A 96,097-nucleotide genomic window follows, 5' to 3' on the forward strand; every position below is an offset into this window, starting at 1 on the left:
CGTTTGCGCCCACTTCCGACCGTCGGCGAATTCTGCCTGCTTTCGACGTGCTCATCCTATCCATACGTCATTTCTGCGCCGCCTCGGCAAGAAATATGTTTTTTATCAAATGGTTGCGACGTCGTATGAAGAGGGCTTAAAAAAGCCGCACATGTCATTGATTCGTTGTGAAGTAGCAACAGTCAAAGCTGTTGTTGCAAAGTGTCGTTAAGTCTGCAACGTATTGCCGTAATTGAACGGGGAATAGTCAAACTTTATTGATTTTGGAAAAGGGGCCAGACGCGTTCTCCGTTCCGCAAGATCCCTCGCCTTTCGGGTCCGCCGCATAGACCTGATTGGAGTGAGGGTTTGATCAGCCGCAGTGGCCTTACGAGTGGCCTCCTCATAGGGTTGCGTTGGGCTGATCGATTAGCCGGGTGAGGGACAACGCCCTCTTTGGAACTTACTCGGTGAAGGACCAGGGTCCCGAGGCGAACTCGGAACGATTTACCCCGCTGCCGAGATAGTTTCGGACCCTGGTCGCATTCTCTCGACCAGAGCCCGAATTCAACGCAAATCGCGAAATCTAAGGAGTTTGGACGAAGATTCTATTTGATCTTCGTTTCCTTGAACTCGACGTGCTTGCGCACGACGGGATCGTATTTCTTAAACACCAGCTTTTCGGTCGCGGTGCGGGGGTTCTTCTTGGTGACGTAGAAGAAGCCCGTGCCAGCGGTCGACAGCAGCTTAATCTTTTGCACTACGGGCTTAGCCATGGCGATGAGCCTTTAGAAAATCCAGCGAAGGATGGGATGTTCGGAAGTTGCGCACCATAGTCATGGAATACTGCCTGTCAAGTTCCTGGCCGCTTAAGGCCCGCGACTAATGAGTTGGCGGCAGAAGCGGTCGCCCTGTTGGTAATAATATGGGACGGGTCCGAGACTTAGCAGTCCCGGTCGGGCCAGGACGCTTTCCAGATCCGCAAGCACACGGCGGGTAATGTTGGGCAGGTCGAGGGCCCTGGCATCTTCGAAGGTAAACCAACCGAGATCGGTAAATTCGCCATCGCCCGAGCCTGCGTTTTCAATGACGCTGTCGCGCATGGCGATGAAGAAGCGGGTGTCGTAGCGGCGAGGCCGACCCGGTGGGGTAATGGCGCGCGCGATCAGTCTCAGCGGTGCAAGCGTGGGAACGAGGCCGAGCGTGTCGAAGGCCGGCCAGACGCTGCTCTCGGATGATGCCGCGCGAGGAACGGCCATGGCGTGTCCGGTCTCCTCGAAAAGCTCGCGAACCGCGGCAAGCGCCAATGCGCGGGCAAATGCAGAGCTTGCAGGCATGGGCAGCGCGCTCAGCAGTGCGGCTTCATCGTGCGGGTCGAGGTCGGAAGCGGTCGCGATCGATCCGTCGTCCTTCTCCAGTCGGCCTCCGGGGAAAACCCACTTGTTGGGAAGGAACACATTGTCAGCACGGCGGCGGCCCATGAGAAGGCGAGGCGAGGACGAACCGCGATCGATGAGAAGGATGGAGGCGGCATCACGGATCGCAACACCGGCCTGATCCGCAGCGTGCGTTGTTTCACGTTCGCTCATGGTCGTTGCGACCTGCAGATCAGTTTGAACCCGCTGGCCGGGGCTCTGCTGGAGGGATATCGGCGCCTTCAACTTCGAGTGCGCCAAACCCGTGCATACGGTTGGCCCACTGATAGCCGATGAGCGCACCCTTCACGCGCGGCAGCAGCCACAAGCTCAACAGCACGAGCGCGGGCAGCCATATGGCGAGCTGCACCCACGTCGGCGGCGCGAACGCCTGCTCAGTGGCCAGAATTCCGCCAACGATGACGTGGCCCGTGATGAACATGGTGAAGTAGGGCGGCGCGTCGTCGGCGCGCTGGTGGTACAACTCCTCGCCACACGACGGGCAAGTGTCATTGACCTTCAAATAGCTTCGATACATCGCGCCGGTGCCGCACGCGGGGCACTTCTGCCGCCAGCCGCGTTTGAGCGCCACCCAGACGTCGCGATCTGGAAGATTGATGCCGCCGCCGCCGATGTGTTTTGTCTCTGTCATGGGTCAGAAACTGGACCTCCTGGTGTCGCTTTGCAAGCGGTTGCGAAGCCGCAGCGGGATTTCCCGTGCGGCGTCATCCTTATCGTCCCCGGCGTCGAAAGCCTCCGCCCTTGGGGCGGCCGCCGCGTGGCTCGCGTGGAAGCTTACCGCCTCCAGCCTTGAAACTTGAAAGGTGGCCACGTGTTCCAGGCGTCAGCATCTCAAATCGCATAGCACCGGCCGAAGGGATGACTTCAAGCAGTCGCACCTCGACCACGTCGCCAAGACGGTAACCCTCGCCCGTGCGCGCACCGATGAGCGCGTGGGCGGCTTCAACGTGGTGATAGTAGTCGTTGCCCAAGGACGAGATGGGAATGTAGCCGTCGGCTCCCGTGTCCTTCAACTTTACGAACAGCCCCGATCGCGTGACGCCCGCAATGCGCGCTGCGAAGGTTGCGCCGACGTGATCGGCAAGATGCGCCGCGATCAGCCGATCCATAGTTTCCCGTTCGGCCGCCATCGCACGGCGCTCGGTGTCGGAAATCTGCTTCGAGATTGCGGTAAGTCGCGGGATCTCTTCATCTGTCAGACCGCCTTCGCCAAGTTTTAACGCGCGTACCAGCGCTCGATGCACCAGCAGATCGGCATAACGGCGGATCGGAGATGTGAAGTGCGCATATCGCGCTAGGTTCAATCCGAAGTGCCCGATGTTCTTTGGTGCGTACTCGGCTTGCGACTGAGAACGCAAAATCACCTCGTTGACGAGATCTGGAACCGGAAGATCCTTGGCTTGCGCCAGGACCTTGTTGAAGGCGTCCGGCTTCAAGGCTCCAGCGTGAGGGATCTTCATGTCGAGCGTTTCGAGGAAGTCGCGCAGCCCCTTGAGCTTTTCCTGACTAGGCGCGTCATGCACGCGGTAGACGAGGGGAGACTTATTTTCTTCCAAGGTCTCGGCGGCGGCCACGTTGGCCTGGATCATCATTTCCTCGATCAGCCGGTGGGCGTCGAGGCGCTCTGGTGTAATGATCTGCGCGACGCGGCCTTTTTCATCGAGCTTGATTTTGCGTTCGGGGAGATCGAGGTCGAGTGGGCCGCGCTTGTCACGCGCCTTTGCCAATGCGGCGTAGGCTTCCCACAGTGGCCTTAACGCGCGCTCCATCAGCGGCGCGCACTTTTCCGACACGTTGCCGTCGATGGCGGCCTGCGCCTCCTGATAGGAGAGCTTGGCCGCCGATTTCATCATCGCGCGCAAGAATGTGTGGCTTCTCTTCTCGCCCCACTTGTTGAACACCATGCGGGCGGCAAGGCACGGCCGTTCCTCGCCTTCGCGCAGAGAGCACAAATCGTTGGAGATCTTTTCCGGCAGCATCGGTACGACCCGGTCGGGGAAGTAGACCGAGTTGCCGCGCAGCTGTGCCTCGCGATCGAGCTTGGTATCGGGGCGGATGTAGTGCGCGACGTCGGCAATCGCCACGATCACGACCCAGCCACCTTCATTGTTCGGGTCTGCATCGGGTTCTGCATAGACGGCGTCGTCGTGGTCGCGGGCGTCCACGGGATCGATCGTCAACAGCGGAACTTCGCGCAGATCCGTGCGGACATCCATGGTGGGAGGATCGAGATGCTCGGCCTCGATCAACACACTCTCGGGAAAGTCCTCTGGAATGCCGTGCGCATGGATCGCGATAAGAGAGATCTGGCGTTGGTCTGACGGATTGCCGAGGCTTTCCAGGACATGCGCACGCGGTGTCGCGAAACGGCCTTTGCGCGCCAGATCGAAACGCACCAGATCGCCGTCCTTCGCCTCGCCTTCGTCACCCGGGGCGATCGACCAGCTCTTGAGTTCCTTGCGGTCTATGGGTTCGATGGTGCCGCCGCCGCGTTTGGCTTCGCGATAAATGCCGAGAAGCCGGCGCTTCTCGCGCGGCAGCTTTTTGATCGGCGTTGCCTCGTAGTCTGCGTCCGCATCACGCGGCAATTTAGAGAGCTTAGCGAGCACGCGGTCGCCCGCGCCAATTTCCGCATCGCCCTCGCGTGTGCTGATGAGAAGCCGCACAACGGGGCGAGGCCCTTCGTCTTCCCAGATAACAGGCTTGCCGATGAGGTCTCCGTCGCGGTCACGTCCCGTCACTTCGATCTGAGTCACGGCCGGCAAGCGACCAGGCTCGCGCAGGTCCTTCTTGTTGCCTGCCAATAGGCCTTCTTCGGCCATCTCCGCGAGGATACGTTTGAGCGCAATGCGCGCTCCCGCCCGGACGCCGAAGGCGCGGGCAATTTCGCGCTTCCCGGCTTTGCCCTGGAAAGAGTTCAAGAACTCTATGATCTGCTCGCGGGACGGCAATCCGCCATTGGCGGGGGCGCGCGGATCTTTGGTTTTGCGGGCCACCGCTTCTCCTTGCTCTTTTCCTGAGCCTTAAGCCTTCGCCGTCTTCGAGGGCGCGGACTTCTTGGCTGGCGCTTTTTTCGCGGCCTTCTTCGCAGGTGCAGCCTTGGCCTTTGTCGGCTTGTCGCCCGCTCCGTCGGCGTCTTTAGCAGCCGCCTTCTTGGCAGGAGCCTTGGCTTTCTTTCCGGGCTTTTTTCCGCCGCCCTTGGCGATGCGCTCGTTGATGAGCTCAATCGCCTCTTCCTGCGTCAAGTCCTCTGGCTTTTTGGACTTCGGTACGGTGGCATTGACCTTATTATGCGTCACGTAGGGACCATATCGCCCCGACAACACCTGGATCTTGCCCCCCTCGACGGGATGTTCGCCGAGGTCTTTGAGGACCGCAGGAGCGGCGCGCTGGAACCGACTCTTGCCGCCGCCAGCGCGCTTTTCAGCCAGCAGTGTGACAGCGCGGTTGAGGCCGATGGTGAAGACGTCCTCCATCGATTCCAGGTTCACATAGGTGCCGTCGTGGAGAATGAACGGCCCATAGCGGCCAAGCCCTGCGGTGATGGGGGTGCTTGTCTCGGGGTGAATGCCAACCTCGCGCGGCAGCGACAGCAGCTGCATCGCGCGTTCAAAATCGAGGGTCGCCGCATCCACACCCTTGGGCAGGCTCGAACGCTTCGGCTTCTCGGAACCTTCCGCTTCGCCCAACTGCACGTAGGGCCCAAAACGGCCATTGCGAAGCGTGACGGCCACGCCGTCATCGTCATATCCCAGCACCTTACCGTCGAGCGCCGCTTCTGCTCCGTCGGGTTGTGTGAGTTGGCGGGTGTAATTGCAGTCGGGGTAGTTGCCGCATCCGATAAACGGTCCAAAGCGCGACGGCTTGAGGCTCAAGCGGCCCGTCCCGCACTTGGGACACACGCGCGGATCGCTGCCGTCCTCCCTCGGCGGGAAGATGTGGGGCGCGAGCATGTCGTTGAGCGCTTCCATCACGTCGCCGACGCGCAGATCCTTGATATCCTCGATGGCGCCAGTGAAGTCTTTCCAGAAATCGCGCAAGACAACCTTCCAATCGAGATCGCCGTTGGAAATGAGGTCGAGTTTGTCCTCAAGGCTCGCGGTGAAATCGTATTCGACGTAGCGCTTGAAGAAATTTTCCAGGAAGCCGACCACCAGGCGGCCTTTGTCTTCGGGGACAAGACGCTTCTTCTCGATCTTGACGTAGCCGCGGTCGACAAGCGTCGCCATGGTCGAGGCGTAGGTCGATGGGCGTCCGATCCCCAACTCCTCCATGCGCTTGACGAGTGTCGCCTCGGAAAAACGCGGTGGCGGCTGCGTGAAATGCTGGTCGGCGTCGATCTGCTTGTCTGTCAGGGCATCGCCAGCGGCCAGCGGCGGCAGGCGGCGCGCGCTGTCTTCCTCGCCCTCGGTATCGTCCTTGCCCTTCTCGATGAAGCGGAAGCGGTCGTCGCGGCCTTCCTCATAAACCCTGAGAAAGCCATCGAATGTCACGACAGAGCCGTTGGCGCGCAAGCCATAGTCCTTGCCGTCGCGGCCTTTGACGTCGATCTCCGCTGCCGTCTGTTCAAGGTCTGCGGGCGCCATCTGGCTCGCGATTGCGCGCTTCCAGATCAGATCGTAGAGCGCATACTGGTCCTTCTCCAGATGCTTGCGCACACTCTCTGGCTTTCGGCGCGGATCTGTCGGGCGGATCGCTTCGTGCGCTTCCTGAGCGTTCTTGGCCTTGGTTTTGTACTCGCGCGCGAATGGCGTGTAGTTCTTGCCGTACTCGGCGGCGATGACGTCACGGATCTGCGAGACGGCTTCCGGCACGATTTGTACGCCGTCGGTTCGCATGTAGGTGATGAGGCCGACCGTCTCGCCGCCGACATCGACACCCTCATACAAGCGCTGGGCAACCTGCATCGTCTGCTTGGCGGAGAAGCCAAGCTTGCGCGACGCGTCCATCTGTAGAGTGGAGGTCGTGAACGGTGGAAAGGGATTGCGTTTGGCGGCTTTCTTTTCCACGCTGGCAACGCGGAAGGACTGGTTCTCGATCGCGGCCTTGATGGCGAGTGCGGTTGCTTCGTCCTTGATGTCGAGTTTCTTTAATGTCGTGCCCGCGATGGTGACCAGCCTGGCCTTCACATCCTCGCTCTTGGCGGTGTTGAGCAGAGCCTCGATGGTCCAATATTCGTCGGTGCGGAACGCCTCGATCTCGGCCTCGCGGTCGCAAACCAGACGCAACGCCACCGACTGAACGCGCCCTGCTGAGCGCGAGCCTGGAAGTTTGCGCCACAGCACCGGCGATAGTGTAAATCCGACGAGATAGTCGAGCGCACGGCGCGCCAGATAGGCGTCCACCAGCGGCGCATCGATCTTGCGCGGCTCCTTCAGCGCGGCGAGGATCGATTGCTTTGTGATGGCGTTGAAGGCGACGCGCTCGACGTCGAGGTCTTTCTTGAGAGCCTTCTTCTGTGCAAGAATTTCCAGGATGTGCCAGGAAATCGCTTCTCCCTCGCGATCAGGGTCGGTGGCGAGGATTAGCTTGTCGGCCTTTTTGACCGCTTCGGCGATCTCGCGGACGATCTTTTGGGATTTGCCGTCAACGTCCCAGTGCATAGCAAAATCGTTGTCCGGCTCAACCGAGCCATCCTTGGCAGGCAGGTCGCGCACGTGGCCATAGGAAGCGATGACCTTATAAGTGGGGCCAAGATACTTATTAATGGTCTTGGCCTTCGCAGCGGATTCGACGATCAGGACGTTCATATTTTGCTTTCTGGGGGAAGAGAGCCACTCAGCATCTAGAACCTATGGTTGAGCATCCCGACGCGCTCTCGAAATTCATGGCGCGGGAAGATGGGTGATCCACGCCAGACTGTCAAACCGCCTACAAGTCGCGCCCGGGAGTTGCGAGAAGAACGTTATTGCAACCAAAGATAGAGTGCATTAAGGTTTACCCGTGGACAGCGAAGCGCTGGCAACGAGATACAGGGCCGGGACAATATTGCAATGCCAACATCATCCAATGTGCCGGATGCGCCTCAGGCCGAGCGGCTTCGGGCTGTGGACAGGCTTGAATATGTTGCCGATCTGCTCTTGGAGCTGCAATCGATAGCCATCTCCTCAAAGTGCGAAACCCTGGCCGGCCTGCTTAACCTAGCCCATGCCGAGGCACTGAGGCAGGCGCGGCAGATCTAGCAGCCGTGGGCCCGCCGGGTCAGTCGGGCGATGCGGCGACAAGCCCAGGTCCTGGACGGGTGAGCCTGCCTGCCAGCTCGAGTTCCATCAGAGCGATCTGGACCACGCGGACCGAAAGGCCCGTCGCTTCGATGATGGCGCCGACGTCGACCGGCGCAGGGCCGAGAGCCTGCCACACGCGATTGCGTTCTCCATCGCCGAACTCCGGCGGAGGCAGCGGCGGCGGTATGGCAGGCTGGGTGAACGCCTCCGGGCCAGGAGGAGCTTCTCTCAGCCCCGTCAGAGGCGCCAGGATCGACAGGACATCTGCGACCTCGGTCACCAGTGTCGCTCCGTTCTTGATGAGCCGGTTGGTGCCTTCCGCGCGCGGGTCCAGCGGGTGGCCGGGCACGGCAAAGACCTCGCGGCCCTGTTCTGCCGCATAGCGGGCCGTCACCAGTGTGCCTGAGCGCGCGGCCGCTTCGATAATGATCACGCCGCTCGAAATGCCTGAGATGATCCGATTGCGCTTGGGAAAGTCCTGGCCGCGTGGCGTGAAGCCGGGTCGCTGTTCGCTGACGAGGCACCCCTCCACGCCAATGCGATCCTGCAGCGCTCGGTGCTCGGGCGGATAGATGACATCCAATCCACCCGCCAGCACCGCGACTGTGCCGGTGGCGAGTGCCGTGTCGTGGGCGGCTCCGTCGATGCCACGCGCAAGTCCCGACACCACGCAATAGCCCGCATCTCCCAAGCCGTTTGCGAAATGCCGCGCGAGCTTGATGCCCGCTGCAGAACTCTCCCGCGAGCCGACGATGGCGACGCTTGGCGCATTCAGAAGTTGCGCCCGGCCCTTCACGTATAGCAGCGGTGGGGGAGCATCGAGCATGGCAAGCCGCGCGGGATAGTTCGGCTCGATGGTGAATATCGGTGTCGCGCCGCACGCCTGCGCGGCCTCGAGTTCCGCGCTGGCTTGATGCTCGGAGCACACGCGGATGGTTTTGCCGCGACCGGCGCGCCGCGCAAGTCCCGGCAGCACCTCAAGCGCCTTGGTCGCGCCGCCATAGGTATTGATCAACTCGCGGAATGTGACGGGTCCAACGTTTTCGGAGCGTATGAGGCGCAGGCAGGCAAGCCGTTCGGCCGGATCTAGCGTGGCGACGGGCAGCGGCGCGGGTCGAAAAAGGCCTGAAGGCTCACGTCTTGGCACCAATTTTCGGCTCCGTGCCGGCGATGAGCCGCGCAATGTTGGCCCGGTGCTTCCAAAGCAACAGGGCGGTCATGAGAAGGGCGACGATAGCAAGCACCGTTTCTCCTACCCACCACAACATGATCGGTGCAGCGACGCTTGCGACCAGGGCGGACAGCGAGGAGTATTTGAGTGTGTAGGCCACAGCCAGCCAGATTGCGCAAAACACCAGCGCGCCGGGCCAGTACAATCCAGCTAGCACACCGATATAGGTGGCAACGCCTTTGCCGCCTTTAAACCGCAACCATACGGGGTAGATGTGCCCGAGAAATGCGCCGAGTCCTGCGATGACGGCGGGCGCTTCGCCCCAGAAATAGCGCGCAAGCAGAACAGCTGCGGTGCCCTTCAGGCCATCGAGAAGCAGAGTGGCGGCGGCGAGCTTCTTGGAGCCTGTCCGCAATACGTTGGTCGCCCCGATGTTTCCTGAGCCGATCGCTCGGACATCGCCAAGGCCGGCCGCCCGCGTGAGAAGCAGCCCGAAAGGAATGGATCCGAGCAGGTAGCCCAATACGCCGCCCTTGATGAGCCAGGGCCAAAGTCCGCCTATGACAAGGGCTGTAAAAGAGGATTCGGGGCTCATGTGGGGCCGCTTGGATCTGCGAAAGGCTTGAAACTAAAGAGAAGGTCTAGGCAGCCCGGCGCATCGGGTCAATGCCGTTTGGCATGGTCTATCAAGAGCGCAGATGCGTTCGCTGCAATTGGATGCGTGTTGCGCATTGCCAAGGCTCGCTCAAATCGACCGTTTTTTGACGGGCGCCTTCCATTGCGCGTGCAGTGATCTCGATATCCCCAGGATTTTTTAATCGTCGCGGAGGCAAAAACTCCAACCGAATCCGCCGCCCACTGCCTGAAAAAACAGGAACGGCGATTTGTGCGGATTGGATGCCATTGACTCCAGTTGGGAGTGGTCTCAGCTTGACGTTCTAGTACGTCATCACTCGTTGGCTTTATCCAGGCGTCCGCGGCGAGCCCAATTGGCTCATCGCGGACGATGTTTTTTCGTCGTAGCCTTTGCCGAGCCTATCGCTTCACCGGTATCGGTTTCGGCGCGGCACGCGCTCGTTGAGGACGCGGTGTCAACGTGGCGGCGGAGGAATTGGAACGCCACCTTTAAAACCTGCGGAGGTCCAATCATAGACCGTAACGCCGGTGCGAATGCTTCCAAGCCGCGGAGCACTCACGTCCAGAATGACGACGATTACGATAGTCCACACCGCGGTCAAAATACCCGACAGCAGGTAGATGGTCTGGCCCTTCAAACCGAGTTGATAGCCGACCGCGCTGATCGAAATGATTGCCAGTCCGATAAGCAGCCAAAACACTTGCGGGGGAACCCGCGCTTCATGCGCGAACCGCTCATCGGTTGCCAGATCGAACGTGTCGTTGAGCGAACTCATCAACGCTGCGATGATCGGATCGGGGCGTTGGCGAGAGAGAGCCGCAGCGTGCCCCCACATCTGAGTTTGAAGGGCGGATGTTCGCGCGTTGATGTCCTCGAGTTCTGCCGATACGCGCGGCGCTTGGAGAAACTGCTTGCGGACCGCAATATAGTCTTCCAGGAGCTTGGCGATTTCCTGCCCGCGCGGATCGTCAATGGCTTGGGCGCGCAGCCATGCCGTCCCGATGGCATTGGCTTCAGCCAGCGTCGCCTGACGGCGTTCGGCGAAGCGGGTGTTCGCAAATGAGAGGGTGAGCGCCAAGACGAAAGCTAGAAGTCCCAGGATGCCGCCGACGATCAGTCCGACGCCTTCCGCATCGCCCGTGCCGCGGACTTCGCGCTCGCGGCGGCCAAGGATATAGCCGAGCAAGTGCGCGACGATCTGGGCGATGAACAAGACAGCCGCGAAGGCCGGCGGGCTCCAGTCCGCAAGGCGCGCCAGCAACTCCATCAGCAGCTCCGTCGAAAAATATGAAGATCAAGAAAGAATGCGGTGGACTGTGCCCGTTCCGGTCAACGCAAATCCCGGCTGGCAGCGAGTTTCGTCTCGCTGCCAGCGATCTTATTCGACCAAGCTAATGGCAAAGCAAGATCCATCAACTGCTGCCCACAGCTTGTATCGCGGGAACGCCTGGAGAGCACTCATCGTTTGAGGTTTTTGCCGCCCAATTCAGTCAGGGGGAGCCTTCTCAATCCGAGCCTACCGCCCGTATTCGAACACGGTTTCGCCCGCAACGATGGTGCGCAGGACGCGGCCTTGCATTTTGGCTTCGTCGAAGGGGGAGTTCTTTGAGCGCGAGCGCAGCAGGTCTTTGTTGACGACCCACGGCTCGCCCATGTCGAATAACACCAGATCCGCAATCGCGCCTTTTACGATGCGCCCGGAGTGAAGACCGAGCAGACGCGCGGGATTGATCGTCATGGCGCGCAGCACGACGTTCAGCGGCACGTCGCCCGAATGCACCAGACGCAGCGCCGCGACCAGCAGCGTCTCAAGGCCCGCTGCGCCGTCGGCTGCTTCCGAGAAGGGACGGCGCTTGGTGTCAGCATCCTGCGGGTCGTGGCTTGAGACGATCACATCGATGTCTCCCGAGCCTACCGCGCGAACCATCGCCACACGGTCTTCCTCGCGTCGCAGCGGCGGACGGACTTTCAAGAACGTGCGGTATGAGCCGATGTCGTTCTCGTTCAGGGTCAAATGGTTGATCGAGACGCCGCACGTGACCGGCAGCTTGCGCGCCTTGGCGCTGCGGACCACCTCAAGGCTTTCCTCGCAACTGATCGTCGCCGCGTGATAGCGCCCGCCCGTCATCTCGACGAGCCGCACGTCGCGTTCCAGAACGATGGTTTCGGCGAGCTTGGAAGCGCCGGGCAGGCCGAGCCGAGCAGCAACCTCGCCCGAATTCATCGCCGCAGAGCCCGTCAGGTAAGGGTCTTCGGTGTGATGGACCACAAGTGCACCGAAGTCCTTGGCGTAGTTCAGGACATTGCGCATCACGCGCGTGTTGGCGATCGACGATTTGCCATTCGAGAAAGCGATGGCGCCCGCCCGCTTCAGCAGGCCGATCTCGGTCATCTCCTCGCCAGCGAGCCCTTTGGTCATGGCGGCCATGGTGTGGACATGCACAAGTGCGTTGTCACGGGCGCGGCGCTGGATGAAGTCCACGAGCGCGACCTGATCGATCACCGGGTTGGTATCGGGCATCACCACCATGGTGGTGACGCCGCCAGCTGCGGCCGCGTGGCTTGCCGTCTTCAAGGTCTCGCGATGCTCGAAGCCGGGCTCGCCGGTGAACACCTGCATGTCGATGAGGCCGGGCGCCAGCACGTGGCCCTTGCAATCGATCACCTCGACACCTGTGGGCGCGTTGCGGCGCAGGTGCGGTCCGAGATCGGCAATCAGCCCATCCTTGACGAGGACGCCGCCAGGCTCATCCCGATTTGTCGAAGGATCGACTACACGCGCATTGATGAACACAATCGACTTGCCGGCGGGCAGGCTTTTTTCCGGCGTCTTGGATGTTGATTTTGATTGAGGGTTCATGCGGCGTCACCATCCTGCTCGGGAAGGTGGGCGGCAAGCGCCTCAAGCACAGCCATGCGCACGGCGACACCCATCTCGACCTGCTCGCGAATAACGCTGCGGCTGTCGTCGGCAACCGTGGAGGCAATTTCGACACCGCGGTTCATGGGGCCGGGATGCATGATCAGGGCGTCGGGCTTGGCGTGCGAAAGCTTCTCGTGGTCAAGGCCGAAGAAGTGGAAGAATTCGCGAGTCGAGGGCACATATGAACCCTCCATGCGCTCGCGCTGCAGGCGCAACATCATCACGACGTCGGCGCCCTCCAACCCCTTCCACATGTCGGTGTAAACTTCGGTGCCGAGGCGCTCGGGCGACGAGGGAAGCAGCGTGGAAGGCGCGATGATGCGAACGTTGGCGCCAAGCGTGTTGAGGAGATTGATGTTGGAGCGGGCCACCCGCGAATGCAGGATGTCGCCGCAAATCGCAACCGTCAGGCCGGAGATGCGTCCCTTGGCGCGGCGGATGGTGAGGGCATCGAGCAGGGCTTGGGTCGGATGCTGATGTGCGCCGTCGCCTGCATTGATCACCGAGCAATCCACCTTCTGCGACAGCAGCTCGACCGCGCCCGCCGCGTGATGGCGAACCACGATCAGATCGGGGCGCATGGCGTTGAGCGTCACTGCCGTATCGATCAGTGTCTCGCCCTTGGTGACAGAGGACGTCGCGACATTCATGTTCATGACGTCGGCGTCCAGCCGCTTCGCCGCCATTTCGAAGGAGGCCTGGGTGCGCGTTGAGGACTCGAAGAAGAGGTTGATAAGCGTGCGGCCGGAAAGTACCGACCGTCTGCGCGCGCCGCGTTGAACGGCGTCGGCGTTGGCATCTGCAAGCTTTAATAGAAAATCTATCTCCGCTGCGCTCAACCCCTCGCACGTGAGAAGGTGGCGGCGCGGAAAACGCTGAAGCTCGGAAGCGGTCGCAGACTTGGCCATTAAAGTCGTGTCTATACGGGGAGTCTTGGTGCCCCGCAAGCCGGACGGCGTCTCACGTCCCAACGCGGTATAGATTACGTTGCTGCGTGGCTCTTAGTGGGCCGTGCACGCCATGAACGAAAGCAGCACGAGAGCGGCTTAACGGCCGCCGGGAGGGCAGTTATGACCCAAAGGTTCGCCACCCATGAGGTGTTTAACCAGACCCCGCCCTTGGAGGACGTCAACCTTTTCCTCTCCGATGGCCCGTTGCGGTCGGCCGTTTCACGAGGCTTGGGGTCAGCCGCAAACGAAACACCGGCCGGGACGGCTTTAGAAGCCCTGGCAGCCTTCGGAGCAGTGGCCGGGGGCGCCGAGGCGGCGGAATGGGCGCGGCAAGCCAATGCCATAACGCCTGTTCTCGAAACCCACGATGCCCGGGGCAACCGTTGCGACCGGGTGTTGTTTCATCCCGCCTACCACAACTTGATGGGCGCGAGTTTTGCCCATGGGGTGCATCGGCTGGATGAGGAAACAGATAGTCCGCACGTCATGCGCGCCGCCAAACTCTATCTCGCCGCGCAGATGGAGGCGGGGCATTGCTGTCCGCTGACCATGACAAATGCGGCGATGCCGGTGCTGGCGCGCGAACCCGAGCTTGCCGCGCTGTGGGGCATCAAGGCCGCTGCGACGGAGTATGATCCCTCGTTCCAACCGGCGACGGCGAAGTCATCGGTAACGCTTGGCATGGGGATGACGGAAAAGCAGGGTGGCAGTGACGTGCGCGCCAACACGACCGTCGCGGAGCCGGAAGGTCGGCGTGGGTCGGGACAGGCCTACCGGATTACGGGCCACAAATGGTTCATGTCGGCGCCGATGTCGGATGCTTTCTTGGTGTTGGCACAGGCGCAAGGCGGTTTGACGTGCTTTTTAATGCCGCGGTTTACGCCCGATGGCGCGGTCAACTCTATCCACTTTCAACGATTGAAGGCCAAACTGGGTAACCGCTCCAACGCGTCGAGCGAGGTGGAATTCCTTGGTGCCTATGGGATGGCCATTGGGGATGAAGGCGAGGGGACCCGTGTCATCATCGACATGGTGACGCTGACCCGGCTGGATTGTGCGGTGTCGTCGGCTGCCTTGATGCGGCAGGCCCTCTCACATGCGATACACCACGCGCGCCATCGCACGGCATTCCAGAAGAAACTGATCGACCAACCTTTGATGACCCACGTTCTGGCTGCTTTGGCGCTCGACGTCGAGGCAGCGGTGGCGCTCGTGTTCCGCCTGGCGCGGGCTTTCGATACGCCGGGCGAAGAGTTCTCGCACGCTTGGCGGCGTTTGATGACTCCGATCGTCAAATATTGGATCTGCAAGAGTGCGCCGCCGTTCGTGGCGGAAGCGATGGAGTGTCTCGGTGGTAACGGTTATGTGGAAACGGGGCCGTTGGCGCGGATCTATCGCGAAGTGCCGGTCAACTCGATCTGGGAAGGCTCGGGCAACATCATGGCGCTCGATGTGGTGAGGGTGTTGCGCCGCGAGCCGGAACTTGCCCAATGCCTTCTCGAAGAAGCCCGCCCACGCTCCAAGCGGCTGGAGTTGATCGCGCTGCGAGACAAACTCGCCACTCTGCTCGGCGATGCTGCAAACCTCGAAGCTAATGCGCGCACCCTTTGCGAGGGTTTCGCGCTATATGGCGCGGCTAGCTTGTTGGAGCGCGGTGCATCGGCGGCGGTCGCGGATGGCTTCTCGCGGGCACGGCTGTCGCGCGATCACGCAGGCACTTACGGGACCGCCCGCCTGGCCGACCCGCGTGCGATCATTGAGAGCGCTGGATCTAGTCCCTAAATTCTATTTCGCGGGCGTGCGAAGAAGGCGCAGACCCAAACGCAGCTCGTCGGCCGTCATCCACGCCCACAGGCCAAGCATTGATGCGAGGAGAACGCCGCCACCTCCGATCAAGAGCCAATGGAACCAGCTTAGCGACCGATTGTCGGCGGCGCTGGCCGACAGTCGTGCGATGATGCGGGATTTTGGACCGGCAAGTACATAGCTTGCTTTGATTGCGCCTTTGCTCTGAGCGTCGCCGATAACCACAATAGGTTTGCCGACCGCAAGCCCGCGCTGTTCTCTCCAGCCATCGCGGCTACGTTCGCTATCGTGATCCCAGATGGGAAGAACAGGTGGAGGCGCGTGGGCTTCGGCAAGTGGTTCGCGTGGCCAGAACGTGTAATCAGTGTTTGCAACTTCAATGCGTTCGCCGTCATCCGACACAAGCGCGAATGATGATGCTTCCGGCTTTTCCGCGGGAACCCAAAGCGTTTTGCTTTCGATATTGCCTTCGCCCTGACTGACGTAGCGGCGGTACCATTGGTAAGCGACGAAGTTTTTGGACAGCGGCTGGTTGTCCTCGGCAATGCGCCCCTCAATGATCGCCGTGCCGTCTTCGTTCGCCGATTTGAGAAAATCTGCGAAGGCAAGGTAGCGGGTTGCTTCGTCGGATCCCGATGACTTTAGCCATAATCCAGCGCCCAAGACTGCCGCGCCGATAAGGGCACCGCTGCCATAGATCTTGGCACTTTCCCAAAGCTGTTCGGACCGCAATGCAATGGCGTCGCGCAGCGAGACGGTCGCAGAGCCGTCCCTTTCCGGTGTTGGGGGAGCGTTTCGCTCGGGCTTAGATGCAATTCTGGGCGATGTGCGCCGCTTCCTTTGTTCTTTCACCATGTTCCGCTAGCTGGCTTCTTGTCTCTTGAGGGTTCGTCCGCGCACGTTTCATCAACGGACCACTATAATGCGCTGAGCGCAACCCTTCGCCTTTCAATTCACGGCGAGGTGAATAGCCCACGTAGAACTCAGCGGGGTGCGACCGGCCGCGACAGATGTGCTGTGCACCGACAAGACCGGAACGCTGACCAAGGGCGTTGTGGAGTTGAGTGGCGCGCTCGACGCGAGCGGCGCCGAGTCGGCAAGAACGTTTCACTTGGCCTTTATCAATGCGAAGTTGGAGACGGGGATCGAGAACCCGCTCGACGCGGCCATCATTGCGAGTGCCGAAAGAAAAAAATCCTCCGATGAAGTCCCAGCAAAGATTGACGAAATTCCCTACGATTTCCTGCGCAAACGACTGACGATCGTTGTGGAGGCAGATGGCAGACGCCACACCATTATCACCAAGGGTGCCTTTGACAATGTTCTGGCTTGCTGCGCTCAGTTTGCGACCGAGGACGGCAACAGGCCGCTTGACGACGCTGTCGTAGAGAAGGCGCGGGCCTTCTATGAGAAACGCGGGCAAGCAGGCTTTCGCGTGCTGGGTTTGGCGAGCAAAGAAATGACCAGAACTCCGCAGCGTTGGGACATTGGCCATATCCAATCGTTCATGCTGGTGTTCGGACTGATCAGTACGCTTTTTGATCTGGTGACGTTTAGCGTGCTGTTATTGGTATTTCACGCCGATGAAGCGCTGTTTCAGAGCACCTGGTTCGTCGTGTCGGTGATGACCGAGCTTGCCGTGCTGCTCTGGTATTGAGGACACATAGGCCAGCTTGGATGAGCGCGCCCAGCTCCACGCTCCTAATGACTACAATTGCCGTTTTTGCGCTCTCCCTCATCCTCACCTACATTCCATTTCTGGATGAGATGTTTGGGTTCGTGCGCATACCCTGGCACCTTATGTTGATTGGCTTGCTCGTCGTCGCGGCTTACGTGGCAACGACAGAGCGGGCAAAGACATGGTACTTCGGGCGCAAAAAGCCCGAATCGCTCAAGCAGGCGATGCCCGTTAGGTGAACAGCCAGCTGGAAACGCCGCCGCGGCGCGCAAGATCGGTGAGGTCGGCGTCGAGACCGGCGAAGACCAGATGCGAGGCGGTCGGATCGAACCAGGGTGCGCCTTCGTGCGCGTTGCGATAAGGCGCGAGTAAAGACCACCAGGCGTGCTGGTCCCATGTGCTTTCCGGCATGGCGAGTGGCGGCAGGCGTCGCAGGCCGGTTTGCGAAGCCATCCAGCCGTACGCTGCCTGCCAAACGTCGCTGGATGCAGCCATGTTGTGGCGGGCCTTTAGTTGATTGATAGCGAGCACGCCGCCTTCGCGTGTGTGTTGGCCGATTTCCAATGTCGCGACCCGCGAGCCGTTGCGCTTTACCGAGAACAGGCGGCAGCGATCGCGCACGATGCGCTCGGCGTACTGGTCGGCGCAATTGTGCATGGCCGCTGCTTCCTTCAGCAGGCTGTCTGCATCGAGCAGCGCCTCGAAGCTGAAGCCGAGTACGGTGCGCGGTTCAAGCCAGCTATCCTTCAGCGCGCCCGACGGCAGTTGCAGCACAAGCCGGATGCGATTGAACCAGCTTTTGGCGGCGCAGAGTGCCGTGTCGAGCGCGATTTCGGGACGCCAGGGCACGACGATCAATTTGAAGGCGTCAGTATCGGGCCGGCCAGAGTGCCAAGCGTAGGCGGAGAGGATGGCGAGCGCCCGGCGAGGATCGAGTTCGTCGGCGAACAACGGCTGACCGGCAAGCCAGATGGCGAAATCTTCCCCGCAGGCTTCGCTGGCGAATAGAATCGAACGAAGCCAAGTGCGGCTTTCGGAGGTTGAGCGTGGCAGGCGGTGCACGATCTGGCGGGTGAACGCGGCACTTTGCGGCAGCACTCCAGAAATGTCGCCGAAGGCTTCCGGCGGCAGGCGCCGCAGCCACATCGGCAGACCGAGAGTGCGCGCGACGACTTTCAAAGGTGCGCCGGCATCGACAGCCGCGAGTGCGCCCAGCCGCGACTGCGCGGAACCGGAACGCGCAGCAAGCGCATAGAGCAGCCCGGGAAAGGTATCGCACAAATCGCCAGCACGCGGGGAGCTGCGGATAAGCCTTCTGATTTCGCGACGAACGGAGGGTGCGAACCGGAGAATCTGGCGCTCGCTCAATTCACCCGCTGGGTAGGAAACCGCACTTCGGCCCGGGAGAATTTGAACGGGCGACAACGGCAGATCTTCGGACATTTTCCAAAGTTCCTGGCAACTAGATTACGCGCGCCCCATTCTCTAACCTCTTAAAGCAATGCGGCGGTCCTGCGACGCGCGCGCAAAGAAACTGTTGTAGCAAGTTTCCTTGCCCGCAAGGCTGTGTTGCGTTGAGTGCGGTACGGGTAGCTGTCAGATCCGCGCGCTATCGCGCAGCCGGTCGAGGGCGCTTTGCAGGATCAAGGTGGCCGCCAGCTTATCGATGACTTCCGCCCGCCGTTTTCGGCTTTGGTCGGCCTCTATCAACATGCGCTCTGCAAGTTGCGTCGTAAGCCGCTCGTCCCATAGCAGGATCGGTGTCGGCGTGAGTTTGTTGATATTGCGGCAGAGCGCCCGGGTGCCTTGTGCGCGCGGGCCCTCGGTACCGTCGAGATTGGCTGGCAGGCCCACAACATAACCGCCGACTTGGTGCTCGCGCGTCAGGTCAAGCAGGCGGGCGGCGTCGAGGGAGAATTTCTTGCGCTGGATTGTCTCCAGCGGGGAGGCGATCGTGCGGGTAACGTCGCTGAGGGCGAGGCCCAGGGTCTTTGTGCCCGCGTCGATACCGATCAGACGGCTGTTGGGGGTGAGGCCGGCGATAAAGGCCGCGATATCCTCGGTTGTGGTGCCCGTTGCGGGCGGGGCGCTTTCAGTCATGAAGCTTCGGTCTGGCTTTGTTGGCAGCTATCGGGCTGCTTTTCCGGATTAAATCTGGGCCCGGACGAGGACTTCAAGCCGCAGGACGAAGGTTTATGTCAGTCTATCATATTCCCTTCTAGCCCGGCGCGATGACGAAGTCCTGCGGCAAACGGCGAAACGCCCGCTGTCGGGTTGCGCTGGGGCGCAAACTCCCGGTATGAGAGCACCAAGCCACGCGGATTTTCCGCTTATTCCCGTAAGGACTGAGAACATGCAGGTCGATGAAAAGACCGTCCGGCGCATCGCGCATCTTGCTCGTATCAAGATCACAGATGCGGAGGCCAAGGGGCTGGAAAAGGAACTCACGCAGATTTTGGAGTGGGTGGAGCAACTTGACGAGGTCGATACGGCCAACGTCGAGCCGATGACGCGGGTTGTCGCGCAGAAATTGAAGAAGCGCACCGACAAAGTGACGGATGGCGAAAAAGCCGACGATGTGACTGCCAATGCGCCGATGACAGAAGATCATTTCTACGTCGTGCCCAAAGTCGTGGAGTAGGCCATGCGCCCATTGATGATCGCGAGCCTGGTTGCCGCCAGTTGCGCATTGACCTGGGTGGCACTTGCTGAGGTGAAAGGCAACTTCATCGGGCCGGGAACGTACGCTACCGCTGACGGCTGCAAGAAAGTCGCGGCCTTGGCGCAAGGAAAGGAACGGAATGTCGAGACCGTTCCCGAAACACTGACGAAAGATGGCTTCCAGGGCTGGGAGGGCTCTTGCACCTTCCGCTCGATCACCGAAGTCGAAAAGGGTGCGAAGTGGAAGGCTGCCATGGATTGCCAGGAAGGCGCCGAAGAGGGGCCGGAGAGTGATCTGTTTGAACGGCTGGACGACGGGTCGTTGAAGGTCACCGTGATGGGTAATGACACGATATTCGTGCGCTGCGATGCTGAGAAGGGGAAGTAAGGGCCGTGACTGATCTGACCAAGCTGACATTGGCGCAGGCGCGCGACGGCCTTGCCAAAAAGGACTTCACTTCTCAGGAACTCACAGAAGCGCACTTGAAAGCCATCGAGACTTCAAACGATGCGCTCAACGCCTATGTGCTTGTGACGGCTGATCACGCGCGTGCGCAGGCGAAGGAAAGCGACAAGCGCATTGCCGCTGGCAAGTCCGGCGCGCTCGAAGGATTGCCGCTGGGTAACAAGGATCTTTTCTGCACCAAGGGGATCCGCACCACCGCCTGCTCCAAGATCCTCGATGACTTCAAGCCACCGTATGAATCGACCGTAGGCCAGAACTTGTGGGATGCCGGCGCGGTTATGCTCGGCAAGCTCAACAACGACGAGTTCGCCATGGGCTCATCAAACGAGACGAGTGCCTTCGGCAACGTCGTCTCGCCGTGGCGGCGCAAGGGCAAAGACGGCAAGATATCGGCCGACAAACTGGTACCCGGAGGGTCTTCGGGCGGATCGTCCGCAGCTGTGGCTGCCGACCTATGCCTTGCCGCGACGGCGACCGATACGGGCGGCTCCATCCGACAGCCGGCGGCTTTGACAGGCACTGTTGGCATCAAGCCCACTTATGGACGCTGCTCGCGCTGGGGCATCGTCGCCTTCGCCTCTTCGCTCGATCAGGCGGGTCCCATCGCCAAGACCGTGCGCGATGCGGCCATGATGCTGAAGGTAATGGCCAGCAATGATCCCAAAGACACCACTAGCGTCGATGCGCCGGTGCCGGACTATGAGGCGGCACTGGGCAAAGGTCTCAAGGGTCTCAAGGTAGGCGTGCCGAAAGAGTACCGGGTCGATGGCATGTCGAAAGAGATCGAGAAGCTCTGGGACGATGGCATCGCGTGGCTCAAGGCGGCAGGCGCCACAATTCACGACATCTCTTTGCCGCACACCAAGTATGCGTTGCCCGCCTACTACATCGTTGCGCCAGCCGAGGCTTCCTCCAACCTCGCACGCTACGACGGCATGCGGTACGGGCTTCGCGTGCCGGGCAAGGATCTGATCGATACCTATGAGAACACCCGCGCCGCCGGTTTCGGCAAGGAGGTGCGCCGTCGTATCCTAATCGGCACCTACGTGCTTTCGGCGGGCTACTATGATGCCTACTACCTTAAGGCTCAGAAGGTGCGCACCTTGATCAAGCGCGACTTCGACGAGGCATTCAAGACCGTCGATGTCGTTTTCACACCGACGACGCCGTCGCCTGCGTTTGCGGCCGGAGAGAAGTCTGGCGATCCGCTGGCGATGTATCTTGAAGACATCTTCACGGTGACGGTGAACATGGCGGGCCTGCCAGGCATGTCGGTGCCAGCGGGATTGTCCTCGCAGGGCACCCCTCTTGGGCTTCAGCTCATTGGCAAGCCGTTCGATGAGGAAACTCTGTTCCGCACGGCGCAGGCGATCGAGGATGCGGCCGGACGCTTCACGGTGCCCGACAAGTGGTGGATCAAGGGATAACGCAGGATGGATCCGAAAAAGCCCTGGGAATGCGCCGATATGGGGCAGGTGCGCACTGAGATCGATCGAATAGACGAGACGCTTGTGGAGCTCATTGCGGAACGCTTCAAGTATGTGGATCGCGCCTGGCAATTGAAGATGAACACGCCGGAAGGCGCTGTTGTGCCCTGGCGCATTCAGCAGGTGATCGATCGGGTGCGCGCCAACGCCGAGCAGCACGCGGTGTCTGCTGATCTATGCGAGGCGCTGTGGCGACAGATGATCGGGTGGTTCATCCAGTACGAGGAAGAGCGTATCCGTCAGACCCAGGATGCGAAGACGGATGCCGACACCGGCGCCGACAATGACGGTGGCTGACCGATGAGCCCCGGCCCGCAAAATATCGTTCCGCTGTACGAAGTCGCGCTGTACGCGCTGCTCAATCCGGCTTTGATCTGGGTAGCTTTCGCCATGGGGCGTAAGGTCGATGAGCCCGCCAAGCTGCTGATCGCGGCATTTGCCGGCGCGGTTGCCGGCTTTGTCGTGCTGTACCTGGTTGCACTAGTGGGTGTACTGGATGCGCCGCGTGTGGCGCGCGCCGCCGCAGGCGTCTTTGTTCTCTCTCTGCTCACCGGGCTCGTCTTTGCCTGGATCGGCTACCGGACCAAAAGCTCAAGCGACGCCTGAAGCCGATTTCCTGCGCATTCGCGCGGCGTCCATGGTGGTTGCAGCGCACCGGCAATTTGGGATAACCAGTGCGCATCTGCGAGGGTGACAAAATGCAAGACAAGACCAAGGCGAGCAAGTCGAACAACCTGATCCCAGGCGCTACCGGCGACTGGGAGGTCGTGATCGGCATGGAGGTGCATGCCCAGGTAGCCTCGCAGTCAAAGCTCTTTTCCGGCTCATCGACGGCATTCGGCGCCGAGCCCAACAGCCATGTCTCGCTGGTGGACGCGGCCATGCCCGGCATGTTGCCCGTCATCAACGAAGAGTGCGTGGCGCAGGCGATCCGCACCGGGCTGGGTCTCAAGGCGCAGATCAACCTGAGAAGCGTTTTCGACCGCAAGAACTATTTTTATCCCGACCTCCCGCAGGGCTATCAGATCTCCCAGTACAAGCAGCCGGTGGTGGGAGAAGGCACCGTTGAGATCGACGTCGATGGCGAGCCCATGACCGTCGGTATCGAGCGACTGCATCTGGAGCAGGACGCTGGAAAGTCGCTTCACGACCAGCATCCCGACTACTCCTACGTCGATTTGAACCGCTCGGGCGTGGCGCTGATGGAAATCGTGTCGAAGCCCGACATGCGGTCATCCAAGCAGGCCCAGGCCTACGTGACCAAGCTGCGCACCATTCTGCGCTATCTCGGCACCTGTGATGGCGACATGGAGAAGGGCAACCTGCGCGCCGACGTCAACGTCTCGGTGCGCAAGCCCGGTGACGAGCTGGGCACGCGCTGTGAAATCAAGAACGTCAACTCCATTCGCTTCATCGGACAGGCGATCGAGGTAGAAGCGCGCCGCCAGATCGACATTCTGGAAGACGGCGGCAAAATCGATCAGGAGACGCGGCTGTTTGATTCCGCCAAGGGCGAGACCCGCTCCATGCGTTCCAAGGAAGAAGCGCACGACTATCGCTACTTCCCCGATCCCGACCTGCTGCCGCTCGAACTGGAGCAGGGCTGGGTCGATGATCTGAAAGACCATCTGCCCGAGCTGCCGGATGAAAAGCGTTCGCGCTTCATGAAGGACTTTAGCTTATCGGGGTATGACGCGAACGTGCTCGTTGCTGAACGCGAGCGCGCGGACTATTTCGAGAAGGTTCTCGGGCTCGTTTCGGATGCCAAGCGTGACGGCAAGCTCGCCGCCAACTGGGTCATCAACGAGCTGCTGGGTCGGCTCAACAAGGAAGGTCACGACATTGCGGACAGCAAGGTGACGCCTCAGCAGATCGCCGGCATCGTGAACCTCATCGCTTCGAATGCTATCTCCGGCAAGATCGCAAAGGATCTGTTCGAGATTGTTTGGACAGAGGGCGGCGATCCCGCAGAGATCGTTGAGAAGCGCGGGATGCGTCAGGTCACGGACACCGGCGCCATCGAGAAGGCGGTGGACGAGATCATTGCTGCCAACCCGGAGAAGGCCGAGCAGGCGAAAGCGAAGCCCAATCTGTTGGGGTGGTTCGTCGGGCAGGTGATGAAGTCGACGGGCGGCAAGGCGAACCCGGCCGCGGTCAATGAGATCTTGAAGTCAAAACTCGGCATCTAGGGCAAGGCGCGCTTGAACCGCGCGCGTTGCGTCCAGCTCAAGTAGACCCGCAACAGCAGGGCGATTGCAAAAATAAAGAACCCGCCCGGCAGGATGGCCGCCGTCGTGTAAAGCAGCTTTGTCGTTGTCATGGCTCCCTCCTCAAAGGGTCAGCCTCCCATGCGACAAACTGTACCAGAGGATGTTTACAATTCTCTTCAAATCCAAGACGTCGGCTCAGCCTTCAATTTAACGCTTTATCCACCATGTCGGGTGGGGGGCCCTGAAGGATCTCGACTTTTAGCGGCATTCCGCCCTTGGGATGCAACGTAACGCGGCTGATGGGCTCTGGATTATGCGTGCCGTCCCACGAGAAGCGGACCTGCTGGAGCAACGACGCGAGCACGACAATCGCCTCCGTCATTGCGAACGAGGCCCCGATGCAGACGCGGGGCCCGGCGCCGAACGGCATGAACTGTGTGCGCTTGAGCTGCGCTTCCCGTTCCGGCAGGAAACGGTCTGGATCGAAGCGGTCGGGATCTTCCCACGTCGCCTTATGGCGATGAATTGCGAACACCGGAACGACGATGAGGGCCGGTTCGGGCAAGGTAACACCGCCCAGCGTCGTCGCCTCAAGGTTCACGCGCGTCATGGCGGGAACGGGCGGGTAGAGCCTCATGCTCTCCTTGAGCACCCGCTGGGTGAGAGGCAGCTGTGCAATGTCGTTCGCACACACCTGGCGGCCGCTGGTCGCCGCGGCAATCTCCTCGCGCACGCGCTTCTGCCATTCGGGTGATCGGGCCAGGAGATAAAGTGTCCATGTGAGCGCCTTGGCCGTCGTCTCGTGACCGGCAAGCAGGAATGTGCCGAGGTTGTCGATGAGTTCGTCGTCGCTCATTGGCGCGTCTGTATCGGGATGGCGTGCTTGAAGCATCCTGGCGACAAGATCGTCGCCCTCTATCCCGGCTGCCCGCCGCTTATCGAGCAGGCGCTGAACGGTCGCGCGATTTTCGGCTGCTGCGCGCATCATCTGCGCTTTACCCGGATACCACCACGTGTCCGGCGTCAACATGAGTGCGGATGCGACCGACCACATAATTGGCCGGATGAATGCGTAGCCTGTACGCTGAATCTCGCTGGCTTCGCTTTCGTCGATGCCCGCCAGAATTGTGCGCGCGATGACGGCGAACGTCGTTTCCGTCATGTCGATCTCGATGGGGGCGATGTGTACAGCGCCCTTTGCCCGCCATCGTTCGATCTGTTCGCGTGCCGCCTGCGTCATGGCCGGAACATAGGTGAGCGCATCGTTGGGGCGAAACAGCGGGCTCGCCATTTTGCGTTGCCAGCGCCAGTGCTCGCCTTGTGCCGTCAGCAAGCCAGTTCCGATAAGCGGTTTCAACACGCGCCTGTCGAGCCTCGTCTTGGCGAACACATCGGTGCGCTTGATGAGGATCTGCTCAACGAGGTCGCTGCCGGTTACCCAGGCCACAAGAGGGCGCTTGCGGCCGTAGACGACGATGTCTTGCTCGTAGACGGCGCGTGGTAGAGATCGCAAAGGATTGCGCGTGAAACGAAGCAGCGAAAGCCAAAGCGGCAACGCTCGCGCGGCGGGCGCCACCGTCGGCGGGTAAAGGGGAGCAGTCTTTGTCAGCTCGTTCAGCACATATGCAATCTAGGAAGCCAGTTGGGCAGGACCAAGAGGCGATGCGCGGATGTTTGGCTTCCTTAGGCAGAGCGGTCCAATGCAAATCCAGCTAAAGGCCAAACAGCCCCAAAATCAGGCGCGGAGAGATACAGACTGCCGTTACCATGACCGCAGAGATCAAACTCACGATCACGAAGAGCAGAATTGGCATTTGCTTGGCGCCAGCCACGACGGGGACATAAGCGCGGCTCGGACCGAGAAACTTGCTCGTAATCATGCCGGAAGCACCCCACCGCGCGAGATATTCGCGCGCTGCGGGAATGCCATCGGGATACCAAGAGAAGGGCCAGACGGCATGAGGATCCTCCCTGCGGGCTCGGCCCAGGAGATAGCCCGCAAGATCACCCGTAAGGACGCCGGCCGAGCCTGCTGCCAGAAGCAGCAGCGCATTGCCGCCTGCTGAAAGATACAAAAAGCTGCCTGCCAGCAAAAGCAGTACGGTTGGCCAGAACAGGACGGGAATTGGCACGGCGTGAAGAGCCGCCAGGAGGAACATGCCGAGTGCCGCAATGTGCTCGTGCTGGAGGATCACCTCAAAGATCGTGTCCTTGTAGTAGACGCCCCAGAACGGCGCGAGCACGGCCCATGCTGCCCAGATGAAGGCGCTCGTCGTATTGGCGATTTGAAAGGAGAATTGGGGCATCCGGAACATGCCTGCGATCACGGGAATGACCGCACGGATAGGCCCGACAAAATGTCCGAGGAACACGCTCCATGCACCGTATCTTGTGAAGAAATGCTCGCCGCGTGGAATGAGCGAGGGATCGTTTTTGAACGGCCAGATCGAGGCGATAGAGCCTTTGAAGTGGCTGCCGATCCAATAGGAGACGGCATAGCCGACAGCACCGCCCAGTCCGGCTGCGATCACCATCGGCATAAGAACGTTCGGAGAGACACCGGACGCTGCAAGTGCACCTGAAAACCCCACGAGGATGGCCCAGCCCGGCCAGATGATGGAGGCAAAGCACAATGACTCGCCGAATGCGACAAGGAATGCGATCGGAACAGCCCAGCTCTCATGCTCGCGCATCATGGTCGTGATGCCGTCTACAAACTGCTGGAGCATGAGGTTGCTTCCTCTGATGCGGCCTTGCGTGAATACGAGGCCGTTCGGATCATGATCGGTTGCGCGCTTGGGAAGCACGGCTTGCATCGGAATTTTGACACAGTCTGGGCTGGACCGAGCTGGGATGGGGATTTTCTGCCCCTTCCCTCGACCGTACCGCCCCGACGTTAAAGACCCCCGACAGGCAGATAGGTATCATCAGCCTGCCATCAAGTCTTTCTGCAACGGCGCTCGTACTCGCGGCGCAGATCACGTTCCACTTCGCTCGCCAGCATCACGCCGCGCGAGACCTGCGCGGGGGTCAGGCGGCCGCTGGCATTGGCGCGCAACACCCCAGGGCCCGCTTCAGCCTCGCGCTTGGCATGGGCGAGTTCATCGCACGTGAGTTCCTTGCGCCGTTTGGAGAGCGCGAAAAGTCTAACCCCGGACGCATAAGCCTCTGGCGTAGCGGGTTGTTTCACCCAACTGCGAGATTTGTCCGCCATGTACTGGTCGAAGACCTTTTCGCGCTGGCCGATGCAATGGCTGGAATCGTCCACGCAAGAAAGCCCAATTTGGGGTGCGGACGAGCCGTTGTCGGAGTTTGAGCATCCCCCAAAAGCCGCACACGCGCCAACCGCCAGCGCGATGCTAAGCAGGCGCGCGGTTGGGAAAGGGTACGGACGAGGGCCGCAAAAAGCCATAGATGCACCTTGAGAGATATGTTCCGTGCCCCTAGAAGGCGAGCATGGCAGGCTCAAGGCAATTCGTCTTAAGCCAGTGGGATAGCTATGCGGCGTAGCCGGATTCGCTCTTGAGCGGAACGTTCGCACGAGGATGGAAGATCGTGTCGGGTCCGCCAAGCGGGCGGCAAGAGCGGGCAGCGGAGGGGTCCGTGGCACGCGAGACATGAAAGAAAAGGAGTGAGACGATGGCCAAGGCGGTTCGCATTCACGAGCATGGCGGCATCGATCAGCTGCGGTATGAAGACGTGGAAGTCGGAAAGCCCGGCCCCGGGCAGGTTCGATTGCGCCAGACGGCCATCGGTATCAACTACATCGATACCTATCATCGTACCGGGCTCTATAAACTGCCCTCTCTTCCAGCCGTCATCGGCGTCGAAGGCGCAGGCGTGGTGACCGGCGTGGGCGAGGGCGTGAGCGACCTCAAGGAAGGCGACCGCGTCGCATACGCCGGACCGATGGGCAGCTATGCGAGCGAGCGTCTCGCACCGGCCGACCGCATGGTGAAGCTGCCCGACAACGTGAGTGATGATATGGCCGCAGCAATGATGTTGCAGGGCATGACAGTGCGCTACCTTTTGCGCGAAACGTATCGTGTCGGCCCGGAGACGACCATGTTGTTTCATGCCGCGGCCGGTGGCGTTGGTCTCATCGCGTGCCAATGGGCTAAGGCGCTGGGTGCGACGATTATCGGGACGGCGGGTTCGCCTGAGAAGGTCGCACTTGCCAAGGCTCACGGCTGCACGCATGTGATCAACTATCGCACTGAGAATTTCGTCGAGCGCGTGAAGGAGATCACGAACGGCAAACTTTGCGATGTCGCCTACGACTCCATTGGCAAGGATACATTTCCCGCATCGTTGGATTGCTTGAAGCCCCGTGGACTTTGGGTTTCGTTCGGCAATGCCTCCGGTCCTGTACCGCCTTTTGAACTCACGGCCTTAAAGGGTTCTCTTTTCGCCACACGTCCGTCGCTGTTTGCATATACCGCAACCCGTCAGGAGTTGCTCGATAACGCTGCCGATCTGTTTTCGATGGTGGGCAGTGGAAAGATCAAGATCGAGGTCAATCATCGTTATCCGCTTGCAGCCACCGCAGATGCGCATCGCGATCTGGAGGGGCGCAAGACCACGGGTTCGATTGTTCTGATACCCTAAAGAGAAGGATGCCGAATGGCGTCAGACGACATCACCTTGTATTTTTGGCCGACGCCGAACGGGCAGAAGATCGCCATCATGCTCGAAGAGTTGGGTGAGCCGTATCAGGTGCGCTACGTTGACATCAATGCGGGTGCACAGCATGAGCCGGATTATTTGGCGATCTCGCCCAACAACCGTATTCCCGCGATCGTCGATCCCGACGGGCCAGACGGGAATGCGCTGTCATTGTTTGAGTCGGGCGCGATCCTTCAATACCTCGCGCGGAAATACGAGCGTTTCTATCCGACCGCCGAACGGCGCAAGGCGGACATCGATCAGTGGCTGTTCTGGCAGGTTGGCGGCCTGGGCCCGATGGCCGGACAGGCGCTGCATTTCCGCAAGTATGCCACCGAGAAAATTCCTTACGGCGTGGAGCGCTATACGAAGGAAGTCACGCGGCTGTTCTCCGTCCTGGAGCGCCGCCTCAAGGATCGCGATTATCTGGCGGTCGAGTATTCGATTGCCGACATCGCGTGTTTCCCGTGGGTGCGACGTTGGCCCGATCTCGGCCAGGACCTTGGGCAATTTCCGCGTCTGAAGAATTGGTTTGACCGGATTGCGGCGCGACCGGCGGTCATTCGTGGGTTGGAGCTTGGGGCAGATCCATTATTGCGCGTTAACGCCTGATTAAGGCGTGCGGTGTCCGACGAGTGTGGTCGGGTCGATCTTGGCGCCGGTGACCTTCTGGAACGCCATGGCGCCCAGCACTTTGTTTGAAGTGACGTGGCGAACGGCATCAGGCATCTGCGCTTCATCGGCATGAGCGGTGTCGTCTCTCGTGATCGCCGACGTCGCCATGCCAAGATAGGAAGGCGGACTGTCGACGTTCGCACATGCCGAGAGCGATAATGCTGCCGCTCCTGCTGCCAGAACCCGTTTCATAGTCATTCCCCTTTTGCTCGCCAGGTTGCCGCCTGAACGAACGGTGCCGCTTCAGTTGAACGATTGCGCCACAAGGAAGATCTCTAGTTGGCCCAATCGCGACCCTGTACTGTCATGATGACGGCGCCATACTGAACCTCACCTGAATGGACGGTGCAACGTTTCGTTTTCCACAGGTCGGCCGAGGTCATTTTCTTTTATGGTTAGAGAACCCTTACCGAGGTTCCTAACTAGTTCCTTGTTTGGGTCCCGTAACGAAAAAAACGTCTCTAAAGAAAACATGACGCACCTGTTCGATCATGAGTATTGATGAGAACTTTCAAACAAGAACGATCGAAATTTACGAGTTTTTCTCCCTACGCATACATCGTTGGGAAAGCGCGAGGGCACGGTGCCTGCGCATGCCGCTTCTGTGGATTTCTTAGGAAAAATTCCTGCGCGGTTCCTTACAAGATCGAGTGAGTAACGGGGAATATGAGTGATGGCTCGTTTGGATTTCAGTTCGCGTGACGTAATCGAATACGCCGCTCAGGGTGGTCAGCCCGACGCGCTGTTCGAACTCGGACTCATGTACAGCACAGGCCGCGACGTAGAGGCAGACCTCATCGAAGCGCACAAATGGTTCAATCTGGCGGCGATCCGTGGCAACGAAGATGCCAAGCTCTATCGCTCGGAACTTGCCCGTGAGATGAAGAAGGCCGACGTGGCGAAAGCGCAGAAGCGCGCGCGCGAATGGCTTAACAGGATTCATTGATCAGACGCTTCTACGCGCAGCGCACCCTGCTGATGATCGCGCGCTGTGTGGCCGAGGCGAAGCGGTCGATCTTCAGCAATCGCCAAACAGCGTCGTGAGACACTTCCACGTCTTCTTGGCGGCATGGCCAACGGCCGATCCCGCGTCCTCAAGAACCTTTCCCGTCTTCTTGGCGGCATCGCTCACGGCTTTGCCGGCCTTCTCCACGGGTTCGACCACGGTCGCGGGCTCGCCAGCGTCGTCTGCAGGACCTTTCTGATCTGCTTCTTGAGTGGTACCTTTCTGAGCGTCTCCCTCAGCGTCCTTTTTAGGCGGGGAAGCTGGTGCGCCCGATGAATCGCTCCAGGTCTTGCTGCTGGCTGGCGCTTGTGCTCCAGCGTTGCCGGTGGGCGGGTTCTGTGGCGGGCCGGCATTAGCGTTTGCTGGCGCGGTGGAGCCAGCGGGTGCGGCATCAGGCGGCCTTACAGACGGCGGTGGCGTAACCGTCTCCTTGACCCCGTCGTCGGGCGCGCCGGCTGGCAGCGCGAGAACCTTGGGTGTTCCGTTGCAGGGGCGTTCGCTTTGGCGGTCTACGGCACAGCTTTGATGTCCGCCTTCGCGCGCCAGCGTGGTTATACAATATAATTGCAGCCCACCTTGGGGCGCCACATGGACGTCGTCGGAAAAGGTGCAGCGGTATTGCGCCTGCGGACCGGTACACGAAACGCAGAACTCAGGAGGCGCAGCCTGCGCGGGCACGCCTGCAGCGGCGAGCGCTGTCGCGAGGCAGATCAAGACAAGCAGATGGCTGCGTGCCTGGAACATTCCGTTCAAGCCCCCTCATTGATCCGCTGTGCCAAGTTCCCGTTGCCGCCGTCCGGCAATGCACGGTTTAACGGAATTGGCGACTAAGGTCGACTCCTCGCCCGGTCTGGCGTGACGCCCGCTCATGGAACCCGGCCTCGAGCAGCTGCCCAGGAGAAAGCGCGGCGCTGCGCCGCGCCGTGCCAGAACCCAGGGGCCAGGGCCTTTTTGAAGTCGCAACCCAACTTGCAATGGCGCTGGGGCGCATTTATACGGGGTGCTTCGCCGGACTGGAGATGTGGCCGAGTGGCTGAAGGCGGCGCTTTGCTAAAGCGTTATACGCCGAAAGGTGTATCGAGGGTTCGAATCCCTCCGTCTCCGCCAGTTTTTCGCTCACGCGCCCAAGACGCTCCGGGGGGCAGCGCTCGCGACGGTCGCGCAGTCGCGCACCTGATCCGGGTTTGAACTTAGGCTCTCGAGACCCGTCAGCAATTTAATAAACATCTGAAACTCGATCATAAAAAACTGAGCTGGATTCTTCGGCTCCGCTCTTGGACGTGCGCGTTCGTCATGTTCCGCCTCGCGTGAATGGGAGATTGGTGCGGTCACTTCCCTGACGGCCGCTCTTGGCAACAGGCCGGCCCGGCCTAAGGCCAATTTCAGCGGGGATATCAAAAACCTTGAATGATCTGGTGCTAGCGACTGGAACCTGTGGCGGTAAGATCTCCGCCAATTGACAGCGTCATGTGTGATGCGTGTTCAATGGCTAAATGCATCGACAGTTGGTGTTTGTGACGCGGGCGTGTCGACTGTTTCCGGAAAGTCGATGGGCAATGTCTGGGGGCCGCAAGATATTCTTCAGCGCTAAGGAACATTGGACAACGTCACGATTGTCGGGAACGAGCCTTGGCAATTGGTAGGTTGTTCGAATAGGGTAATGCTCAAACTGCGATGAATTGGGAGGGAGCTATGTTCGCGTTAAGGGGGAATTGTACCCGTGCATTTTGCTGTGCGGCGATCATCGGTATTTGGAGTCTGACTGCGGCGCCTTCAGCGCGAAGCGATGACACCGGGCCGCTACTTCCCCATGTAGGTGGACAACTCACAAGCGCATTCTCAAACCGCTTTGGCCCCGATGCCGAAAGCGTGCTGGCATTCACAGCAATTAAGCCGGAGGCACTCAGCCTAACTTATTCGAGTACCCGTGGGCTTGTGGTTGCTCGCGACATTCTCATTGCGGATCGCAAGAATTCGAAAGCCTATGTGCTTGGCTATGCGCAGAACATGCCGCTCTCAATTCCAGGCACGACATCGCTGGGGATCTCGGGAGAATCGCTGATTGAATTGCGAACGAAAGGCAAGACCGCGTTGTCGCTCGTTTACGACGCGCAATTGTCGCGCATCGACGGCCTGCTTCAGTTGGTCGAAAAGGATATCAAGATCCCGCTTCTGATTGAAAACACCATCGTCAAAGTGCCGGTCGTTCACGCCACCGGCACATTCGGCACGGGCGACAAGACCGGTATTGGCGATTTCTATTTCCTCGACAACAAAAACAATCCGCTGATGCTACAGAGCACGCTTCAGTTTGGCTGGGAAAAGCAGATCCGCTCGGAACGGATCGTTCGTGTCACAGCGGGCGCTTCGATGCGCTCCGCCATGGAGCAGGCGCTATCTACGTTGCGCAAGTACGACATCTATGGCCTTCACTTCGATTTCGACAAGGCGAGCTTGCGTCCAGACTCGTCGAAGTTGATCAAGGATATTGCGGAGACCTTGAAGAACAATCCGACCTGGACGCTTCAGATCAATGGACACACCGATTCAATCGGCGATGCCGGCTACAACAAGAAGCTGTCTAGCGAACGCGCGGCTTCGGTGGCGAATGCGCTCGTTGCGGAAGGAATTGACAAGACACGGTTGAAGACCGACGGCATGGGCGAAAGCCAGCCCAAGGGGAATAATGCTACGTTGGACGGTCGCGCACTCAATCGGCGCGTGGAACTGATCCGCACAGATCGTTGAGCGTTTGAATAAGCCGGGGGGCTTTGAACGAGGAGGAGAGGATGGGCGAAGTTTCGGGGGGCGTTCGCACCATATTCATTCGATTTGTTGTTCGCCGGGGACGTTTCCAAGGGGGCCGTTTGCAAGCAGGACTACTCGCCTCGATCGCGCAGGTGACGGTGTTTATTGCAACTCTGATCGCGTTTGGCGGCGATCGGCCAGCCTTGGCGCTCGACGTTACAGATCCGTTCCAAGCCGCGACGGCCAAGCCGCTTTTCGGCGACTACGATAAGATGGTCACGCGGCGGCAGATCCGCGTTCTTATTCCGTTGAGCAAGACCTACTTCTTCCTGGACGGTGGCGAGGCGCGCGGCATCGCTGTCGAGGCGCTGCGCGCCTTCGAAAAGGACCTAAACGCCAAGATCAAAGATAAATCGAAGCGCATTTTCTTCTTCGCCATTCCAACGCCACGCGGTCGATTGCTGGAGGATCTTGCCGCTGGCAAAGGCGATCTCGTGATTGCCAATCTTACGATCACGCCGGAAAGGCAGGAGAAGGTTGCCTTCTCAGATCCTGTTCTGACGGGAGTGAAAGAATTTATTGTCACGCCTGCTTCTGCAAAAGACATCCAGAGCCTGGATGATCTTTCAGGCATGACGATCACGGTGCGGTCCACAAGCAGCTACTTTGCAAGCCTCAAGAAGGTGAATGAAACTCTAGAGGCAAAGGGATATGCGCCGATCAAGATCGTTGAAGCAGACTACCGCCTCGAAGACGAAGATATACTGGATATGGTCCAATCGGGGCTGACTGAAGCTACCGTCGTCGATAATCACATCTACAACTTGTGGAGCCAAGTTTATGAGAACCTGAAGGCCCACGAGGCGGCGTCATTGCGGACCGATGGAAACATCGCGTGGGCCTTCAGAAAAGATAGTCCCCAATTCGCAGCCGTAGTGAACAAGTTCGTTGCTCAGTCGAAAAAGGGCACTGAGCGCGGTAACATTGTTTTCTCGGAGTACTTCAAGAGCGATAAGTTGCTGAAGAAGGCCTCGGATCCAGCCAATACGGAGCGCCTGAACGGGCTGCTGTTCTTGTTTCGCAAATACGGTGAGATGTATGGGATCGATCCGTTTTTGATGGCCGCCGTCGCATTTCAGGAATCGCGCTTCGATCAGAAGCTCGTCATGCGCACGGGGGCCACTGGAATTATGCAGATGATGCCGGCGACCGCGCGCGATCCAAACGTCAACTTGCCGAACATCACCAATCTCGAGGAGAACGTCCACGCATTCGCGAAATACTTTAAATTTCTGCGAGATAGGTACGTCAATCAAGATGGGATGGAAGAATTCGACCGTCGGATGCTGCTTCTGGCCTCATACAACGCGGGGCCTGAGCGCTTGAAAAAGCTCAGAGCAAAGTCGACAAACCCTAATGTGTGGTATGAGAACGTTGAGTGGGCGGTGTGGAAGTCGGTTGGGCTGGAGACAGTGCAGTACGTGCGCAATGTCCACCGCTATTACATCGCGTTCATCCAGGCTTATACATCCGCCCTGGAAAGAAGAAATCTGAAGCACGCCGCTGAGTAATCGAGAGAGAGTTATGAGTCGCGCTTTTTTGTTTCGTTTGATGTCTGTGTTTGCCCGGTTCAGTTTGGTGCTGTTGGGGGCTGTTGCGTTATTGTCTGTTTCGCAGGCGAATGCGCAAGATGAGCAAGGCACCTCGGGCGAGCCGGCTCAGACGAACGCGACCCCGGACACTCACGGTGGATACGCACTTCTGCCGTCGGCCAATTCGATCATGATCGGCATCGACGCTAAGGTCGCAGCCATGATCGACAAAGGCAAGCAGGCATGTGCCGAGGATTTGGCCAAGTACTGCTCGACAGTCGCTCCAGGCGAGGGCCGCATTGCTTTCTGCCTGATCGCTCATGCCGATAAGCGCACGGCTTCCTGCGAAGCGGCCATGGATGACGCGCGCGGACAGGCCGAGGAGATCATCAACGGGCTCGATCAGGCGATCGACATCTGCTCCAGCGACATCGCAAGCCACTGTGCCGGTACGCAGCCGGGAGAGGGGCGCATCGCTCAATGTCTATTGGAGCAGCGGGAGTCGCTGAGCGAGGGCTGCGGCAATATCGTTGATCGGCTCGCCAACGTAATTTTTGCACCTTCCCAAAACGTAGCGGATAGCGGTGCCAGCAGCGCTTCAGATAGTACGCAACCACCTCCGCAGCAGGCCGAAGCCTCCTCGCCGAGTGTGCTCGATGAGCTGGACGCCAAGGTGGCGGCGATGCTGGAGAAGGGCAAACAAGCCTGCGCGGTCGATCTTGAAAAGTATTGTTCGACCGTTGCGCCGGGTGAGGGCCGTCTCGCATACTGCCTGATTGCGCATGCCGACAAGCGCACGCCTTCGTGCGCCGCGGCAATCGATGATGCGCGCACCCAAGCTGAGAACTTAATCAACAAAATCGATCAAGCGGTGGAGACGTGCTCGCCCGATATCGCACAGCATTGCGGAGGCACGGAGCCAGGCGAAGGACGCATCGCGCAGTGCCTGTTGGAGCAGCGGGAGGTGCTGAGTGAGGGTTGCGGGCACGTGGTCGACAAGCTCGCTAATGTGATTTTCCCGGCCGTTCAAAACATGGCCGATAACGCCGAAAATCCAGTCGAGTTCGCCGACACCTCTCCGGCGCCAGCGCAGCAGGCGTCCGAGGCGGACGCGCCGGTCACCCCTGTCCTCGCCGCGCTCGACGACAAGGTGGCTGCGATGTTGGAGAAGGGTAAACAAGCCTGCGCGGTCGATCTTGAGAACTATTGTTCGACCGTTGCGCCGGGCGAAGGCCGTCTTGCATTCTGCCTGATCGCACACGCCGACAAGCGCACGCCTTCGTGCGCAGCCGCCATCGACGAGGCGCGCAGCCGGGCTGAGAACATAATCAACGAGATTGATCAGGCCGCAGAAACCTGCACGCCAGACATCGACACGCATTGCGCCGGCACCGAACCCGGCGAAGGTCGCATTGCTCAATGCTTGCTGGAGCAAAGAGATGTGCTGAGTCAGGGTTGCGGCAATGTTGTCGATAAGCTTGCCAACATGATCTTCCCGCCCATTCAAAACGTCGCCTACGACAGCGGTGATGTACCAGCCGATAGTGGCGCGGTTGTCGAGGATACGGCTCAAGCCTCTTCGCCGAACGTGCTTGAAGAACTGGATGCCAAGGTTGCTGCCATGGTCGAGAAGGGTAGCCAGGGATGCGCCGAAGACATCAAACAATATTGCGCGAACGTCGCGCCTGGAGAGGGGCGCATTGCTCTATGTTTGGCAGCGCACGCGGATAAGCGGACGCAGTCGTGCGAGCAGGCCTTGGGCGAAGTAGGCCGCGAAGCCGACGACATCATCAACGAGATCGATCAAGCTGTTGAAACTTGTGCGCCCGACATTGCTGCACAATGCGCAGGCACAGACCCTGGAGAGGGCCGTATTGCCGAGTGTCTGATGCAGCAGCGGTCGGCGCTCAGCGTCGATTGTGGCCATGTCGTTGACAGGTTGGCCGAGGCGATTGCTGCTCCTCAGGGCTCTGTGGCTGACGCAGAGAACGGTAATGAGCAAGCAGAGCCTGTGAAAGCGGTCACGGCCGCGCATCCGGTGCTTGAAGCACTCGGAGCCAAGGTCGAGGCAATCATTGAGAAGGGCACGGCAGGCTGTGCGGAAGATCTTCGCAACTACTGCTCGACAGTCACGCCCGGCGAGGGGAGGCTGGCATTCTGTCTTATCGCGAACGCCGATAAGCGAAGCGAGAAATGCGAGCAGACGTTGGCTGACGCGCGCGAGCAGGCTGAAGTGCTCATCGATGAGGTCGATAACGCGATCAGCGCATGTTCGCCCGATATTGCAGCCTTGTGCGCCGGAACGCAGCCTGGGGATGGGCGTATAGCTCAATGCCTCGTCGGTCAGCGTGACGCGCTGACGGAAGCCTGCGGTCAAGTTGTTGACGCTGTTGGGAAGGTTGTCTTCACGGCGCACAACAAGGCGGCCGAAGCGCCGCAAACCAGTGTCACGACTGGCGCCATAGATGAGAATGCCGAGGTTGATGCACCCGCCGCCAAGCCCGAGACCAAGCAGGTTTGCCGCTCTGTCAATGTGAGCATCACCGACTGGGGCAAGGATGCGACGAGTAACGACGCGCGCAAGTTGTTGGGCAACAAGATCAACTCCTATGCCGCTCGCCACGCAGCCCAGGAGTTTGCTGCCAAGGGCGCAACGGTGACGTGCAAGGCCGACGTCGATCTGCTCGTGGTTGGTTACTTTACCTGCCAAGCTCGGGCACGTGTCTGCTGGGCCGAAGCTGCGAACGGGTCGGAATAGCGGCGCGCGGACCTTCCGCCCTTGCCGCGTGCGTCTTGGCTAATGGCAGTTTGAAGCATCGCGCGAAAAGCTGTAAATGCGCATTTTTGAGTGTATCGATTGCACGCACCGACAGCGCCGAACACCGCCAGCGCGAAACCATGTCCCCACATCCTGCGCTGCGCGCTTGATGCACAGGTGTATCGTCATGGCTCCGCGTGGCGGATGTTGCGCCTCTACCCCTGGATTGCTGAAGCTATATGACACCTGAGAAGCCAGCTGATACAGCGCAGCCGCGCGTGCCGCGCCCGACACGGGCGGCACGCATGGATGCGCTCGCCGTGCTTCCGGTATTCTTCAAGCTTGCAGACCGCCGCGCGGTGTTGGCGGGTGGGAGCGATGCTGCGGCGTGGAAAGCGGAGTTGCTGTCGGCGGCGGGCGCCGATGTCGATGTCTACGCCTCTGAAATGTCGCGCGAGATGCGAGAGGTTGCCGGTTCGCCACCCGGTGGGACCATTTGCTTGATCGAGCGGGACTGGCAGACGGATGATCTTTCAGGTGCCGCAATTGCTGTTGGGGCAATTTCCGATCAGCAGGAAGGTCAGGCGTTTGCCAACGCCGCGCGCCTGCGTGGCGTGCCTGTCAATGTCGTGGATCGTCCGGAGCTATGTCAGTTTCAATTCGGCTCCATCGTCAACCGCTCTCCCCTGGTTGTCGCCATTTCCACCGATGGGGCTGCGCCGGTGTTCGGCCAAGCGATCCGTTCGCGGTTGGAAGCGTGGTTGCCTTCCGGGTTCAAGCGCTGGGCCGAGGCTGCGAAAGTCTGGCGGCGGGAGGGCGACCGGTTGGGCGCGACGATCTCCGAACGTCGGCGCTTTTGGGAACTCTTCACGCAGACCGCGTTGGCGCGCGCGGATACGCCGCCCAACACGCAGGATCTGGAAGATCTCATCTCTCAGGCGTCACGCGAGCGCGTAGACAATCCAAGCGGCGGCTTTGTGTCGCTCGTTGGCGCAGGACCCGGCGATCCGGAGCTTTTGACACTTCGCGCAGTTCGCGCCTTGCGCAGCGCTGACGTCATTCTCTACGACGATCTCGTGAGCGTGCCGGTGCTGGAATTTGCCCGCCGTGAAGCGCGCCGCATTCTTGTCGGCAAGACCGGCTACGGACCTGCTTGCAAGCAAACCGAGATCAATGCGCTGATGGTCGAACTCGCCCAGGGGGGCAATCGCGTTGCACGACTGAAGTCGGGCGATCCGCTGATCTTCGGCAGAGCCGGTGAAGAGATTGGCGTCTTGCGCGAGGCGGGCGTTGCGTTCGAGGTGATCCCCGGCATTTCTGCCGTGCAGGCGGCTGCCGCAAACCTCAAGGTTTCGCTCACCCATCGCGATCATGCGAAGCGGGTGCAACTCGTTACCGGTCATTCGCGCGAAGGCAAGTTGCCCGATACGCTCGATTGGCAGGCGCTCGCAGATCCGCGGGCGACAACCGCCGTTTACATGGCGCAGCGTACGTTGGCGGAGATGTGTGCAAAGCTGATTGCTGCAGGACTTCCCACCAGTACGCCGGCCATCGCGACGTTTAACCTGACGCGCGCCGACGCGCGCAACATCGCTGGCGATATCGGCAGCTTGCCGGGGCAATTAGAGAGTGCCGGCATCGCAGGGCCGTGTCTGGTGCTGATTGGCCAGGTCCTTGGCCCGGAGGGCGACGAGGCCGGAGAGCCAGTCCAGGAAACTTTGGTTAATCCCGAAAAGACGTAAGACCGGGCGCGGCTCAGAGTTGGATTTTTGCCACTAAAGAAAGGCACTTAAAGCGGCGCTTTCGGGCAACACTTGCCATCAAAAATTCGCATCGCTCAGCCTATTGGTCGGACCAATTACAAACCGGACGCCGTTTGGGTTGCCATCGGGGTTTGGCTATAGTTGTGTGCGCTTCGGTAAGGGGGCTTACGAGCGGCAGGCAGAAGAACGCTGTCGGGGTGCGGGTTGCGCCCTGAAAGCGGGCAACGTCCGTCGCGGCGGCACGGTCGGGTGCCAAGCCCGTAACGTGATGGGCGCGTTGGGAGTGACAGTTCGCATGCGGTGCAATCCGTCCTACTGGCTGTTGGGATTGATCCCCATTGCGTTGCTGAGCTGGCTTGCCGTCCAGTTCGAGCACGAAGGCATTGAAGCCGACCTGGGACGCCGAACTCAGGACTCTCTCGCTCGCAAGGGGATGGACTGGGCAGTTCCTATCTTCGCTGGCCGCGACGGTGCGCTGACCGGACGGGCCGACGACGACAACGAGCCCAGCCGTGCAATCGCCGCCATGCGCGACACCTGGGGCGTGCGTACGGTCATCAATCGCTCGGCGCTGCTTGAACAGATCGAACGCTACTTGTGGTCGGCGTCCTGGCGTGACGGCAAGGTTGTGCTTTCGGGATACGTGCCAAACGATGAAGCGCGAAAAGAGATACTCGCGCTGGCGCGCCAAGATTTCGCCAAGGCCGAAATCAAGGACGAAATGAAGATGGCCCGCGGCGCGCCCGACAAGGCGCCGTGGATGCGCGGGATAGACTTCGGCCTTCGGCAGTTGGCGCAGCTCAAACGCGGCTCGCTCGAACTTGAGTTGCTGGACATGTCAATAGCCGGAGAGGCCCCGACATCGCCGGTCTACAAGAGCGTGCGGACAGCGTTGCAATCGATGCCGGGCGGCGTGAAGCTCGCGTCGGAGAAGATTACACCGCCGATTGCAAATCCCTTTGTGTGGAGTGCTCAGAATACCTCCGCCCGCGTGATCATGGGTGGCTACGTCCCCAATGAGCGTTTGCGTCAGCAACTGTTTGCACAAGCCAAGTCGTTGTTCCCGCGCTCCGCGCTCGTCGATAGAACCGAAGTTGCCGATGGCGCACCAGATGGTTGGGCGCGCGCTGCTGAAACCGCGTTGACGCAGTTGGCAAGCCTCAAGTCAGGCATTGCCAACATCAATGCTCGCGATATGTCCTTCCAGGGCGACGCCGCAGATGAGGCGACTGCCAATAACGTGCGTAAAGCGTTGCGTCTCGATGTCCCGAGGAATTTCAAACTCGCCGAGCAGATCCGCTATCCGCAACGACAGGGGCAGCCGTCGTCCGGCAACTACCTGATGTCGATTGCGGCGGACGGTACGGCCATAGAGGTGAGCGGCTACATTCCTAACGAGCAAGCGCGGGCAGCTTTGATAGAACTCGTCAAGGCGCGCTATCCCGGACGCCCGGTCACCGACAAGCTTCAAATCGTTCCCGGCGCGCCGGAGGGCTGGCAGGAATGCATCGTTGCTGGGCTCAATGCTCTGCCGCGTCTAAAAGCTGGCCGCGCGTTGCTGAATGACAAGAAGCTGCTGGTCTCGGGCACGACGGATGATTACGCCGTCGCCCAGGGTGTGCCTGCCGACGTCAAGGCTGGCGCCGGACAGTCATGCGCAACCGAAACCGACATTAAGTTCACCGGACAGATCAACACGGATCTGACCTGGAGGGCTGAGCACGGCCGCGATGGCTCGCTGGTGTTGTCCGGCGACATCCCTGACGAGGCCAGCCGCTCGCTGATTATGAGCGCTGCTCAAAAGTTGTTTGCCGACGCCAAGATCGTCGATCAGATGCGCGTGGTCGCCTCTCCAATGGAACCTTGGAACAAGGTGGCCGTGCACGGACTGGAACAGCTGGCGCGGTTAATGCGAGGAACGGTCTCTCTGGCCAGGACACAGCTTTCTTTGATTGGCGCGAGCGACAGCCGGGATACCGCCCGCGATGTGCACGTTGCGCTCCAACAGGATCTGCCGCCCGGCTACACATCGAGCGACAAAATCGACGTGGTACGCAAAATCGAGATCATTACCGAAGCAGATCGCTGCCAGGATCTAATGCGCCAGACCGCCGCCGGCGGCACCATCAATTTCGATCGCGCTAAAGCTGATCTCACAGCCGACAGTACGGACACCTTGAGTGCTCTTGCCGAGGTCGCCAACGCATGCCCTAATTTCCGCATCGAGATCGAAGGACACACCGACTCCGAAGGCACCGACGAGCGCAATCAGAGGCTGTCAAACCGCCGCGCTCAGGCGGTGGTGGACTTCCTGGTTCGGGCCGGCGTGGATCGCAACCGTCTGACCGCGATTGGCTACGGGGCGAGCCGTCCAATCGCAGACAACAACACGGCCGAGGGGCGGGCTCGTAATCGGCGCATCGAGTTTACCGTCAAGAGCAAGTAGCAACTGGCGCGCAAGCGCCGGAGACACGGCACAGGACACGGCATCATGGACTATCTGTTTGTAAGGCTCATCTGGTGGATACTTCTCGCTTTCGCTCTCGGGCTGGCGGCGGGCTGGATCTCGTGTGGCCGTGAGGAAGAAAACTGATGTGCCGCGAGTGCAGGCGAGGATGGCGTACTACGGCGCGCGGTGGAGTTGACCGGTTATGACCTATTTGCTGCTTCAGACCTTTCTGTTGCTGCTGGCGAGCTACTTCACCGGTGCGTTCATCGCGTGCCTGATCAAACGCACGCTTAAAACCACACGCGCGGCCTATGTGGCCGCCGGGCCTGTGACAGTTCGGCCGTTGCCCGCGCCCATTCCCGTGCGCACACCTGCGCCGCCGCCGAAGTTCAAATCGCGGGAGTTCGAACTTGTCCAGCCCAAGATCGATATCCTTCCGCGTCCAGAGCCGCGTCCTGCTCCCGCTCCACTTGATACCGAGCGGTTTGAGCGGACACTGGTGCACGCGGTTCTACCGGACAATACGCCGCGCAAGATGATCGTCGAGATCCGTCCGCAGGTGTTGAAGCCAGTGACGGCGCGCGGGCCGGGAGCCGACATAGCAAAGCCTGCTCCCAAGCCGGCGCCTGTGCCGGTGGCTATGCCTGTGGCACCTAAGCCCGCGGCGGTTCCACCTCCGGCCCCGGCGCACACTTCGACGCCCATCGTCAGCAAGAGCCCGCCACAGTCGAGCACGCCAATTGCAGGTGGTGCGGCATCCGCGACCGCGGCTGCTGCCGCCGCAGCCCTTGCTGCAGCTCGGGCGGCCGCAGATCGGGCGGCAACGCAGCCCCCTCCCGCCGCAGTCGATCGCACGCCGCCAGCAAGCCCAGTTTCTTCGCAACCGCCTGCGCCGAAACCGACAGCACCTGTTGTGCCGCCGATCACGGATGGCGACGACTTCCTGCGCATTCGCGCCATAGATGTGCCGTTGATGCAGCGCCTGCATGGGCTAGGCATAACGACATTCGAGAATATCGCTGGCTGGACGCCCGCTGATGCAGAACGGTTTGGCAAGGAACTCGGAATTGGTGGCCGCATCGAACGCGAGCAGTGGATCGAGCAGGCGCAAATTCTCGCTAAGGGTGGCGAGACCTATTACTCGCGCAACCGCGCCGCACTGCTGCAACAGCAAGCGGCAAGTTCGCCGTCGCCGCAACCGGTTCCGGCTGCCGAGCCTCGGGCTGAACAACCAAAGGCCGGAACCGCGCAGCAGGCTTCTTCCTACACCTCCGCAGGGCTAATGAGCGCTGCAGCGGCTGCCGCTGCCGCAGCAACAACCCTGCAGAAGAAGCCGGAGCAGGTGGAAGCAAAGTCCGTTCTACCGCAGCCTGCCGCGCAACAGGCGCCCGAACCTGAAGATCAGCTTGAGGCCGAAGAAGAACTGGTTGAGGATGCCGATCAAACCTCGCTGGAGGAAGCAGTCGAGCCTGACGGACAGGCTGACGATCAGCAAGAGATTGAAGATGAGCCGGAATCCGCGGAGGAGGAGTCTGCGCAGCCCGAGCCTTCCCTAAATATGTCGCCGCCGCAAACCCCAGAGCTTCCGCCAGCGGCAAGTTTGCAGGAACGCTTGTCCACCGCCGATGCCGAGCCTGGCAGGTCGCCACCGCCGCAACGTTCCGTCGCAGAAATGGCCGCTGCGGCAGCAGCTGCAATGGCCGCAGCTTCGGCAAGCGTCACTCGCGGTATTCGTCCGATCGAGCCGATCTCGCCGCTCTCAAAGGTCGATCCCAACATCTTGCGTCCGGCGCGTCTGGTGGATGCGATCAAAGAGCAGGAGAGCAAAGATAGTGAAGGCAGGGAGGCGGAGCGGGCAGCCCTCGATGGTCTGCGCTCCATCCGCTCCGATGCGCTTCTCAGTGATGGCGCGCCAGAAGAGTTCGATGACCTCAAGCGCATTCGCGGTATCGGCGTGCTGATCGAAAAGCGGCTCAATGCTCTCGGGATCGCGTCTTACGAGCAGATTGCGAACTGGACCGCAGGTGACATCGAACGCATCAGCGAGCAGCTCGATTTCAAGGGCCGGATCGAGCGCGAAAATTGGGTTGAGCAGGCGCGCATTCTGGCCAGTGGCGGCCACACCGAGTTCTCCCGTCGCGTCGACAAAGGCGACGTCGACAGCAGCAAGGGCTGACGGTCACGCTCTGTCAATACAGGCGGGTTCTCGCTGGGCTGCTCAGGCGGCGTGTGCGTGCTGGCGCGCATCGGACTTGGCGAAGAACGACGCGATGGCGGCGATTGTGGCGGCATCCCATAGCAAGGGCGCGTGCCCCTCGTTGGGAACCGTGTGCGCCGTACAGTTTGGATGACGCCGCGTCATTTCATCGACTGTCGCCTGCGATAGCAGATCGGAGTTGCCGCCGCGGAGAACCAGGACAGGGGCATTCTTGAGTGCGCCGAACTGTGGCCAGAGCTGTGGCATCGGACCGTCGAGCATGGAAAAGCCCTTGGCGATCTTGGCGTCATAGCCCGCGACAGGCCGCCCGTTCTTTTCGTTGAAAAGCTGTCGGGCAAAATCGAGCGCGTCCTCTTCGCTCAAATCTGGAAAATCGCGACGGGTCAGATCGCGCACCGCGCGCGCGGCATCGCTCCACGATTTCGGTAGCGGCGTCTTCCCGACGTATCCGGCGATCCGCATCAAGCCTTGGGTTTCAATGACGGGGCCGATGTCGTTGAGCACCGCTGCACCGATGCGGGACGGCTGCGCCGCCGCCAATACCATCGTAATCAGCCCGCCGCGGGATGTCCCGATGATCCCGCAATCCGTCAACTCCAGCATCGTCATGAAGTCGAGCACGTCCTGCATCTCGTTGGGAACGGTGTAATTCTTCCAATCTCGATCGTGCTCGGATAGACCGCGGCCGCGGGTGTCGAGCGCATAAACATCGCGCGGTGCGGCCTCGTCGTTGGCAAGTGCGCTCGCAACGAGGTGGAAGTCGCGGCAATTGCGTGTCAGTCCTGCCAGGCACAGCACGGGGCGCGTTGTCTTGCCGGGCTTCGCAGACGGATAGTGGCGCGCATAAAGACGCAATCCATCGCGTACGGTGAAGTAGATCTCCTTGAAGGCGGCTGGTGCGTCGCTCATCGTTCGATTCACTCCTGGCGTTGCGATTCGTCTGCTTCGATTGAAGCACTATACCGTTTCGGAGTGGAAATGCGCACGCGACGGGTATTTGTTTCAGCCCTCTGATCCCGATCCGGCACCGTCGCCATCACGATTTTCTCGGTCATCGGTCTTAGTTGGAATTTTGCCTGATCCGCGCGCACGCTGCAGGTCCTTGTCGATCTGCAATGCGGTTGCCTCATTACCGATCCGTGCCCGATAGATCTGGATGTTGGAGAGCACTTTGGCAACGTACTCCCGCGTTTCTCTAATTGGAATGCGTTCGATCCAATCGATGGGATCAATCTTGGGATCGCGCGGGTCGCCGAACTCGCGCACCCATTGACGGGCGCGTCCGGGGCCGGCGTTGTATCCGGCCAGGCCCAGCACATAGGATCCGTCGAACTCGTCCATGCGGTCGCCGATATAGGCCGAAGCGATCATGGCGTTATAGGACGGATCTTTCAGCAAGCGGGAGATGTCGCACTTGAGCTTGTAATCGCGGCAGACGTGCTTGGCGGTGACGGTCATGACCTGCAGCAAACCCTTGGCCCCGGCGCCTGAGACGATGCTCGTATCGAATTCCGTTTCCTGGCGCGCAATGCCGAGCAGGAACGGCAATTCCGGCGGTTGGCGCAGCGGCGTGTAGGCTGGGAAAACGTGAACCGGATAGCCATAGGTGATGAGGTTTTGTCCACGCGCGATTGCCGATTTGGCTACGCGCAGCGACATCTGTGTGTCTCCGATCGCGTCGGCGAGATAGGCGATCATGCCTGCCTCTTCTTCCGTCGGAAGGCCGATGCGCAAGGAGGTGAGGAAGCCGCGGGTGTAGTTGCGCGACAGGCCGGCCTTGTCCGCCAGCACGACGGCCTTCACCGCATCGAGATTGTTGAAGCGAGCGATCTGCTCTGCCGTCGGCTGTTTGGGCGGCGTTATCTCGATGCGCGTGCTGGTTGGATCAAGCTTCTTGATGCAAAGCAAACCGTGGAACGTGTCGCTGTCTTTGGCGCCAGCTTTATAGAATGCCCTTGCACCTGCGCTGTCGCCGAGAGCTTCGGCAACGCGCCCCTGCCAGTAGGTGGCTTTGGCGCGGCTTAAAGGTCCATCGGCGGCCTTGGCCATGTCGGCGAAATGTTTTGCGGCAACGTCGGGTTTGCCCAGATATCGAAATGCGATCCAACCCGCCATGAAGGTCTGCTCCTTCAGCGGATTGACGCTGAGGGGCCCCGCGTCTCTCGTCAGTTGGTAAGCGAGTTGATACTTGTTCTCCTTCAGCGCGTCATAGGCGAGTTGACGGCGCTCCGCCCACCATTCGTCGATTTCCGGGATCTTTTCCGGGTCCGGCCTGAACGACATGATGATTTTGGCGGCTTCATCGGTCTTGTCGGCTTTGCGCAGAAGTTGCGCGCGATGATAGGCGAGCCCGGTGTCTTTTGGGTCTGAGGGCAGAGCCGCCATCAGCTTTCTTGCGTTGGAGGCCTGGTCGAATACGGCAAGGCGCGCAATGGCCTTCTTGCGTTCGGGCTCGGACAGCAGCGGGATCACGCGCTTGGCATATGCAGAGCGTGCTTTGCGATTGCCGGCCCAACGCACATCGTCCGTCACCATGCGATCGAAACGCCACTTGTGGTCTTGCTCGGTCAGCAGGCCTGAGAAGCGTTCGAGAAATCCAGTTTCGAGCGTGGAAGGAATGTCGTACTCGCGCCACGTCTTGGCGGCGAGTTTGCGGGCTTCTTCCTTATTGCCTTCCGCCAAGTATGCCGATGCCAGCGCCGCATATCCGAGGCCCGTTTCCGGCGGTGCATCTTGGAAGAACTGCTTGATCGAGGCCGCGCTGCCGCCTTGCGAGAAAAGTTGCTCTTCCATGCGTTGGGTCAGCAGACTGCGCTGCGGCCACAATGGATTGGCCTTGAGGAATGCGCGATATTCGGCCGGATCACCGTAGCCATAGCGCAAGCGGACCCAATCGAGCAGCTTTAAGGCGACGGGGTCGGTGATCTCCGCCTTCAACTCGATAAAGCGCACCATGTTAGCTTTGGCGACTGCGGAGACGGCTTCCTTGATGCGCTTGGCGTCCTCGGCCGAAGGCGCGTAATCGCGCACCGGCGCAAGAGCTTTGTCGAGCGCTGCGACATGTGCGGCCTCTTCCTTAAGTCGAACGGGGGCCGGAATTTCCTTGTTGGCGGGGGTTACCGCTGCGACCGCTTCGGCGGAGTGCGCGGTGAATGGAATCAGCCCCGATAGGCTCACCACCGCGGAAATCGTGCCAGCGAAAGCCATAATTGCAATGTTTGGCAGAGATTTCTGGGTACGAAAGGGCCGGATCGAGCCTTGCAGAGGCGGATTTGCGCTGCGGCGTGGGCTGGCTTGCAGGCCGCAGGCGTAGCGCCTAATGTCGCGTCGAATTCTCCGGTCCATCCTGCACCTCTTAGCATCATTAAGCGGCGTGCAGCGGACTGGCACAAGCGCTTAGGACAATTTGGTTACAAGTCCCCTGCGGCAACACCATGGCCCGCAGACATGGCTTCACCACCGCGGTCCGATGTGCAACCCATTGGAATTATCAGATTCGCCGGCACGCCCGCGCGTAACACGCAAGGTTCGACGATGTTCAAAGGATCGCTTACGGCTCTTATCACGCCTTTCAGAAACGGTGCATTGGATGAGGCCGCCTTCGCCCGCATTGTAGACTGGCAGATTACAGAAGGCATTCACGGTCTTGTGCCTGTGGGCACGACCGGAGAAAGCCCGACGCTCGACTACGATGAGCATAAGCGTGTGATCGAGATTTGCGTCGAGACCGCCAAGAAGCGTGTTCCGGTCATGGCTGGCACGGGTTCGAACTCGACGGATGAGGCCATAGAGCTTTCGCAGTATGCGCAAAAGGTGGGGGCGGATGGCGTGCTCATCGTCACGCCGTACTACAACAAGCCGAACCAGGAAGGGCTGTTTCAGCACTTCAAGGCCATCAACGACGCCATCAATATCCCAATTTACATCTACAACATTCCTGGCCGCTCCGTCGTCGATATGTCGGTCGACACCATGGCACGTTGCGTGAAGGAGCTAAAGAACGTCGCGGGTGTAAAGGACGCGACAGCAAATCTTGCTCGGCCTTCTCAGCAGCGTGCCGCGTGTGGCGAAGTCTTCTGTCAGCTGTCAGGAGAAGACGCAACGGCTCTGGGCTTTGTGGCGCACGGCGGACGCGGTGTGATTTCGGTTGCGTCCAACGTGGCGCCGCGCCTGGTATCGCAAATGCAGAGCGCGCTTCTGGCTGGTGACTTCAAGACCGGGCTGGCGCTACAGGATCGCCTGATGCCACTTTTTGAGATCATGTTCTGCGAAACGAACCCGGCACCGGCGAAGTATGCCGTCTCCAGGCTAGGGCTTTGCACGGCGGAAATGCGCCTGCCCATGGTGCCGCTGTCGGAGCAGAGCAAGAAAGCAATCGATGCGGTGCTCTTGGACCTCGGCCTGCTGGAGTCGAAGGCCGCGGAATAGCCGTTTCCTTTTTGAGAACGGCAGAAGTATTGGAGCAACAATAACTAAAATGGCCTCCAAGAGAGATGACGGATCGACGCTTGTAGCCGAGAACCGCAAGGCGCGTCACGAGTACTTCATTACCGATAGCTGGGAGGCGGGAATTGCGCTGCTCGGATCGGAAGTGAAGTCCCTGCGTGTCGGCCAATCAAATATCACCGAGAGCTACGCCTCGTTCGAAGACGGCGGGCTGTGGCTGATCAATGCCTACATCGCTGAATACAAGGGCGCTGCGCTGTTCCAGCATGAGCCACGCCGCAAACGCAAACTGCTGCTGCATGAGGGCGAGCTGAAAAAGATGAAGCTCGCCATCGAGCGTAAGGGCATGACGCTGGTTCCGTTGGAGCTCTACTTCAACCCCAAAGGAGTTGCGAAACTCAAGATCGGCCTTGCAGAGGGTAAGAAGCTCCACGACAAACGAGAGGACGCTGCAAAGCGAGATTGGAACCGTCAGAAGGCGCGCCTCATGCGCGAGAAGGGCTGATGGACGGATCGTTCCCAAATCTTCTCGGGGTAGACTGGTCGACGATTCCCGCCCCAGAGGACGACGGAGCAGCGCGCCATCTTACAGGCGCACGATTGCCGCGCTGCTCATTGGAAGCAACCGATGGCAGTCGCGTAGATCTCTCCCAATTATATGGCCGGACCGTTGTTTTCATCTATCCGATGACCGGGAGGCCGGATCAGCCGCTGCCGAAGGGTTGGGACGAATTTCCAGGCGCTCGAGGATGTACGCCTCAGGCCTGCGGGTTTCGCGATCACTATAGCGAACTCCATGCAGCAGGCGCTGATCGCGTGTTCGGCCTTTCCGTTCAAGAGTCGGACTATCAGCGTGAGGCGGCCGAGCGGCTGCACTTGCCATTTTCGCTCTTATCCGATGCCCAGAGTGCATTCTCTCGGCCGCTGAATTTGCCGACCATGGAGGTCGCGGGAATGCGGCTGTTGAAGCGGATGGCGATTGTTGCTGACAATGGAACGATCTCGCACCACATCTACCCCGTTTTTCCACCCGATCAGAATGTCATCGAGGTGCTTTCTTGGCTAAGACAAAATCCAAAGTAGCGACGTGGCCCTGGCCTGCCCCTAAAGACGACGGCGGAGCGAAGCACATCATTCCTGGTACGCGGCTTCCAGACGTGGCGCTGACGGCGACACGCGGAGCGGCGGTCAATCTCGCGCGCTATCAGGAACGTGCGATCGTATTCGTGTATCCGTTTACCGGAACGCCGGGAGCAGCAAATCCGCCATCCTGGGACGACATTCCAGGTGCGCATGGTTCGACCCCCGAAGCGGAAGGTTTCAGAGACTGCTATCCAGCCTTCCAGGTGCGCGGCTACGAGGTGTTTGGCTTAAGCGCAATGGCAAGCACTCATCAGCGCGTATTTGCTGCACGCACGGGCCTGCCTTTCCTGCTGCTCAGCGATGAAGACTTCGCGTTTGCCGATGCGCTTGAGCTGCCACGTTTTGAAACCGGCGGCTTGAGTTATCTGAAGCGGTTGACCATGGTGGTGCGGGACGGTGTGATTTATCGTTGCATCTATCCCGTGCATCCGCCCGACACTCACGCAGCCACGTTGTTGGCAGAGCTTTCGGCAAGGGAGTGAGCTTCCTAAAGCTTGTCGATGGCGTTTCGGATGTCGGCAAACACGGCGCGGAACATTTCGGGCGTCAGACGTCCGGTGTTTGTGTTGTAACGCGAGCAGTGGAAGCTATCAAAAAGCGCGCGGCCCTCTCCCAGCTCATGACGGGCGCCGTGGGCGAACGGAAATTGTGCCTTCCGTAAGCCTAGGGTAGCCAACGTCTGATCGTGTGCAATCCGCCCGAGGGCAAGCAGAACGGTAAGCCGCGGAAGCGCTGCAAGCCGCGCCGAAAAATACGCGCGGCATGTGGCGATTTCGGCTGGGGTCGGTTTATTTTCAGGCGGCGCGCAGCGCACGGCGTTGGTGATCATGGCATCGTGCAGTTGGAGGCCGTCGTTGGGATCGGCTTTGTAGGTGCCCTTGGCAAATCCAAATTCGAGCAACGTTTGATAGAGAAGCTCGCCAGCGTAGTCGCCGGTGAAGGGACGTCCCGTGCGGTTGGCGCCACCGCGGCCTGGCGCGAGCCCTACGATGAGCAGCCGCGCGTTTGCATCGCCAAAAGAAGGCACTGCGCCGTTGAACCACGAAGGTTCCGCTTCGGCATTGGCTTCGCGATAGGCGACAAGCCGAGGACACAGGGTGCAGGCGGCTGGCGCTTCCGCCGGCATTGTCGATGCGGCAATCTCTTTGGCGGGACCGGCGGTGCGGGCGCGAGTATGCATATGGCTTGGTCTCGGTAGTCGTAAGATCGGGCCGTGTTCTCACTATCGCGCGGAACGCGCGGACGCAGGATAGGGCGATTGGGCTGCCAATAGAAGCAGCGCCGCGGTTCTTGCGAACCACGGCGCCGATCCACGGGGGGAGTGGATCAAGGGTGATGCGGTCGACGCCTTAGACCTCTTCAGAAAGGTCGTCGTCGTGGAAGCTGTCGCGACCTGCGCCTTGTACGCTGCGTGCTACGTAGGCGCGGACATCGCGCTGCGGACGACCATTGGCGTCGCGACAAATCTGAGCTTCGAGATCGGCAAGGTCAATGAATTGGTCCGCCTGCCGCCGCAACTCGTCTGCAACCATGGGCGGCTGCGTTTGCAGCGTGGATACGATCGACACGCGCTTGCCCTTCTGCTGGAGCGCGCTCACCAACGAGCGGAAGTCGCCGTCTCCCGAGAAGAGCACTATGTGATCGAGCGTATCAGCAAGGCGCATGGCGTCGACAGCCAGTTCGATGTCCATGTTGCCTTTGATCTTGCGCCTTCCGGTGCTGTCGGTGAATTCCTTTGTCGGCTTGGTAACCATCGTGAAGCCGTTGTAGTCCAACCAGTCAATTAGGGGACGGATAGACGAGTACTCCTGCTCCTCCGCCAGCGCCGTGTAGTACAGCGCGCGAACCAGCTGCCCCTTGCTGCGGAAGAAGGTTAGCAACCGCTTGTAGTCGATATCGAAGCCGAGAGATTTTGCCGTGGCATAAAGATTGGCACCGTCAATGAAGAGCGCGATCCGCTCAGAGCTGTAAAAGTGCATAATAAATCCTTTGATCAGCACAATGAGCAGTCCCGGCCAATGGCGACCGCTCAGAATTTAAGCCTTGGTCCCATTTGCAGACCAGAAGCCGCTCAAAACAATTTATTCCTCGCACTGCATTTTGGGGAAGCCCTCTTCAGCACATAACAGAATTGTGTAGAACGGCATAAACGAATGAAATGTATGCCAAATTGTTCCGCATGTGGCTAAAACCTGACCATCTCGTAATGTTGGGAAGATTTCCCTCCCAGAGTGCTTTGTTGCCAAGGCATGCTCCTCGTGGCATAAAAGAGCAACAAAGCCCGAGATTTTACGCCGCGCGGTCGCGAGATCGCATGTCGGCGCTTTTTTGCGTCAGGTAATCAGGTGGATAGGTGCGGTCCTGCGCACTCTTTGCATCCGCCACAACAGCTGAGGACGACCTGCCATGGCACGCGTTACCGTCGAAGATTGCGTCGACAAGATCCCAAACCGGTTCGAACTCGTCCTGCTGGCCGCTCACCGCGCCCGCTCGATCGCCAACGGCAGCGCGATTACCATCCAGCCGGACGACGATAAGAACCCCGTGATCGCCCTTCGAGAGATTGCTGAGCGAACCATCTCGCCGGAGGACATGAAAGAAGGGCTGATCAATTCGATTCAGAAGAACACCGAAGTGGACGAGCCTGAGGCCGTGGCGGCGCCTCTTCGGCCGGCCGAGCGCCGTGCCCCAATGCTGGGCCGGGACGATATGTCGAGCGATACCCAGGTCGACGTCATGACCGAAGAGCAGCTGCTGCGCGGCCTGGAAAGCATGACGCCGCTGGAGCCGTCGGCCAACATTGGGTCGGGCGGCGGTCCGCGTGAACGCGATCGTGATCCCCGCGACCGTGGCCGTTGACGCTCTCATTAGCGTTTTGTGAATTAACAAGGGCGCGAGGAACGCGCCCTTTCGTTTCTGCGGTGCGATCGGTTAGGCTCTAGGTCCGCTTCCAAGGAGAGCGGCCGGCAATGATGCGGCAATACGAACTCGTCGAGCGAGTTCTCAAATATGATCCAAAGGCCGACGAGGCGTTGCTCAATCGCGCCTATGTTTATGCCATGAAGGCCCATGGCCACCAGAAGCGAGCTTCTGGTGCGCCTTATTTTTCGCATCCGCTGGAAGTGGCCGCTATCCTGACCGAGCTGAAGCTCGACGACGCCACTGTCGCCACGGCGCTTCTGCACGACGTTATCGAAGATACAGATGCTACGCGCGCCGAGATCGATCAGATGTTCGGGCCAGAGATCGGCGGCCTTGTTGACGGCCTTACGAAGATCAAGCGGCTGGATCTCGTTTCCAAACGCGCAGAGCAGGCTGAGAACTTTCGCAAGCTCTTGATTGCGATTTCGAGCGACATCCGCGTGCTGCTCGTCAAGCTTGCCGATCGCCTCCATAACATGCGCACGCTGGAGCACATGCGGCCGGAGAGCCGACAGCGCAACTCCGAAGAAACTCTCGATATCTACGCGCCTTTAGCCGGCCTGATGGGCATGCAAACGCTGCGAGAAGAGCTGGAGGACCATGCCTTCCGGTGGCTGCATCCGGAAGCCTATGCGGCGGTGACGGACAAGCTCGCGGATCTGCGCGCGCGCAACCAGGGGCTCGTGGAGGAGATCCGTCAGGCCCTTGCCCGCAAACTGGCCGATGCCGGGATTAAGGCCGAGACGGTCGGCCGCGAGAAGAAGCCCTATTCCATCTGGAGCAAGATGGAGCACAAGCAAATCAGTTTGGAGCAGCTTTCCGATATTTTTGCTTTCCGCGTGACTGTCGATAGCATCGACGACTGCTACCGCGCATTGGGCATCGTGCACACAACCTGGAGCACTGTTCCCGGGCGGTTCAAGGATTACATCTCCGCGCCCAAGCGCAACAACTACCAATCGATCCACACGACCGTATATGGCCCTAGCCATCAGCGCGTGGAACTTCAGATCCGCACCCGCGAAATGCATCGCGTCGCCGAGTTTGGCATCGCTGCCCATGCGCTCTACAAGGAGGCGGTTCGTCCTGGTGTCGGCAAACGCGCCAACGGCGCCAGCAGCGCAGTGGCGCCAGTCAATGACTTTGGTCCGTATGGCCATCTCCGCGCTATGATCAACACCGTCTTACAGGCGGAAAATCCGGAAGAATTCTTGGAACACACCAAGTTGGAGTTGTTCCACGATCAGGTGTTCTGCTTTACGCCCAAGGGGCGGCTTATCGCGCTGCCGCGCGGAGCGACGCCTCTCGACTTTGCCTACGCGGTGCACACCGACATCGGCAATGAGGCGGTTGCCGCATTTATCAATGGCCGTCACGTTCCCATCGATACCCGTTTGCGCAACGGCGACGAGGTCGTCATCGAAACCTCCAAAACGCATGTCCGCCCGGCGCAGTGGGAAGCGTTTGCGGTTACCGGACGGGCACGGTCTGCTATCCGCCGCGCGGCGCGCGAAGCGCAGCGCAAGCGCTACGTTGCGCTCGGCCGTCAGCTTCTTGTCGCCGCCATGTCTAACGCAAAACTCACGTACTCAGACGATAAACTGAAGGCGGTTTTGCCCAAGCTCAATGCCAAGTCACTTGATGAGGCACTTGCCGCGGCGGGGCGCAACGAAGGTGCACTTGAGGAGGCGCTCAAGCATCTCATTCCCGCGCCTGAGAGCGGGCAAGAAAGCTATAAGCCAACCCGCAAGTTCGGCCGGGCGAAGGGCGAGGATGGCTGGTTCAACATCGACAAAGTCATGAGCCTCAAGTTTCGGGCCGGTGAGCACGATGCAATGAGGATGCTGTCGGTTGGAGGCGGGGAAAACGTTCCGGTACAGTTCGAGCCCGGCGGCGCTGTCCCGGGCGACCGAATCGTGGGGGTGTTGAGCCCTGGCGTCGGCATCCAAATTTTCCAGATCCACTCACCACGACTCAAGGAGTTCGAGCACGAAGGATGGGTCGATGTGACCTGGGATGTGGATCCGGCGCGGCCCGAGAGGTTCCCAGCTCACCTGTCTGTAACGGCGGTCAATGCACCCGGTTCGCTTGCAGAAATTGCCGCAGTCATCGGGACTTCCGGTGGCAACATCGAGAATCTAAAGATGGTGCGGAAAGCGGCCGATTTCACCGAAATGAGCATTGTCATAGAGGTGTTCGACCTTGTTCATCTTAACAGAATCATTTCAGGCCTGCGCGCCAAGCCAACGGTTTCGAAGGTGGAACGCCTGTTCGAATAGGCTATAGTACGCGCGGGGGATAGAGGTGCCTGCGGCCGCCTGCGTTTGGCCGCCTCGGCGCTCATAGGACTAATCTGAAGTGCGCAGCGATACACCAGTTTCGTGTAAGCGATCGAAGCCGTCCGCTCCTCTCGGGCTACGGTCGCGCTTGACTGTGCTCAGTCGGCGCTTGGCTTATCTATGGCGTCGGCTGATGCGCCTGCACGCAACACCACACGAGATCGCACTTGGGTGCGCGGCTGGCGTCTTTGCGGCCTTCACGCCCTTCGTCGGGCTTCAGGTGCTATTGGCCATTGCTATCGCCTTTCTTCTGCGCGTCAACATTCCGGCCGCCGTGCTTGGGACGTTTGCTGGCAATCCGTTGAGTTGGCCTGCGATCTGGGCGGCGTCCTACGTGGCCGGAGCATGGGTGCTCGGGCTCGATCCGGCGATCTCCGCAGAGCACGTAAGCCAGAGTGCGGCTTTGCTTGCTGCCGCGGCAGCCGATCCCAATCCAGTGTCACTGGACGCAGCCGCGACGACGATCCGGCCGCATGTGTTACCTATGCTGATGGGCAGTCTGCTGGTCGGCTTGATTGCCGCGGCGCTCAGCTATTATCCTATGCGCCGTGCGGTCGGCAGCTTCCAACGCCGTAGGCAGCTGCTGGCGAGCGCATGAATTTCAATCGTGTTTTGGCCATAAGCCGTTGCGGACGAGCCCTCTGGATCTTGTCGGCACCTTCCGGCCAGCCGCATCTGGTTGTTTGACTTGAGAGAGCTTTAAGTATGCGTGCGCGGCCTGCCACTTCTCCTTTGCGTCTTGGCGTTAACATCGATCACGTGGCGACGTTGCGCAATGCGCGTGGAGGGCGTCATCCCGATCCGCTTCGGGCCGCGCATCTGGCGATAGATGGAGGCGCCGACGGGATCACGGCGCACCTGCGAGAAGATCGCCGACACATATCTGACGAAGACATCACCCGGCTGAAATACGAGCTGACGCGTCCACTCAATTTAGAGATGGCGGCGACTCCTGAGATGCTCGCCATCGCTTTGCGCCATGTTCCCAATGCCTGTTGTCTGGTGCCGGAGCGACGAGAGGAACGAACCACCGAGGGCGGCCTCGACGTGGTTGGTCAGCGCGCATTGCTCAAGCCGTTTGTCGCCGAGCTCAAAGACGCAGGAATTCGTGTTTCGTTGTTCATCGAACCTGATCCCGATGCCATAGCTGCGAGCGCCGAGATCGGGGCAGACATTGTCGAGCTTCACACCGGACGCTACTGCAATATGGCGCTTGATAACGATGCGCCGGGCCTGGCGCGTGAATTGGCGCGTCACGCTTCGGGTGCGCGCACGGCGCACGCGGCGGGTTTGGAAGTCCATGCAGGTCACGGGCTGACCTACAATACGGTGCAGCCGATTGCACGGCTTCCCGAGATTGTTGAGCTCAATATTGGCCACTTCATTATCGGCGAAGCCATCTTTGGCGGCTTGCCCGCTGCGGTGCGCAGGATGCGTACATTGATGGATGAAGCGCGCCAACACCCCGCAATCGCATTGGCGGGGGTAGGCGGAGCAGCATGATCATCGGCATCGGCAACGACCTTTGCGATATCCGCCGCATAGAGAAAACGCTTGAACGTTTTGGCGACCGGTTTCTCGACAAGGTTTTCACTGCCGAGGAGCGGCGCAAAGCTTACGCGCGCGTGCATCCTGCCCGCACTCTAGCGAAGCGCTTTGCGGCAAAGGAAGCGCTCTCCAAGGCGCTCGGAACCGGCTTTCGCAACGGTGTTCACTTGAAAGACATCGGGGTTGTAAACTCAGCCTCGGGGCGGCCGACCCTCGCTCTGGGCAAGGGGGCCGCCAAACGCCTGGAAAGTCTGATCCCTCCGGGATATACCGCGCGCATCGACGTAACCTTGACCGATGAATATCCAATCGCGGAAGCGGTCGTCATCATATCCGCCTTGCCCGATAAAGGTCCGGCGCGCTGAGGCGCGCAGTTGCATCGGCGCGTGAAAATAGCTGGGCGGCGATCGTACCCAGCCCCGGCGAAATTAATGCCGTAATTCCATGGGTTCTTGAGGGAAACCGTCGTTCAGATTGCACGGGGCAGGCAAACTCGCTATAGCGAGCGAGTTAACAGAACCACGCCCCGGCTTGCGCCGTTTCAGGCGTAATTTGGGAGCAAGGGATGAGCGCCGCGGCAAGGTCAGGACGTTCAAGCTGGCTTGATACAGCCATCATCATCGCGGAAGCGTTGGCGATCGCGATGTTCGTGCGCGTCTTTCTTTATCAGCCGTTCAACATTCCTTCCGGCTCGATGAAGAACACGCTGTTGATCGGCGACTATTTGTTCGTCTCCAAACTCTCGTACGGCTATTCGAAGTATTCGTTTCCGCGTACGGCAACCGTGTGCATCCCCTTCACCGGCGGGTGCTCAACCTTCCGAGTCCTTCCCGATCTCATCTCCAGCGGGCGCATCTTCTCCTCGCCGCCGAAGCGGGGCGATGTTGCGGTCTTTCGCAAGCCTTCCGATAACGAGACCGACTATATCAAGCGCGTGATCGGACTGCCCGGTGACAAGCTACAGATGAAGGACGGCGTGCTCTATATCAACGGCACGGCCGTGCCCAAGAAGAAGATCGCGACCGTGCGCACGCGCGAAAGCTCGCGCTTTTCCATGGTGAATACCGACGTGTATGAAGAGACGCTTCCCAATGGCGTCACATATCAGGTGCTTGATTTTGAGAAGAACGGCGCCTTCGATAACACTGACGTCTATGAAGTTCCCGAAGGCCATTACTTTATGATGGGCGATAACCGGGATAATTCGTCCGACAGCCGTGATATGAGCCCGGGCGGTGTGGGCTATGTGCCGCTTGAGAATTTCATCGGCCGCGCCGAGATTATTTTCTTCTCAGCTAAAGTCGATGAGCCAGATGCGTTGCGCTGGTATGCGCCGTGGACCTGGCCCTTCGATATCCGCTGGAACAGGTTCTTCAAGCTCGTGCGCTAGAGGTGTCGATCCGCGCCATGTTGCGTCCGCGCAAGTTCAAGGAACTCGAAAAAAAGCTCGGGCACCGTTTCAAGGACCCCAATCTGATAGAGCGGGCGCTGACGCATGCCAGTGTGCGCGGCGGAAAGGCCGATCGGGGCGACAACGAGCGGCTTGAGTTCATCGGCGATCGCGTGCTGGGGCTTGCCATAGCGGAAGTCTTGAGCGCGCAGCATCCCGATGCGGATGAAGGGGAACTTGCACGCCGTTTCAATCGGTTGGTTCGTGGAGAGGCTTGCGCGCGCGTCTCCCGCAATATCGATTTGGGGCAGTACCTCATTCTGTCCGACAGTGAGGCAGATAGCGGGGGGCGGCAGAAGGCGACAATCCTGGCCGATGCTGTCGAGGCGGTGCTTGGCGCGGTCTTTCTCGACGCTGGATTTGACAAAGCGAGAGCGGTGGTGCGCAAGCTCTGGCAGGAGCAGTCGGACAACGTTCCGGAAGTGACCGTCGACGCCAAGTCGCAGCTGCAGGAATGGGCACAAGGACAAGGGCTGGCGTTGCCGAAGTATTCGGTTGTGTCGCGCCAGGGGCCCGATCACGCGCCGCACTTCACTGCCGAAGTGCTGATCGCAGGCAAGGCGCCTGCGCGCGGCGAGGGAGCTTCCAAGCGCGTCGCTGAACAGGCAGCAGCGCGCGCACTGCTAAAGCGCGAAGGTGTACAAGACAAACATGCCGATGTCTGATAACAAGGATCAAACGACGCGCTGCGGGTTCATCGCCATTCTTGGCAGTCCCAACGCTGGCAAGTCGACACTCGTCAACGCGCTGGTCGGCACTAAGGTGTCGATTGTCTCGCACAAAGTGCAGACGACACGCGTGCCGGTTCGCGGCATCGCCATGGACGGCGTCAGCCAGCTCGTACTCACCGATACGCCTGGCATCTTTCAACCAAAGCGCACACTCGATCGCGCCATGGTAGATGCAGCTTGGCAGCGCGCAAGCGACGCTGACGTTCTGCTGCTCGTGATCGATGCGGCCAAGGGGCTCGACGATGACACACTCGCCATCCTTGCACGAATTAAGGATCAGCGGCGTGCGAAGATTGCCGTGCTGAATAAAGTCGATCGCATCGAGGACAAGGCGCGGCTTCTTGCGCTGACGGCGCAGCTTACCAAAGAGGCTGCCTTCGATCGCGTCTTCATGATTTCCGCACTCAGTGGCAGCGGCGTCGATGAGCTGCGGCGCTATCTCGCTTCCGTCGTTCCGGAAGGTCCCTGGCACTATTCCGAAGACGACGTCACCGACCTTCCGTTGCGGATGCTGGCTGCGGAAATAACACGCGAACGCATCTACAATTGGCTGCATGACGAGCTGCCCTACGCGATCACAGTGGAAACCGATAGCTGGAAGCAGTTGAAGAACGGCTCGGTTCGCATCGAGCAGACCATCTTTGTGGAACGCGAAAGCCAGCGGAGCATCGTGCTGGGTAAGGGTGGGGCTACGGTCAAGAAGATCTCGATGGAGTCCCGCAAGGAATTGAGCGAGATCGTTGAAGCGCCCGTACACCTGTTCTTGTTCGTTAAGGTGCGCGAAAACTGGGGCAGCGATCCCGAGCGCTATCGCGAGATGGGGCTCGATTTCCCCAAGAAGTAGCCACCGCAACTCCGCGCGATTAGTATGCTTTCGTCGCAATGTCGTCGGCGCGGCCGGCGGAGGAGTTTCCATGCGAGGGTTGTTGGTTCGCCTTTTTGTGCTCGCGGCTGTGCTCATGCCCGTTCCACAGGGGTCAGCAGCGGTTCGCGTCTGCCGGGCGATGGTGTCGAGTGAAATCGTGGAAGCGGACAGTGAACGTGCATCCAAGTCGGAAGCGATCTCCCAATGGCGGGCACGAGCCGCGAAGTACGGCAAAGGTTACGATTCCTGGCGCTTGGCAGCGCAGAAAGCCTTGAAATGCTTTGCCAAGGACGAAAAGGTTGCGTGCGTCGCGCTTGGGTCCCCTTGCGTCATTCAGCAGAACCCCAGGCGGATACCAAGTGAGAAGCGTGATGCGGGTCAATCCCTCTAGTCGCCCTGCGTTCATAGCCCACCTATCGCCCCCGCCGTCGAATCCGGTGTACATCCCAATCCATGCAATGGACCGATGAAGCGATCGTTCTTTCAGTGCGGCCCCACGGTGAGACCGCGGCGGTAGCGGAACTGTTCACGCGTACCCACGGCCGCCACCTCGGTCTCGTCCATGGGGGAAGGTCTCGCAAACTGCGTCCGGTCTTGCAGACAGGAAATCAAGTCAACGCCACATGGAAGGCGCGCCTTGCCGAGCAACTTGGCCATGTGTCGCTTGAACTGCTGCGTCCGTTCGCGGCTGATGCCATGGATAGTTCGATCGCTCTTGGCGGGCTTTCGAGCATGGCCGCGCTGACAAGGCTTCTTCCCGAGCGCGATCCTCATCCTTCGCTCTACGAAGTGACCCTGTTTGTTCTCGGGTTCTTGGATGATGCAACCGTGTGGCCTGCACTCTACGTGCGCTGGGAATTGGCGTTACTCGATGAGCTTGGTTTCGGTCTCGACCTCACGCAATGCGCAGCAACAGGCGGCAACGATCAGCTCATCTACGTGTCTCCGAAGTCGGGACGGGCGGTTTCAGCTTCCGCGGGCGAGCCTTACAAGGACAGGCTGCTTGCGCTGCCGGGATTTCTGGCACGCTCCAGCGGCGCGCATGTGGGCGCGAACGATATTCGCGACGGGCTGGCGCTAACCGGCCATTTTCTCAAAGCGCGCGTGCTTTCGCAGCGTGGAGAGCCGATGCCGGATGTCCGGCTTCGGCTGGCCGAACAATTGGCGCGGGCGTAAGTCTTGAGGCGATTTGCGCGGGGTTTACGGCCTTGGCGGCGTGGCGGAACGGCAACGGGCGGCATCTTCGCGCATCTTGCGCCTTTCAGTGCCCCAAAGTTCGTGTGGGAGCGGCAAGGCGGAACTTGAGCGGCGGCCGGGCACAGGGTAAACGCCGTTGCCATGAGCCAAAAACCGATTCTGCCGGGCCCCGGCCCCATTGAAGGCGTCGATCTCAAGAGCGCGCTTGAAGAGCGCTATCTCGCCTACGCCTTGTCCACCATCATGCATCGCGCGCTGCCCGATGTGCGCGACGGCTTGAAGCCCGTGCATCGGCGCATCCTGTATGCGATGCGCGAGCTTCGTCTCGATCCGGCCGGCAGCTACTTGAAGTGCGCCAAAATCGTTGGCGATGTGATGGGCGACTTCCATCCCCACGGCAACCAGGCGATCTACGACGCGCTCGCCCGACTCGCGCAGGATTTTGCCGTGCGTTATCCGCTGGTCGACGGCCAGGGCAACTTCGGTAACATCGACGGCGACAACCCCGCCGCCGAACGCTACACCGAAGCGCGTATGACGGACGTCGCTGCCGACATCCTGGAGGGCATTGACGAAGAGACCGTTGACTTCCGCCCCAACTACGACGGGCGCGTGCAGGAGCCGGTCGTTCTGCCCGCAGCTTTTCCGAACCTGCTTGCCAACGGCTCTACCGGCATTGCTGTCGGCATGGCGACCAATATACCGCCGCACAACGCGGACGAATTATGCGCGGCCTTGCTGCATCTCATCAAGCATCCCAATGCGACAATCGAAAAGCTCGTCGAGATTATTCCCGGCCCAGACTTCCCGACCGGTGGCGTCATTGTCGAGCCGCGCGAGTCCATCCTCGAAGCCTACAAGACGGGTCGCGGCGGTTTCCGCCTGCGCGCAAAGTGGGTCAAGGAGGAGACGAGCCGCGGCGGCTATCAGATCGTCGTGACCGAGATTCCGTATCAGGTTCAGAAGTCGAAGCTGATCGAGAAGATCGCCGAGCTGATGTCGGATAAGAAACTGCCGCTGCTCGGAGACGTGCGTGATGAAAGTGCGGAAGAGGTGCGCCTCGTTCTTGAGCCCAAGAGCCGGACGGTCGATCCAGCGCTGCTCATGGAGAGTTTGTTCCGCGTGACGGAACTCGAAGTCCGCTTAGGGCTGAACATGAACGTGCTGTCGGGTGGCCAGATCCCGAACGTGCTGTCGCTGCGTGAGGTGCTGTCGCAATGGCTTGAGCATCGCATCGAGGTTCTGGTTCGCCGTTCGCAGTATCGCCTGAAAAAGATCGAGCATCGTCTCGAAGTGCTCGACGGCTATTTAATTGCCTACCTCAATATCGACGAGGTCATCCGGATCGTTCGCCACGAGGACGACCCGAAGGCCAGGTTGATCTCCAAATTCAAGCTGTCGGAAGTTCAGGCGGACGCAATCCTCAATCTGCGTCTGCGGTCGTTGTCGAAGCTCGAAGAGATCGAGATCAAAGCCGAGCACGACAAACTTTCCAAAGAGCGGCGCGAGATCAAGCAGCTGTTGAAGTCGGACGAGCTGCAATGGGATCGCGTCTCGGAGGAAATCAAAGCGACGCGCGAGCGCTATTCCAAAAAGACAGCCATCGGCCGTCGCCGCACCACGTTCGCGGACATGCCGGAAATGGACGTCGATCTCGATGCGGCGCTGGTCGAAAAAGAACCGATCACCGTGATCTTGTCGGAGAAGGGCTGGATCCGCGCGCTGAAGGGGCATCAGGACGACATCTCCAAGCTCGACTTCAAGCAGGGCGATGAACTCAAGACGGCGCTTCAGGCTTACACCACGGATAAGCTCATTCTGTTTGCTACCAACGGGCGCTTCTTCACTCTTGAGGCAGGCCAGCTGCCGGGCGGGCGCGGTCATGGCGAACCGGTGCGCCTGATGGTGGATCTGGAGGAGAACCACGACTTCATCGAGATCTTCGCGCACGATCCCTCACGCAAGCTTCTCGTTGCATCCTCGGGTGGCTACGGCTTCATCGTGCCGGAGGAAGAAGTCGTCGCGTCTACACGCAAGGGCAAGCAGATACTTAATGTATCGGAACCCGAGGAGGCAGCCGTCTGCGTCCCGGTTGAAGGCGACTGCATCGCGACCATCGGCGAGAACCGTAAGATGCTTGTGTTCAAGCTCGACGAGGTTAACGAGATGTCGCGCGGCAAGGGCGTGATCCTCCAGCGCTTTAAGGACGGCGCGCTTTCTGATGTGCGGTGCTTCAAAAAGTCTGACGGACTCACCTGGCTCGACAGTGCGGGAAGGGAGTTCTCTCTGTCATGGAGCGAGCTTAAGGAGTGGGTTGGTGAGCGCGCGCAGGCGGGCCGCATGGCGCCCAAGGGCTTCCCGCGATCTAACAAGTTCGGGTCGGCGTTCTAGTCGGAACAAGCGCCCAGATCGAATGGGCCCTCCGCATGTGGCTGCGGCAAGCACTTCCCAGCCCGGTGGAGCGGATGCCCCATGGGCGCAATTGCGACTTTTGCGGGGGGTAGATCTTCTGGGCGCTTGCCGGGCACGGCACCGCCCGGTACGACTTTGCCCTATGGGGAGACGACAGGACCGAGGGCGGATAGGAATCGGGCGGGGCAGGCGTGTCAGCGCGCTGTGCGCCGCTCTGGTATTCTCGCCGGTTGTCGCCTGGGGTGAGGACCGGCCTTGCGGCAAGGCCGACTTTGAGGCCGTCGTTGAGGAAGCCGCCAATTCGCTGCGCGAGCTAAATACCAAGAATAAACCGGCCTTCCAGGAAAAGCTGCGTGAGCTGAAGGAAAAGCGCGGTTGGACGCACGACCAATTCATGCGTGAAGCCGCGCCCTTCGTGCGTGACGACAAGATTGCCGATTTCGATCAGCGCACCGACGAGTTGCTGGGTGCTATTTCAAGTATGGGTGAGGAAGGCGCGAGTTCGAAGAATCCCGACTGCGCGCTAATGCTGGAATTGCGAGCACGAATGACGGTTCTGGTGGCGACGCAGACCGCCAAGTGGGGCTACATGTTCGATAAGATCAATACGGAACTGAAGAAGTAGCCCGCAAGCGTACGGCTCAATCCGCTTCGTCCACACGTTCCCATTGCTCCGGACCAAGACGTTCCTGAGGCATGAAGCGCGACTTGTAGCCCATCTTGTCGGAACCCTCGATCCAATAGCCGAGATAAAGATAGGGCAAGCCCAGCCGCCGCGTGAAAGCTGCGTGTTCAAGGATCATATACGTGCCCAGACTGAGCGAGGCATCGCTGGGATCGTAATAGCTGTAGACCATCGAGATGCCGTCGGAGAGACGGTCGCACAGCGCCGCCGCCTTCAATGGCCAATTGTCGATATCGAGATCGTCCGCGCCATCGGGCTTTTCGCGATACTCGGTGAGGAACGTGTCGACGACGCTGTCCTCGATCATCATTCGGTAATCGAGCATACTCATGTCCGCCATGCCTCCGTCGTTATGGCGGGCGTCGATGTAGGTGCGAAACAGCCTATATTGCTCGGATGTCGGCTGCGGCGGCACGCGGCGCGCGACGAGCCTGCGATTCCTGGATCGAATCCGTCGCATGGTTCGGTTCGGCTCGAACTCATCGACCAGCACGCGAACGGAGACGCAAGCCTGGCAGCCCTCGCAGTACGGCACGTAAGCTATGTTCTGGCTGCGACGAAAGCCGGTCGTCAGGAGCCTGTCGATCAGCTCCGGCGGCTTGTCATGGGTCAGGTGGGTGAAAAGCTTGCGTTCCAGCCGTCCTGAAAGATAGGGACATGGCTGCGGTGCGGTGACGTAGAATTCAGGAAACTTCTTTTGCTGTTCCGTCATCCGTAAGGTGTCCCGCGCCGGCTGCGTCCGACCGTTAAGCGGCGGCACGCCAATCAGACCATGATATCGTCAGCGGGAAGGGGTAATCAAGATGCTCGCCATGTCACACAGTGCATGGTCCACTCTATTGGATGCTCATAGGTTACCGTTGGGTTCATATTAGAGCTAATCGGCTAATGGAATTCCCTGAGCCGGCATCTTGAGGCATAGCAAAGCCCTGAACTTTGTGCTCAGTTTTGCAGGCAACCTAAGCCGCCTTTCCAGCAGGCGCGCCACGCGGGCGAGTTGAAAGACCTTGATCTTTGCGAAAAACATCCAGGCGAGCCTAACGGGCCTGCTATTGCTGGCGGTGGCGATTTTCGCCTGGGCGTCTGCCGCGTTCGGCGTAGAGGTCGAGTTCAAGAGTCGGGAGGTTCGCCGGGATCTGATCGCATTTTACGATAGCCGGTTTGAAGAAACTCCAACTGTATCCCGCGTGCATCGGCTCGCGGAAATGCCGCTCAATTGGCTTGGTTACAAGCTCACCTATCAGGATGTTAATAAACCGCTGCCGCCCATCGCGTCCTTGGAGCATTATCGCGGCGTCGTGTCATGGCTGGTTGAGCCGCTGGCAGACAGCTCCTCCTACCTAGCATGGTTGGACCAGGCCAGCGCACAAGGTCTACGCCTCATCGTTTTCGGCGATGTGGCGCCGACTGGGAAATCTGCTCTCGATCCGATAGCTCAAAAGATCTACCAGCGCATCGGCGTCAACATGACCGACCAGTTCGTTGGTGTCACGAGCGAGCGCAAGCCGGTCTCGGTGGATAACGCGATGATAGGATTCGAGCGTCCGCTCGACAAGGCTCTGCCACCATTTCCTGTCGTTACATCAGCCTCGATGGCCACGAAGGTCCATCTCGCATTGGACCTTCCGCCCGAGATGGGAAGCGCATCCTCCGCCGTCGTAACGACGAGCCCGGGAGGCGGATTCGTGGCTGACGGTTACGCCATCTTCTTTGACGATGCGGCAGACCGCGCGCGCTGGATCCTTAATCCGTTCGCCTTCTTCAGGCAGGCATTGGGTGATGAGCGCTTTCCCGTACCCGATGTAACCACGCTAGACGGGCGGCGGATGTACTTCAGCCACATCGACGGCGATGGCTGGAACAATATCTCCGAAATTGAGGGCTACCGCGAGACGCAGACTATCGCCGCCGACGTAATCAGGCAGGCAATCATTGAGCCTTATCCCGACCTACCTGTGTCGGTAGGGTTGATTGCAGGCGATACGGTCCCCGAGTTGGGAGGCATGCAGCAAGCAGGAGAAAGCGCGACGCGCCTTTATGCCCTTGAACAGGTCGAAGTGGCAAGCCACACCTACACGCATCCATTCGTCTGGAGCTTCTATGAGCACTATGACCGGGCGAAGGAGTTGGAAATGGTCGACAGCGCGACCCATCCCTCGCCGACGTTGTTGGATCGTATGCGCGGCTTTCTCTACCGAGTGGCTGGCAAATCGGAGAGCGTGGATACGCGGTCGCGCTATATCGCAGGCTCGGCTGATTTGCCTCGCGAGTATCTGAAAGAGCCCTTCAATGTGAAGTTGGAGACGCAGGAGGCGCTCAAGGTATCCGAGAGTTTCGCACCGAAAGGCAAGAAGGCTGCGATCCTGCTTTGGAGCGGCGACACAGAACCGTTTGAAGAGGCGGTCCTCGAAACACGCGAAGCGGGTGTTCGCAACATGAACGGTGGCGATACGCGCCTCGATGCGGAATATCCTTCGGTGTTTTATGTTCCGCCCATTGCGCGGCCTGTGGGTTCTCAGCGGCAAATCTATGCAGCAAATAGCAATGAGAACACTTACACGAACAACTGGCATGGCCCGTACTTCGGCCAGTTATTGCTGGAGGAGACACTTGCCAACACCGACGCGCCGCGTCGGCTGAAACCCTTCAACCTTTATTACCATATGTACTCAGGCGAGAAGGCCGCCTCACTCAGTGCTCTAAAGCATCTTCTCGATTTGGCGCGCGCGGCGGCGGTCATTCCCGTCAAGGCATCCGAGTACGCTGGCATCGCCGACGATTTCTTCGCCGCGCAAATATCTCAACTCGATGCCACTACGTGGTCGATTGCCAATCGAGGTAACATGCAGACCTTCCGCTTCGATGAGGCGGAGGGGTTTGATATCGATTGGCTGCGCAGCCACGGCGTGATGGGGCTAAACCGGCACAATGGTGCGCTATATATCGCAACCGATCCTGCAGAGCGCGACGTGACGATCGTACTTCGCCCGCTTGCGCCAGTTGCTCCCGATGTACTCAGGACCCAGGCGGCAAGGTCAGTGCCATCTGGCGGAGACGACGCCAATCCGATCTATCTGATCGAAAGTCGCTGGCAAGTCGAGGGATTGATCCGAGTCGCTCCATGCGAAGTCACGGCCAAGGCTCACGGATTTGGTCCCGGCGAGATGATCTGGCAGGCCTTGCCGTCGCAAAGCTACGAAATACAGGCGCGGCGTAATGGCGGCGCAGTCGAACGGCAGACTGTTTCAGCCGATGCGCAAGGTCGCTTGTCCTTCAAGCTTGCAACCGGTGCGTTGCAACCAGTCGCCGTCGGAATCAAATGCCATGGTGGCTGACGTCCATAGAGGGGCATTCATCAAGCCCTACCATGCCGTGATGTCCATGGTCTTTGCCGTGGCGCTTGGTGCGGGCTGGATGATGTTGCCTGGCGACAGCGAGCTGATTGCCATGCTGGAGCGCGACGGACATTCGCGCGATGCACTCGCAATTCTGGAGCAGGGATACGCCAATGGAGACCGGCGTTATCGCACGTTGCACCAGATGCTTGGTCTTTACGAGTATCAGGGCGATGCCACCAAGGCGCGCACAATCCTGGAGGAAATGGTCTCCGAGCGGCCTTATGATCCGGCACTGCGCGAACGCCTGGTCAATTTCTACCAAGCTGTGGGCGATGGAAAAGCTCGCCTGGACGCTTTGAAGGCGCAGATTGAGACACGTTACAAGGAGAGTGCGTGCCGTGAATACGTGGCGCTCCTCCGGCTCGATGGTCATAACGATGACGAGCTTGCCGGGTTGCAATTCTGCCGACAGCGCGGATATCGCAGGCCGGACGATTTGGCGCGCCTTGCGGTTCTGCTTGCCGCTACGGGAGACACCGTGCAGGCGAGCGCTACTTTGCGTTCTATCGACGACGTGAAGCGGCTTACGACGACGGAAGAGCGTTTTCTTCTTGTTGATCTGCTCTTGCGTCAAGGTCTGCCAAACGAAGCGGTGCGCCGTGCGGTGCGTTGGATTAAGGCGGGCAAGGATACTGCGCTTGCAGTCGGCCTCGTCGATGTACTTGCGCGCTCGAAGTTCCCCGACAGCGCGTTGGATCTTGCAAAGAACGCCGGTGAGGCGGGCGACAGCGTATCTCTGACAGTTGCCGAGCGGCTTTTGGAGAAATCGCAGCAGCAGGCCGCCATACTTTATCTGCGGGGCTGGCTCGATGCGGCGCAGATGGAAGATCTAGATGTTGCGCGCCGCTTTATCGGCACCGCACTTGATGGCGGAGATCCGCGCACGGCGCTGCGTGGTGCGCGCAAGTTCGGACTTGCCAATCTCGATCCGAAATTGGCCGAGACCCTGGCACGAGGTCTGGAGAAAGTTGCCATGCGGCAGGAAGCGGAGGAGGTTCGTGAGACTGCTCACGTTCATCTCGCGCAGCCGCAACAACCACGCGAACCCACCTCGTCGGATGCAGGGTCTGCGCAGACCAAATCGGATAGCCGCGCGAGTGGTCAGAGTGGATCTGAAGCGCGCGTCGAAGCAGCGCATGCCGCGCCACGCGACATGCTCGCAGTGTGGAGGCGCTCTCTATCATCGCATATGTCCGATGATGCCCAAAAGCTATCAGCCAAACTCGGCTTCCCCATGCCGCGTCCGAGTCCGCCGCGTCACCATGGAGCCACGCGCACTCAGGCTCAGAGCACCACAAAGGTCTTGAAGAAGACCGACAAGGTTCTGCAGAGGGCTAAGAAATTGAATTCCCTCAAATTGAAACAGAAAGCCGTTCGAGAGCGCGCTCAGAGTGCCAAAGGTAAAGTGCGTCCTCCAGCTCAGTAAGCTTACAGTAGTGCAGATGCGCAACCCCGCGAAGGCTCCGTGACCAGAATTCACCACTCGGCCAAATGGAGATCGTCCGGCGTTGCCGGAGAAGTCCGGACACTGTAAAAATCAGCGTGCGGCGTGGCGTCATCTGGCGCTTGGGGGCCTGGGGCGCATTTACCTTGCGCGCAATCTTGATCGGGAAGTCATCAATTGGGCACCTTACGGCAGATTTTGCGGGATTGGCGCACGCCGCAAAGTGCGGTCTGGCTATCGGTTCTCCCGCCCGTGGGCGCATTCGCCGAATTGGCCATCTTGATCGGAGCGATTCACTTTGCGGATCAGATTATTCCCGGTCTCGATGTCCTGAGCCTGGAGCCTTCTCCCTACTGGCTGCCTGTGCTTCTTCTGTCTTTGCAATACGGGACAGTGGCTGGATTGATGGCTGCGGGTGCGGCGACCTTCGCATTTGTGATGCACGGTCTGCCCGAGCAGCTCATCGACGAAAATCATTTCTCGTACCTGCTGCGCGTGTGGGCGCTTCCGATCCTATGGATTGCGGTTGCCTTGATCTTAGGGCAGTTCCGGCTTCGCCAGATCGAAGTGAAGGAACAATTGACGACCCGGTTGGATCAAAGCACGCGGGAGGCGGAAGCGCTTGCTATCTATGCGCGCAATCTGGAACGTCGCTGCCGCCAACTTGAGCGTCAGGTTACATCGCGTCCGGTTGCGGAAGGTGCCGGCGTTCTGGATGCCATCGCGGCGTTGTCAGCACCGTCATGCGATCTGCCGCATGCATTCCGGTCCTTGTGTGAAGCGGCTTTTCCAGGCGCTGCGCTCAGCCTTTATGCCCTCAACGCATCGGGACTGGAACCGCTGGTTGCCACGGACGCGACCAAGGCGCACCGGATTGAGATGACGCACGGCCTTTTCAAGGCTGCAATCGGCGAGCGCAGAGCATTGAGCGTTCTCGACGCCGCCGGCGAAGCGGTGCTTGCCGGCGAAGCACTTGCCGTGGTGCCTGTGATCCAACTCCCGCCCAATGCTACAGTTGCGGGTGGTGGTGAGAGCGGACGAGTGCTTGGAGTGCTCAAGCTCGATGCTGCGGATGGAGCGGTTCTGTCTGCGGGATTGAAAGATCGGCTGACGATAGTCGCGCGCATGCTGGCGCCAATGCTAGGTGAGCCGCGTGTCGTCGTCGACAATACCGAACGCGAAAGCGCTTCGCTGCGCTTGACAAAAGGCTGGCGTCAGTTCCCGTGGAAGGTCGAGCAGGACGAAGACAGCCGTGGTGCCCCGCGTCCGCGCGCCAAGACGTGAGCTATACAAACTATGGAACGCGCTGTTGCGCAGAAGCGTGAACTGCAGCATCCACGAGCCCCAGGCGGTCAGGAGGCGTTAGCGGCCGCTTTGGCGCTCGCAGGCGAGGCAATTGTAGTCCTGTTGGCGTTCTCCGCCGACGTTGCCTTTAGTGTCGTCCTTCTGGTGCATGCGGTGATCGTTGCCGGCGTCGGCTTTGTATTGCTCTCGCGACGACGGAGCGAGGAAGATCGCTCGCTTGCCATCGTGCTACTTTTCCTTGTCGCTGTTGCGGGCCCAGCGGGCGCAATGGCGACGCTGGCCGCGCTTCCGTTCGCGGGTAACGTCGCAAGCACGCAAGATGTGCGTGGGGCCTGGTATGAGCGCCTCGCGCGCGCAGGACGCCCATCGCATGTCACCCAGCTTTACGATCGGATCGTATCGGGGCGGGTTCAACGCCTCGACGCCAGTGCGCCGGGCGACTTTTTGAAGGTCATCACGCAAGGAACGCTGGATGAGCGGCAGCGCGCGCTGGGACTTGTCGCGCGGCACTTTCATCCCGATTACACAACTGTACTCGATGCCGCGTTGCGGAGTAGCGAGCCCGTGGTGCGTGTTCAGGCGGCTGCCGTCGTTGCGCGCGTGCGAGAAGATCTTAAAGTGAAGGTAGAGGCGCTGTGCACGTCTTCAGCGCATTCCTTGCAAAAGACGCTCCACGATGCAGGCGAACTCAACGGACTGAGCACTTGTCCGCTGGTGACGCTGCAACTGCAGGCTCGTTGCCGCCATCACATACGCACATTGCTCAACGCCGTCCTGATACGTGGACGCGATGTCTCGCTCGTCACTCGCCTGGCGGACAAGGACGCGCTGCTTGCGATGGAAACTTTTTTCATCGATGAGGCGCGTTTCAAGGAGCTGAGAGTTCTGCGCCGTGTCGCGCGGGCGTCGGCTGGCGGGCTTCGTCGCGTGCGAAGACGCGGGGCAATGGAGGCGGCCGCGACATGAGCGATCGCAAGAGGCCCGTCGATCAAATCGGCCAACGCGCTGCCCAGAGCGACGTATGCCTTATCGTGGAGGGCTGTTACCCTTACGTGCCAGGCGGCGTCTCATCCTGGGTTGACTGGCTGATCCGCTCGCAGCCTAGAACTACGTTTTCGATCGTATCGCTTTGGCCCAAGCCGATGGGCCTCAAGTCGCGCTACGATGCCCCCGACAACGTCGTGAGTTTCGACTCTCTCTTTATCCAGCAGTTCGGCGCACCGCCCCGTCGGCGCAGCATGTCGCCCGCGGCCGTATCAGCTTTGGGGGAGGCCCTCACCGGGCTGATGACGCAGGGAGGACGCGAGCAGCTGTCGATCGTCATGCGTCAGTTGGGTTCCATCGGCCGCGGCGCGGCGCTTGAAGAGCTTTTCAACTCGCCCGCTGCTTGGTCGATCGTCCAGGACATGTACCGGCGCGAAATGCCAAACGGCTCGTTTCTGGATTATTTCTGGGCTTGGCGCGCATTGCTAAGCGGCCTCTTCGCTGTTCTCAAACACCCGCTGCCGAAAGCGAAAGTCTATCACACAATTTCGACCGGTTATGCGGGCATGTTGGCGGCGCGTGCCAGCCTTGAGACGGGCCGCCCATCGATTTTGACCGAGCATGGCATCTATACCAATGAGCGTCGTATCGAACTGTTGATGGCTGATTGGGTCGCCGACACCATCGACAAGGGCCACGCATTGGACGATCCGCGTTTCGATTTGCGCGATATGTGGGTGAGGGCGTTCGAAGCGTACGCGCGTACCTGCTATGAGGCAGCGAGTGATGTCGTAACGCTCTATCGCGACAATCAGGGACCACAACGCAATCTGGGGGCCCGCGAGGAGCAGCTAGCGGTCATCGCCAACGGCATCGACGTCAAGCGGTTTTCGCATCTGGCTGTCGCCGGACCCGACGTGCCCCCGACCATTGCACTCATTGGGCGTGTTGTGCCGATCAAGGATGTGAAAACCTTTATCGAGGCAGCTCATCTGCTTGCGCCGCGCGTGCCGAATTTGCGCGCCTGGATCGTCGGACCAACCGAGGAGGATGCGGGCTACTACACCGAGTGCAAGGCGCTCGTCGAAGCGCACGGGTTGGCTAAGACCGTCGAGTTCACGGGACCCGTCAACATCGTCGACTATCTCGACAAGATCCACGTCATGGCTTTGACGAGCCTGAGTGAAAGCCAGCCCCTAGTGATCCTTGAAGCGGGCGCTGCTGGAATCCCCTTCATTGCCACCGATGTCGGCTCGTGCCGTGAGATCATCGAAGGTCCCGCTGGCGAAACCCCCCATCTCGGCGCTGGCGGAAGGATCACCCATCTTGCCGCCGCCGACGAAATTGCGGACGCTGCCTTTGCGTTACTCGCAGATGAGACGCTGAGGCGGCGTTGCGGAGAGGCGCTTAAGGCGCGGGTCTCAACTTATTACACCTCGCAGCGTGCTGCGGGCGCGTATGCGGAGCTCTACGGTCGGTTGACGGAGGCTCCATCGACGCGGGTCGGCCTCATCCAAGATCAGGGGGCGGCATAGATGGCAGGCATCGGCTTTGCTTTGCGTGCGCTGAGAAATCAGGAGTCGCTCTCAGCCGTCGTGAAAGCTTCCGGCCATGCTGCGGTAATCGCCGCCGGTCCATGGCTGTTTACAATCGTGAGTCTCGCAACGATCACCGGCTTTACCGAGGCGATAGCCGGACATGGACCGCTCGCCACGTTCCGCGCCGTCATCATCTACGCCTTCGCGACGTCGCTCGTATTGACTGCGCCGATTACCATTGTGGCAACGCGACTGCTTGCAGACAGGCTATGGCGCCGGGACACAGATGGAGTTCCCCCGCTGATGCTGGCAAGTTTCCTTGCCGCGCTCTGCGTGGTTGCGCCTGGTGTGTTGGCGCTCACTCTCTATTTTCACGTGCCGGTGCGGTTGGGCGTCGCGCTTTATTCGGCCGCGTCTATCGTCGCGCTGATCTGGGTTGCGTTGGCGTTCTGTGGGGCGGTGCGCGATTATCGCGCGATCACGTATTCCTTTCTTGCGGGGTTGTTCGTGTCGGTCGCTTGCGCCACTGCGAGCGCGCTGATGGGATTGGGTGCTGAAGGCATGGTGTGGGGTTTCTCTGCGGGGCTTGCGCTTACCTTCCTCGGCCTCACCTTAAGGGTTCTTTCGACTTTCCCCGCGCCAACGACGACGCTTGTTCCAGCGTTGAAAGAGCTGGCGGCGGGACATGTCGAATACCGCTTTCTCGCGCTTGGTGCTCTGTTGGGCACAGCGGCAATATGGATCGACAAGTGGGTCTTCTGGTTCTCGGCTGAAGGGCAGACGGTCGATGGCGGGCTCATTCACGCGCCGCTCTATGACAGCGCGATGTTTATCGCTTCACTGGTCATCATTCCCGCGCTTGCGCAATTTGTCATGAAACTCGAAACGGAATTTTTCGAACGCTACCAGGCCTACTTCGGTGCCGTGCAGGACCACGGAACCATTGAGCAGATCGAAGCTCAAAGGCAGAAGCTGGAAGGCTTTTCGTTTGAGAGCTTGACGTTGATTGCGGTGTCGCAATTTGCGCTGGGTGCTGTTCTGGCTCTTTCAGCGCCGGCGATCGTGGAAGTGCTAAATCTGCAGTTCCGTCAGATCGCAATATTGCGATTTGGGGCACTGGGGTCGGTGTTCCTGTTCATATTCATTGCGGCGACGTCCATTGTCGTGTTCTTCGACCGACGGCGGATTTATTGCGCGTTGCAGGGATTGTTTCTCGTCTTGAACGGTGGGCTGGCAATGCTGACAGCATCCTGGGGTGAGGAGTACTACGGCGCCGGATATTTCCTGGCTGCGTTCATCGCGGCGGCAGTGGCACTTGTCGTCGCCGACCGCACCCTCGCAAGGCTCAACTACCTCACGTTCATCGGCAACAATCCGTCGATCAAAGGCGCGGTACGCCGTTAAGTCAGGAGTCGTCGCTGTTTGATCCTGATTTGGGCGTCGACCACGCTGCGGCGGCGGGCGGTGGCGCTGCTGTGCGTCGCGGCGTTTGCGCGTGAGACGATCCAGACTGTCCTGACGAGGATGGACCTGAGGCCGCAGCTGGTGGCGGCGCAGCGCTTCGCCTAGACGAGGCGGATGCAGCCGACGAAGGTCCATCGCCTCCGGCGAAAACAGGCGGGGCTTGCGCGGTGCGTGGAAGGTTGGTGCGCGTCGAAGGAACGGGCGCATCGCTAATCGGTGTGGGTTGACCGGTGTCCAGTCCCATCCGGCGCATTTCCGCGAACGCCGAAGCTCGCCCCAACGAATAGGCGCCATAAACGAGTGCGGCGACAAGCACGAGCACGACCACAGCCCAGACTGTTTCCATTTCGGTTCTCCTACGCGAGCTTCGCCAGGTGAAGCAGGCCACGGAGCAACCTTAAAGTGCTTTGCGGTCTCTGAAAACTGAGGCAAACCACGAAGAAGCTCGTCGGCAGCCTAGGCAGACTTGGCCTTTTAGCGGAGCGACGCCTTGCACCCCTTGGCAGAGTTCGTCCGGAGGTCAGGGGGAAGGGTCGTTGTCGGCGGGTTCGGGCGTCTCAGGCTGATTGTCGCTTGAGGTGGGCGGGGTTGCGCCGCCGCCCAGGTTCAACCGATCGAGGAGACGCTCTGCGAGATACAGACGAAAGCCCTCACGTCTGGCGACCTTTTGCACGTGTTCGACCTTCGCCGCCTCGTTGACGTAGGAGAGCAGAAAAATGCTCAAGCCTGCTCGGCGGGCCTTACGCAGATAGGCCAGACTGTCACGTACCATTTCGGGGGAGTTGGGTTCGGCGGAGTTGTTCTGTCCGCCGTAGAGCAGATCTTCTTTCGCCAAGCCATCGAGACGTTCGCGCAAGGCGGCAAAGCGCACAAGCTCCTCCGCGTTCTGCATGATCACTAGAAAGCCCGGATCCTTGCGGTGAGCGTGATCGGCCAGACGCAGCAGGTAGCTCACCATGGCGTCTTCGGTTTCCGCGGTGTCGTGACCTTCATCCTGAAAAGCGTCGGCGCGGTCGAGATAAACGCCGTCGAACCCTGCCGCCATGATGTGATCGAGATAACTGTTGGGGGTGCCGAAAATAATCGATTGCCACTCCGGATCGGTGAAGGTCACCAGATAATTGCCCGGCCACTCGGGATTTTCAGCGCCAAGCCAAGAGGGACGCGTCTCCGACGATTGCCACTCCGGCTTCCAGTAATAACGATAGCTTTCGGCTTCTCCGATCGACAAGTAGGCGATAACCAGACGTCTGCCGCCATCGGCCTTATGCTTGAGCGCCTCCACCTGTTTTCGGCTGAAAGGCGTTTCTGTCGATTGATCGGGATGGGGCGCATGATCCACGACGATCATGTCGAACTGCGAGCCTTGAATCTGGGCAGCATCCAAATGCCGGAATTGGACCGCCCATGTGTGGACCGTCGCGAGTTCGGCGCGCCGCGAATTGATTCTTTCGCGAGCCGTGCTTGAGTTTTTGACGGCTTCAGCCTCAACCGATGGGCCGACGAACAACATGGCGGCCATCATGGTGACACCGGCAACCGTTCCGCCGGTGGTCAGGAAAATAGGCAGCAGAATTGATAGTGATCGTTTCAAACGTCGGCCCGATCGGCTGATGGCGCAAATACGCGCCGTCAGTGGCTCGCATGGGCGAACCACAAAACATCAAGAGGTCTGGGTCCGAAATAGGGGATAAAGCCCTGCGCTTCAATCTTGGCTTTGTCGGCGGCCCGCTTGGCGGGGTCCTTGAGATAGTCGAGCACGAACACGGGTCGGCCTGCGTCGCGGGCCAGCTTAAGGTTCTCCAAGGTCTCATTCACCATTGCGGGGGCGTTGGCCCGCTCCGTGTGGTCCGCGCCGTAGAACAGATCCTCTTTGGCGACCGCGTCTATGACGTTTACCATTTCCTTGCGCGCAAGCAGCTCTTCGGCGTTCTGAAGGATGACGATGAAATTTGGGTTCTTCTTGCGCGCATGTGCGGCCAGACGCGCGACAAACGCGACCATCCGCCTGGCGGCGTCAGGGCATTGATCTTCGACTTCCGAGTAGACGTCCACGCGGTCGAGGTAGACACCGTCAAAGCCTTCCTCGATCAGGCGGTAAAGTGGCGATGGTTCGATGCTGTTGTAGACACTGCGGCCGTCGTCATCGCCAAGAATCGTGCGTTGCCAGCCTTCCTCGCAAAAGCGGATCCGCCGGTTGCCCTTCCAGCGCTCGTTTTCCGACAGCAGCCAATCGGGTGCGTCCTCGGTCATATACTCAGGAGTGAAGTAATCGGGCCGGTAATCCTCAGCCTCTCCGATCGATAGATAGGAGATCAATAGCCTGGGACTGCCGTCGGGTTTGACCTTGAGCTGGTTAATCTCGCGAGGGGTCAGGGCACGGCCGCCCTTGGCGCCGGAAGTCGCATCAGTGACCAGCATGTCGAAGGGTGCGCTACGCGCTGCGGCCGGGTCGAGTTCCTGGAGCTGGATGCCCCAGCTTTTCACCACATCCAGTCGAGCGGCTCTGGCTGACCGGGTCGGATCGCCCTGGGGAGTAGGCGAGGTATGGGCTGGGTTGGGCGGGCGAACGGCTGGAGCGGGGGTAGGGACCGCCTCAGTGACGCCGCCGCCGGTTTCCGCCCGGGCCGCCGTGTGCGTCGGGCCGCCGGCATCACGCGCGAAGGCGCTGGCCGGGAGAGAAGCTCCTGCCAGAGTGGCGACGGCAATGATGAAACCGAACCTGCACGCGCACATTGAGGTGTGCCAATTCACGGTGATGACAGCGCCTGCGAGTTTGGCCTCGAGGCATTAAAGATCGCCGTAGGATGTCTCAGAGGCGCGCAGCGAAACTAAGGCTCAGCGAGGGACTAGAGATCGCCGTCTCTGCAGCTGTGGCGCGCGGGCAAAACCTAACCCTGGAGCGCCTGTGAGCTGGCGTCCGGGAAGTCTTCCATGCTTTGCCTAGCCTTTGGGCGAACTTAGTTTTTCGAGGCCGTCACATGCGTATCCGAGGCCCGTGCGGGCTCATCGGCGTAGGCATAAAGGCAACAGGCTGCGCCAATGCCTACGGCCATAATGAACAGCCAAAGCGCCGATCGCTTCGCCAGCCAGCCAATTGTCAGATGCGAAGAGTCGGTATGATGCGTATCGGTCGCCGACGCCGGAGACGAAGCCATGTGCCCTCTATTCCCGTGAAGCTGTGATTTGCCGCTGACAGCCCGTGTTTGAATGCACCTGAAATTGGGGCTGTTACAAGAGTGTTTGCATCCGTGGACGCGAATCAGATGCAGAGTGTGTCGCGTCCGCCGCGCTTTGGGTCGCGCAGCGGGTCGTCCGCCGGCAGATCAAATTCCTTGCCAGTTCATTTGCATCGATTCCTGCGTCAGTTGTGCACAAATTCAGGGGTTGTTAAGCAACAGTCCTGTGACAAATGCGCCTGAACGATAAATAGGCACTTGATGTGTCCGCCAAGTTCTTGTGCAATTAATCTGATGTACATAACTTGTTCCGAACATTGGAACGTCAAAAAAAGCAGACTGCCGAGGACACGCTCAGGGAAAGTTGGGTCGCTCTAGTTGAGTGGCTCGCCTCTCACACACCTGGGGGTGTCCGATGATTGAACTTGTGGTTGCGGTTTGCATGATAGATCAGCCGTCCCAGTGCAAGGACGTCTACCTGAACTTTGAAGGCGCCAGTGTCACGCCTCAGCAGTGTATGATGAATGGCCAGATGGAGATGGCCAAATGGATAGGCGACCACCCAAATTGGCAGATTAAAAGGTGGCGCTGCGGGATCGCTGGTCAAATGGCCAAGATCTGAGCTGACGTAAATTTCTCTCGCCCCGGTTGACAGTGAGGGGCGTCGTGCCCTCCTTGGCGGAAAAGATCCGCCAAGTGAAGGGACGAAACAATGTCAGAGACATCAGCTCAAAAGTTCGCAACGCTTGCTGTTCATGCCGGAGCCGCGCCTGATCCGGCCACCGGCGCCCGAGTTACACCAATCTATCAGACCGCGTCCTATGTGTTTCAGGACGCCGATCACGCCGCCCAGCTCTTCGGACTACAGGCGTTCGGCAACATCTACACGCGCATCACCAATCCGACGCAGTCGGTCCTGGAGGGCCGCATGGCGGCGCTGGAGGGTGGCACTGCGGCGTTGGCGGTGTCATCCGGTCACGCGGCCCAGTTTCTCACCTTCCACACGTTGCTCGAGCCGGGCGATGAGTTCATCGCTGGCAGCCAGCTGTACGGCGGCTCGATCAACCAGTTCAACCATTCCTTCAAAAAGTTCGATTGGCGCGTTGTCTGGGCAAACTCGCTCGATCCAGCCTCCTTCGAGCGGGCGCTGACGCCGAAGACGCGCGCGATTTTCATTGAGAGCATCGCAAATCCTGGTGGCATCGTCGTCGACATCGAAGCCATCTCGAAAATTGCCAAGAAGGCGGGCGTTCCGCTCATCGTCGACAACACGCTCGCAACACCTTACCTGTGCCGTCCCAAGGATTTCGGCGCCGATGTCGTCGTTCACAGCCTCACCAAGTTCATCGGCGGGCATGGCAACTCGATTGGCGGTGTGCTTGTCGATTGCGGCACCTTCGACTGGATGGGAAGCAAGAACCGCTACAAGACTCTGGTGGAGCCAAACGCCTCCTATAACGGCATGGTCCTAGGCGAGATATTCGGCAACATGGCCTTTGCTATTGCAGCCCGCGTGATGGGCCTTCGCGATATCGGTCCGGCGATCTCGCCGTTTAATGCATTCTTGCTGCTGACAGGAGCCGAGACGCTTCCACTGCGTATGCAGCGCCACTCAGACAACGCGCTGGCGGTTGCCCGTTTTCTGAAGGATCACCCTAAAGTTGCTTGGGTGAACTATGCTGGTCTGCCCGGCAACGACAGCTATGAGCGTCACAAGAAGTACTGCCCCAAGGGTGCAGGTGCCGTGTTCACGTTCGGGCTCAAGGGCGGTTACGAGGCCGGCGTGAAGCTTGCGTCCTCGCTCAAGTTGTTCTCGCTATTGGCCAACATCGGCGATACGCGCAGTCTCGTCATCCATCCAGCTTCCACGACCCACCGTCAGCTGACGGACGAACAGCGCGTCGCGGCCGGAGCGGGACCCGATGTCGTGCGCTTGTCCGTTGGCATCGAGGATGAAGCCGACATCATCGCGGATCTTGCCCAGGCGCTGGATGCGCTCTGATCTAAACTTGTAAGAAGAGGGACGTCACGGCAATGAAGTATCAACTCGTTCTGCAATTCCAGGGCGATGACGAAGAGACGCTCGACAAGGTCGTCGCTTTGGAAGATCAGCTCATAGAGGAGTTGGGTGCATCGACAATAGCGGAGGTCGATGGTCACGAGGAAGGCGATGGCTCGATCTACGTTATGATCGAGACCAAAAATCCAAGCAAGGTGTGGGAACGCATCGAGCCACTCGTGGAAGCCGCTGCCTCGGAAGATCTCGAGGCGATGGCCGTCGCCTACCGCGAACGTGACAGCGAAGATTACACTGTCCTTTGGCCCGCCGACTACGAGGGCGAATTCGAGGTCGTCTAGCCGCGCTTCATTGCGGGAGGTGATTTCCTTACGTGCAGTTTTGCCAGCATTTGGACACGAAAAGACGTATGAACAACGAAACAACAATTCGGTCCTAGGGAGGTTTTAGATGCGCAAAGTTCTGCTTGGGGTTTTGCTCGGCGTCGCGACGACCGGCAGTGCCATTGCAGCCGATTCCAAGTCTTTTTGTCCCGAAGGGCCTGCGACGATCACGGGCACCATCGGGGTGAACCGTCTTTTCGATCCGCCGGACTATTGGGTTGGAGAGTCCATGCCCTGCCGCATCCATCTGATCGAACTCGATGCCCCGGACGCAACTTGCGTCGAGGGAGCAAAGTTTTCCGTCACCGGCAAGGTTGAGTACGTGAAGGAAGATGGCGAGATCAGCTTGGTGCAGATCGTCAAGCCCGACAAACTCACTTGCGAGAAGAAGTAAGCCTTCTTGGATCGTCCGTGAATGCAGAAACGGCGCGCAGGTCTTGCGCGCCGTTTCTATTTTGGAAAAAAGTACGCGGCCGTCTAGATCAGCGCGCCTTGACGTAGCTTCCAGGTGCGTCCTCGATGACGCCAAGTTTGGCGCCGGGTTCGCGCGCCGGAATTTTTGCCCCCGATCGCGTGTTGAGCCACTTGATCCAGTACGGCCACCATGAGCCAGGGTGTTCCTTGGCGCTCTTGATCCAGTCATTCAACTCCGCCGCGTCGTCGTTGCCGTCGGTCCAGAATTGATACTTGACCTTGTCGGGCGGGTTGACGACGCCGGCAATGTGGCCAGAACCGGCGAGCACGAACTCGACAGGGCTGCTGAACATCTTGGAGCCGCGATAGACCGAAGCAGCCGGCGCGATGTGGTCTTCGCGCGTTGCAACCTCGAAAACTGGCAGCTTAATGCGGCTTAGGTCCAGTTTCGTGCCCGCAATCGTCATGTCGCCGCGGGCCAGCCGGTTCTCATTGTAGAACTCGCGCAGATAGAACTTGTGGTTGGCCGCCGCCATGCGCGTCGAGTCCTGGTTCCAATACAGCAGGTCGAACGGAAACGGCTTTTTGCCGAGCATGTAGTTGTTGACGATGTAAGGCCAGATCAGATCGCGCGGACGCATCATGTTGAACACGTTGGCCATGCGCGATCCATCGAGGAAGCCGCGCTGTGTCATCAGTTCATCGAGCGAGGCGAGCTGGTTGTCATCGGTAAACAGCAGCAGATCACCCGCGAGCGAGAAATCGACCTGGGTGGTGAGCAGCGTGGCGCTCTCGTAGGGGTCTTCGCCGCGCGTTGCAAGATAGGCAAGCGTTGTGGAAAGTGCTGTGCCGCCGACGCAATATCCCAGGACGTTGATCTTCTCTTGATTGGTTTCCTGGCTGACGGCGAGTGTCGCCGAGAGAATGCCCTCGAGCATGTAGTCTTCGAAGGTCGCGTCGGCGAGGTCTTCGCCTGGGTTGACCCAGGAAACTACGAACACCGTGAAGCCTTGGTCGACGATGTACTTGATGAAGCTCTTTTGGGCCGTGAGATCGAGGATGTAGAACTTGTTGATCCAGGGTGGCACCAACAGCAACGGGCGCTCGCGCACCTGCTTGGTGGTGGGTGAATATTGGATGAGTTGCAGCAGACGGTTCTGAAAGACGATTTTTCCAGGTGTCGTCGCAAGGTTCTTGCCCAGCTCGAATGCAGTCGTGTCGGTCTGACTGATGCGCATCAAGTCGGTCGACCGCTCCATGTCGCGCGCCAGAAGCTTGACGCCTTCGACCAAGTTGGAGGCGTTGGAGCGGAACGTCTCGCGCAGCACCTCTGGGTTGGTCGCAAGAAAGTTGGACGGAGAGTAGGCGCTGGTAAGCTGCCTCAGATAAAACTCGGCGCGATGACGATCGCGCTCTGAAAGTCCCTCGGTCTGTGCAAGGCGATCCTCCGCCCACTTGCAGGCGAGCAGGTAGGCCTGTTTGCAGAAGTCGAAAAAGGGATTGGCACTCCACTCGGGGTCCTTGAACCGGTTATCGCCAGGAGCAGGCTCGATGAGCGGAGGAACCTTGAGCCCGAACATGCGCTGGACGACATTATTCCAAAGCTCTCCGAACAGCCGGAAGAACTCGCCTTGGGCCTCGGCAAAGCGGGCAGGATCCGATAGCCATACGCGAAGCAGTTCCCCGACTGTTTGCGTGGCAGCCGACAGCTCGCTGGCGGGCGAATAGGGGCCGGAATTCGCGTCAGGACGTTCGGTCAAACGCATCAGCGCTTCGCTGCCCACCTCATAGGCCTTGAGGAGGTTGGTCGCAAACTCCTCAGGGTTGGGGATGAGGTAGTTTGAGAAGTATTTCAGAGCGTCAGGTGTTTCCTGTTGCATCTTCGACGCGTTCCTCGAAGTTTGTTCTTCTCATTGGCCGCGTCGGTGCATCCGGCGACGGCGATCGTATATTCCGGATCTGTAACAGTGCCGTTGCGCCGATGTTCAATCAAGGCCAAAGCAGGTCGGATTATTCTAAAGATATAGCGCGGCGCGCATGTTTTGAGCAGGTCTGGGATCTGCCGTATATTCAGCCGACGTGTCTCGGCGCACGATGCCGCACCGCACAATGCTTCATGGTGCGCCATTACGCGCTGGAAACGCGGGCGCTGCCCCTGGACGCGGCTGCCGCTGCGGGCGTAAAGAACTGGCCTACATGCGGTTGTTGCCCCTTTTTAAGAGGATAACAGCGTGCGTCTGCGTTTATCCGAGGTCATTATGAAGGCGCACACACTTTCGTGCGAGAGAACCGGGCTTTGAGCGAAGAATTCCATCGGATCAAGAGGCTGCCCCCTTATGTGTTCGCCGAGGTCAACCGGCTGAAGGCGGACGCTCGTGCGCGCGGCGCCGACATCATAGATCTTGGTATGGGCAACCCTGATATGCCCACCCCTCAACACATCGTAGATAAGTTAATCGAGACGGTTAATAAGCCGCGCACGCATCGCTACTCCGCCTCAAAAGGCATTCCTGGTTTGCGCCGTGCGCAGGCCGCCTATTATGCGCGCCGTTTTGGCGTGAAGCTCGATCCCGACACCGAGGTCGTCGCGACGATGGGATCGAAGGAAGGCTTCGCGAATATGGCGCAGGCCATCACGGCGCCGGGCGACGTCGTATTGGTGCCTAACCCTACTTATCCGATCCATACCTTCGGGTTCATTATCTCGGGGGCTTCGATACGGCATCTGCCCGCCAGCAACGGGCCGGACTTCCTGCGCGCCGTTGAACACGCTGTCCAGCATTCCATACCCAAACCGCTCGCGGTGGTCGTATCGTTCCCATCCAACCCGACCGCGATGGTCGCGGATCTGGATTTCTACAAAGAGGTGGTCGCGCTCGCCAAGAAGCTCGGCATCTATGTGTTGTCCGATCTTGCCTATGCCGAGCTCTACTACGACGACAATCCGCCGCCTTCGATTCTGCAGGTGCCCGGTGCCAAGGACGTTGCGGTAGAATTCACCTCGCTCTCCAAGACCTACAACATGCCCGGTTGGCGCATGGGCTTCGCAGTCGGTAACGAGCGCATGATTGCGGCGCTGGGACGGGTTAAATCGTATCTCGACTATGGCGCCTTCACGCCTGTGCAGGTGGCGGCGGCCGCGGCGTTGAACGGCCCGCAGGATTGCGTGGATGAGATCCGCTCCATGTACCATCATCGCCGCGATGTGCTGGTGGAGAGCTTCGGTCGTGCCGGAATGCCTATTCCCCCACCTCCTGCCACCATGTTCGCGTGGGCGCCGGTGCCTGAACCTTTCCGGCAACTGGGCTCAGTCGGCTTCGCCAAGCTGCTTATCGAAAAAGCCGACGTTGCTGTGTCTCCCGGCGTTGGGTTCGGTGAGTACGGAGAGGGCTTTGTTCGCGTGGCGCTCGTGGAGAACGAGCACCGCATTCGGCAGGCGGCCCGCTCGATAAAGAAATTCCTCACAGAGTATGCGGAAGGGAAGCACAACGTCGTGTCCCTCCCTGAAAGAGCCAGCAGGTAGTCGTATTTCCATGAAAGAACCACTCAAAATCGGCATTGCCGGCCTCGGAACCGTCGGCGGTGGTCTCCTTGAACTGCTTGCGACGCACGGGAGCTGGCTGGGTGATATCGCGGGGTGCCCGATCGAGGTCACCGGTGTCGCGGCCAAATCCCAGACTGAACAGAAGGGACCGGTTGCTGAAAAGGCAAAGTGGTTTTCCGATGCGGTGGCGTTGGCGAAAGATCCGTCGAACAACGTGTTTGTCGAACTGATCGGCGGAGATGGGGGCATCGCAAAGGCTTGTGTCGAGGCCGCGCTCGACGCTGGCAAGCATGTCGTAACGGCCAACAAGGCGCTCCTTGCCAAACACGGCGTTGATCTAGCCAGACGGGCAGAGAAGGCCGGTGTTTCGTTGAATTTTGAAGCCGCGGTCGCTGGTGGCATTCCGGTTATCAAGACGCTGCGCGAGGCGCTGGGGGCCAACGAGGTCACGCGCGTCTACGGCATTCTCAACGGCACCTGCAACTACATCCTCACTAAGATGCAGTCAGAGAAGCTGCCGTTCGCTGATGTCCTCAAGGAAGCGCAGGCAAAAGGTTATGCGGAAGCCGATCCGACCTTCGACATCGGCGGTTTTGATACCGCCCACAAACTCGCCCTCATGACGAGCCTCGCGTTCTCAACGCGGGTTGCGCTCGATGAAATCCACGTCGAGGGCATCGAGAATATCACGGCGGAAGACATCGAGGCTGCCGACAGTCTGGGCTACCGCATCAAACTGCTCGGCGTGGCGGTGCAGACCGACAAGGGCATCCTGGCGCGCGTGTCGCCTTGCCTTGTCTACAAAGACTCCGCCATTGCCGAAGTATCCGGCGTGACGAATGCCGTCGCCATCGACGCGGATTTTTCCGGCACCATTCTTCTGGTTGGTGCCGGTGCGGGCGGCAGGGCGACGGCCTCGGCAGTTGCGAGCGACATCCTCGATATTGCTCGCGGGATAACGCTTCCACCATTCGTATTGCCGACCACCGAGCTTCGCGCGCATGATTCCGCTCCGCTCGATGCCCACTACGGTTCGTACTACGTGCGCCTGTCGCTGGAGGACAAACCCGGCATGATGGCGGCGATCGCAACGCGGATGGGCGATCGCGGCATATCGCTGGAAAGCATCGTCCAACATCGTCCGTTAACGCTGCATGTACCTGGTGCGACACCTGCACCGGCCTCCAAGGCTCCCGTGTCTGTCATCATAATTACCCATGAGACGACTGAAGAGGCGATGCGGAAGGCTTTGGAAACCATAGTCGCGGATGGCAAGGTCACTGAGCGGCCGCAACTGATACGGATCGAGGAACTTTAATCTTTCCGTTGGAATAGACCGTGTGGATTGATCTTGGGGCTTGTTAGGACCTCCTCGCCTGAGTTAAGGCCCCATTCGGCACGGATTGAGTTGGCAGTCGGGGCGGTGCGGCGTGTGTGGCGCTGCGCCAGAGCTGAGCGCAAGATGCGAGGGTTAGCGAGATGAGCAAGGAACAAGTGGCAAACGGTCTTGGTCTGGAACGCGTCCTCGTTCTTGAAGTTGCGCGCGTGACCGAGGCTGCGGCTATCGCGGCCGCCCGCCTTCGTGGCAGGGGCAACGAGAAGGCCGCAGACAAGGCCGCGGTCGATGCGATGCGCCGCGAATTGGGCCGCGTGTCCATCAACGGCACCGTGGTCATTGGCGAAGGTGAGATGGACGAAGCGCCGATGCTCTACATCGGTGAAAAGGTGGGCTCTGGCGAGGGGCCCGAGGTCGATATCGCCGTCGACCCACTTGAGGGCACCACCATTTGCGCCAAGGCGATGCCGAACGCTCTTGCCGTTCTCGCTATTGCGGAGCGCGGCGGCTTGCTCCACGCACCCGACATGTACATGAACAAGATCGCCATCGGCCCGGGCTATCCCGACGGCGTTGTCGATCTCGACGCGCCGCCAGCGGACAATCTCAACGCGCTGGCGAAAGCCAAGGGCGTGCCCATTCACGAAATCACGGCCTGCATTCTCGATCGTCCACGCCATGCCGAACTCATCAAGGCGGTGCGTGACACCGGCGCTGCCGTTCAGTTGATCCCCGATGGTGACATAGCGGGGGTGATCTGGACGACGGATCCCGCCGAAACTGGTATCGACATCTACATGGGCTCCGGCGGTGCGCCTGAGGGCGTATTGGCTGCAGCCGCGCTGCGCTGCATCGGCGGACAGATCCAAGGCCGCTTGATGCCGCTCAAGGATGAAGAGCGCGTGCGCGCCGCCAAAATGGGCATCACCGACATCAAGCGCAAATTCAAGCTGGAAGACATGGCGTCTGCTGACGTGGTATTCTCGGCAACTGGCGTCACTGATGGTTCGCTGCTCGATGGCGTGCGTTTCCGTGGCGATTTCGCTGAGACCGAAACTGTCGTGATGCGCTCCAAGACCGGCACCGTCCGCCGCATCAAAACGAACTTCCGGAACATCGGCTCCCGCTTCATCGGCTAGGCTCTTACCCCGCCCGTCTCATTATTTCATCAGGAGGCGGAGCCCTGCCGCGGTCCAGGCTGTGCCGAGTGCCATGGCGGCCAGTACATCCGTGGGCCAGTGAACACCCAGATAGAGGCGGCTCAAGCCCACTGCGAGCGCCAGTCCCAATGCGCAGGCAAATGCGTAGCGATGAAGGCGAGGATCGCTTGTGTTGGCGACAATCATGCCTGCAATTGCGAAGTAAAGCACGGTGGCCATCATCGTATGGCCTGACGGCATGCTTGCGTCAGAAACACTATCAAGCATCGGCACGACCTGGGGTCGAGCGCGGGCGACGCTGATCTTTATGACATTCGAAAGCAGCCAGCCACCAATGGTGAGGGTCGCGAGTGTTCGCGCCAGCACGTATCTGCCTGAGCCAATCATATAGGCACACAGTACGCCGACGACTAACGCAGCGACCCCGAAGCTGCCGAGCGCGGTCACGTCGCGCACGAAACGGTCGAAGCGCGGACCGCCATAAGGCATCAGGTCAACCGGTTTGCGGAAGACGCGCATGAGCGCGGCGTCAAAGGTGATCGCGCTTCCCGTCAAAACGATGCCTCCCAGATAGACGAGGAGTGCGCAGGCAGCGGCAGCAAAGGACAACCAAAAAAGTCTTTGGGTGAAACGGCGCAGATCGCCGTCATTCTTCGTTGTCACGCGGGCACCAGCAATTTCAGGGCCCGAGCACGGATTTCGTATCGCAACGGCGTTTGGAAATCCTCCACCTCGCCATCATTGGATAGTTTGACCCTGTGCGCCGACGTTCGAAGCGTAAAGCGCTCGGCGGTGAATTGCGAAATCATGGGGTCGCCTTTCCAGGATCCAAACAGCGCCCGAGCGAAGCCCATTGCCAAATCCCAGCCGCTCGTATGGCGAGAGGCGTAAACGGTCAGATGTCCTTCGTCCAGCCGAGGCCGGGACAATCCGAATTGCGCCGTATCCGCATAGGAATTGTTCGCGACGGCCACAGACATGACGCGCAGCTTTCTTTCCTGTGCGCCATCCTCTAGCGAGATTGTAAGCTGAGCGCGGCTTGCAAGCATGCGGCGCAGAATATCGAAATATCCCGCGATGCGCTCCAGTAACGGGCGACCGCGTAACGACTGTCGGCGGGCGGCGAACTTCGGAGGCAATCCCATCATTGAGTTACACAAGTAGATATTCCCGTTGACACTCGCAACATCGACGAGCCGTACCTCACCGCTGCACAGCGCCGATGCCGCGGCGTGAAGATCGAGCGGCATATTGAGGTCCTTAGCGAGCAGGTTCATCGTTCCAAGCGGCAGAATGCCCAGTGTCTTTGCGTTTTCCATGGCATATTTGGCGGCAAGGCGCACGCTGCCGTCTCCGCCGCCGATGATGAGAGTGTTGTAGCCAGGATCTTGGGCGGCTATCTCCAGCTCGGTCGCAAGGTGGTCGGCGGGTACGCATGAAACCAAAGCGCTGTGCCCGTGCGTGTGGAAGATTTGGGCGACGTCGGTCTCAACCTGGGCCTTATCTAGACCCAGGATTGCACCAGCTTTGGCGTTGATGAGTACTCTTGCGCGCATCGCTCTGAGAACGCACGGTTACGTGGCACGGTTCCGCACGAAATCGCCATCCGAGCCCCCTTCTTGCTCGCGTTGTAACCGTCCAAGCACTGCGCCAGTACCCGCCCATAGGAGCGCGACCGCTGCGCCAATTAGCATCGCCAAGCCGGTGTGGCCAGCCAGCAGATCGAGCCCAGCCTTTATCCAGCCGCCAACGGCGTCTCCGCCTCGGTAGACGACCGTATCAATGAAGTTCTTTGCCTTGTATTTCTCGGCGTCGCGCACCACGGTGTAGAGCATCTCGCGCGCGGGGCGCACCAACGCATACTCACCCACACGTCGAACGATCATCACGACGGCAAGAACGGCAAAAACCGGAGCGATTGCAAGACAGAGAAATCCCGCCGCCATGATGAGCGGCACTGTGGTGAGAAGTACGCCGACGCCGAACGACTTTGCGATACGCCCCGTGAGAAACAACTGGATGAGAATTGTTGCGGCTTGTACCGAAGTGTCGATCATGCCGAACACTTGGGTTTGTCGCGTGCGGTCTGGAAATGTTTCGGCGACGAGGCGCGCCTGCTCGAAATAGAGAAACGTGCTGACAATAGCGAGCAGGACGACGAAAGCTGCTATCAACAACAGATAGCGAGAGGACAGGACCTCTGCTGCGCCCGCAAAGGCACTCCCACCGAGCGGTCTTGCACGGTCTGTCTGCGCGTGCTCCGGCAAAGGATTGCGATCACGCCACACCTGTAGCCCTTCTGCGCAAACGGCGCTTGCGGCCAAGAGAACCGCACTCAGCCCCATAAGACCGGCATGACCGATGGCTGCCACCAGTAGTGTGCCGAGGATGGGGCCTGTAAGTCCGCCGAGGCTGGCGCCTGCCGCTATGATCGCAAACAGTCGCTTGCCTTGCGATAATGGGAACAGATCCGCGAGCACGCTCCATGCAAGGGAGATGGCAAGCAGGTTGAAGACCGATAGCCAGACATAGAAGGCGCGCGCGACCCATACATTGTTAGGGTTGTGAACGAAGCTCGCAGCAAACACTGCAAGATTGAATACGAGGAACGCGTAAGTCCAAGGGAGGATTCGCCGTCTCCGCGCGCGTGAGGCAAGCCAGCCAAACAGCGGCAATGCGACCAGCGTTGCAAGGAAGGTGGCGGTGAAGAGCCACTGCAACTTGTCAACTCCGCCTGCAATGCCCATGGTTTCGCGCACGGGCCGCAACATGAAGTAGCCGGTGAAGAGAAAGAAAAACATCGCCGCTCCGCCGACGACAACGGGCAATTCTGAACTGCTTATGTCGAAAGCGGCAGCGAGCCGGCTACGAAGCGAAGCGCTTGGCGATGAGGTCATTTGTGCCTCAATCCACCGTTTCGATGAGCGAAGCGCGTTGGGCTTGCGTCAGGGGTTCGCCTGAGCCGGCATGGAGATTGTCGCTTTGGCGATAGGGCTTGCCTGTCGCGGGAATGACCGCGGTCACAGCCGGATTGGACAGGGCAAAGCGCAAAAATGCTTGCGCCCAGGACGTAATGCCAGCGTCTGCCGCCCAGTCTGGAAGCGGCTTGTTTTTGACGCGCGCGAACAGCTTGCCATCTTCAAACGCGCGATTGATCAGAACGGCAATGCCAAGCTCTTGGGCAAGCGGAAGCAAGCGATTTTCTGCGCCGCGCGTAACCACAGAATAGTTGATCTGGAGAAAGTCCGGCTTCTGCTTTGTTATGACATTCACCAGCGTATCGTGGGCGCTTTCGAGATAATGCGTGACGCCAACATACCGCGTCTTGCCCTGCGCCTTTAGCTCACGGATGAGTGCGAGCTGTGTATTGAGATCGCCTAGGTTATGGACCTGCAAGAGCTCCACATGATCTGTCTTGAGGCGTTTGAGAGAGGAGTTGAATTGTGCCAAGCCCTCTTCGCGACCCTGCACGCGCGACAGCTTGGTTGCGATCCAGGCTTTTGGCCGCAGATTTTGCTCTGCCAGGATTGCACCGAGCCGGTCTTCGGCAACGCCGTATGTGGGTGCGGTATCAATGACCGTTCCGCCACCTGTGAAAAATCTGCGTACAACCTCGCGCAGAGCGTCAAACTCGGGCGAGCCATCCGCGACCTCGAAACTTCCCGACGTACCCATGCCGACAACAGGAATTTTCTCTCCTGTCGCGGGAATGGTCCGGAAGGTCATCGCGGAGGCGGAGGGAGCGGCAATGTCTTCGGCGGCATTGGCGAATTGAGGCCGAAGCCCCACGCCGGGAACCGATCCGACAACTGCGGATATCCCGGTCGCGGTGGCAAGATGGATGAAATCTCTACGGCTTGGCACGCGCTCCTCCAGCGATTTAGACGATGGGCCGCCCGCGATCTGGCGGCCGAAGCGTTTATATAGGGGGGTCGCGCTCAGCTACCAAGGCTGCTTGCGCAGCGAAACGCTAAGCCTGTGCGTTGCGCGTGTGAACTAGTTTCACTTGTGGTGGGCTACCAAGCGCATGAATGCCTCGACACGCTCAGCATCTTGATATTCTTCCCAGCGGACGATCTTTCCGTTGCGGAATGCGGCGATCACACGCATGACACCATCAATGGATTCGCCGCTCTTCCTGTGCCGGAACGAATAGTCGATCTGCGTGCGCAAGCCTCCATCGCAGGGTAGAACAGTGCGCAGAGTGAAGCGCCTGATCTCGAAATCGCCAATGAGGGTCTGAAGCCTACGGCGTATGCCATCGGGCCCGTCGAAAACGACCTCCTGGGGCGTGAACACGGTCAGCCGGGTCTCCGGATCGAAGTAGAATGTGGCGGTCTCGATGTCTTCCAAGGAAACGGCAGTGACGAGGGCCTCGATCACGCCTTCTTCATCTGCATTCAAAATGTTTGGGCCTTCACAATTTTGCTGGAAAAAAGCGGTGTGAAATCAATGTGAGGTTCTCTAGCACGAATCCAGGCTGTGGGCAGCCTCCGCGGCCCAATGCCGGGCGCAACGAATCGTCCTAGTGGTTTTGACGGAGGGATCGACATGGTTGCGCTACGCAAGCCGATACAGGCTTCTTTAACAGAGCCCGCGCCGTTTCTCGGTGTGGTAAACTCCGCCAAAGGAATGGTTTGGCGTGAGCGGTTGACCCAGGAGTTGCGGGCGACAGCAGTTGCGATTTCGCAACGCTACGGCATGCCGGAGTTGATGGGCCGCGTTCTTGCCGCACGTGGATCGACCTTGGAAGACGCAGAGCAATTTCTCGATCCTACGATCAAAGCTTTGATGCCTGATCCAAGCGCGCTGCGTGACATGGACAAAGCTGCTGCGCGTGTCGCGGATGCCATCGAGGCGCGGACTGCGATTGCAATTTTCGGCGACTATGACGTCGACGGAGCTTGCTCGAGCGCGCTGCTTGCACGTTTCCTCGATCACCACGGGACACCGTCGCGCATCTACATCCCCGATCGCATTTTCGAGGGCTATGGGCCCAATGCCGCGGCCATAGAACAGCTCGTCAAAGAAGGCGCCGGACTTATCGTAACGGTCGATTGCGGAACGACGAGCTTTGCGCCGCTGGCCGTCGCGAAGGATCTCAAGACGGATGTGATCGTCATCGATCATCACCAGGCCGACGAGCGGTTGCCCGACGTGCATGCACTGGTCAATCCAAATCGCCAAGACGATGTTTCCGGTCAGGGTCATCTATGTGCCGCTGGCGTGGTCTTCATGGTTCTGGTGGCGGTGACTCGCGCATTGCGCGCGCGCAATTTCTATACCGATGGCAGATCGGCTCCCGATCTTCTCGGCTTGCTCGATCTCGTTGCGCTCGCCACGGTGGCCGACGTGGTTCCGCTGACGGGTCTCAACAGGGCGTACGTTAAGAAGGGCCTCGCCGTAATGCATCAGCGCGAAAATCTCGGCCTTCGCGCACTCGCCGACGCGGCGGGCCTTACGCAATCGCCGACGCCCTATCACCTCGGGTTCATCCTTGGCCCGCGCATCAACGCCGGCGGACGCATCGGCGACGCGGGGCTTGGAGCAAAACTTCTGTCGACGTCGAACGACATGGAAGCGCAGCGGATTGCGCAACTTCTCGATCGCCTTAACAAAGAGCGCAAGGAACTTGAGACCGGAATGCTCGAAGAGGCGCTCGGGATCGGCGAGGCCCAGGTCATGGCTGACGCAGAGCGTCCCATCGTGATTGTAGGATCGGACGCCTTTCACAAGGGTATCGTTGGACTGGTTGCCAGTCGACTGACGGAGCGTTTTCGCCGGCCATCGTGCGTCATCTCCTGGGAGAAGTCGGGTGATAATGGCGAAGGTGAAGGCACCGGCTCGTTGCGTTCGGTTCCGGGCGTCGATTTGGGAGCCGCCGTGCGCGCCGCCGTTGCGGAAGGTCTCTTGGTCAAAGGCGGCGGCCATGCGATGGCGGCAGGCTTGACGGTCAAGCGCTCGAACTTCGCGGCACTGGAGACATTTCTTTTCAAAGCGCTTGCCGACGCGACAAGTGAAGCGCGGTTGTCGGCCACCCTTGATGTCGATGCTGCATTGGTGGCGTCCGGTGCGAGTGACGACTTGCTGACTCTGGTTGAGCGTGCTGGACCGTTCGGTCAGGGTAATCCTCAGCCCCGGTTCGTGTTTCCGTCCCACCGTGTAAAGTTCGCCAAAATCGTCGGGGACGCGCACGTGCGCTTGATGCTGGAGGCTCAGGACGGAGCCCGGCTTGAGGCGATTGCCTTTCGAGCCGCCGGGCAGCCGCTGGGTGACATGCTGATGAATGCGGGTGGGCTACCATTGCATGTAGCGGGGCATCTGCGCCGCGACACTTGGGGCGGAAGGTCGCGAATCGAGCTTTCGATCGACGATGCCGCCGATCCGCGGGCCTGCGTCTAACTTGCTGATATTACAAACGGTTCACCCTGTCGCAGGCAGGATGGTGTAGGCCTGCTTGCCAGCCTGCGCAAAGCTGCCTATAGGGAACGCTCGCCTGCGCACCGCGCCGGCGCGCGCTCCCTTCGTCTATCGGTTAGGACGTCAGATTTTCATTCTGAAAAGAGGGGTTCGACTCCCCTAGGGAGCGCCATTATGTCAACGGCAGTTGGCACGCTTGGCTTTGCCATTGCCCACCAGACGCCTGCCGCAGGAAAGACGACACCGTTAGCCTCCTCAGGCTCTCAGCCGGGGCACGAATGAGTGGGACGACGTTCCTCAGTCGATCGTCGTCCAGTCTTGCAGCAAGGCGTTGCGCTCTGCGCATCGGATTCCAAGTCGTTCAGGTCGGTGCCTTTATGGACTGCTTGGCCGTCCATTCCTCGCGCGTGATCCATGCTTCGAGGATCTTGACGTGCTCGGCTTCCTCTCTAACGAACTCGTCGGCCATTGCGGAGATTTCGGGATCTTTCGTTTTTGCAACTACGGTTCGGTAGAATTCATAGCCGCGCCGTTCGCCTTGCAAGGCCACTTTGAGCGCCCCTAGTCGCGTCATGGCCGGATCGCCGGCCAGGATAGAGGGGCGTTCGGGCGTCGCGTGATCTGGCCAAACATAGTCGGGCGGAAGGACAATGGTGGCGTCGACCGACCCGGCTCGCGCCCGCGCCTCGGCAAGATGGAGACGCGAGAATTCGGCCAACTGATGAAATAGTTCCGACACCTCGTTGTTCCCACACTTCTGCATTTCGATGGCAAGCGCGTCATAGTGGATGGCGGCGTCGTCTTCGAGACGCACCGCATAGCTCAGAAATTCCTCCACCGAGCCAAGCTCTATTCCGCCCTTGAACCTGTTAGCGGCATGAGTGATGTGCGGACCTTGCTCGGGAATGGTCTTGTCGCCCTCGAAGACAACCATAATGTCTTCGTTTCGCACGAAGCACTGACAGGCCAGTCGGTAACGTGGCGGCATGTCGTTCACTTCGGCGTTCTCGATTTCAGCTTTTGTGATCTTACCGAGCTGGCGCAGCATCTCCTTCTCTTTTTCGGTGAGGGCGATGCCATACTTCGCTTTGGGTTCGAGGTGTTTGACCTCGCACAAGCAGGATCCGCACTCACCATCCTGACAATCGAATGGAATAGGAATGTTGTTAGCTTTGGCGACGGAAAGGATCGTCCCACGATCGCCGGCAACGGCGTATACGGTGACGTCCTTCGACATAACGGGAGATGAAAAGGTTACGTTGGCCACGACTGTACACTTTCTGCCCGCCGATGGGTGGGCTGACTGATGCCTTGGGTTTACGCTAGGATGAGAGAGCAACAAGTATGCCAGTGGCGAAATGAATAAAAATCAATGCGATATGCGTTTTTGCCAAGATTTGCGAATGGACATGATGTGACATTGGCAGCAGACTTGAAAGAGATGCTACAAGTTTGACGGACATCCGCGCGGCTGTCATCGAAAGGCTCGCGGTGCGTGTCGAGAGACATCGCCGTTTCTGCGCAACGTCCGTGCGCGTCTCGCGGGAGTAAGCGCCAAGTGCATACGTCAGCTCATGCAGATGTCGAAAGCAATCGGATGAGCGACGAGTTGTTCAGGATAAAGACTATCGTCTCAATTATCTTGATGACGCTGCTGTCGTTGCGCCTTGATGACTCAAGGCTTGGCAAGGAAGATATCATCGTGTGGATGTCTTAGAGACTCTTATCGAGGCCATTAGCTTCTCTATCGAGTTTGCGGCCACACACGATGTCATGAGCTGATTCGAAGCAGAGAAAGACAAATTCGAGTGACTAGCTCTTGACTAAATAGGGCTACTGGAACCAACAAGAGGGGCAGCAGGTGCGGACTGCAAATGCAGCCGAGAATCCAAGGGAATCCGAGCAATAAGCTCATCTGCCGACAGAGATAAATCAAACTGATGGGAACGCACGTATCATGGCAGCAGACACAGAGATTGAGAGTAAGTGCCCGATGCACAGTGGGCGTCCGCACGCTACATTCACCGGACGGTCGAACCGCGATTGGTGGCCTAATCAGCTCAACTTGAAAATTCTTCATCAGAACGCGCCTGCCGGTAATCCGTTGGGAGGTGCCTTTAACTACGCCGAGGCATTCAAGAAACTCGACTTAGCTGCAGTGAAGAAAGATCTCACTGCGTTGATGACCGACAGTCAGGATTGGTGGCCGGCGGATTATGGTCACTACGGCGGTCTTTTCATTCGCATGGCGTGGCACAGTGCGGGCACTTATCGCACGGCTGATGGCCGTGGTGGCGCAGGCTCTGGCTCGCAACGCTTCGCACCGCTCAACAGCTGGCCCGATAACGGCAACCTGGATAAGGCGCGCCGTCTGTTGTGGCCGATCAAGCGCAAATACGGCAACAAACTTTCTTGGGCGGATCTGATGATCCTAGCCGGTAACGTTGCTATCGAGTCCATGGGTGGCAAGACGTTCGGCTTCGGCGGTGGACGCGAGGACGTGTGGGAGCCCGAGGAAGACATTTATTGGGGTTCCGAGAAAGAGTGGCTCGCGACGAGCGATAAGCCCGACAGCCGCTATTCCGGCGATCGCGATCTTGAGAACCCGCTGGCCGCCGTGCAGATGGGTCTCATCTACGTCAATCCCGAAGGTCCGGACGGAAAGCCCGATCCCGTTGCGTCCGGGCGCGACATCCGCGAGACCTTCGCGCGCATGGCGATGAATGACTATGAAACAGTTGCGCTGACCGCTGGTGGACACACCTTCGGCAAGACGCATGGTGCAGGTTCCGCAACAAACTGCGGCCCTGAACCAGAGGCAGCACCGCTTGAGGCGATGGGCTTTGGCTGGCTCAGCAGCTTCAAGAGCGGCAAGGGCCGTGACGCAATCACGTCGGGCCTCGAAGGCGCATGGACGCCGAACCCGATTAAGTGGGACATGGGCTATTTCGATGTGCTGTTCGGCTACGACTGGGAGCTTGTGAAGAGCCCGGCGGGTGCTTGGCAGTGGACGCCGAAGAATCTCAAACAGGAGGACATGGCGCCTGATGCTGAGGATCCCTCCATCAAGGTGCCGATCATCATGACCACCGCCGACATGGCGATGCGCATGGATCCGGCTTATGAGAAGATCTCACGTCACTTCCACAATAACCCGGCAGAGTTCGCCGACGCTTTCGCGCGTGCGTGGTTCAAGCTCACCCACCGCGATATGGGGCCGAAGGCGCGCTATCTGGGCCCGGAAGTTCCAGCTGAAGATTTGATCTGGCAGGATCCTGTTCCGGCGGTTGATCATCCGCTGATCGACGCAAAGGACATCGCCGCCCTCAAAGCCAAGATTCTGGCGTCAGGTCTTTCTGTCGCGGATCTCGTTTCTGCAGCGTGGGCCTCTGCCTCCACGTTCCGCGGCTCCGATAAGCGTGGTGGCGCCAACGGTGCCCGCGTACGCCTTGCGCCTCAGAAGGACTGGGAAGCAAACGAGCCGGCCAAGCTGGCGAAGGTGCTTTCTAAGCTGGAAGAGATTCAAAAAGGCTTCAATGCGAGTGCGAGCGGCGGCAAGAAGGTTTCGCTTGCCGATCTGATTGTGCTTGGCGGTTGCGCTGCTGTCGAGCAGGCGGCGAAGGATGGGGGGCACGCGATAGAAGTGCCTTTCACACCGGGCCGCACGGATGCTTCGCAGGAGCAGACTGACGCTGAGTCGTTCGAGCCGTTGGAGCCTGAGGCTGATGGCTTCCGCAATTATGCGAGGGCGAAGTATTCGGTACCCGCAGAGCAGATGCTGGTCGACAAGGCTCAGCTACTGACACTGACGGCGCCCGAGATGACCGCGCTCGTCGGTGGCCTTCGCGTGCTGGGCGCCAATCATGGGCAGAGCAAGAACGGCGTCTTCACCAAGACACCGGGCAAGCTCACCAACGACTTCTTCGTCAACGTGCTCGATATGGGCACGCAATGGAAGCCGACATCGGGCGATGACCTGTTCGAAGGCCGTTGCTCCAAGACAGGTGCTCCGAAGTGGACCGGCACTCGCGTCGATCTGATTTTCGGATCGAACTCGCAGTTGCGCGCGATCTCGGAGGTCTACGCTCAGGATGACGCGAAAGAAAAGTTCGTCAAAGACTTCGTGGCGGCCTGGACCAAAGTGATGAACGCCGATCGCTTCGATATCGCCTAACCACCGCGCGGCACTACAGTGCTACAAATTAGGTGAGGGCTCGTTCCGCATTTTTTTCGGAACGAGCCCTCTCTTGTTTCTGAGTGTGCATATGCGC

Annotated in this window: 84 protein-coding genes and 2 tRNA genes; 51 read left to right on the forward strand and 35 right to left on the reverse strand. The window is 59.7% G+C overall.

What is annotated here, in order from left to right; translation table 11 throughout:
- Nucleotides 1-587: 587 nt before the first annotated feature.
- From rpmG to topA, 5 genes are all read right to left on the reverse strand, one after another.
- A complete protein-coding gene (gene rpmG, locus R3D51_13420) occupies nucleotides 588-755 on the reverse strand; it encodes a 50S ribosomal protein L33 (protein ID MEZ5900478.1) in 168 nt (55 codons plus the stop codon).
- Nucleotides 756-848: 93 nt separating this feature from the next.
- The gene (locus tag R3D51_13425; GenBank protein MEZ5900479.1) at nucleotides 849-1,568 is read right to left on the reverse strand and encodes an NUDIX hydrolase; all 720 of its coding nucleotides are present in this window, start codon (nucleotides 1,566-1,568) and stop codon (nucleotides 849-851) included.
- A 19-nt stretch (nucleotides 1,569-1,587) separates the two neighbouring features.
- Entirely contained in the window at nucleotides 1,588-2,046 is a 459-nt protein-coding gene (locus tag R3D51_13430; GenBank protein MEZ5900480.1) for a DUF983 domain-containing protein, read from the reverse strand.
- Between the two features lie 79 nt (nucleotides 2,047-2,125).
- Entirely contained in the window at nucleotides 2,126-4,411 is a 2,286-nt protein-coding gene (gene rnr, locus R3D51_13435; protein ID MEZ5900481.1) for a ribonuclease R, read from the reverse strand.
- 27 nt (nucleotides 4,412-4,438) lie between these two features.
- Nucleotides 4,439-7,165 carry a type I DNA topoisomerase gene (topA, locus tag R3D51_13440; protein MEZ5900482.1) on the reverse strand — a complete coding sequence of 909 codons (2,727 nt, stop codon included), beginning with the start codon at nucleotides 7,163-7,165 and terminating at the stop codon, nucleotides 4,439-4,441.
- Nucleotides 7,166-7,408: 243 nt separating this feature from the next.
- Between topA and R3D51_13445 the strand changes: the two genes are divergently transcribed.
- Nucleotides 7,409-7,597: a hypothetical protein gene (locus R3D51_13445; GenBank protein ID MEZ5900483.1), complete on the forward strand. Its 189-nt coding sequence runs from the start codon at nucleotides 7,409-7,411 to the stop codon at nucleotides 7,595-7,597.
- 19 nt (nucleotides 7,598-7,616) lie between these two features.
- Here the strand turns inward: R3D51_13445 and dprA are convergent, their stop codons facing one another.
- From dprA to R3D51_13470, 5 genes are all read right to left on the reverse strand, one after another.
- Nucleotides 7,617-8,786, reverse strand: coding sequence for a DNA-processing protein DprA (gene dprA / locus R3D51_13450; protein ID MEZ5900484.1), 1,170 nt, complete (start codon nucleotides 8,784-8,786; stop codon nucleotides 7,617-7,619).
- Entirely contained in the window at nucleotides 8,773-9,405 is a 633-nt protein-coding gene (plsY, locus tag R3D51_13455; protein MEZ5900485.1) for a glycerol-3-phosphate 1-O-acyltransferase PlsY, read from the reverse strand. Before plsY ends, dprA begins: the two co-directional genes overlap by 14 nt.
- Before the next feature lie 496 nt (nucleotides 9,406-9,901).
- Nucleotides 9,902-10,714 carry a hypothetical protein gene (locus tag R3D51_13460; GenBank protein MEZ5900486.1) on the reverse strand — a complete coding sequence of 271 codons (813 nt, stop codon included), beginning with the start codon at nucleotides 10,712-10,714 and terminating at the stop codon, nucleotides 9,902-9,904.
- Nucleotides 10,715-10,963: 249 nt separating this feature from the next.
- Nucleotides 10,964-12,307 (reverse strand): dihydroorotase, encoded by a 1,344-nt coding sequence (locus R3D51_13465; protein ID MEZ5900487.1) that lies wholly within the window; start codon nucleotides 12,305-12,307, stop codon nucleotides 10,964-10,966.
- Nucleotides 12,304-13,278, reverse strand: a complete 975-nt coding sequence (locus R3D51_13470; protein MEZ5900488.1) for an aspartate carbamoyltransferase catalytic subunit — start codon at nucleotides 13,276-13,278, stop codon at nucleotides 12,304-12,306. Before R3D51_13470 ends, R3D51_13465 begins: the two co-directional genes overlap by 4 nt.
- Before the next feature lie 162 nt (nucleotides 13,279-13,440).
- Between R3D51_13470 and R3D51_13475 the strand changes: the two genes are divergently transcribed.
- Nucleotides 13,441-15,102, forward strand: coding sequence for an acyl-CoA dehydrogenase family protein (locus R3D51_13475; protein ID MEZ5900489.1), 1,662 nt, complete (start codon nucleotides 13,441-13,443; stop codon nucleotides 15,100-15,102).
- 3 nt (nucleotides 15,103-15,105) lie between these two features.
- On the opposite strand, the gene R3D51_13480 is transcribed toward R3D51_13475, so the two are convergent.
- On the reverse strand, nucleotides 15,106-15,981 hold the full coding sequence (locus tag R3D51_13480) for a hypothetical protein (protein ID MEZ5900490.1): 876 nt from the start codon (nucleotides 15,979-15,981) through the stop codon (nucleotides 15,106-15,108).
- 136 nt (nucleotides 15,982-16,117) lie between these two features.
- On the opposite strand from R3D51_13480, the gene R3D51_13485 reads away from it, so the two are divergent.
- A complete protein-coding gene (locus R3D51_13485; protein ID MEZ5900491.1) occupies nucleotides 16,118-16,783 on the forward strand; it encodes a hypothetical protein in 666 nt (221 codons plus the stop codon).
- Nucleotides 16,784-16,803: 20 nt separating this feature from the next.
- Entirely contained in the window at nucleotides 16,804-17,043 is a 240-nt protein-coding gene (locus R3D51_13490) for a hypothetical protein (GenBank protein ID MEZ5900492.1), read from the forward strand.
- On the opposite strand, the gene R3D51_13495 is transcribed toward R3D51_13490, so the two are convergent.
- Together R3D51_13495 and ruvX are read right to left on the reverse strand one after the other, a co-directional pair.
- A complete protein-coding gene (locus tag R3D51_13495; protein ID MEZ5900493.1) occupies nucleotides 17,036-18,247 on the reverse strand; it encodes a hypothetical protein in 1,212 nt (403 codons plus the stop codon). The genes R3D51_13490 and R3D51_13495 overlap by 8 nt on opposite strands.
- Nucleotides 18,248-18,400: 153 nt before the next feature.
- Nucleotides 18,401-18,904, reverse strand: a complete 504-nt coding sequence (gene ruvX / locus R3D51_13500) for a Holliday junction resolvase RuvX (protein MEZ5900494.1) — start codon at nucleotides 18,902-18,904, stop codon at nucleotides 18,401-18,403.
- Nucleotides 18,905-19,157: 253 nt separating this feature from the next.
- On the opposite strand from ruvX, the gene gatC reads away from it, so the two are divergent.
- The 6 genes from gatC (at nucleotide 19,158) to gatB (ending at nucleotide 23,607) form a co-directional block, all read left to right on the forward strand.
- Nucleotides 19,158-19,445 (forward strand): Asp-tRNA(Asn)/Glu-tRNA(Gln) amidotransferase subunit GatC, encoded by a 288-nt coding sequence (gene gatC / locus R3D51_13505; protein MEZ5900495.1) that lies wholly within the window; start codon nucleotides 19,158-19,160, stop codon nucleotides 19,443-19,445.
- 3 nt (nucleotides 19,446-19,448) lie between these two features.
- Nucleotides 19,449-19,853, forward strand: a complete 405-nt coding sequence (locus R3D51_13510; protein ID MEZ5900496.1) for a hypothetical protein — start codon at nucleotides 19,449-19,451, stop codon at nucleotides 19,851-19,853.
- A 5-nt stretch (nucleotides 19,854-19,858) separates the two neighbouring features.
- Entirely contained in the window at nucleotides 19,859-21,358 is a 1,500-nt protein-coding gene (gene gatA, locus R3D51_13515) for an Asp-tRNA(Asn)/Glu-tRNA(Gln) amidotransferase subunit GatA (protein MEZ5900497.1), read from the forward strand.
- 6 nt (nucleotides 21,359-21,364) lie between these two features.
- Nucleotides 21,365-21,715, forward strand: a complete 351-nt coding sequence (locus R3D51_13520; protein MEZ5900498.1) for a chorismate mutase — start codon at nucleotides 21,365-21,367, stop codon at nucleotides 21,713-21,715.
- Between the two features lie 3 nt (nucleotides 21,716-21,718).
- On the forward strand, nucleotides 21,719-22,024 hold the full coding sequence (locus R3D51_13525; protein ID MEZ5900499.1) for a hypothetical protein: 306 nt from the start codon (nucleotides 21,719-21,721) through the stop codon (nucleotides 22,022-22,024).
- A 92-nt stretch (nucleotides 22,025-22,116) separates the two neighbouring features.
- On the forward strand, nucleotides 22,117-23,607 hold the full coding sequence (gatB, locus tag R3D51_13530) for an Asp-tRNA(Asn)/Glu-tRNA(Gln) amidotransferase subunit GatB (protein MEZ5900500.1): 1,491 nt from the start codon (nucleotides 22,117-22,119) through the stop codon (nucleotides 23,605-23,607).
- Here the strand turns inward: gatB and R3D51_13535 are convergent.
- The 4 genes from R3D51_13535 to R3D51_13550 all read right to left on the reverse strand — a co-directional run bounded on the left by R3D51_13535 (nucleotide 23,604) and on the right by R3D51_13550 (nucleotide 26,896).
- Nucleotides 23,604-23,738: a hypothetical protein gene (locus tag R3D51_13535; GenBank protein ID MEZ5900501.1), complete on the reverse strand. Its 135-nt coding sequence runs from the start codon at nucleotides 23,736-23,738 to the stop codon at nucleotides 23,604-23,606. The two genes, gatB and R3D51_13535, sit on opposite strands and share 4 nt — an antisense overlap.
- A 92-nt stretch (nucleotides 23,739-23,830) precedes the next feature.
- A complete protein-coding gene (locus tag R3D51_13540) occupies nucleotides 23,831-25,249 on the reverse strand; it encodes a cytochrome P450 (GenBank protein MEZ5900502.1) in 1,419 nt (472 codons plus the stop codon).
- Between the two features lie 91 nt (nucleotides 25,250-25,340).
- Nucleotides 25,341-26,357, reverse strand: a complete 1,017-nt coding sequence (locus tag R3D51_13545) for a VTT domain-containing protein (protein ID MEZ5900503.1) — start codon at nucleotides 26,355-26,357, stop codon at nucleotides 25,341-25,343.
- A 209-nt stretch (nucleotides 26,358-26,566) separates the two neighbouring features.
- Entirely contained in the window at nucleotides 26,567-26,896 is a 330-nt protein-coding gene (locus tag R3D51_13550; protein ID MEZ5900504.1) for a hypothetical protein, read from the reverse strand.
- Between the two features lie 371 nt (nucleotides 26,897-27,267).
- Between R3D51_13550 and R3D51_13555 the strand changes: the two genes are divergently transcribed.
- Entirely contained in the window at nucleotides 27,268-28,236 is a 969-nt protein-coding gene (locus tag R3D51_13555) for a quinone oxidoreductase (protein ID MEZ5900505.1), read from the forward strand.
- A gap of 15 nt (nucleotides 28,237-28,251) precedes the next feature.
- Nucleotides 28,252-28,905: a glutathione S-transferase N-terminal domain-containing protein gene (locus R3D51_13560; GenBank protein ID MEZ5900506.1), complete on the forward strand. Its 654-nt coding sequence runs from the start codon at nucleotides 28,252-28,254 to the stop codon at nucleotides 28,903-28,905.
- Here the strand turns inward: R3D51_13560 and R3D51_13565 are convergent, their stop codons facing one another.
- The gene (locus R3D51_13565; protein MEZ5900507.1) at nucleotides 28,906-29,160 is read right to left on the reverse strand and encodes a hypothetical protein; all 255 of its coding nucleotides are present in this window, start codon (nucleotides 29,158-29,160) and stop codon (nucleotides 28,906-28,908) included. It abuts the gene before it with no gap.
- A 481-nt stretch (nucleotides 29,161-29,641) separates the two neighbouring features.
- On the opposite strand from R3D51_13565, the gene R3D51_13570 reads away from it, so the two are divergent.
- Entirely contained in the window at nucleotides 29,642-29,914 is a 273-nt protein-coding gene (locus tag R3D51_13570; protein ID MEZ5900508.1) for a sel1 repeat family protein, read from the forward strand.
- A 72-nt stretch (nucleotides 29,915-29,986) separates the two neighbouring features.
- Here the strand turns inward: R3D51_13570 and R3D51_13575 are convergent, their stop codons facing one another.
- Nucleotides 29,987-30,718 (reverse strand): hypothetical protein, encoded by a 732-nt coding sequence (locus tag R3D51_13575; GenBank protein MEZ5900509.1) that lies wholly within the window; start codon nucleotides 30,716-30,718, stop codon nucleotides 29,987-29,989.
- A gap of 271 nt (nucleotides 30,719-30,989) precedes the next feature.
- Here R3D51_13575 and R3D51_13580 point away from each other — a divergent pair.
- The 7 genes from R3D51_13580 (at nucleotide 30,990) to R3D51_13610 (ending at nucleotide 43,460) form a co-directional block, all read left to right on the forward strand.
- Nucleotides 30,990-31,081: transfer RNA gene (locus R3D51_13580), tRNA-Ser, on the forward strand.
- 762 nt (nucleotides 31,082-31,843) lie between these two features.
- The gene (locus tag R3D51_13585) at nucleotides 31,844-32,722 is read left to right on the forward strand and encodes an OmpA family protein (protein MEZ5900510.1); all 879 of its coding nucleotides are present in this window, start codon (nucleotides 31,844-31,846) and stop codon (nucleotides 32,720-32,722) included.
- 41 nt (nucleotides 32,723-32,763) lie between these two features.
- Entirely contained in the window at nucleotides 32,764-34,293 is a 1,530-nt protein-coding gene (locus R3D51_13590; GenBank protein ID MEZ5900511.1) for a lytic transglycosylase F, read from the forward strand.
- A gap of 13 nt (nucleotides 34,294-34,306) precedes the next feature.
- The gene (locus tag R3D51_13595) at nucleotides 34,307-37,072 is read left to right on the forward strand and encodes a cysteine rich repeat-containing protein (GenBank protein MEZ5900512.1); all 2,766 of its coding nucleotides are present in this window, start codon (nucleotides 34,307-34,309) and stop codon (nucleotides 37,070-37,072) included.
- 239 nt (nucleotides 37,073-37,311) lie between these two features.
- Entirely contained in the window at nucleotides 37,312-38,814 is a 1,503-nt protein-coding gene (cysG, locus tag R3D51_13600; GenBank protein ID MEZ5900513.1) for a siroheme synthase CysG, read from the forward strand.
- Nucleotides 38,815-39,130: 316 nt separating this feature from the next.
- The gene (locus tag R3D51_13605) at nucleotides 39,131-41,281 is read left to right on the forward strand and encodes an OmpA family protein (GenBank protein MEZ5900514.1); all 2,151 of its coding nucleotides are present in this window, start codon (nucleotides 39,131-39,133) and stop codon (nucleotides 41,279-41,281) included.
- A 205-nt stretch (nucleotides 41,282-41,486) separates the two neighbouring features.
- Nucleotides 41,487-43,460: a hypothetical protein gene (locus R3D51_13610; GenBank protein MEZ5900515.1), complete on the forward strand. Its 1,974-nt coding sequence runs from the start codon at nucleotides 41,487-41,489 to the stop codon at nucleotides 43,458-43,460.
- A 42-nt stretch (nucleotides 43,461-43,502) separates the two neighbouring features.
- On the opposite strand, the gene R3D51_13615 is transcribed toward R3D51_13610, so the two are convergent.
- Nucleotides 43,503-44,411, reverse strand: coding sequence for an alpha/beta hydrolase (locus R3D51_13615; GenBank protein MEZ5900516.1), 909 nt, complete (start codon nucleotides 44,409-44,411; stop codon nucleotides 43,503-43,505).
- 93 nt (nucleotides 44,412-44,504) lie between these two features.
- Complete coding sequence (locus R3D51_13620; GenBank protein MEZ5900517.1) at nucleotides 44,505-46,847, reverse strand: transglycosylase SLT domain-containing protein; 2,343 nt, start codon at nucleotides 46,845-46,847, stop codon at nucleotides 44,505-44,507.
- 189 nt (nucleotides 46,848-47,036) lie between these two features.
- On the opposite strand from R3D51_13620, the gene dapA reads away from it, so the two are divergent.
- Genes dapA through R3D51_13640 form a run of 4 tightly spaced genes read left to right on the forward strand, consistent with a single transcriptional unit; the run spans nucleotide 47,037 to nucleotide 49,573 of the window.
- Nucleotides 47,037-47,930, forward strand: coding sequence for a 4-hydroxy-tetrahydrodipicolinate synthase (gene dapA, locus R3D51_13625; protein ID MEZ5900518.1), 894 nt, complete (start codon nucleotides 47,037-47,039; stop codon nucleotides 47,928-47,930).
- A gap of 49 nt (nucleotides 47,931-47,979) precedes the next feature.
- Nucleotides 47,980-48,453, forward strand: a complete 474-nt coding sequence (gene smpB / locus R3D51_13630) for an SsrA-binding protein SmpB (protein ID MEZ5900519.1) — start codon at nucleotides 47,980-47,982, stop codon at nucleotides 48,451-48,453.
- Nucleotides 48,453-49,031 (forward strand): peroxiredoxin, encoded by a 579-nt coding sequence (locus R3D51_13635; protein MEZ5900520.1) that lies wholly within the window; start codon nucleotides 48,453-48,455, stop codon nucleotides 49,029-49,031. The genes smpB and R3D51_13635 overlap by 1 nt, the downstream gene beginning before the upstream one ends.
- The gene (locus R3D51_13640) at nucleotides 49,007-49,573 is read left to right on the forward strand and encodes a peroxiredoxin (protein ID MEZ5900521.1); all 567 of its coding nucleotides are present in this window, start codon (nucleotides 49,007-49,009) and stop codon (nucleotides 49,571-49,573) included. The genes R3D51_13635 and R3D51_13640 overlap by 25 nt, the downstream gene beginning before the upstream one ends.
- Nucleotides 49,574-49,578: 5 nt before the next feature.
- On the opposite strand, the gene R3D51_13645 is transcribed toward R3D51_13640, so the two are convergent.
- Together R3D51_13645 and R3D51_13650 are read right to left on the reverse strand one after the other, a co-directional pair.
- A complete protein-coding gene (locus R3D51_13645; GenBank protein ID MEZ5900522.1) occupies nucleotides 49,579-50,217 on the reverse strand; it encodes a uracil-DNA glycosylase in 639 nt (212 codons plus the stop codon).
- Between the two features lie 223 nt (nucleotides 50,218-50,440).
- Nucleotides 50,441-51,070: an NYN domain-containing protein gene (locus tag R3D51_13650; GenBank protein MEZ5900523.1), complete on the reverse strand. Its 630-nt coding sequence runs from the start codon at nucleotides 51,068-51,070 to the stop codon at nucleotides 50,441-50,443.
- A gap of 427 nt (nucleotides 51,071-51,497) precedes the next feature.
- On the opposite strand from R3D51_13650, the gene rpoZ reads away from it, so the two are divergent.
- The 12 genes from rpoZ (at nucleotide 51,498) to R3D51_13710 (ending at nucleotide 63,180) form a co-directional block, all read left to right on the forward strand.
- The gene (gene rpoZ, locus R3D51_13655) at nucleotides 51,498-51,950 is read left to right on the forward strand and encodes a DNA-directed RNA polymerase subunit omega (protein ID MEZ5900524.1); all 453 of its coding nucleotides are present in this window, start codon (nucleotides 51,498-51,500) and stop codon (nucleotides 51,948-51,950) included.
- Between the two features lie 110 nt (nucleotides 51,951-52,060).
- Nucleotides 52,061-54,292 carry a bifunctional (p)ppGpp synthetase/guanosine-3',5'-bis(diphosphate) 3'-pyrophosphohydrolase gene (locus R3D51_13660; protein ID MEZ5900525.1) on the forward strand — a complete coding sequence of 744 codons (2,232 nt, stop codon included), beginning with the start codon at nucleotides 52,061-52,063 and terminating at the stop codon, nucleotides 54,290-54,292.
- Nucleotides 54,293-54,446: 154 nt separating this feature from the next.
- Nucleotides 54,447-54,950, forward strand: a complete 504-nt coding sequence (locus R3D51_13665) for a DUF2062 domain-containing protein (protein ID MEZ5900526.1) — start codon at nucleotides 54,447-54,449, stop codon at nucleotides 54,948-54,950.
- Between the two features lie 107 nt (nucleotides 54,951-55,057).
- Nucleotides 55,058-55,855, forward strand: a complete 798-nt coding sequence (locus R3D51_13670) for a pyridoxine 5'-phosphate synthase (protein ID MEZ5900527.1) — start codon at nucleotides 55,058-55,060, stop codon at nucleotides 55,853-55,855.
- Entirely contained in the window at nucleotides 55,852-56,265 is a 414-nt protein-coding gene (acpS, locus tag R3D51_13675) for a holo-ACP synthase (protein ID MEZ5900528.1), read from the forward strand. Before R3D51_13670 ends, acpS begins: the two co-directional genes overlap by 4 nt.
- 200 nt (nucleotides 56,266-56,465) lie before the next feature.
- Nucleotides 56,466-57,290, forward strand: coding sequence for a signal peptidase I (gene lepB, locus R3D51_13680; protein MEZ5900529.1), 825 nt, complete (start codon nucleotides 56,466-56,468; stop codon nucleotides 57,288-57,290).
- A 17-nt stretch (nucleotides 57,291-57,307) separates the two neighbouring features.
- Nucleotides 57,308-58,015 carry a ribonuclease III gene (gene rnc / locus R3D51_13685; GenBank protein MEZ5900530.1) on the forward strand — a complete coding sequence of 236 codons (708 nt, stop codon included), beginning with the start codon at nucleotides 57,308-57,310 and terminating at the stop codon, nucleotides 58,013-58,015.
- On the forward strand, nucleotides 58,008-58,925 hold the full coding sequence (era, locus tag R3D51_13690; GenBank protein MEZ5900531.1) for a GTPase Era: 918 nt from the start codon (nucleotides 58,008-58,010) through the stop codon (nucleotides 58,923-58,925). The genes rnc and era overlap by 8 nt, the downstream gene beginning before the upstream one ends.
- Nucleotides 58,926-58,995: 70 nt before the next feature.
- Entirely contained in the window at nucleotides 58,996-59,337 is a 342-nt protein-coding gene (locus tag R3D51_13695; GenBank protein MEZ5900532.1) for a hypothetical protein, read from the forward strand.
- Between the two features lie 62 nt (nucleotides 59,338-59,399).
- Entirely contained in the window at nucleotides 59,400-60,122 is a 723-nt protein-coding gene (gene recO, locus R3D51_13700) for a DNA repair protein RecO (protein MEZ5900533.1), read from the forward strand.
- Nucleotides 60,123-60,284: 162 nt separating this feature from the next.
- Nucleotides 60,285-62,534 (forward strand): DNA topoisomerase IV subunit A, encoded by a 2,250-nt coding sequence (parC, locus tag R3D51_13705; protein ID MEZ5900534.1) that lies wholly within the window; start codon nucleotides 60,285-60,287, stop codon nucleotides 62,532-62,534.
- Nucleotides 62,535-62,697: 163 nt separating this feature from the next.
- Nucleotides 62,698-63,180 (forward strand): hypothetical protein, encoded by a 483-nt coding sequence (locus tag R3D51_13710; protein MEZ5900535.1) that lies wholly within the window; start codon nucleotides 62,698-62,700, stop codon nucleotides 63,178-63,180.
- 16 nt (nucleotides 63,181-63,196) lie between these two features.
- Here the strand turns inward: R3D51_13710 and R3D51_13715 are convergent, their stop codons facing one another.
- The gene (locus tag R3D51_13715) at nucleotides 63,197-63,952 is read right to left on the reverse strand and encodes an arginyltransferase (protein ID MEZ5900536.1); all 756 of its coding nucleotides are present in this window, start codon (nucleotides 63,950-63,952) and stop codon (nucleotides 63,197-63,199) included.
- A gap of 295 nt (nucleotides 63,953-64,247) precedes the next feature.
- Here R3D51_13715 and R3D51_13720 point away from each other — a divergent pair, with 295 nt between their 5' ends.
- The 6 genes from R3D51_13720 to pelG all read left to right on the forward strand — a co-directional run bounded on the left by R3D51_13720 (nucleotide 64,248) and on the right by pelG (nucleotide 73,313).
- Nucleotides 64,248-66,575: a hypothetical protein gene (locus R3D51_13720; protein ID MEZ5900537.1), complete on the forward strand. Its 2,328-nt coding sequence runs from the start codon at nucleotides 64,248-64,250 to the stop codon at nucleotides 66,573-66,575.
- Complete coding sequence (locus tag R3D51_13725; protein MEZ5900538.1) at nucleotides 66,565-68,064, forward strand: hypothetical protein; 1,500 nt, start codon at nucleotides 66,565-66,567, stop codon at nucleotides 68,062-68,064. The genes R3D51_13720 and R3D51_13725 overlap by 11 nt, the downstream gene beginning before the upstream one ends.
- Nucleotides 68,065-68,259: 195 nt before the next feature.
- The gene (locus R3D51_13730; protein ID MEZ5900539.1) at nucleotides 68,260-69,366 is read left to right on the forward strand and encodes a hypothetical protein; all 1,107 of its coding nucleotides are present in this window, start codon (nucleotides 68,260-68,262) and stop codon (nucleotides 69,364-69,366) included.
- A 12-nt stretch (nucleotides 69,367-69,378) separates the two neighbouring features.
- Entirely contained in the window at nucleotides 69,379-70,353 is a 975-nt protein-coding gene (locus tag R3D51_13735; GenBank protein ID MEZ5900540.1) for a hypothetical protein, read from the forward strand.
- Nucleotides 70,350-71,906, forward strand: coding sequence for a GT4 family glycosyltransferase PelF (gene pelF / locus R3D51_13740; GenBank protein ID MEZ5900541.1), 1,557 nt, complete (start codon nucleotides 70,350-70,352; stop codon nucleotides 71,904-71,906). The genes R3D51_13735 and pelF overlap by 4 nt, the downstream gene beginning before the upstream one ends.
- Nucleotides 71,907-73,313 (forward strand): exopolysaccharide Pel transporter PelG, encoded by a 1,407-nt coding sequence (gene pelG, locus R3D51_13745; GenBank protein MEZ5900542.1) that lies wholly within the window; start codon nucleotides 71,907-71,909, stop codon nucleotides 73,311-73,313.
- Nucleotide 73,314: 1 nt separating this feature from the next.
- Here pelG and R3D51_13750 read toward each other — a convergent pair whose 3' ends face one another.
- The 4 genes from R3D51_13750 to R3D51_13765 form a co-directional block, all read right to left on the reverse strand.
- Nucleotides 73,315-73,719, reverse strand: coding sequence for a hypothetical protein (locus tag R3D51_13750; GenBank protein MEZ5900543.1), 405 nt, complete (start codon nucleotides 73,717-73,719; stop codon nucleotides 73,315-73,317).
- 174 nt (nucleotides 73,720-73,893) lie between these two features.
- On the reverse strand, nucleotides 73,894-74,967 hold the full coding sequence (locus R3D51_13755; protein ID MEZ5900544.1) for an endo alpha-1,4 polygalactosaminidase: 1,074 nt from the start codon (nucleotides 74,965-74,967) through the stop codon (nucleotides 73,894-73,896).
- A 38-nt stretch (nucleotides 74,968-75,005) separates the two neighbouring features.
- On the reverse strand, nucleotides 75,006-76,127 hold the full coding sequence (locus R3D51_13760; GenBank protein ID MEZ5900545.1) for an endo alpha-1,4 polygalactosaminidase: 1,122 nt from the start codon (nucleotides 76,125-76,127) through the stop codon (nucleotides 75,006-75,008).
- Nucleotides 76,128-76,333: 206 nt separating this feature from the next.
- A complete protein-coding gene (locus R3D51_13765) occupies nucleotides 76,334-76,531 on the reverse strand; it encodes a hypothetical protein (GenBank protein MEZ5900546.1) in 198 nt (65 codons plus the stop codon).
- A gap of 733 nt (nucleotides 76,532-77,264) precedes the next feature.
- Here R3D51_13765 and R3D51_13770 point away from each other — a divergent pair.
- From R3D51_13770 to R3D51_13780, 3 genes are all read left to right on the forward strand, one after another.
- Nucleotides 77,265-78,554: an O-acetylhomoserine aminocarboxypropyltransferase gene (locus tag R3D51_13770; protein ID MEZ5900547.1), complete on the forward strand. Its 1,290-nt coding sequence runs from the start codon at nucleotides 77,265-77,267 to the stop codon at nucleotides 78,552-78,554.
- A 32-nt stretch (nucleotides 78,555-78,586) separates the two neighbouring features.
- Nucleotides 78,587-78,910, forward strand: coding sequence for a hypothetical protein (locus R3D51_13775; GenBank protein ID MEZ5900548.1), 324 nt, complete (start codon nucleotides 78,587-78,589; stop codon nucleotides 78,908-78,910).
- A 109-nt stretch (nucleotides 78,911-79,019) separates the two neighbouring features.
- Entirely contained in the window at nucleotides 79,020-79,346 is a 327-nt protein-coding gene (locus R3D51_13780; protein MEZ5900549.1) for a hypothetical protein, read from the forward strand.
- An 88-nt stretch (nucleotides 79,347-79,434) separates the two neighbouring features.
- Here the strand turns inward: R3D51_13780 and phaC are convergent, their stop codons facing one another.
- The gene (gene phaC, locus R3D51_13785) at nucleotides 79,435-81,246 is read right to left on the reverse strand and encodes a class I poly(R)-hydroxyalkanoic acid synthase (GenBank protein ID MEZ5900550.1); all 1,812 of its coding nucleotides are present in this window, start codon (nucleotides 81,244-81,246) and stop codon (nucleotides 79,435-79,437) included.
- A 416-nt stretch (nucleotides 81,247-81,662) separates the two neighbouring features.
- Between phaC and R3D51_13790 the strand changes: the two genes are divergently transcribed.
- The 3 genes from R3D51_13790 (at nucleotide 81,663) to glpX (ending at nucleotide 85,385) form a co-directional block, all read left to right on the forward strand.
- Entirely contained in the window at nucleotides 81,663-82,889 is a 1,227-nt protein-coding gene (locus R3D51_13790; protein ID MEZ5900551.1) for an LL-diaminopimelate aminotransferase, read from the forward strand.
- A gap of 10 nt (nucleotides 82,890-82,899) precedes the next feature.
- On the forward strand, nucleotides 82,900-84,228 hold the full coding sequence (locus R3D51_13795; protein MEZ5900552.1) for a homoserine dehydrogenase: 1,329 nt from the start codon (nucleotides 82,900-82,902) through the stop codon (nucleotides 84,226-84,228).
- Nucleotides 84,229-84,389: 161 nt separating this feature from the next.
- Nucleotides 84,390-85,385 (forward strand): class II fructose-bisphosphatase, encoded by a 996-nt coding sequence (gene glpX / locus R3D51_13800; protein MEZ5900553.1) that lies wholly within the window; start codon nucleotides 84,390-84,392, stop codon nucleotides 85,383-85,385.
- Between the two features lie 21 nt (nucleotides 85,386-85,406).
- Here glpX and R3D51_13805 read toward each other — a convergent pair whose 3' ends face one another.
- From R3D51_13805 to R3D51_13825, 5 genes are all read right to left on the reverse strand, one after another.
- Entirely contained in the window at nucleotides 85,407-86,069 is a 663-nt protein-coding gene (locus tag R3D51_13805) for a phosphatase PAP2 family protein (GenBank protein ID MEZ5900554.1), read from the reverse strand.
- Nucleotides 86,066-86,962, reverse strand: a complete 897-nt coding sequence (locus tag R3D51_13810; protein MEZ5900555.1) for a diacylglycerol kinase family protein — start codon at nucleotides 86,960-86,962, stop codon at nucleotides 86,066-86,068. Before R3D51_13810 ends, R3D51_13805 begins: the two co-directional genes overlap by 4 nt.
- 18 nt (nucleotides 86,963-86,980) lie before the next feature.
- Entirely contained in the window at nucleotides 86,981-88,303 is a 1,323-nt protein-coding gene (locus R3D51_13815; protein MEZ5900556.1) for an MFS transporter, read from the reverse strand.
- A gap of 7 nt (nucleotides 88,304-88,310) precedes the next feature.
- On the reverse strand, nucleotides 88,311-89,270 hold the full coding sequence (locus tag R3D51_13820; protein MEZ5900557.1) for an aldo/keto reductase: 960 nt from the start codon (nucleotides 89,268-89,270) through the stop codon (nucleotides 88,311-88,313).
- A 138-nt stretch (nucleotides 89,271-89,408) separates the two neighbouring features.
- Complete coding sequence (locus tag R3D51_13825; protein MEZ5900558.1) at nucleotides 89,409-89,810, reverse strand: nuclear transport factor 2 family protein; 402 nt, start codon at nucleotides 89,808-89,810, stop codon at nucleotides 89,409-89,411.
- Nucleotides 89,811-89,957: 147 nt separating this feature from the next.
- Here R3D51_13825 and recJ point away from each other — a divergent pair, with 147 nt between their 5' ends.
- Nucleotides 89,958-91,808, forward strand: coding sequence for a single-stranded-DNA-specific exonuclease RecJ (gene recJ, locus R3D51_13830; protein MEZ5900559.1), 1,851 nt, complete (start codon nucleotides 89,958-89,960; stop codon nucleotides 91,806-91,808).
- A 115-nt stretch (nucleotides 91,809-91,923) separates the two neighbouring features.
- A tRNA-Glu gene (locus tag R3D51_13835) sits at nucleotides 91,924-91,998 on the forward strand.
- Nucleotides 91,999-92,187: 189 nt separating this feature from the next.
- On the opposite strand, the gene R3D51_13840 is transcribed toward R3D51_13835, so the two are convergent.
- Nucleotides 92,188-93,093 (reverse strand): 2Fe-2S iron-sulfur cluster-binding protein, encoded by a 906-nt coding sequence (locus R3D51_13840; protein MEZ5900560.1) that lies wholly within the window; start codon nucleotides 93,091-93,093, stop codon nucleotides 92,188-92,190.
- 690 nt (nucleotides 93,094-93,783) lie between these two features.
- On the opposite strand from R3D51_13840, the gene katG reads away from it, so the two are divergent.
- Nucleotides 93,784-96,000 (forward strand): catalase/peroxidase HPI, encoded by a 2,217-nt coding sequence (katG, locus tag R3D51_13845; GenBank protein ID MEZ5900561.1) that lies wholly within the window; start codon nucleotides 93,784-93,786, stop codon nucleotides 95,998-96,000.
- The last annotated feature ends 97 nt before the right edge of the window (nucleotides 96,001-96,097 follow it).

The sequence above is a fragment of the Hyphomicrobiaceae bacterium genome, from assembly GCA_041397645.1.
Lineage (GTDB): Bacteria > Pseudomonadota > Alphaproteobacteria > Rhizobiales > Hyphomicrobiaceae > Hyphomicrobium_B.

Coding starts and splice junctions, on each gene's coding strand:
- rpmG (MEZ5900478.1), bottom strand. CDS start 755: ATGGCTAAGCCCGTAGTGCAAAAGATTAAGCTGCTGTCGACCGCTGGC.
- R3D51_13425 (MEZ5900479.1), bottom strand. CDS start 1,568: ATGAGCGAACGTGAAACAACGCACGCTGCGGATCAGGCCGGTGTTGCG.
- R3D51_13430 (MEZ5900480.1), bottom strand. CDS start 2,046: ATGACAGAGACAAAACACATCGGCGGCGGCGGCATCAATCTTCCAGAT.
- topA (MEZ5900482.1), bottom strand. CDS start 7,165: ATGAACGTCCTGATCGTCGAATCCGCTGCGAAGGCCAAGACCATTAAT.
- R3D51_13445 (MEZ5900483.1), top strand. CDS start 7,409: ATGCCAACATCATCCAATGTGCCGGATGCGCCTCAGGCCGAGCGGCTT.
- plsY (MEZ5900485.1), bottom strand. CDS start 9,405: ATGAGCCCCGAATCCTCTTTTACAGCCCTTGTCATAGGCGGACTTTGG.
- R3D51_13460 (MEZ5900486.1), bottom strand. CDS start 10,714: ATGGAGTTGCTGGCGCGCCTTGCGGACTGGAGCCCGCCGGCCTTCGCG.
- R3D51_13465 (MEZ5900487.1), bottom strand. CDS start 12,307: ATGAACCCTCAATCAAAATCAACATCCAAGACGCCGGAAAAAAGCCTG.
- R3D51_13470 (MEZ5900488.1), bottom strand. CDS start 13,278: ATGGCCAAGTCTGCGACCGCTTCCGAGCTTCAGCGTTTTCCGCGCCGC.
- R3D51_13475 (MEZ5900489.1), top strand. CDS start 13,441: ATGACCCAAAGGTTCGCCACCCATGAGGTGTTTAACCAGACCCCGCCC.
- R3D51_13480 (MEZ5900490.1), bottom strand. CDS start 15,981: ATGGTGAAAGAACAAAGGAAGCGGCGCACATCGCCCAGAATTGCATCT.
- R3D51_13490 (MEZ5900492.1), top strand. CDS start 16,804: ATGAGCGCGCCCAGCTCCACGCTCCTAATGACTACAATTGCCGTTTTT.
- R3D51_13495 (MEZ5900493.1), bottom strand. CDS start 18,247: ATGTCCGAAGATCTGCCGTTGTCGCCCGTTCAAATTCTCCCGGGCCGA.
- ruvX (MEZ5900494.1), bottom strand. CDS start 18,904: ATGACTGAAAGCGCCCCGCCCGCAACGGGCACCACAACCGAGGATATC.
- gatC (MEZ5900495.1), top strand. CDS start 19,158: ATGCAGGTCGATGAAAAGACCGTCCGGCGCATCGCGCATCTTGCTCGT.
- R3D51_13510 (MEZ5900496.1), top strand. CDS start 19,449: ATGCGCCCATTGATGATCGCGAGCCTGGTTGCCGCCAGTTGCGCATTG.
- R3D51_13520 (MEZ5900498.1), top strand. CDS start 21,365: ATGGATCCGAAAAAGCCCTGGGAATGCGCCGATATGGGGCAGGTGCGC.
- R3D51_13525 (MEZ5900499.1), top strand. CDS start 21,719: ATGAGCCCCGGCCCGCAAAATATCGTTCCGCTGTACGAAGTCGCGCTG.
- gatB (MEZ5900500.1), top strand. CDS start 22,117: ATGCAAGACAAGACCAAGGCGAGCAAGTCGAACAACCTGATCCCAGGC.
- R3D51_13535 (MEZ5900501.1), bottom strand. CDS start 23,738: ATGACAACGACAAAGCTGCTTTACACGACGGCGGCCATCCTGCCGGGC.
- R3D51_13545 (MEZ5900503.1), bottom strand. CDS start 26,357: ATGCTCCAGCAGTTTGTAGACGGCATCACGACCATGATGCGCGAGCAT.
- R3D51_13555 (MEZ5900505.1), top strand. CDS start 27,268: ATGGCCAAGGCGGTTCGCATTCACGAGCATGGCGGCATCGATCAGCTG.
- R3D51_13560 (MEZ5900506.1), top strand. CDS start 28,252: ATGGCGTCAGACGACATCACCTTGTATTTTTGGCCGACGCCGAACGGG.
- R3D51_13565 (MEZ5900507.1), bottom strand. CDS start 29,160: ATGAAACGGGTTCTGGCAGCAGGAGCGGCAGCATTATCGCTCTCGGCA.
- R3D51_13570 (MEZ5900508.1), top strand. CDS start 29,642: ATGGCTCGTTTGGATTTCAGTTCGCGTGACGTAATCGAATACGCCGCT.
- R3D51_13575 (MEZ5900509.1), bottom strand. CDS start 30,718: ATGTTCCAGGCACGCAGCCATCTGCTTGTCTTGATCTGCCTCGCGACA.
- R3D51_13590 (MEZ5900511.1), top strand. CDS start 32,764: ATGGGCGAAGTTTCGGGGGGCGTTCGCACCATATTCATTCGATTTGTT.
- R3D51_13595 (MEZ5900512.1), top strand. CDS start 34,307: ATGAGTCGCGCTTTTTTGTTTCGTTTGATGTCTGTGTTTGCCCGGTTC.
- cysG (MEZ5900513.1), top strand. CDS start 37,312: ATGACACCTGAGAAGCCAGCTGATACAGCGCAGCCGCGCGTGCCGCGC.
- R3D51_13605 (MEZ5900514.1), top strand. CDS start 39,131: ATGCGGTGCAATCCGTCCTACTGGCTGTTGGGATTGATCCCCATTGCG.
- R3D51_13610 (MEZ5900515.1), top strand. CDS start 41,487: ATGACCTATTTGCTGCTTCAGACCTTTCTGTTGCTGCTGGCGAGCTAC.
- R3D51_13615 (MEZ5900516.1), bottom strand. CDS start 44,411: ATGAGCGACGCACCAGCCGCCTTCAAGGAGATCTACTTCACCGTACGC.
- R3D51_13620 (MEZ5900517.1), bottom strand. CDS start 46,847: ATGGACCGGAGAATTCGACGCGACATTAGGCGCTACGCCTGCGGCCTG.
- dapA (MEZ5900518.1), top strand. CDS start 47,037: ATGTTCAAAGGATCGCTTACGGCTCTTATCACGCCTTTCAGAAACGGT.
- smpB (MEZ5900519.1), top strand. CDS start 47,980: ATGGCCTCCAAGAGAGATGACGGATCGACGCTTGTAGCCGAGAACCGC.
- R3D51_13635 (MEZ5900520.1), top strand. CDS start 48,453: ATGGACGGATCGTTCCCAAATCTTCTCGGGGTAGACTGGTCGACGATT.
- R3D51_13645 (MEZ5900522.1), bottom strand. CDS start 50,217: ATGCCGGCGGAAGCGCCAGCCGCCTGCACCCTGTGTCCTCGGCTTGTC.
- R3D51_13650 (MEZ5900523.1), bottom strand. CDS start 51,070: ATGCACTTTTACAGCTCTGAGCGGATCGCGCTCTTCATTGACGGTGCC.
- rpoZ (MEZ5900524.1), top strand. CDS start 51,498: ATGGCACGCGTTACCGTCGAAGATTGCGTCGACAAGATCCCAAACCGG.
- R3D51_13660 (MEZ5900525.1), top strand. CDS start 52,061: ATGATGCGGCAATACGAACTCGTCGAGCGAGTTCTCAAATATGATCCA.
- R3D51_13670 (MEZ5900527.1), top strand. CDS start 55,058: ATGCGTGCGCGGCCTGCCACTTCTCCTTTGCGTCTTGGCGTTAACATC.
- acpS (MEZ5900528.1), top strand. CDS start 55,852: ATGATCATCGGCATCGGCAACGACCTTTGCGATATCCGCCGCATAGAG.
- lepB (MEZ5900529.1), top strand. CDS start 56,466: ATGAGCGCCGCGGCAAGGTCAGGACGTTCAAGCTGGCTTGATACAGCC.
- rnc (MEZ5900530.1), top strand. CDS start 57,308: ATGTTGCGTCCGCGCAAGTTCAAGGAACTCGAAAAAAAGCTCGGGCAC.
- era (MEZ5900531.1), top strand. CDS start 58,008: ATGTCTGATAACAAGGATCAAACGACGCGCTGCGGGTTCATCGCCATT.
- R3D51_13695 (MEZ5900532.1), top strand. CDS start 58,996: ATGCGAGGGTTGTTGGTTCGCCTTTTTGTGCTCGCGGCTGTGCTCATG.
- recO (MEZ5900533.1), top strand. CDS start 59,400: ATGCAATGGACCGATGAAGCGATCGTTCTTTCAGTGCGGCCCCACGGT.
- parC (MEZ5900534.1), top strand. CDS start 60,285: ATGAGCCAAAAACCGATTCTGCCGGGCCCCGGCCCCATTGAAGGCGTC.
- R3D51_13710 (MEZ5900535.1), top strand. CDS start 62,698: ATGGGGAGACGACAGGACCGAGGGCGGATAGGAATCGGGCGGGGCAGG.
- R3D51_13715 (MEZ5900536.1), bottom strand. CDS start 63,952: ATGACGGAACAGCAAAAGAAGTTTCCTGAATTCTACGTCACCGCACCG.
- R3D51_13725 (MEZ5900538.1), top strand. CDS start 66,565: ATGGTGGCTGACGTCCATAGAGGGGCATTCATCAAGCCCTACCATGCC.
- R3D51_13735 (MEZ5900540.1), top strand. CDS start 69,379: ATGGAACGCGCTGTTGCGCAGAAGCGTGAACTGCAGCATCCACGAGCC.
- pelF (MEZ5900541.1), top strand. CDS start 70,350: ATGAGCGATCGCAAGAGGCCCGTCGATCAAATCGGCCAACGCGCTGCC.
- pelG (MEZ5900542.1), top strand. CDS start 71,907: ATGGCAGGCATCGGCTTTGCTTTGCGTGCGCTGAGAAATCAGGAGTCG.
- R3D51_13750 (MEZ5900543.1), bottom strand. CDS start 73,719: ATGGAAACAGTCTGGGCTGTGGTCGTGCTCGTGCTTGTCGCCGCACTC.
- R3D51_13765 (MEZ5900546.1), bottom strand. CDS start 76,531: ATGGCTTCGTCTCCGGCGTCGGCGACCGATACGCATCATACCGACTCT.
- R3D51_13770 (MEZ5900547.1), top strand. CDS start 77,265: ATGTCAGAGACATCAGCTCAAAAGTTCGCAACGCTTGCTGTTCATGCC.
- R3D51_13775 (MEZ5900548.1), top strand. CDS start 78,587: ATGAAGTATCAACTCGTTCTGCAATTCCAGGGCGATGACGAAGAGACG.
- R3D51_13780 (MEZ5900549.1), top strand. CDS start 79,020: ATGCGCAAAGTTCTGCTTGGGGTTTTGCTCGGCGTCGCGACGACCGGC.
- phaC (MEZ5900550.1), bottom strand. CDS start 81,246: ATGCAACAGGAAACACCTGACGCTCTGAAATACTTCTCAAACTACCTC.
- R3D51_13795 (MEZ5900552.1), top strand. CDS start 82,900: ATGAAAGAACCACTCAAAATCGGCATTGCCGGCCTCGGAACCGTCGGC.
- glpX (MEZ5900553.1), top strand. CDS start 84,390: ATGAGCAAGGAACAAGTGGCAAACGGTCTTGGTCTGGAACGCGTCCTC.
- R3D51_13810 (MEZ5900555.1), bottom strand. CDS start 86,962: ATGCGCGCAAGAGTACTCATCAACGCCAAAGCTGGTGCAATCCTGGGT.
- R3D51_13815 (MEZ5900556.1), bottom strand. CDS start 88,303: ATGACCTCATCGCCAAGCGCTTCGCTTCGTAGCCGGCTCGCTGCCGCT.
- recJ (MEZ5900559.1), top strand. CDS start 89,958: ATGGTTGCGCTACGCAAGCCGATACAGGCTTCTTTAACAGAGCCCGCG.
- katG (MEZ5900561.1), top strand. CDS start 93,784: ATGGCAGCAGACACAGAGATTGAGAGTAAGTGCCCGATGCACAGTGGG.